This window comes from Gallibacterium genomosp. 3 (assembly GCF_001678475.1).
Lineage (GTDB): Bacteria > Pseudomonadota > Gammaproteobacteria > Enterobacterales > Pasteurellaceae > Gallibacterium > Gallibacterium faecale.
In genome coordinates this window covers 1-115,343 of the sequence record NZ_JTJR01000019.1, presented here as the reverse complement: position 1 = coordinate 115,343, position 115,343 = coordinate 1, and the positions used below count along the sequence as shown (strand labels likewise).

The 115,343-nt window shown below is 37.3% G+C and carries 103 protein-coding genes, 1 pseudogene and 1 other annotated feature (1 of these 105 running past the window's edge); of the genes and pseudogenes, 70 read left to right on the top strand and 34 right to left on the bottom strand.

Going from position 1 to position 115,343, the window contains the following annotated elements; translation table 11 throughout:
• Together edd and QV06_RS05475 are read left to right on the top strand one after the other, a co-directional pair.
• Positions 1 to 698, top strand: the end of a protein-coding gene (gene edd / locus QV06_RS05480) for a phosphogluconate dehydratase (RefSeq protein WP_156541976.1). 1,105 nt of this gene lie to the left of the window's left edge; 698 of the gene's 1,803 nt are visible here — the last part of the coding sequence; its start codon lies off the left edge, out of view; the stop codon is at positions 696 to 698.
• 155 nt (positions 699 to 853) lie between these two features.
• A complete protein-coding gene (locus QV06_RS05475) occupies positions 854 to 1,774 on the top strand; it encodes a LysR family transcriptional regulator (RefSeq protein WP_065237289.1) in 921 nt (306 codons plus the stop codon).
• Here the strand turns inward: QV06_RS05475 and QV06_RS05470 are convergent.
• From QV06_RS05470 to QV06_RS05440, 7 genes are all read right to left on the bottom strand, one after another.
• Positions 1,741 to 3,228, bottom strand: coding sequence for an AbgT family transporter (locus tag QV06_RS05470; protein ID WP_082985046.1), 1,488 nt, complete (start codon positions 3,226 to 3,228; stop codon positions 1,741 to 1,743). The genes QV06_RS05475 and QV06_RS05470 overlap by 34 nt on opposite strands.
• A 3-nt stretch (positions 3,229 to 3,231) precedes the next feature.
• Positions 3,232 to 4,401 carry an amidohydrolase gene (locus tag QV06_RS05465; RefSeq protein ID WP_065237287.1) on the bottom strand — a complete coding sequence of 390 codons (1,170 nt, stop codon included), beginning with the start codon at positions 4,399 to 4,401 and terminating at the stop codon, positions 3,232 to 3,234.
• Between the two features lie 93 nt (positions 4,402 to 4,494).
• On the bottom strand, positions 4,495 to 5,250 hold the full coding sequence (locus QV06_RS05460; RefSeq protein ID WP_209435882.1) for a Nif3-like dinuclear metal center hexameric protein: 756 nt from the start codon (positions 5,248 to 5,250) through the stop codon (positions 4,495 to 4,497).
• A 16-nt stretch (positions 5,251 to 5,266) separates the two neighbouring features.
• Positions 5,267 to 6,454, bottom strand: coding sequence for a multifunctional CCA addition/repair protein (locus QV06_RS05455; RefSeq protein WP_065237285.1), 1,188 nt, complete (start codon positions 6,452 to 6,454; stop codon positions 5,267 to 5,269).
• On the bottom strand, positions 6,454 to 7,059 hold the full coding sequence (locus QV06_RS05450) for a TIGR04211 family SH3 domain-containing protein (protein WP_065237284.1): 606 nt from the start codon (positions 7,057 to 7,059) through the stop codon (positions 6,454 to 6,456). The genes QV06_RS05455 and QV06_RS05450 overlap by 1 nt, the downstream gene beginning before the upstream one ends.
• A 102-nt stretch (positions 7,060 to 7,161) precedes the next feature.
• Positions 7,162 to 8,421: an inorganic phosphate transporter gene (locus tag QV06_RS05445; protein ID WP_065237283.1), complete on the bottom strand. Its 1,260-nt coding sequence runs from the start codon at positions 8,419 to 8,421 to the stop codon at positions 7,162 to 7,164.
• Between the two features lie 27 nt (positions 8,422 to 8,448).
• Positions 8,449 to 9,129, bottom strand: a complete 681-nt coding sequence (locus QV06_RS05440; RefSeq protein ID WP_065233960.1) for a TIGR00153 family protein — start codon at positions 9,127 to 9,129, stop codon at positions 8,449 to 8,451.
• 161 nt (positions 9,130 to 9,290) lie between these two features.
• Here QV06_RS05440 and QV06_RS05435 point away from each other — a divergent pair, with 161 nt between their 5' ends.
• The 22 genes from QV06_RS05435 (at position 9,291) to glnE (ending at position 33,501) form a co-directional block, all read left to right on the top strand.
• Positions 9,291 to 10,343: an inorganic triphosphatase gene (locus QV06_RS05435; RefSeq protein ID WP_065237282.1), complete on the top strand. Its 1,053-nt coding sequence runs from the start codon at positions 9,291 to 9,293 to the stop codon at positions 10,341 to 10,343.
• Positions 10,344 to 10,347: 4 nt separating this feature from the next.
• Positions 10,348 to 11,718, top strand: a complete 1,371-nt coding sequence (gene radA / locus QV06_RS05430) for a DNA repair protein RadA (RefSeq protein ID WP_065237281.1) — start codon at positions 10,348 to 10,350, stop codon at positions 11,716 to 11,718.
• Positions 11,719 to 11,911: 193 nt separating this feature from the next.
• Positions 11,912 to 12,661: a 30S ribosomal protein S2 gene (gene rpsB, locus QV06_RS05425; protein ID WP_065237280.1), complete on the top strand. Its 750-nt coding sequence runs from the start codon at positions 11,912 to 11,914 to the stop codon at positions 12,659 to 12,661.
• A gap of 130 nt (positions 12,662 to 12,791) precedes the next feature.
• Complete coding sequence (gene tsf / locus QV06_RS05420) at positions 12,792 to 13,646, top strand: translation elongation factor Ts (protein WP_065237279.1); 855 nt, start codon at positions 12,792 to 12,794, stop codon at positions 13,644 to 13,646.
• A gap of 133 nt (positions 13,647 to 13,779) precedes the next feature.
• Positions 13,780 to 14,508 carry a UMP kinase gene (pyrH, locus tag QV06_RS05415; protein ID WP_065233955.1) on the top strand — a complete coding sequence of 243 codons (729 nt, stop codon included), beginning with the start codon at positions 13,780 to 13,782 and terminating at the stop codon, positions 14,506 to 14,508.
• A gap of 74 nt (positions 14,509 to 14,582) precedes the next feature.
• On the top strand, positions 14,583 to 15,140 hold the full coding sequence (gene frr, locus QV06_RS05410) for a ribosome recycling factor (RefSeq protein ID WP_065237278.1): 558 nt from the start codon (positions 14,583 to 14,585) through the stop codon (positions 15,138 to 15,140).
• Between the two features lie 76 nt (positions 15,141 to 15,216).
• Entirely contained in the window at positions 15,217 to 16,404 is a 1,188-nt protein-coding gene (ispC, locus tag QV06_RS05405; protein ID WP_065237277.1) for a 1-deoxy-D-xylulose-5-phosphate reductoisomerase, read from the top strand.
• Positions 16,405 to 16,463: 59 nt separating this feature from the next.
• Positions 16,464 to 17,183, top strand: coding sequence for a polyprenyl diphosphate synthase (gene uppS, locus QV06_RS05400; protein WP_065237276.1), 720 nt, complete (start codon positions 16,464 to 16,466; stop codon positions 17,181 to 17,183).
• Between the two features lie 18 nt (positions 17,184 to 17,201).
• Positions 17,202 to 18,068, top strand: a complete 867-nt coding sequence (locus QV06_RS05395; RefSeq protein WP_065237275.1) for a CDP-archaeol synthase — start codon at positions 17,202 to 17,204, stop codon at positions 18,066 to 18,068.
• A gap of 12 nt (positions 18,069 to 18,080) precedes the next feature.
• Positions 18,081 to 19,421, top strand: a complete 1,341-nt coding sequence (gene rseP / locus QV06_RS05390) for a sigma E protease regulator RseP (RefSeq protein WP_065237274.1) — start codon at positions 18,081 to 18,083, stop codon at positions 19,419 to 19,421.
• 55 nt (positions 19,422 to 19,476) lie between these two features.
• Complete coding sequence (bamA, locus tag QV06_RS05385) at positions 19,477 to 21,888, top strand: outer membrane protein assembly factor BamA (protein WP_065237293.1); 2,412 nt, start codon at positions 19,477 to 19,479, stop codon at positions 21,886 to 21,888.
• Positions 21,889 to 21,967: 79 nt separating this feature from the next.
• On the top strand, positions 21,968 to 22,501 hold the full coding sequence (locus QV06_RS05380) for an OmpH family outer membrane protein (RefSeq protein ID WP_065237273.1): 534 nt from the start codon (positions 21,968 to 21,970) through the stop codon (positions 22,499 to 22,501).
• 15 nt (positions 22,502 to 22,516) lie between these two features.
• Positions 22,517 to 23,551, top strand: coding sequence for a UDP-3-O-(3-hydroxymyristoyl)glucosamine N-acyltransferase (lpxD, locus tag QV06_RS05375; protein WP_065237272.1), 1,035 nt, complete (start codon positions 22,517 to 22,519; stop codon positions 23,549 to 23,551).
• A 27-nt stretch (positions 23,552 to 23,578) separates the two neighbouring features.
• Positions 23,579 to 24,034, top strand: a complete 456-nt coding sequence (gene fabZ / locus QV06_RS05370; RefSeq protein WP_065237271.1) for a 3-hydroxyacyl-ACP dehydratase FabZ — start codon at positions 23,579 to 23,581, stop codon at positions 24,032 to 24,034.
• A 1-nt stretch (position 24,035) separates the two neighbouring features.
• Entirely contained in the window at positions 24,036 to 24,824 is a 789-nt protein-coding gene (lpxA, locus tag QV06_RS05365; protein ID WP_065237270.1) for an acyl-ACP--UDP-N-acetylglucosamine O-acyltransferase, read from the top strand.
• An 81-nt stretch (positions 24,825 to 24,905) separates the two neighbouring features.
• Positions 24,906 to 26,096, top strand: coding sequence for a lipid-A-disaccharide synthase (gene lpxB / locus QV06_RS05360; RefSeq protein WP_065237269.1), 1,191 nt, complete (start codon positions 24,906 to 24,908; stop codon positions 26,094 to 26,096).
• A gap of 1 nt (position 26,097) precedes the next feature.
• On the top strand, positions 26,098 to 26,688 hold the full coding sequence (gene rnhB, locus QV06_RS05355) for a ribonuclease HII (RefSeq protein ID WP_065237268.1): 591 nt from the start codon (positions 26,098 to 26,100) through the stop codon (positions 26,686 to 26,688).
• A 3-nt stretch (positions 26,689 to 26,691) separates the two neighbouring features.
• Positions 26,692 to 27,378, top strand: a complete 687-nt coding sequence (gene dsbC / locus QV06_RS05350) for a bifunctional protein-disulfide isomerase/oxidoreductase DsbC (protein WP_065237267.1) — start codon at positions 26,692 to 26,694, stop codon at positions 27,376 to 27,378.
• Positions 27,379 to 27,454: 76 nt separating this feature from the next.
• Complete coding sequence (recJ, locus tag QV06_RS05345; protein WP_065237266.1) at positions 27,455 to 29,173, top strand: single-stranded-DNA-specific exonuclease RecJ; 1,719 nt, start codon at positions 27,455 to 27,457, stop codon at positions 29,171 to 29,173.
• A gap of 3 nt (positions 29,174 to 29,176) precedes the next feature.
• Positions 29,177 to 29,845 (top strand): thiol:disulfide interchange protein, encoded by a 669-nt coding sequence (locus QV06_RS05340; protein WP_065237265.1) that lies wholly within the window; start codon positions 29,177 to 29,179, stop codon positions 29,843 to 29,845.
• Entirely contained in the window at positions 29,842 to 30,537 is a 696-nt protein-coding gene (mtnN, locus tag QV06_RS05335; RefSeq protein WP_065237264.1) for a 5'-methylthioadenosine/S-adenosylhomocysteine nucleosidase, read from the top strand. The genes QV06_RS05340 and mtnN overlap by 4 nt, the downstream gene beginning before the upstream one ends.
• A gap of 57 nt (positions 30,538 to 30,594) precedes the next feature.
• Positions 30,595 to 33,501, top strand: coding sequence for a bifunctional [glutamate--ammonia ligase]-adenylyl-L-tyrosine phosphorylase/[glutamate--ammonia-ligase] adenylyltransferase (gene glnE, locus QV06_RS05330; RefSeq protein ID WP_065237263.1), 2,907 nt, complete (start codon positions 30,595 to 30,597; stop codon positions 33,499 to 33,501).
• Positions 33,502 to 33,503: 2 nt separating this feature from the next.
• Here glnE and folK read toward each other — a convergent pair whose 3' ends face one another.
• From folK to dksA, 3 genes are all read right to left on the bottom strand, one after another.
• Positions 33,504 to 34,004, bottom strand: a complete 501-nt coding sequence (gene folK, locus QV06_RS05325) for a 2-amino-4-hydroxy-6-hydroxymethyldihydropteridine diphosphokinase (RefSeq protein ID WP_065233938.1) — start codon at positions 34,002 to 34,004, stop codon at positions 33,504 to 33,506.
• Positions 34,005 to 34,007: 3 nt separating this feature from the next.
• Positions 34,008 to 35,444, bottom strand: a complete 1,437-nt coding sequence (pcnB, locus tag QV06_RS05320; protein WP_082985045.1) for a polynucleotide adenylyltransferase PcnB — start codon at positions 35,442 to 35,444, stop codon at positions 34,008 to 34,010.
• 175 nt (positions 35,445 to 35,619) lie between these two features.
• Positions 35,620 to 36,069, bottom strand: coding sequence for an RNA polymerase-binding protein DksA (gene dksA, locus QV06_RS05315; RefSeq protein ID WP_065233936.1), 450 nt, complete (start codon positions 36,067 to 36,069; stop codon positions 35,620 to 35,622).
• A 359-nt stretch (positions 36,070 to 36,428) separates the two neighbouring features.
• Between dksA and QV06_RS05310 the strand changes: the two genes are divergently transcribed.
• The 7 genes from QV06_RS05310 (at position 36,429) to pgsA (ending at position 45,059) form a co-directional block, all read left to right on the top strand.
• Complete coding sequence (locus QV06_RS05310; protein WP_065237262.1) at positions 36,429 to 38,855, top strand: DNA internalization-related competence protein ComEC/Rec2; 2,427 nt, start codon at positions 36,429 to 36,431, stop codon at positions 38,853 to 38,855.
• Positions 38,856 to 38,892: 37 nt separating this feature from the next.
• Positions 38,893 to 40,641: a lipid A ABC transporter ATP-binding protein/permease MsbA gene (gene msbA / locus QV06_RS05305; protein WP_065237261.1), complete on the top strand. Its 1,749-nt coding sequence runs from the start codon at positions 38,893 to 38,895 to the stop codon at positions 40,639 to 40,641.
• 11 nt (positions 40,642 to 40,652) lie between these two features.
• Positions 40,653 to 41,627, top strand: coding sequence for a tetraacyldisaccharide 4'-kinase (gene lpxK / locus QV06_RS05300; RefSeq protein ID WP_065237260.1), 975 nt, complete (start codon positions 40,653 to 40,655; stop codon positions 41,625 to 41,627).
• A 2-nt stretch (positions 41,628 to 41,629) separates the two neighbouring features.
• Positions 41,630 to 41,824: a Trm112 family protein gene (locus tag QV06_RS05295; protein ID WP_065233932.1), complete on the top strand. Its 195-nt coding sequence runs from the start codon at positions 41,630 to 41,632 to the stop codon at positions 41,822 to 41,824.
• A gap of 1 nt (position 41,825) precedes the next feature.
• On the top strand, positions 41,826 to 42,602 hold the full coding sequence (gene kdsB / locus QV06_RS05290) for a 3-deoxy-manno-octulosonate cytidylyltransferase (RefSeq protein ID WP_065237259.1): 777 nt from the start codon (positions 41,826 to 41,828) through the stop codon (positions 42,600 to 42,602).
• Positions 42,603 to 42,607: 5 nt separating this feature from the next.
• A complete protein-coding gene (uvrC, locus tag QV06_RS05285) occupies positions 42,608 to 44,431 on the top strand; it encodes an excinuclease ABC subunit UvrC (protein WP_065237258.1) in 1,824 nt (607 codons plus the stop codon).
• Positions 44,432 to 44,504: 73 nt separating this feature from the next.
• Entirely contained in the window at positions 44,505 to 45,059 is a 555-nt protein-coding gene (pgsA, locus tag QV06_RS05280) for a CDP-diacylglycerol--glycerol-3-phosphate 3-phosphatidyltransferase (protein WP_065237257.1), read from the top strand.
• A 64-nt stretch (positions 45,060 to 45,123) separates the two neighbouring features.
• Here the strand turns inward: pgsA and gntR are convergent, their stop codons facing one another.
• Together gntR and typA are read right to left on the bottom strand one after the other, a co-directional pair.
• Positions 45,124 to 46,125, bottom strand: coding sequence for a gluconate operon transcriptional repressor GntR (gntR, locus tag QV06_RS05275; RefSeq protein ID WP_065237256.1), 1,002 nt, complete (start codon positions 46,123 to 46,125; stop codon positions 45,124 to 45,126).
• 68 nt (positions 46,126 to 46,193) lie between these two features.
• Positions 46,194 to 48,047 carry a translational GTPase TypA gene (typA, locus tag QV06_RS05270; RefSeq protein ID WP_065237255.1) on the bottom strand — a complete coding sequence of 618 codons (1,854 nt, stop codon included), beginning with the start codon at positions 48,045 to 48,047 and terminating at the stop codon, positions 46,194 to 46,196.
• Positions 48,048 to 48,363: 316 nt separating this feature from the next.
• Here typA and glnA point away from each other — a divergent pair, with 316 nt between their 5' ends.
• The 3 genes from glnA to hisC all read left to right on the top strand — a co-directional run bounded on the left by glnA (position 48,364) and on the right by hisC (position 51,913).
• Complete coding sequence (gene glnA, locus QV06_RS05265) at positions 48,364 to 49,785, top strand: glutamate--ammonia ligase (protein WP_065237254.1); 1,422 nt, start codon at positions 48,364 to 48,366, stop codon at positions 49,783 to 49,785.
• 148 nt (positions 49,786 to 49,933) lie between these two features.
• Positions 49,934 to 50,581: a glutaredoxin 2 gene (grxB, locus tag QV06_RS05260; RefSeq protein ID WP_065233967.1), complete on the top strand. Its 648-nt coding sequence runs from the start codon at positions 49,934 to 49,936 to the stop codon at positions 50,579 to 50,581.
• 132 nt (positions 50,582 to 50,713) lie between these two features.
• Positions 50,714 to 50,834 (top strand) — a sequence feature (His leader region).
• Positions 50,835 to 50,857: 23 nt separating this feature from the next.
• On the top strand, positions 50,858 to 51,913 hold the full coding sequence (hisC, locus tag QV06_RS05255) for a histidinol-phosphate transaminase (RefSeq protein WP_065237253.1): 1,056 nt from the start codon (positions 50,858 to 50,860) through the stop codon (positions 51,911 to 51,913).
• 27 nt (positions 51,914 to 51,940) lie between these two features.
• On the opposite strand, the gene QV06_RS05250 is transcribed toward hisC, so the two are convergent.
• Positions 51,941 to 52,273: a DMT family transporter gene (locus QV06_RS05250; RefSeq protein WP_065237252.1), complete on the bottom strand. Its 333-nt coding sequence runs from the start codon at positions 52,271 to 52,273 to the stop codon at positions 51,941 to 51,943.
• A gap of 161 nt (positions 52,274 to 52,434) precedes the next feature.
• Between QV06_RS05250 and hisB the strand changes: the two genes are divergently transcribed.
• The 8 genes from hisB (at position 52,435) to hisIE (ending at position 58,299) form a co-directional block, all read left to right on the top strand.
• Positions 52,435 to 53,532, top strand: a complete 1,098-nt coding sequence (gene hisB, locus QV06_RS05245) for a bifunctional histidinol-phosphatase/imidazoleglycerol-phosphate dehydratase HisB (protein WP_065237251.1) — start codon at positions 52,435 to 52,437, stop codon at positions 53,530 to 53,532.
• Positions 53,533 to 53,647: 115 nt separating this feature from the next.
• Positions 53,648 to 54,493: a DUF817 domain-containing protein gene (locus tag QV06_RS05240; RefSeq protein WP_065237250.1), complete on the top strand. Its 846-nt coding sequence runs from the start codon at positions 53,648 to 53,650 to the stop codon at positions 54,491 to 54,493.
• A gap of 63 nt (positions 54,494 to 54,556) precedes the next feature.
• The gene (gene hisH / locus QV06_RS05235; RefSeq protein ID WP_065237249.1) at positions 54,557 to 55,150 is read left to right on the top strand and encodes an imidazole glycerol phosphate synthase subunit HisH; all 594 of its coding nucleotides are present in this window, start codon (positions 54,557 to 54,559) and stop codon (positions 55,148 to 55,150) included.
• A complete protein-coding gene (locus QV06_RS05230) occupies positions 55,150 to 55,644 on the top strand; it encodes a protein disulfide oxidoreductase (protein WP_065237248.1) in 495 nt (164 codons plus the stop codon). Before hisH ends, QV06_RS05230 begins: the two co-directional genes overlap by 1 nt.
• 24 nt (positions 55,645 to 55,668) lie before the next feature.
• Positions 55,669 to 56,418, top strand: coding sequence for a 1-(5-phosphoribosyl)-5-[(5-phosphoribosylamino)methylideneamino]imidazole-4-carboxamide isomerase (gene hisA, locus QV06_RS05225; RefSeq protein ID WP_065237247.1), 750 nt, complete (start codon positions 55,669 to 55,671; stop codon positions 56,416 to 56,418).
• The gene (hisF, locus tag QV06_RS05220) at positions 56,400 to 57,173 is read left to right on the top strand and encodes an imidazole glycerol phosphate synthase subunit HisF (protein WP_065237246.1); all 774 of its coding nucleotides are present in this window, start codon (positions 56,400 to 56,402) and stop codon (positions 57,171 to 57,173) included. The genes hisA and hisF overlap by 19 nt, the downstream gene beginning before the upstream one ends.
• A gap of 36 nt (positions 57,174 to 57,209) precedes the next feature.
• The gene (locus QV06_RS05215) at positions 57,210 to 57,692 is read left to right on the top strand and encodes a hypothetical protein (protein ID WP_065237245.1); all 483 of its coding nucleotides are present in this window, start codon (positions 57,210 to 57,212) and stop codon (positions 57,690 to 57,692) included.
• A 1-nt stretch (position 57,693) separates the two neighbouring features.
• Positions 57,694 to 58,299, top strand: coding sequence for a bifunctional phosphoribosyl-AMP cyclohydrolase/phosphoribosyl-ATP diphosphatase HisIE (gene hisIE, locus QV06_RS05210; RefSeq protein WP_065237292.1), 606 nt, complete (start codon positions 57,694 to 57,696; stop codon positions 58,297 to 58,299).
• A gap of 63 nt (positions 58,300 to 58,362) precedes the next feature.
• Here the strand turns inward: hisIE and bcp are convergent, their stop codons facing one another.
• On the bottom strand, positions 58,363 to 58,833 hold the full coding sequence (gene bcp, locus QV06_RS05205) for a thioredoxin-dependent thiol peroxidase (protein ID WP_065237244.1): 471 nt from the start codon (positions 58,831 to 58,833) through the stop codon (positions 58,363 to 58,365).
• A 161-nt stretch (positions 58,834 to 58,994) separates the two neighbouring features.
• Here bcp and dapA point away from each other — a divergent pair, with 161 nt between their 5' ends.
• The 3 genes and pseudogenes from dapA to QV06_RS05190 all read left to right on the top strand — a co-directional run bounded on the left by dapA (position 58,995) and on the right by QV06_RS05190 (position 61,470).
• Complete coding sequence (dapA, locus tag QV06_RS05200; protein WP_065233919.1) at positions 58,995 to 59,888, top strand: 4-hydroxy-tetrahydrodipicolinate synthase; 894 nt, start codon at positions 58,995 to 58,997, stop codon at positions 59,886 to 59,888.
• 56 nt (positions 59,889 to 59,944) lie between these two features.
• Positions 59,945 to 60,760, top strand: a complete 816-nt coding sequence (locus QV06_RS05195) for a pyridoxal phosphatase (protein WP_065237243.1) — start codon at positions 59,945 to 59,947, stop codon at positions 60,758 to 60,760.
• 17 nt (positions 60,761 to 60,777) lie between these two features.
• A pseudogene (locus tag QV06_RS05190) lies at positions 60,778 to 61,470 on the top strand (aspartate/glutamate racemase family protein).
• A gap of 2 nt (positions 61,471 to 61,472) precedes the next feature.
• Here QV06_RS05190 and fdhD read toward each other — a convergent pair.
• Positions 61,473 to 62,267, bottom strand: coding sequence for a formate dehydrogenase accessory sulfurtransferase FdhD (gene fdhD, locus QV06_RS05185; protein ID WP_065237242.1), 795 nt, complete (start codon positions 62,265 to 62,267; stop codon positions 61,473 to 61,475).
• Positions 62,268 to 62,481: 214 nt separating this feature from the next.
• Here fdhD and fdnG point away from each other — a divergent pair, with 214 nt between their 5' ends.
• From fdnG to QV06_RS05155, 5 genes are all read left to right on the top strand, one after another.
• Entirely contained in the window at positions 62,482 to 65,538 is a 3,057-nt protein-coding gene (fdnG, locus tag QV06_RS05175; RefSeq protein WP_156541973.1) for a formate dehydrogenase-N subunit alpha, read from the top strand.
• The gene (gene fdxH / locus QV06_RS05170; RefSeq protein ID WP_065237240.1) at positions 65,539 to 66,453 is read left to right on the top strand and encodes a formate dehydrogenase subunit beta; all 915 of its coding nucleotides are present in this window, start codon (positions 65,539 to 65,541) and stop codon (positions 66,451 to 66,453) included.
• Between the two features lies 1 nt (position 66,454).
• The gene (locus QV06_RS05165) at positions 66,455 to 67,111 is read left to right on the top strand and encodes a formate dehydrogenase subunit gamma (RefSeq protein WP_082985044.1); all 657 of its coding nucleotides are present in this window, start codon (positions 66,455 to 66,457) and stop codon (positions 67,109 to 67,111) included.
• 3 nt (positions 67,112 to 67,114) lie between these two features.
• Entirely contained in the window at positions 67,115 to 68,038 is a 924-nt protein-coding gene (gene fdhE, locus QV06_RS05160; protein ID WP_065237238.1) for a formate dehydrogenase accessory protein FdhE, read from the top strand.
• 209 nt (positions 68,039 to 68,247) lie between these two features.
• On the top strand, positions 68,248 to 76,368 hold the full coding sequence (locus QV06_RS05155; RefSeq protein ID WP_065237237.1) for a YadA-like family protein: 8,121 nt from the start codon (positions 68,248 to 68,250) through the stop codon (positions 76,366 to 76,368).
• Positions 76,369 to 76,619: 251 nt separating this feature from the next.
• Here the strand turns inward: QV06_RS05155 and QV06_RS05150 are convergent, their stop codons facing one another.
• The 7 genes from QV06_RS05150 to QV06_RS05120 are packed head-to-tail and all read right to left on the bottom strand — an operon-like array spanning position 76,620 to position 81,418.
• Complete coding sequence (locus QV06_RS05150) at positions 76,620 to 76,883, bottom strand: GNAT family N-acetyltransferase (RefSeq protein WP_065237236.1); 264 nt, start codon at positions 76,881 to 76,883, stop codon at positions 76,620 to 76,622.
• Complete coding sequence (gene yacG / locus QV06_RS05145) at positions 76,880 to 77,092, bottom strand: DNA gyrase inhibitor YacG (RefSeq protein ID WP_065234275.1); 213 nt, start codon at positions 77,090 to 77,092, stop codon at positions 76,880 to 76,882. Before yacG ends, QV06_RS05150 begins: the two co-directional genes overlap by 4 nt.
• A gap of 12 nt (positions 77,093 to 77,104) precedes the next feature.
• Positions 77,105 to 77,713, bottom strand: a complete 609-nt coding sequence (coaE, locus tag QV06_RS05140; RefSeq protein WP_065237235.1) for a dephospho-CoA kinase — start codon at positions 77,711 to 77,713, stop codon at positions 77,105 to 77,107.
• A 28-nt stretch (positions 77,714 to 77,741) separates the two neighbouring features.
• A complete protein-coding gene (locus QV06_RS05135) occupies positions 77,742 to 78,362 on the bottom strand; it encodes a prepilin peptidase (RefSeq protein ID WP_065237234.1) in 621 nt (206 codons plus the stop codon).
• Positions 78,359 to 79,561: a type II secretion system F family protein gene (locus QV06_RS05130; RefSeq protein WP_065237233.1), complete on the bottom strand. Its 1,203-nt coding sequence runs from the start codon at positions 79,559 to 79,561 to the stop codon at positions 78,359 to 78,361. Before QV06_RS05130 ends, QV06_RS05135 begins: the two co-directional genes overlap by 4 nt.
• Complete coding sequence (locus tag QV06_RS05125) at positions 79,548 to 80,948, bottom strand: GspE/PulE family protein (RefSeq protein WP_065237232.1); 1,401 nt, start codon at positions 80,946 to 80,948, stop codon at positions 79,548 to 79,550. The genes QV06_RS05130 and QV06_RS05125 overlap by 14 nt, the downstream gene beginning before the upstream one ends.
• A complete protein-coding gene (locus tag QV06_RS05120; RefSeq protein ID WP_065237231.1) occupies positions 80,948 to 81,418 on the bottom strand; it encodes a prepilin-type N-terminal cleavage/methylation domain-containing protein in 471 nt (156 codons plus the stop codon). Before QV06_RS05120 ends, QV06_RS05125 begins: the two co-directional genes overlap by 1 nt.
• 108 nt (positions 81,419 to 81,526) lie before the next feature.
• Between QV06_RS05120 and ampD the strand changes: the two genes are divergently transcribed.
• From ampD to QV06_RS11690, 6 genes are all read left to right on the top strand, one after another.
• The gene (ampD, locus tag QV06_RS05115; RefSeq protein WP_065237230.1) at positions 81,527 to 82,090 is read left to right on the top strand and encodes a 1,6-anhydro-N-acetylmuramyl-L-alanine amidase AmpD; all 564 of its coding nucleotides are present in this window, start codon (positions 81,527 to 81,529) and stop codon (positions 82,088 to 82,090) included.
• A gap of 81 nt (positions 82,091 to 82,171) precedes the next feature.
• Complete coding sequence (locus QV06_RS05110) at positions 82,172 to 82,507, top strand: hypothetical protein (protein ID WP_065237229.1); 336 nt, start codon at positions 82,172 to 82,174, stop codon at positions 82,505 to 82,507.
• 99 nt (positions 82,508 to 82,606) lie between these two features.
• On the top strand, positions 82,607 to 83,998 hold the full coding sequence (locus tag QV06_RS05105) for a chloride channel protein (protein WP_065237228.1): 1,392 nt from the start codon (positions 82,607 to 82,609) through the stop codon (positions 83,996 to 83,998).
• The gene (gene dusA / locus QV06_RS05100) at positions 83,985 to 84,965 is read left to right on the top strand and encodes a tRNA dihydrouridine(20/20a) synthase DusA (RefSeq protein WP_065237227.1); all 981 of its coding nucleotides are present in this window, start codon (positions 83,985 to 83,987) and stop codon (positions 84,963 to 84,965) included. Before QV06_RS05105 ends, dusA begins: the two co-directional genes overlap by 14 nt.
• 112 nt (positions 84,966 to 85,077) lie before the next feature.
• Positions 85,078 to 87,072 carry a transketolase gene (tkt, locus tag QV06_RS05095; protein ID WP_065237226.1) on the top strand — a complete coding sequence of 665 codons (1,995 nt, stop codon included), beginning with the start codon at positions 85,078 to 85,080 and terminating at the stop codon, positions 87,070 to 87,072.
• 334 nt (positions 87,073 to 87,406) lie between these two features.
• Positions 87,407 to 87,583, top strand: coding sequence for a hypothetical protein (locus QV06_RS11690; protein WP_156541970.1), 177 nt, complete (start codon positions 87,407 to 87,409; stop codon positions 87,581 to 87,583).
• A gap of 41 nt (positions 87,584 to 87,624) precedes the next feature.
• On the opposite strand, the gene QV06_RS05090 is transcribed toward QV06_RS11690, so the two are convergent.
• A complete protein-coding gene (locus QV06_RS05090) occupies positions 87,625 to 88,305 on the bottom strand; it encodes a YggS family pyridoxal phosphate-dependent enzyme (protein WP_065237225.1) in 681 nt (226 codons plus the stop codon).
• Positions 88,306 to 88,619: 314 nt separating this feature from the next.
• Between QV06_RS05090 and thrA the strand changes: the two genes are divergently transcribed.
• The 4 genes from thrA to QV06_RS05070 are packed head-to-tail and all read left to right on the top strand — an operon-like array spanning position 88,620 to position 93,752.
• Entirely contained in the window at positions 88,620 to 91,067 is a 2,448-nt protein-coding gene (gene thrA / locus QV06_RS05085; RefSeq protein ID WP_065237224.1) for a bifunctional aspartate kinase/homoserine dehydrogenase I, read from the top strand.
• 15 nt (positions 91,068 to 91,082) lie between these two features.
• Positions 91,083 to 92,027 carry a homoserine kinase gene (thrB, locus tag QV06_RS05080; RefSeq protein WP_065237223.1) on the top strand — a complete coding sequence of 315 codons (945 nt, stop codon included), beginning with the start codon at positions 91,083 to 91,085 and terminating at the stop codon, positions 92,025 to 92,027.
• A gap of 20 nt (positions 92,028 to 92,047) precedes the next feature.
• A complete protein-coding gene (gene thrC, locus QV06_RS05075) occupies positions 92,048 to 93,328 on the top strand; it encodes a threonine synthase (RefSeq protein ID WP_065237222.1) in 1,281 nt (426 codons plus the stop codon).
• Positions 93,329 to 93,347: 19 nt separating this feature from the next.
• Positions 93,348 to 93,752, top strand: coding sequence for a DUF805 domain-containing protein (locus QV06_RS05070; RefSeq protein ID WP_065237221.1), 405 nt, complete (start codon positions 93,348 to 93,350; stop codon positions 93,750 to 93,752).
• A 113-nt stretch (positions 93,753 to 93,865) separates the two neighbouring features.
• Here QV06_RS05070 and QV06_RS05065 read toward each other — a convergent pair whose 3' ends face one another.
• Entirely contained in the window at positions 93,866 to 94,651 is a 786-nt protein-coding gene (locus QV06_RS05065; RefSeq protein ID WP_065237220.1) for a factor H binding protein domain-containing protein, read from the bottom strand.
• 293 nt (positions 94,652 to 94,944) lie between these two features.
• On the opposite strand from QV06_RS05065, the gene acnB reads away from it, so the two are divergent.
• The 5 genes from acnB (at position 94,945) to QV06_RS11680 (ending at position 102,072) form a co-directional block, all read left to right on the top strand.
• Positions 94,945 to 97,551: a bifunctional aconitate hydratase 2/2-methylisocitrate dehydratase gene (acnB, locus tag QV06_RS05060; RefSeq protein WP_065237219.1), complete on the top strand. Its 2,607-nt coding sequence runs from the start codon at positions 94,945 to 94,947 to the stop codon at positions 97,549 to 97,551.
• Between the two features lie 142 nt (positions 97,552 to 97,693).
• On the top strand, positions 97,694 to 98,617 hold the full coding sequence (gene rfaD, locus QV06_RS05055; protein WP_065237218.1) for an ADP-glyceromanno-heptose 6-epimerase: 924 nt from the start codon (positions 97,694 to 97,696) through the stop codon (positions 98,615 to 98,617).
• 11 nt (positions 98,618 to 98,628) lie between these two features.
• On the top strand, positions 98,629 to 99,666 hold the full coding sequence (waaF, locus tag QV06_RS05050; protein WP_065237217.1) for a lipopolysaccharide heptosyltransferase II: 1,038 nt from the start codon (positions 98,629 to 98,631) through the stop codon (positions 99,664 to 99,666).
• Between the two features lie 99 nt (positions 99,667 to 99,765).
• Positions 99,766 to 100,872: a metallophosphoesterase gene (locus QV06_RS11685; protein WP_065237216.1), complete on the top strand. Its 1,107-nt coding sequence runs from the start codon at positions 99,766 to 99,768 to the stop codon at positions 100,870 to 100,872.
• 3 nt (positions 100,873 to 100,875) lie between these two features.
• The gene (locus QV06_RS11680; protein WP_065237215.1) at positions 100,876 to 102,072 is read left to right on the top strand and encodes an NAD(P)/FAD-dependent oxidoreductase; all 1,197 of its coding nucleotides are present in this window, start codon (positions 100,876 to 100,878) and stop codon (positions 102,070 to 102,072) included.
• Here the strand turns inward: QV06_RS11680 and QV06_RS05035 are convergent.
• A complete protein-coding gene (locus tag QV06_RS05035; protein WP_065237214.1) occupies positions 102,059 to 103,840 on the bottom strand; it encodes a DUF3413 domain-containing protein in 1,782 nt (593 codons plus the stop codon). The two genes, QV06_RS11680 and QV06_RS05035, sit on opposite strands and share 14 nt — an antisense overlap.
• Before the next feature lie 13 nt (positions 103,841 to 103,853).
• Complete coding sequence (locus QV06_RS05030) at positions 103,854 to 104,084, bottom strand: DUF1414 domain-containing protein (RefSeq protein ID WP_065237213.1); 231 nt, start codon at positions 104,082 to 104,084, stop codon at positions 103,854 to 103,856.
• Between the two features lie 129 nt (positions 104,085 to 104,213).
• On the opposite strand from QV06_RS05030, the gene yejK reads away from it, so the two are divergent.
• Both yejK and bamE read left to right on the top strand, forming a co-directional pair.
• Positions 104,214 to 105,227 (top strand): nucleoid-associated protein YejK, encoded by a 1,014-nt coding sequence (gene yejK, locus QV06_RS05025; RefSeq protein ID WP_065237212.1) that lies wholly within the window; start codon positions 104,214 to 104,216, stop codon positions 105,225 to 105,227.
• Positions 105,228 to 105,294: 67 nt separating this feature from the next.
• Positions 105,295 to 105,708, top strand: a complete 414-nt coding sequence (gene bamE, locus QV06_RS05020) for an outer membrane protein assembly factor BamE (protein ID WP_065237211.1) — start codon at positions 105,295 to 105,297, stop codon at positions 105,706 to 105,708.
• Positions 105,709 to 105,757: 49 nt separating this feature from the next.
• Here bamE and rpmE read toward each other — a convergent pair whose 3' ends face one another.
• Entirely contained in the window at positions 105,758 to 105,970 is a 213-nt protein-coding gene (gene rpmE / locus QV06_RS05015; protein WP_065235376.1) for a 50S ribosomal protein L31, read from the bottom strand.
• A gap of 234 nt (positions 105,971 to 106,204) precedes the next feature.
• Here rpmE and priA point away from each other — a divergent pair, with 234 nt between their 5' ends.
• Together priA and ftsN are read left to right on the top strand one after the other, a co-directional pair.
• Complete coding sequence (gene priA / locus QV06_RS05010) at positions 106,205 to 108,409, top strand: primosomal protein N' (protein ID WP_065237210.1); 2,205 nt, start codon at positions 106,205 to 106,207, stop codon at positions 108,407 to 108,409.
• 84 nt (positions 108,410 to 108,493) lie between these two features.
• Positions 108,494 to 109,288, top strand: a complete 795-nt coding sequence (ftsN, locus tag QV06_RS05005) for a cell division protein FtsN (protein ID WP_065237209.1) — start codon at positions 108,494 to 108,496, stop codon at positions 109,286 to 109,288.
• A gap of 47 nt (positions 109,289 to 109,335) precedes the next feature.
• On the opposite strand, the gene fabR is transcribed toward ftsN, so the two are convergent.
• The 7 genes from fabR to metN all read right to left on the bottom strand — a co-directional run bounded on the left by fabR (position 109,336) and on the right by metN (position 114,443).
• The gene (gene fabR / locus QV06_RS05000) at positions 109,336 to 109,965 is read right to left on the bottom strand and encodes an HTH-type transcriptional repressor FabR (RefSeq protein WP_065237208.1); all 630 of its coding nucleotides are present in this window, start codon (positions 109,963 to 109,965) and stop codon (positions 109,336 to 109,338) included.
• A gap of 5 nt (positions 109,966 to 109,970) precedes the next feature.
• Positions 109,971 to 110,882 (bottom strand): DNA-binding transcriptional regulator OxyR, encoded by a 912-nt coding sequence (gene oxyR / locus QV06_RS04995; protein WP_065237207.1) that lies wholly within the window; start codon positions 110,880 to 110,882, stop codon positions 109,971 to 109,973.
• A 68-nt stretch (positions 110,883 to 110,950) separates the two neighbouring features.
• On the bottom strand, positions 110,951 to 111,376 hold the full coding sequence (locus QV06_RS04990; RefSeq protein ID WP_065237206.1) for a DUF2251 domain-containing protein: 426 nt from the start codon (positions 111,374 to 111,376) through the stop codon (positions 110,951 to 110,953).
• Between the two features lie 9 nt (positions 111,377 to 111,385).
• Positions 111,386 to 111,862 (bottom strand): GAF domain-containing protein, encoded by a 477-nt coding sequence (locus QV06_RS04985; RefSeq protein ID WP_065237205.1) that lies wholly within the window; start codon positions 111,860 to 111,862, stop codon positions 111,386 to 111,388.
• A gap of 70 nt (positions 111,863 to 111,932) precedes the next feature.
• Positions 111,933 to 112,733, bottom strand: coding sequence for a MetQ/NlpA family lipoprotein (locus tag QV06_RS04980; protein ID WP_065237204.1), 801 nt, complete (start codon positions 112,731 to 112,733; stop codon positions 111,933 to 111,935).
• Positions 112,734 to 112,750: 17 nt separating this feature from the next.
• On the bottom strand, positions 112,751 to 113,416 hold the full coding sequence (locus QV06_RS04975) for a methionine ABC transporter permease (RefSeq protein ID WP_065237203.1): 666 nt from the start codon (positions 113,414 to 113,416) through the stop codon (positions 112,751 to 112,753).
• Entirely contained in the window at positions 113,409 to 114,443 is a 1,035-nt protein-coding gene (gene metN, locus QV06_RS04970; protein WP_065237202.1) for a methionine ABC transporter ATP-binding protein MetN, read from the bottom strand. Before metN ends, QV06_RS04975 begins: the two co-directional genes overlap by 8 nt.
• A gap of 206 nt (positions 114,444 to 114,649) precedes the next feature.
• On the opposite strand from metN, the gene gmhB reads away from it, so the two are divergent.
• Positions 114,650 to 115,219, top strand: a complete 570-nt coding sequence (gene gmhB, locus QV06_RS04965) for a D-glycero-beta-D-manno-heptose 1,7-bisphosphate 7-phosphatase (RefSeq protein WP_065237201.1) — start codon at positions 114,650 to 114,652, stop codon at positions 115,217 to 115,219.
• Positions 115,220 to 115,343: the final 124 nt, after the last annotated feature.

The following is a 115,343-nucleotide window of genomic DNA, read 5'->3' as shown; positions in this document are numbered from 1 at the left end:
AAGCAACGCCAATTTATGGCACGATGCAAGACTATTTCACACAACCAACCTTAGTTGATGGCAAGATTGTTTATCAACAAGTGAACGAAACGGCAGATCCAAATGTTATTGCACCAGCCGGTTGTGAATTTAGTGCACAAGGTGGCTTAAAAGTTGTAGATGGTAATTTAGGACGTGGTGTGATTAAGATTAGTGCGGTTGCACCGGAACACCGTAAAATTACTGCGCCTGCGATTGTGTTTGAAGATCAGGAAGATGTAGTTAAAGCCTATAAACAAGGGCAATTACAACAAAATGCTGTGATCGTGGTACGTAATAGCGGCCCTGCGGCTCGTGGTATGCCAGAGTTACATCAACTGATGCCAATTTTAGGTAACTTAATGGAGCAAGGTTTACAAGTCGCGTTAGTGACTGATGGCAGACTTTCAGGTGCTTCTGGTAAAGTGCCGTCGATTATTCATGTATCACCTGAATCCTATAAAGGTGGCCCATTAGCGTATCTACAATCTGGCGATATGATTGAAATTGATGCAGAAGCAGGTATCTTACGTTGTTTAACTGATTTACAACAGCGTAGTGCAGTTAAAATTGATTTATCAGCAGATTATCAGTTGTCAGGAAGAGAGTTATTTTCTCTGTTTAGGAAAAATGTCTCTTCTGCAGAACAAGGAGCTACGATTCTTTATCAGGAAGATTAAGGGATAAGTAACGAAAAGTTTCCTCACATAGTGGTTTAAGATAAATACCTCACAATGGCGAGGTATTTTTTTATCTTATTAGCTGATAGGGTTATATATTTTAATTAACATTGCTATTATTTTATTTACTACTTATTAGATATAGGAGTAATAAAATGGAAATTAGTTACCGACAATTAAAAGCTTTCACTTTACTGGTGGAAGAAAAAAATATGCAATCGGCAGCAGAAAAATGTTTTATTACTCAATCTGCTTTAAGTCAGTCGATGAAAAGGTTAAGTGATCAATTAGGATGCCCACTTTTTATTCGCCAAGATAATAAATTGGTTCCTACAGAAAAAGGGAAATGTTTTTACCTGGAAGCAAAAGAAATTGTAGGGCGTTTAGAACGTTTTAAATTAGAAATAGATCAGTCAAATTTTACTATTTCCAGTTTATATTCGTTAGCTGCTTCATTCATTCCTATGGCAATTTTTCAAATACAGAAAAAGTATTTGAATACAAATTTTATTCTTTTAGAGACGAAGTATAAACAAATTGAAATGGAAGTACGCTCAGGTATAGCAGATATAGGCGTGACAATTATTGATCCAAATTGGACTGATCTAGAAGGATTACCATTATTTAATGATCACTTATGTTTTATTTGTAATGAAGAACATCCATTAGCAATGAAAAAAGAGGTAAGTTGGGAAGAAGTTTATCCACTAGTAAATATTAGTGTAGCGCCGGAGAATTCGATTAGATATTTGGTGGATGAAGCTTATCAACAATTAAAATTGGATTATTCACCTCAGTTTAATATTAATCGTGCTGAAACGATAATTGGTATGGTACAAAATAATTTAGGCTGTTCAATTCTTTCATCTACATTTGCTTTTTTAAAACAACATGAGAAAGTTAAATTTATTCCATTAAACTCGCCAAAAGTATTAAGAACCATTGGCATAATAAAAAGAAAAGGGCATCATCATCCGATGATAGCCGCTTTTCATGAATCTAGTTTAGCTTTATTGCCAAAATGGGATGCAACAATAAATGATTACATTGGGCCTATTGGTAAACCAAGCGCATAGTAAATTAAAAATAGAGCCATCCAACTAAAGAGCAGTATGATCGCATAAGGAAGCATCATAGCCAAAAATGTACCAAAACGGACTTTATTTGAGTATTGAGCAATAATAGCTAATATCATTGGCATATAAGAGTTAGTTAGCGAGATAACATTAGTCGTTGAATCACCAATACGATAGGCCATCTGAATAGCTTCAGGTTCTATGCCCAGTAAGACAAATACAGGTACAAAGACAGGAGCCATCATTGCCCATTGTGCTGAACCACTAAATACAATGAGATTGATAGCCGCTGCAGAGAGGGTTAATCCTGCAAGCATCACAATAGGTGGAAAATTTAAATGCATAAAGAAGTTCGCCAATGTTATGGCAAGATAAGTAGATAAGTTTGTCCAATTAAACCAAGCAATAAATTGGGCAATAACAAATACTAATACAATATAACTACCGGCACCTCGCAAAGATTTAGCCATAAACTCTGGAATATCTTCAGCACTATTCAATTTTTTCGCAATAAATCCAAATAATAGTGAACAGCTTAAGAAGAAAGTAATTAGTATTGGGATAATTCCATTTAATAGCGGTGAGGGAACTAAACCACCCGATTTATTACGTAATGGAGAACTATCAGGATAAATAAATAGTATAAGTAATAATATAAAAGCTAATGCAAATATTCCGGTTATTTTTAGCGCTTTATATTCTTGTCCCGTCACATCATGAATATCTTGAGTATGTGTTTTTTGAATATCATCAAGTTGATGAGCAAATCTAGGTTCAATAATTTTTTCAGTAATGAATGTACATGTAATGACTAAAAATGGAACAGAAACCAACATAAAATACCAGTTTGCCACTGGTGTAATTTGTTTATCAGAAACAGATTTTATAACTTCATTGGTAATTCCAGATAATAAAACATCGGTGCCTGCAATAAAAATATTTGCTGTAAATCCGGCTGCAACAGCAACAAATCCAGCAGCTACGCCAACAACAGGATTTCTTTTAGTGGCAAGAAAGATAATTCCAGCGAGAGGTGGAACTAAAATAAATGCAGCATCAGAGGCAAGATTTCCAATAATTCCAACTAGAAATATACTGGCAGTCACGAGTTTTTTTGGTGTATTTAATAATAATGCTTTAATAGCAGCACTGGCTAATCCAACTTCTTGCATAAAACCAATCGCTATCATCATACATAACACCAAACCTAAAGGTTTAAATGAAATAAAATTCTGCACAGTAGAATTTAAAATATAAAGTAATCCTTCTGTGCTAATAATATTTTTAACTGCAACAACCTTTTGTGTAGCAGGGTGAATAACACTACTATTGCTTAGAAATAATGAAATTATTGCAATTGCAATACATAAATAAATAAACAGAAAAAATGGATGAGGAATTTTATTTCCTAAATGCTCAATTCTATCGGCAAATGTTTTTGATGTGGTAGCCATAATTTACTCCTTGCGATAAGAGTGAATAACTTCGACGAAATAAGCTGCACCATAAGGAATAATTTCATCATTAAAATCATAGTGTGGATTATGTAATGAAGCGCTGTGTTTACCATTACCTAAGAAACCGTAACAGCCTTTGACAGCCTTCAGAAAGAAGGCAAAATCTTCACTCCCCATTAAAGGGGCAACATCAGTGATAACTTTAGAAGAAACGCGTTTTGCCGCATTAATTGCAATATCAACTTCAGTATTATGGTTTACTGTTGGTGGATGACTAATGGTACCTAGTTTAAACTCTGCTTGCATATCAAATGCTTGGGCAACATTTTTCACAATTCTTTCTAAACCATTGATGACTTGATTACGAATACTATCGCTATGTGTCCTGAATGTACCGACAATATTGGCTTCGTCAGCAATAACATTTGATGCCTCACCGCATTGCATTTGGGTCACAGAAATGACCACAGGTTGTAGAGGATCAAATGATCTTGCAGTAAAACCTTGGATTGCTTGATAAATTGTACTGGCTACCAACATGGGATCTTGGGTTAAATGCGGGATAGCAGCATGTCCACCTTTTCCTTGAATTCGAATATAAAAACGATCGGAACTTGCCATAATACTGCCTGTACGAAAGCCAAATTCACCAACATCTAAATGGGGCATGTTATGTAATGCATAGACAGCTTCTATCGGATAATGTAATAGAACGCCATCAGAGATCATTGTTTGGGCCCCGCCTAATCCTTCTTCAGCAGGTTGAAAAAAGAGAATCGCTTTTCCTGGGAAATTTCTATGCAAACAAAGATATTTTGCTGCCATAAGTAACATAGTGGTATGTCCATCATGCCCACAAGCGTGCATTTTATTGCCGTTGTTAGATTTATGTTCAAAGTGATTTTGTTCAGTGATAGGTAAGGCATCAATATCAGCACGTAAACCAATAGCTGGCCCACTTTGATTACCTTGGATAACGGCGACAACCCCAGTTTTAGCAAATTGAGTATTGATCTCATCAACATCATATGAGGTTAGTTGTTCAATGATTAATTTCTGTGTATTGATTTCATTAAAACCAATTTCTGGAAATTGGTGTAAGCGATGGCGTAACTGTGTTGCTTCAGCTTGCCAAGTTGAGATTTCATCAAAAATTAAAGATTTAGACATATAACCTCCTAATAAGTGATTTATTAGGAGGTTATATTTATGTGAAAAATATGTAAAATTAATTTTATTAATAAGTTAATTAGCTAAGCTTAATTACGCTGGATTATCAATATCTTTAAATTCTACATCTAATGGGTAATTCTCTGCTAACCAAGTAGATAATGCCTTAATGCCATAGCGTTCAGTCGCGTGATGGCCGGCGGCAAAAAATTGAATATTTTGTTCTCGTGCGGAATGTACGGTTTGTTCTGAAATTTCACCAGAAATAAACGCATCACAACCTTTGCTAGCAGCAAGATCAATGTAGCCTTGTCCACCGCCTGTACAAAGGCCAATTTTACGAATTGGTTGGTTAACATCATTCGCACAATGTAAGCAGGTACGATGTAATACTTGATTAATCCGTTGTGCAAATTCAGCCCCTGATATAGCTTGTGGCAGATTTCCCCACATTGGAATGGAATTAGGTGTATCTTCTAAAGGAAAGAGTTCAGTAATCCCTAGTAATTTAGCAAGTTGAGCATTATTACCTAAGGTTGGGTGCATATCTAATGGAAGATGATAGGCGTATAGATTAATCTCATTTTTTAATAATGTTTGAATGCGTTTTCCTTTCATACCACGAATACAAGGATTTTCACTCTTCCAGAAATAACCATGATGCACAATAATCGCATCAGCGTTTACGCTCACTGCATAATCTAGTAATGCTTGAGATGCAGTTACTCCAGTAACAATTTTTTGAATCTGTGGTTTACCTTCAACTTGTAAACCGTTAGGCGCATAATCATTAATTTTGTCGCTATCTAGTAACTGATTAAGCACTTGTTCAAGTTCAAGATGATTGATCATTATATTTTATCCTTTAATTTGCAGTAGAGATTGCTAATACTCGGCGTTGATAAAGTTGTTGTTTAATTTGTTGCTGACGAAAGCCAGCAGCAATAATTTGCTGAACATCAACCGCTTTGGCGTTTTGATACCATTGTTGCCACTGTTGTTGCTGTTCTAAACTAAAATCAGGCAATACCGCACGATAAATCAGACATAAATGCGCTAATCGTTGTGATTTTCTCCAACAATCAAGTTGATCGAATAAGTCGATAATTTGTGCAGCAGAAAGTGTGTAAGTTTGTGCAAACGGCATTACAAATTGTAACGCTAAGACAGCACTTTCTTGGTAGGTTGTGGGTATGCGATAACGCTGACATAATTGTTTAATCTGCTGTTGATATGCAGTAAGGTTTTGTTCAGAAAACGAGTCTGTGATAGGCAACGATAACATTACTGTGAATAAGGCAAAACGTGCGGTAAGTTGTTCTGAAATAGGAATGTCTGCGGAAGCTGTGAGTGTATTTAAACGAGCAAGTGCTTGTTCTAGTGGCAGATTTTGAACTTGAAAAAGAGGTTGTAACTCGGCAAATAAAAGCCTCAGTGCCCCGATCTGTTGTAAAACATAGAAATAGATTTCTGGATGTACACAATTCAGGGCTTTTTCTGTTTCTAGCCAAACTCGTTCAGGCGTTAAGGTCTGTAATTCACCACTAGCCACCATAGTTTTCATTAAAGCTAAGGTTTCTGCTGCAATCGTAAAACCTAAATCATAAAAACGTGCAGCAAAGCGTGCTACACGTAAAACTCTTAATGGATCTTCACTAAAGGCTGGGGAAATATGACGTAATTTTTTTTGGTGTAAATCCTGAATACCGTGATAAGGGTCATACAGATTACCTTGTAGATCTTCAGCTATTGCGTTGATAGTGAGATCACGTCGAATCAGATCTTGTTCCAGTGTAATTTCTGGGGAGAAATCACAATAGAAGCCAGTATAACCTTTACCTGTTTTTCGTTCTGTACGTGCAAGTGCGTATTCCTCTTTGCTATGAGGGTGCAAAAAAACAGGAAAATCTTTACCGACTTGTAAAAAACCTTGTGTTTGTAATAAGTCAGGTGTTGCGTGGACAATCAACCAATCTTTATCTTTCACTGGTAAACCAAGTAAACGGTCGCGAACCGCACCACCGACTAAATAGATTTCTGGTTGTTGTACCATTACCAACGATCTCTACGGCGTCTAGGAATTAAGACCGGAATAATTAAACCAAGAATTAATCCTGCTGCTAACACTGAACCGCCATAAATAAACCAACGAATAATAATGCCGCGCTTTTCTGAGTCAAGCATCGCTTCTAGGTCTTTATTTTTATTTTTCAGAATATCAAGCTGGCGATTGAGTTGTGAATTTTGTTCAAGCAGTTCACTACTTTGCTTTTCTGCTTGTTGCGTACGGCGTTGCATTTCGTTAGTACGTTGCTGCCAGTCGTTATTGATTTGATTAAGTTTTAAAGTCAATTCATCAATTTTTTTCTGTAATGTTGGAACTTGTTCTTTGCTGCTTGGTGTATTGCTTAATTCACTGGTTAATAGCCAACCTTCACGATTACGGCTATCTCGAATTTGAGTGTATTTATCTTTTTGTTCTAACACAGTAACGGCTTCACCTGATTTAATGGTGCCAACAATTTTGAATTGATCTCCAGCACCTTTTCTTAAATAGGTACTTAAATTTTCTGAAACATACTGAGTTTGTGCAAAGGCACATTGGCTAACAATGACAAGGGTAGAGAAAATCCCTAAAAGGCGAGAAAATTTTTTCATAACTTTGTACTTTAATTATTTGATGATTACTGTTTTTAAACAAGATAGGAAGATTTATCACTAGATGTGGAGGTTCCACACCTAGTGAATTGGATATGTATTTTACAATAACACAGCTTTAAGGGTATAGAAAATAATAATTGAGAATACCGCACCCGCAGGTAACGTAATAACCCAAGAAGAGATAATATTACGAATAACTGTTAGATTCAGTGCAGCAATACCACGCGCAAAACCAACTCCTAATACAGCACCTACCAATGTTTGTGTAGTGGAAATTGGTAAACCTGTACCAGAAGCGAGAATTACGGTAGTCGCAGTAGCAAACTGAGCTGCGAAGCCACGGCTTGGTGTTAAGTCTGTAATCCCTGTTCCAATAGTTTCCATAACTTTTTGTCCCATAACAGCAAGACCAGCGATAATTCCTAATGCACCTAATGGTAATACCCACCAAGCCATTGTGGTTTTCCCAGCGATTACACCGCCATGTTCAATAATAGAAACGACTGCTGATAATGGGCCAATTGCATTTGCAACATCATTTGAACCATGTGCGAATGCCATTGAGCAAGCGGTGAGTAGCATTAACATACGAAAAACTTTTTCTACGGCACCAAATCCTGCAGTGGCTTTTTTCTCAAAAGATTGACTGCGTAAATAAATAAAGCAACCGATAATTGCAATAACGCTTAAGGTAAGAGAAATTATAAATGTTTCTCCATTAGTGAGATGTAAGCCGATATGTTTAAGTCCTTTTTTTATGGTAACTAAAGAAATAATAAAAATAGTTAGTCCCATGTAAAAAGGAGCAAAACGTTTTGCATTATTTAGAGGTGTATCAGTGTCAAAAATTAATTTTTGTGTACTGCTAAAGATTAGGTAGGCAATGATACCTGCAATAAAAGGCGTGATAATCCAGCTACCAAAAATACCAGATAAGCTACTCCATTCAACTGCGTCACTTCCTACAGTAACACAAGCAAAACCGACAATAGCACCGATAATAGTATGTGTCGTAGAAACAGGCCAGCCCACACGAGAAGCAAAAACTAGCCAAAAACCAGCAGAAAGTAAGGATCCCATCATTCCTAATACTAAAACTTCAGGTTGATGAATAAATAAAGTTGGATCAATAATTCCACCTTTAATTGTTTCAGCAACTTCTCCACCAGCAAGATAAGCACCTGCCCCTTCAAAAATAATTGCAATGATAATAGCTTGGCGAGGTGTAATAGCTTTTGAACCAACTGAAGTTCCCATCGCATTTGAAACGTCATTTGCGCCAATTCCAAATGCCATTAAAAAACCAAAGATTGCAGTTAGAATCACCAGCAGAGTGCTATAATGAGATAAGGTTTCCATAAATAATCCTCATATTGAAAATGGTCATTAAGAACGAGCTAGCATTAATTCAATACGTGAGCCTACACGTTGTGCTTGATCGGCTAATACGCCTACCCATTCAATAATTTTATATAAGAAAACCATATCAATTGGATTGTAAGAATCTTCTAATTCTAATAGCTTACGACGTAATAAGATCTGCATATGATCAGTATCATCTTCGATTTTATCGAGTTCATTGATCATATCGTTAACAAAATTTACTTCACGTCCTCTAAATCCAGTTTCAAGTAATTGATCCATTTCATCAATGACACGGCGAGCTTGGTCACTAGAATCTAAGCTACGGCGTACATAAGCTAAGAATTCAGTTTGAATTTGTTCTGGTACTTTTAATTGGCGACCAATGACACGACCTGAAATATCTTTCGCATAATTAGCAAGTTTGTCTAATTGTGTCACTAATTCTAATAAATCGGTACGTTCTACTGGCATAAATAAGCCACGAGGAAGTTTTAAACGAATTTCACGTTTTAATGAATCTGCTTGTTTTTCTAATTCAGAAATTTTATTGCGTAATTGTTGTGCAGTTTCCCAATCATCTGCATAGCAAGCTTCAAAAAATGGGATTAACATTGCACAAGCTTCATTAACTTTTGTTGAGTGCTTTTGTAGAGGTTTAAGAGGGGATTGGGCAAATAGACCAAGAATGTTATTTATTGCCATAAACATCTCCTTAATTGTGAGTTTGTAAGCAAATTTTCAAATATAAAGCTGGCGCGAATTTTACAATAGACCTTTTTGCAGTTACAAGATTTAATTTTAGGCAGTTACCAAAAAATTTGCTAAAGTAACTTTCTTTGAGAGTTAGCGATGAGAAAACAAAAATGTCACCAGAAATAGAACTAAAATTATCAGTAAATCAAGATGTTATTAATAGCATAAAGCAAGAACTCAGCCATTTTAAATTAATTAAGCAGCAACAAGTTTTTAGTCAAAATAGCTATTTTGATACGCAGGATTATTTTTTCTCAACTCGAAAGATGGGGTTACGAGTAAGAATGGAGAATGATACCTATACGATGACCTTAAAAACTGCAGGAAAGGAGCAAGGTGGCTTACATATTCGACCAGAATATAATGTGACATTAACCAAACCTACGCCTAATCTAACGCTATTTTCACAATATCCTGAATTACAACTTGCGCAAGATTATCAAACCTTACAAGCAACTTTACAGCCAATTTTTAGTACCAATTTTCAGCGTGAATACTATGTATTAGAAACTGGAAAAGGCGCGCAATTAGAAATTGCGATTGATCAAGGCAAAATTGAAGCCAATCAGCAACAAGCGCCCATTAGTGAAATTGAGATTGAACTGAAATCAGGTGAGATCACAGATGTATTAAATTTTGTGCAGAATTTGTTATTTTTAGATGGTATGCGGATTGGGCAAGAGAGCAAAGCGGAACGAGGCTACCAACTTGCTGGATTGGGTAAAACATATCAATCAGTATCTATTGATGATTGGCGTCATCTTTTAGAAACTAAATTTTCATCAGCAGCAGAGCAGTTAGAAGCTTTATTACAATTTGAGTTACGTTTGTTAAAACGGTTAGATAAATCACTTTCAGGTGAATTAGCACAAGAGGCTTTTGCTGTAATAGAATTAATTGGCTTGTTCTTTAATCTTTACCAATGCTATTGCAATGAAACTGCGTTGTTTAATCAATTAGGTGAACAGTCAAGTGAACGAGCGGAATTAGTCAGCGAATTACAAGAGGTAAATCAACTGTTTTATCAACAACTTCGCCAAATTATTGCTCGTCATGTGGAGCAACAAGATCACCACAAAGCAATAGATCAACTCTTTGAATTAACTTCTCGTGGCAAATATCTACAAATAATAATGAATTTATTAAAACTTACCTTGAAATAAGATTATGGCAAAAGTAAAAACAGCATATGTATGTAATGATTGTGGAGCGGAATATGCGCGTTGGCAAGGGCAGTGTAGTGCTTGTCAGGCATGGAATACCATTACAGAAGTTAGACTAGCAACAACACCGACCAAAAATGATCGCTTTAGTGGTTATGCGGGAGCGAGTGGGAGTAAGGTTCAAAAATTATCGGAAATTAGCTTGTCAGAATTACCTTGTTTTGGCAGCGGGTTTAATGAATTAGATCGTGTATTAGGCGGTGGGATTGTGCCGGGGAGTGCGATTCTGATTGGTGGGCATCCAGGTGCAGGGAAAAGTACCTTATTGCTGCAAGTGATGTGTGGTTTAGCACAACAAATGCCAACGTTATATGTAACAGGTGAAGAATCATTACAACAGGTGGCGATGCGAGCTAAACGCTTAAATCTGCCGACAGAGAATTTACAGGTTTTATCGGAAACGTCAGTAGAACAAATTTGTCTGCACGCAGATCAATTACAGCCAAAAATTATGGTAATTGACTCAATTCAAGTCATGCATTTAGCCGATATTCAATCCTCACCAGGGAGTGTAGCTCAGGTACGTGAATGTGCCTCTTTTCTCACACGTTATGCGAAGACTAAACAAGTGGCGATTATTATGGTGGGGCATGTAACGAAAGATGGAACTTTAGCTGGACCGAAAGTATTAGAACACTGTATTGACTGTTCTATTTTATTAGAGGGGGAAGCGGATTCCCGTTTTCGTACATTGCGCAGTCAGAAAAATCGTTTTGGTGCGGTAAATGAGTTAGGGGTGTTTGGTATGACTGAGCAAGGATTAAAAGAGGTGAAAAATCCTTCTGCAATCTTTTTAAGTCGAGGTGAAGAACAAACGCCGGGTAGCTCAGTAGTTGTATTATGGGAAGGAACAAGACCGCTGTTAGTTGAGATTCAGGCATTAGTGGATCATTCTATGTTAGCTAATCCAAGACGGGTTGCTGTGGGGTTAGATCATAACCGAGTAGCGCTGTTATTGGCAGTTTTACATCGTCATGGTGGCTTACAAATGGCGGATCAAGATATTTTCGTGAATGTGGTTGGTGGGGTAAAAGTCAGTGAAACCAGTGCGGACTTAGCTTTATTGCTTGCATTAATTTCTAGTTTTCGTAATCGTGCGCTACCACGAGATTTGGTGGTGTTTGGTGAAGTTGGCTTGGCAGGTGAAATTCGTCCAGTGCCAAGTGGTCAAGAACGAATTAGTGAGGCGGCAAAGCATGGCTTTCGTCGTGCGATAGTGCCTTATGCGAATCGACCAAAAAATCCTATCGATAATATGCAAGTTTTTGTAGTGAAGAAATTGAGTGATGCCCTGCAAGTATTAGATGGCTTTTAAAGAAAATATTTCTCGATAAGCATTGGTTTTTAGTACGTTTTATGGTATAAAACGCACCGCCTTTTTGTCGTAAAATTTTTGAAAGGCAAATTTATTATTTCACACACATATCTATACTAACAATCGGGGTGCCAAACGGTCGATTGTCTAGGGGTATGTGGAGGCTAAACCCCAATTAAATAAGGAAAAAATTATGGCACAAGTTACAATGCGTGAAATGCTACAAGCTGGCGTTCATTTCGGTCACCAAACTCGTTACTGGAACCCAAAAATGAAACCATTCATTTTCGGACCACGTAATGGCGTTCATATCATCAACTTAGAAAAAACTTTACCTATGTTTAATGCAGCGTTAGAAGAATTAAAACGTATTGCAACAAATAACGGTAAAATTCTTTTCGTTGGTACAAAACGTGCCGCAACTGATCCAGTACAAGCAGCAGCATTAGATTGCCAACAATACTATGTTAACCACCGTTGGTTAGGTGGTATGTTGACTAACTGGAAAACAGTTCGTCAATCAATCAAACGCTTAAAAGATTTAGAAACTCAATCTCAAGACGGTACTTTTGATAAATTAACCAAAAAAGAAGCGTTAATGCGTACTCGTGAGATGGAAAAATTAGAGTTAAGTCTTGGCGGTATCAAAGATATGGGCGGTTTACCAGATGCATTATTTGTTATTGCAGCTGATCACGAACATATCGCAATCAAAGAAGCAAATAATCTTGGTATTCCTGTGTTTGCAATTGTTGATACTAACTCTGATCCAGATGGCGTTGATTATGTGATTCCTGGTAACGATGACGCAGTAAGAGCAATCCAACTTTACTTAACTGCAGCAGCAGACGCTGTTAAAGAAGGTAAAGCACAAGCTCAAGGTGCAGTTGCAGAAGAAGCTTTTGAACAATTAGCAGCAGAAGCGGAAGCTAAAGCAGAATAATCTTATTGGGATCTAATAAGGTTAAATCCCTTATTAACCACAGTAAACTCATTGGTTAGCAGGGGACTCATTAGGGTTCCCTGTTTTATATAAAATGTGGTCTTATTTGACACAGAAAGAGGATTTAAAAATGGCTGAAATTACAGCATCATTAGTAAAAGAACTTCGTGAACGTACTGGCGCAGGTATGATGGAGTGCAAGAAAGCACTTGTTGAAGCTAATGGCGACATCGAATTAGCAATTGACAATATGCGTAAATCAGGTCAAGCGAAAGCAGCTAAAAAAGCAGGTCGTGTAGCAGCAGAAGGTGTTATCATCGTACGTATTCAAGACGGTTACGGTGTTGCTGTTGAAATGAACTGTGAAACTGACTTCGTTGCAAAAGATGCAGGTTTCTTAGGATTAGCAAACAAAGTTGCTGATTATGCATTAGAAAATAAAGTCACTGATATCGAAGTATTAAAAGCTCACTTTGAAGATGAACGTGCAGCATTAGTTGCAAAAATCGGTGAAAATATGAATATCCGCCGTGTTGCAGCAATCAATGGTGCAGCAGTAGGTTCATACTTACACGGAGCGAAAATTGGTGTATTAGTTGCAGCAGAAAATGCTGATGAAGAATTAATGAAACACGTTGCAATGCACATTGCAGCAAGCCGCCCAGAATATGTAAATCCATCTGATGTTCCAGCAGAAGTTGTTGCTCACGAACGTCAAATCCAAGTGGATATTGCAATGCAATCTGGTAAACCACGTGAAATTGCAGAAAAAATGGTTGAAGGCCGTATGAAGAAATTCACTGGTGAAGTTTCTTTAACTGGTCAACCGTTTGTAATGGATCCATCAAAAACTGTTGGTGATTTATTAAAAGAAAAAGGTGCAACAGTTGTTAACTTCATCCGTTTAGAAGTTGGTGAAGGTATCGAGAAAGTTGAAGCAGACTTTGCAGCTGAAGTTGCAGCAATGTCAAAAACTTCTGCTTAATAGCTAAGTGAAAAAAAGCGAGGAAACTCGCTTTTTTTATAAGCTGAAAATATAACCAAGTATTTCACCAGGTGAAGGAAGCTAGGTAAATTATTTGCTTATATTTTCACAACAACAAAAGAAGGAAAATCAGATGAGTCAATTAAAACCAGTATATAACCGTATTTTACTTAAACTAAGTGGTGAAGCATTACAAGGTGAAGAAGGCTTTGGGATCGATCCTTCTATTTTGGATCGTATGGCAGCAGAGATTAAAGATTTATTAGAACTAGGTGTTCAAGTTGCTGTTGTATTAGGTGGTGGAAATCTATTCCGTGGCGCTAAATTGGCGAAAGCTGGGATGAATCGTGTTGTTGGTGACCATATGGGAATGTTGGCAACTGTGATGAATGGCTTAGCAATGCGTGATTCATTACATCGTGCGGATGTCAATGCAAAATTAATGTCAGCATTTCCGCTTAATGGTGTTTGTGATAGTTATAGCTGGGCACAAGCGATTCGTTTGTTAAGACAAGGTCAAGTTGTGATTTTTTCTGCAGGTACAGGTAACCCATTCTTCACCACAGATTCTGCTGCTTGTTTACGTGGTATCGAAATCGAGGCGGATGTTGTCTTAAAAGCGACTAAAGTAGATGGGGTTTATGACTGCGATCCAGCGACTAATCCTAATGCAAAATTATATTCACAATTAACTTATCAAGAAGTATTAGAAAAAGAGTTAAAAGTGATGGATTTAGCTGCGTTTACGCTTGCGCGTGACCATGGTATGCCAATTCGTGTGTTTAATATGAATAAACCAGGTGCTTTACGTCGCGTCGTGTTAGGTGAGAAAGAAGGCACTTTAATTACAGATAAAAAATAGATTTAAAAAAAGTGTTACATTAGTTAAAATTCGGCGGCAGTTGTTATTCGAGTTAAATTAAAAAGGAATATAGTGTGATTAAAACAATTAAAGATGAAGCGCAACAACGTATGGAAAAAAGCGTAGAAGCGTTAAAAAGTCAAATTTCTAAGATTCGTACTGGGCGTGCGCATCCAAGCCTATTAGATGGTATCCATGTCGAGTATTATGGTGCAGCAACACCATTACGCCAAGTGGCAAATGTGGTTGCTGAAGATGCTCGTACATTAGCAGTCACTGTATTTGATCGTAGCTTAATCTCAGCAGTAGAAAAAGCAATTATGGCTTCTGATCTTGGGTTAAACCCGGCGTCTGCGGGAACAACTATTCGTGTTCCATTACCACCATTAACCGAAGAACGTCGTCGCGATTTAACTAAAGTTGTGCGTGGTGAAGCAGAGCAAGGTCGTGTTGCGGTACGTAATATCCGTCGTGATGCGAATGATAAGATTAAAGCGCTATTAAAAGATAAAGAAATTAGTGAAAACGAAGAACGTAAAGCGCAAGAAGAGATCCAAAAATTAACTGATCTTTATGTGAAAAAAGTTGATGAAGCATTAGCTGAAAAAGAAAAAGAGCTAATGGATTTCTAATTTTTTCTTTTGGTAACTGGCGATCCTGTTCGCCAGTTATTTTTTTGTTCCCTCAATATAAGCCGCACATACTATTATGAAAAATATCATTATCTTAGGTTCTACTGGTTCTATTGGACAAAATACACTTTCTGTAATTAAACAAAACAAGCAATATCAAGTTTTTGCTTTAGTTGCGAATAGCAATGTAGAGTTAGTGACGAAACAGTGTTTAGAATTTGAACCCGTATTTGTGGCGATGGCTAATCACGATGCAGCGAAACAAGTTGCAAAGAAATTGAAGCATCAAGGTTGTGCAACAGAGGTGGTCGCTGGTGAACAAGCGATTTGTGAATTAGCAGCCCATGAAAAAGTAGATATGGTAATGGCAGCCATTGTTGGTGCAGCTGGATTGTTACCAACATTATCTGCAATTAAAGCAGGTAAACGTATTTTATTAGCAAATAAAGAATCTTTGGTAACTTGTGGCCAAGTGTTTTTAGATGCAGTGAAAAAATATGGTGCGACTTTATTACCTGTGGATAGTGAACATAATGCGATTTTTCAATCATTACCAGTAGAAGCACAACAAAATATTGGTTTTTGTGATTTGGCTGGACTAGGTATAAGTAAAATTGTTCTAACTGGCTCAGGTGGCCCATTTAGAACAAAACCTTTAGATGAGTTTGAGAGTATTACGCCAGTTCAGGCAATAGCTCACCCTAACTGGTCAATGGGAGCAAAAATTTCTGTTGATTCAGCTACGATGATGAATAAAGGATTGGAATATATTGAGGCACGTTGGTTATTTAATGCAAGTGCGGAACAGATGGAAATTATTATTCATCCACAATCAATTATTCACTCTATGGTGCGTTTTATTGATGGAAGCGTGATTGCACAAATGGGTAATCCTGATATGCGTACCCCGATTGCAGAAACAATGTCTTATCCACAGCGGATTATGTCTGGTGTTGCACCATTAGATTTCACTAAAATCACTGAATTAACGTTTATGGCGCCAGATTTTCAACGTTATCCTAATCTTAAATTGGCTATTGAAGCGTTTGAAGCAGGGCAATATGCGACAACGGCAATGAATGCTGCAAATGAAGTGGCTGTAGATGCTTTTTTACATGACAGAATTAGCTTTACCCAAATTGCACAATTAAATCGCTTTGTAGTAGAAAAAATTCCAAGCCAAGCTATTACGGCGGTAGAAGATGTGTTAGCCGTTGATAAAATCGCCAGAGAAATAGCGAATGATCGGATTTTAAGTTTTTAATTGGTGGCTTGCGTGGTATATTGTCGCTCGGCGTGAGCAACATTATTTTAAATTATTATATGGCGTTAGATCCTGAAAATATCCCACAACACGTTGCTATCATTATGGATGGTAATGGTCGTTGGGCAAAACAAAAAGGCAAGTTAAGAGTGTTTGGACACCGTAATGGCGCACAAGCGGTAAGACGTGCGGTCTATTATGCTGCTCAAACAGGAATTAAATATTTAACTCTGTATGCCTTTAGTAGTGAAAATTGGCAAAGACCTGAGTCAGAGGTTAATGCTTTAATGGATCTCTTTATGAGAATGTTAGATCTTGAGGTGAGTAAATTACATAAAAATAATATTCGCTTGAAGATTTTAGGGGATACTTCTCGCTTTAGTGAAAGCTTACAGAAACGTATCCATTATGCGGAAGAACTTACTCAACATAATACCCAATTAACTTTGAACATTGCTGCCAATTACGGTGGATGTTGGGATATTTTACAAGCGACTAAACGTATTTGTAATGATGTACAAGCTGGTCATTTAGCTTTACAGCAATTAGATGAAAATAAGTTTGCAGAGTATCTGACAACTGTGGATCAACCGATGGTTGATTTATTGATCCGTACCAGTGGTGAACAGAGAATTAGTAATTTTTTATTGTGGCAAGTAGCCTATGCAGAAATCTATTTTACTGAAGTATTATGGCCTGATTTTTCAGAAAAAGAGTTTGAAGACGCATTAGATTTTTATCAACAACGAGAGCGCCGTTTTGGCTCACTTTCTAAATAATCATAATAGGAGTTTATTTTGTTACAAGCTCGAATCTTATCAGCACTGGTATTAGTTAGCCTAGTATTTATTGTGTTGTTTGTATTTCCACCCCTATTATTTGCTTGTACCTGTGCATTATTAATTGTGCTAGCCGTTTGGGAATGGACACAATTTGCCAACATTAAACAACCTATTTTACGTTGGATTATTACAAGTATTGCCGCTGCATTTTTATATCTATTTATTTATGCCAATAGTGATTTTATCGCTAGTGGTAAGATTTTAAATAATGTGTCTGAATTATTAATTGTGTCATCCTTAATTTGGTGGATTGTAGCCTTTATTTTGGTAATGACTTATCCGAAAAGTACGGCTTTTTGGGGAAATTCGACTATTGCTCAAATCTTATTTGCTTTCTTCACATTAGTTCCTTTCTTTTTAAGTTTACTTGCGCTCCGTTTTTATCATTACAATAGTAGTCCTTATCAAGGTATTACTTTATTACTGTATGTATTTTTATTGGTATGGACAGCAGATACTGGAGCTTATTTTGCAGGAAGAAAGTTTGGTAAGCATAAACTTGCGGAAACAGTTTCACCAAAGAAAACATGGGAAGGAGTTATTGGTGGAATTGTTCTCACCGTGATTGTGGCTGCAATTTTCTTAACGATTACTCCATTATATGAAGCAACTCGCTTATCTTTTGCAGAGTTAGTCGCTGTTTCCGTATTAACTGTTGTTGTTTCTATTTTAGGTGATTTAACCGAGAGTATGTTGAAACGTCACTGCGGTATCAAAGATAGTAGCCAACTGATTCCAGGACATGGTGGCATTTTAGATCGTGTTGATAGTTTAACAGCTGCGTTACCGGTGTTCAGTGCATTTTTTTTTATTTTAACTTGATCGGAATTGAGTATGTTTTCGTTTTTATGGACTGTTGCTTCATTTATTATTGTTATCGCTGTCTTAGTTTTTGTGCATGAACTAGGACATTTTTGGGTAGCAAGGCGATGTGGGGTAGCGGTACAACGATTCTCTATTGGTTTCGGTAAAGTGTTATGGCGAAAGGTTGATAAACAAGGGACAGAGTTTGTGGTCTCGATGCTCCCACTTGGTGGCTACGTTAGAATGTTAGATGAGCGTAATGAAGACGTGTCACCTGAATTATTGGCTAAAGCATTTAATCGCCAGCCAGTCCGTTCTAGAATTATGATTTATGCTGCTGGACCTTTAGCTAATTTTATTTTCGCTTTACTTGCATTTTGGGTTGTTTATTTACTCGGCATTCCCACCTTAAAACCAATCATTGCTGATTTGCGTCAGAACTCTCTTGCAGCGCAAGCTGCATTACCAACTAACTATCAAATTACAGCGATTGATAATGAACCTATCCACAACTGGGAAGATGTCAATTTGGTGTTGGCAGCGAAAATGGGAGAGGGGGAAGTCGCATTCCGTTTGCAAGATACAGATTCAGATAAAACCATTCAGCGTACTATTGACTTATCGGATTGGAAGTTTGATCCAAGTAATGAAACTGCTTTTACCTCGTTAGGCATTGAGCCAAAAAGAGCTAAAGTTGACAATACAATCGCCAAAGTATCAGAAAATTCACCTGCTGAAAGAAGTGGTTTAATGGTTGGCGATAAAATTGTTGCCGTGGATGGTCAGAAAGTGGATTGGCAACAATTTGTTACTCAAATTCAGCAACATCCAAAACAAGCTATGGTGATTACAGTTGAACGCAATGGTGAGCAGCAAATAATTTCATTAACACCAGCATTAAACGATAAAGGGAAGCCGTATGTGGGGTTAGTGCCTGTGGTACATTCTCTTAATCTACAAGATATTGAAATGCAACGCTACGATCTATTGTCGGCGTTTTCTCATTCATGGCAAATGGTCGGACAACTTTCTTGGGCAACAATTAAGATTATTGGTAAACTTTTTACAGGAGAAGTGAGTCTAAATAGCCTGGGTGGTCCAATTTCTATTGCACAAGGTGCAGGGATATCATCAGAGAATGGCCTTACCTATTTTTTACGCTTTATGGCATTAATTAGTGTGAATTTAGGTATTATGAATCTTTTCCCGTTGCCAGTATTAGATGGCGGACAACTTGTGTTCTTATTTATTGAAGGTTTGACTAAGAAACCAGTGCCGGAAAAAATACAGAATATGGCATATCGACTTGGTGTGGTGTTATTGCTATGGCTTACGGTTTTTGTGTTATTTAATGATATAATGCGTTTATAATATGGCAGTAAATTTCACTTTTACTGTTATTGAAAAAACAACAGGATTGAACAATATGAAGAAACTTTTATTAACTAGTTTATTATTTAGCAGTACCGCAACGTTTGCTGCACCATTTGTCGTGAAAGATATTCGCTTAGATGGTGTTTCAGAAGAGAATAGAAGTGCAATTATGGCACGTTTACCGGTCAAAGTTGGGCAAACTATTACCGATCAAGATATCTCTAATCTTGTTCGAGCATTATATCTGAATGGTTCCTTTTCTAATGTTCAAGCTTCTCGAGAAGGAAATACTTTAGTTCTTTATATTGCTGAAAGAGCGGTGATTAATAGCTTAGAGTTTTCTGGAAATGATTCGATTCCAAAAGATGCCTTGCAAGATAACCTCAATGCGAATGATATCAAAGCTGGCAGCTTACTTAATCGTGAAAAGTTAGATGCATTTAAAACTGAATTAGAAAATTATTATCACTCTATTGGTTTTTATAATGCCAAAGTTAATTTCGATATTGATCAAGTTGCAAGCAATCAAGCTAATGTGAAATTAAATATCACTGAAGGTGATCGCGCATTAGTGAAAGAGATTAATTTTTCAGGCAATAAAGCATTCGATAAAGATACATTATTAGATCAAATGGAAGTTCAACCGGATGTTTCTTGGTGGAATTTCTTTGCAAGTAGTAAATTAGATCAACAAAAATTCCAAAATGATCTACAAGCGATTAAGACTTTTTATCTAAATAAAGGTTATCCAAAATTTAATATTACTGATGTAAAAACGAAGGTCAGTGATGATAAAAAAGATATTGCAATTACCATTGATGTTTCTGAAGGTGAACAATACACCGTAAGTGGCGTTCGTATTGTAGGGGATACTGCGGGATTAATGCCACAAATGGAACCATTATTGAAGAAAATTTATGTAGGTGAATTGTTTAATGGTGATAATGCGAAAGATGTTGAAGATGGGATTAAAGCTATCTTAGGTGACAATAGTTATGCTGCACCACAAGTGAATTTAGTGCCTGAATTTAATGAAGAAAAACATGAAGTGAATTTAACTTATGTGGTGGATGCAGGACGCCGTTATTACGTACGTAACATCTTATTCAAAGGTAATGATGCGAGTGCAGATAAAACATTACGTCAAGAAATGCGTCAACAAGAAGGTGCATTGTATTCTTTATCTGCTATTCAACAAGGTAAATTACGCCTAGAACGTACAGGTTTCTTTGAAACTGTGGATAGTTCTACGGAAATGGTGAAAGGCACTAATGACCAAATGGATGTTATCTATAAAGTAAAAGAGCGTAATACAGGAAGTATTAACTTCGGTATTGGTTACGGTACAGAAAGTGGTTTGAGTTATAACGCAAGTGTAAAACAAGATAACTTCTTAGGGACTGGGGCGTCAGCAAGTTTATCTGGGACACGTAATGACTATGGAATGAGTATTGCATTAGGCTATAACGAGCCATACTTTACTAAAGATGGAGTAAGCCTTGGTGGTAATATTTATTATGAAAAATATGATAACTCAAAAAATAATAGTCAAGCCTCTTACTCCAAAACTTCTTATGGGCTTGATACAACTTTAGGATTCCCAGTAGATGAAAATAACTCTTACTACTTGGGATTAGGTTATGCGCATAATAAATTGAAAGATATTCAACCAGAATATAGTAGAGCGCTTTATCTAAAATCAATTGGATCAGATAGTTGGAGTTTCTCTAATCATGATTTTGATTTTAGTTTAGGTTGGGGATATAACAGCTTAAATCGTGGTTTCTTTCCAACTCAAGGGATTAAAGCCAATATTGGCGGACGTATTAGTATTCCAGGTTCAGATAATAAATATTACAAACTAAATGCGAATATTGTAGGCTATTATCCGTTAAATCGTGCTGAAACTTGGGTATTATCAGGTAAAGCAAGTTTAAATTATGCGAATGGATTTGGTGGTAAAAAATTACCATTCTATCAATACTATACTGCTGGTGGGATTGGTTCATTGCGTGGGTTTTCTTATGGATCAATTGGACCAAATGCTTTTTATCTGACAAAAGATGCACCGAATAATTGTTTAGATGGTTCTATTCATAGTGAATTTCAGTGCTATGTAGAAGGTGATAGTAAAGATATTATTGGTGGTAATGCAATGGCAACTACTAGTGTTGAACTGATTGTACCGACCCCATTTGTTAGTGACAAAAATCAAACAACCGTAAGAACATCATTCTTTGTTGATGCTGCTAGCGTTTGGAATACTCAATGGAATAAATCATTTTCTACAAAATATGATTTACCTGATTATAGCAATCCAAGTCGGATCAGAGCTTCAGCGGGAATTGCATTTCAATGGCAATCTCCAATTGGACCATTGGTATTCTCTTATGCGAAACCAATTAAAAAATATGAAGGTGATGATGTAGAGCAGTTCCAATTTAGTATTGGTGGTACATTCTAAAAAATTTATGAGAACTTATTTGTAAATAAGTTCTCTAATACAACCCAATTTAATTAATAAATATACTCTAGGAGTTTTTATGAAAAAATCTTTAAAAGTTGCAGGATTAACTTTAGCGTTAGCAAGCAGTGCATTATTTGCTTCGGTTGCAAATGCAGAAGAAAATATTGCTATTATTAATTCTCAATATGTTTTTAAAAATGCACCAGAATACCAAGAGGCATTAAAGAAATTAGATGAAGAATTTAAAGCACCTGTTGAACAATTACGTGCAAAAGAGAAAGTAATTGTAGATAAAATCCAAAAATTACAAAAAGATGGTAAAAACCTACGTCAAGCAGACATCAAAAAACGTGAAGATGAAATTAATAAATTACGTGCTGACTATGATAAAGAAGCCAATGAATTACAACAAAAAATTAACCAACGCCGAGTAGAAGAAGAAAATAAAGTTGTAGAATCTATTCAGAAAGTGATTAATGATATTGCAAAAGAGAGAAAATATTCTCTTGTTCTTGATACTTCAACAGTTGTATTTGAAGCTGATGGTAAAAACATCACTAAAGATGTGATGGATAAACTTGTTCCAGCAGCACAACCAGCGAAAAAATAAGGAATAGCTGGAATTATGCAACAATACCGTCTAAGCGAGTTGACGGAAAAAGTCGGCGGTACTCTAAAGGGTAACGCCGATATTTTCGTAGAAAGTATTGCACCTCTAGAGCGAGCAACCTCACAACATTTAACATTTATTTCAAATCCTAAATTCCGCCCACTATTGGCTGAAAGTCAGGCGGGTGCATTATTAGTAAGCGAAGCAGATCTTCCACATTGTTCAGATAAACAAAATCTGATCGTGGTGAAAGATCCTTATGTTGCTTATGCGATTTTGGCACAATATATGGATAAGACACCGAAACCAGCAACAGATATTGCTGAAAGCGCAGTCATTTCAGCAACCGCACTGTTAGGTAAGAATGTGAGTATTGGTGCTAATTCAGTCATCGAAGATGGAGTCGTTTTAGGTGATGATGTTTGTATTGGGGCTGGTTGTTTTATTGGTAAAAATGCCAAAATTGGTGCTAGAACAAAATTGTGGGCTAATGTTTCGGTTTACCATGAAGTAGAAATTGGTACAGATTGTTTAATTCAATCTTCTGCTGTGATTGGTAGTGATGGCTTTGGCTATGCAAATGAGCGTGGAAAATGGATTAAAATTCCACAAACAGGAACAGTGATTATTGGTAATCATGTCGAAATTGGTGCTTGCACTTGTATCGATCGTGGCGCATTAGATGCGACAGTAATTGAAGATAATGTGATTATTGATAATCTTTGTCAGATCGCACATAACGTACATATCGGTACAGGAACTGCGGTGGCTGGGGGTGTGATTATGGCGGGTAGTTTACATGTGGGACGTTATTGCTTAATTGGTGGCGCAAGTGTCATTAATGGACATATGGAAATTTGCGATGGTGTAACTATTACTGGAATGGGAATGGTTATGCGCCCAATTACTACGCCAGGTGTGTATTCTTCTGGTATTCCATTACAACCTAATAAAGAGTGGCGTAAAACAGCGGCGCTTACATTAGGGATTAATGATATGAATAAGCGAGTAAAAGAATTAGAAAAACAAATTAAAAATATTAGCAAATGATATAAATATTATTAAGGGGCAACCAAAGTGACAATTGAACGAGAACCAAGGATAGTTGATATTAACGAAATTATGCAGCTTTTGCCACACCGTTACCCATTTTTATTGGTTGATCGTGTGTTAGATTTTGAAGAAGGTAAATGGATCAAAGCAGTAAAAAATGTAAGTGTGAATGAACCTTGTTTTACAGGACATTTTCCTCAAAAACCGATTTTTCCAGGCGTATTAATTTTAGAAGCATTAGCACAAGCAGCCGGCGTTTTAGCATTTAAAACAACACAACTTTCACCAAATGAGTTGTACTATTTTGCTGCAATTGATAATGCACGCTTTAAGAAACCTGTGTTACCAGGCGATCAATTAATATTGCAAATTGAATTTGAACGTGAAAGACGTGGTGTGATGCGTTTTAAAGGAATTGCGACCGTTGATGGGCAATTAGTTTGTGAAGCCGATTTAATGTGTGCTAGACGAGGAGTTTAAGATGATCCATCCAAGTGCGAAAATCCATCCAACATCGATTGTTGAAGAAGGGGCAACTATTGGTGCCAATGTCGTTATTGGACCATTTTGTATCATTGAAAAAGATGTAGAAATTGGTGCGAATACTGTATTGAATTCACATATCGTGATTAAAGGTAAAACCAAAATTGGTGAAAATAACCAAATTTATCAATTTGCGACAATTGGTGAAGTTAACCAAGATCTTAAATATAAAGGTGAACCAACATTAACCGTTATAGGTAATAACAATCGTATCCGTGAACACGTGACTATCCATCGTGGTACGGTACAGGGTGGTGGCACAACGAAGGTTGGTGACAATAATCTCTTTATGGTGAATGCACATATTGCACATGACTGTCAGATCAAAAATAACTGTATCCTAGCAAATAATGCGACATTAGCGGGACACGTTGAATTAGATGATTTTGTGATTGTTGGTGGAATGTCAGCTATTCATCAATTTGTAATTGTTGGAGCTCACGTTATGTTAGGTGGTGGTTCAATGGTAAGCCAAGATGTACCGCCTTATGTTATGGCTCAAGGTAACCATGCGCGCCCATTTGGGATCAATATTGAAGGTTTAAAACGTCGTGGTTTTGATAAACCAACATTACACGTTATTCGTAGCGTCTATAAATTGATCTATCGTAGTGAGAAAACGTTGGAACAAGTGATGCCTGAAATCGAACAAATCGCAGAAACTGAATCATCAATTAGTTTTTTCTTAGATTTCTTTAAACGTTCAACACGTGGTATTATCCGCTAATCATTTGCTATTGAAACCGCACTCATTATCTGTTGTTTGAGATAGAGTGCGGTTTATTTTATATCTATTGAGGAAAAAATTATGCAACAAGCTGTTTCTGAGAATACTTATGCACCGACAATTGCGATTGTGGCTGGAGAAGTATCAGGTGATATTTTAGGTGCAGGGTTAATTAATGCATTGAAAATCCGTTACCCTCAAGCAAAATTTATCGGTATTGCGGGGGTGAAAATGTTGCAAGCTGGATGTGAAACCTTAGTGGATATAGAAGAGCTTAGCGTAATGGGGTTAGCTGAAGTAATTAAACATCTTCCTCGCCTACTTAAAATTCGCCAATCGCTAATTAAGAGTTTAATCAATATTAAGCCAGATATTTTTATTGGTATTGATGCACCAGATTTTAATATTGGCGTTGAGCTGAAATTGAAACAGCATGGGATTAAAACACTGCATTATGTTAGCCCGTCAGTATGGGCTTGGCGTCAAAATCGTATTCACAAAATTGCTCAAGCAGTGAATATGATGTTGGTGTTTATGCCGTTTGAAAAAACTTTTTATGATCAACACCAAGTTCCTTGTCGTTTTATTGGACATACCTTAGCGGATGCGTTGCCATTGAAACCCGATCGTTTGGAAGCTTGTGAGTTTTTACAGATTGATCCAACACAACGTTATTTAGCGATTTTAGTGGGAAGTCGTCATAATGAAGTAGCATTCTTAGCAGAAACGTTTATCAAAACAGCTATTTTGTTACAGCAACAGTATCCTGATATAAAATTATTGGTGCCACTAGCAAATCAGAAACGTCGTCAGCAATTTGAACAGATTTTGCAACAAGTAGCGCCAAATTTAGAGGTCATTTTGATTGATGGTCATGCGAAACAGGCAATGATTGCGGCGGAGGCAACATTACTTGCATCTGGAACAGCTGCATTAGAGGCAATGTTGTGTAAATCACCTATGGTTGTTGGTTATAAAATGAAAGCAAGTACATATTGGCTGGCGAAACGTTTAGTGAAAACAAATTATATTTCACTACCGAATATTTTAGCGAATGATCTGCTTGTGCCAGAAGTGATCCAAGAACAGTGTGAGCCAGAGTTATTGGCAGCAAAATTAGCGATTTATTTTTCCAAAGAGGAACAAGATCTGCGACATAAAGCTCAATTACGACAAATTTTTACGGATTTACATCGTTCAATTCAACAAGATGCAGATAAATTAGCTGCTGAAGCAGTGGTTACTTTATTAGAAAGTGAAGCGAGGATTTAAGATGGAATTTATTTATCCTCTTGCTAATCTGATTGCTGGGGTGGATGAAGTGGGACGAGGTCCACTGATTGGAGCGGTAGTTACGGCGGCAGTGATTCTTGATCCAAATAAACCGATTCAAGGTTTAGCTGATTCAAAAAAATTATCAGAAAAGAAACGTTTAATATTAGCGGAAGAGATTAAAGAAAAGGCTTTAGCTTGGAGCTTAGGTAGGGCTGAAGCTAATGAAATTGATCAAATTAATATTTTGCAAGCAACAATGTTAGCGATGTGTCGTGCAGTACAAGGATTACATATTCAGCCAGATTTTGTCTTAATTGATGGTAATCGTATTCCAAAAGATTTGGGGATTGCTGCACAGGCTGTAGTTAAAGGTGATAGCTTAGTTGCTGAGATTAGTGCAGCCTCGATTTTGGCGAAAGTTGCCCGAGATCAAGAGATGATCGAGTTACATCAAAGATACCCAGAATATGGTTTTGATCAACATAAAGGCTATCCGACAGCCTTGCACCTAGAGAATTTGGCAAAATATGGTATTTTGCCAGAACACCGCAAAAGTTTTGCGCCTGTAAAACAATATATAAAAGGATAAATTATGAAGAAAAGTGCTCTAGCTCTATTACTTGCAATGACAACCACCGCTGCATTAGCCGATGATGCACAAATTACCTCAGAATTAAAAAAATTAGGGGTAAATGAGATTCAAATTACGTCTTCACCACTAGCTGGGATCAAAACAGCAGTGACTGATAAAGGAATTGTTTATGTATCAGAAGATGGTAAGTATGTGTTATATGGTAATCTTTATCAAATTACGGATAAAGGCGCTGTGAATATGTCAAATAAATTACTGTTTGAGCAAGTTGAAAAACTTTCTAATCAGATGATTGTGTATCCTGCAAAAAATGAGAAATATGTTGTTACTGTGTTTATGGATATCACATGTCACTACTGCCATTTATTGCATGAGCAAATGAAAGATTATAACGATCTTGGTATTACTGTACGTTATTTAGCCTTTCCACGAGAAGGGTTAGGTGGGCAAGTTGCTCAACAGATGGAAAGTATTTGGGTAGCAAAAGATCCTGTATTTGCATTAAATGAAGCTGAAAAAGGCAATTTACCGAAAGAATTACATGCACCACAAATGGTAACTAAACATTATCAATTAGGTTTGCAATACGGGGTAAACGGAACACCGAGTATTATTTTACCAAATGGTGAATTATTAGGCGGATATGTGCCACCAAAAGAATTATTGAAGGTATTACAAAGTTTGTAAGCTATTTCGTATTATAAAAGGTGATGTTGGTATAAAAATATTGTTGTTGAAGTTGTAATAGAAAAAGGCTGTTGTTGTGATCAAAAAAATTGAAAGGAGAGCATTATCTGATGGAATTGCGGTAAGTCATGATCCTTTATTGGATCGTATTTACCGAAGCAGAGGGATCACAACAGACCAACATCTGAACTATGCTTTAAAATTTATGTTACCCCCTACGTTGCTTACTGATTTAGAGCAGGCAACTACCTTACTAATTCAAGCCTATCAACAGCAGCAAAAAATTGTTATTGTCGGAGATTTTGATGCAGATGGCGCTACAAGTATTGCGTTAACTGTGTTTGCATTGCGTCAATTAGGGTTTCAATTTGTTGATTATTTAGTACCGGATCGTTTTGAACAAGGATACGGTTTAAGCGTTTTGGTTGCTGAACAGGTACTGGCAAAACAAGCTGATTTGGTGATTACTGTGGATAATGGTATTTCTTCATTTGAGGGGATTGCTTATTTAAAGCTACATCAAATTAAAGTGATTGTGACAGATCATCACTTACCAGGTGAACAATTACCTGAGGCTGATGTGATTGTGAATCCAAATTTGCGTGATTGTAGTTTTCCATCTAAATATCTGGCTGGTGTTGGTGTTGCATTTTATCTAATGGTAGCGTTGCGTGCTGCATTTCGTGATCAAGGACTTTTTGCTGATAAACAAGAACCAAATTTTGCCGAGTTATTGGATTTAGTCGCATTAGGCACCATCGCTGATGTCGTACCATTAGATTACAATAATCGTATTTTGGTTTCACAAGGCCTAGCGAGAATTCGTGCTGAACGTTGTCATTGTGGAATCAGAGCATTAATTGAAGTTGCTAATTTAGAGATTTCTCAAGTTGTAGCGAGTAATTTAGGATTCTCAGTTGCACCACGTTTGAACGCTGCTGGGCGTATTGATAATATGTCGATTGGGGTCGAGCTGTTGTTGGCAGAAAGTATGGAGCAAGCACGTGCGTTGGCCCTGGAGCTGGATAGTTTGAATCAAACGCGTAAAGAAATTGAAACAGGAATGAAGCAGGAGGCTTTGCATTTCTTACGCGAATTAAAACACGTCTATCAACAAGATACATTTGCGATAGCGTTATATCAACCTGATTGGCATCAAGGGGTATTGGGAATTTTAGCAGCAAGAATGAAAGATCAATTTCATCGGCCAACAGCAGTATTTTCCCAGGAAGAGGAAGGGATTTTACGTGGATCAGCCCGTTCTATTGAAGGGTTACATATTCGAGATTTATTAGAGTATATTCATAGCCAGCACCCTGAAATCATTATTAAATTTGGTGGCCACGCGATGGCGGCTGGTTTGAGTATTCATGAACAGTATTTCACTAAGTTTCAACAGTTATTTAATCAATATGCAAAAGCATGGTTAGATGAAAAATCATTACAAGGTGTGATTTATACAGATGGTGAGTTAGAGTCACAACAGATGAATGTTGAAACAGCAGAGAAATTACAATTTGCCGGCCCTTGGGGACAACATTTTCCTGAGCCGCAATTTGATGGAGAGTTTCGTATCTTACAGCAACGTATTGTAGGAGAAAAACATTTAAAAATGTTGGTAGAGCCTATTACCGGCGGTAATATGTTTGATGCCATTCAATTTAATGTTGATACTCGCTTATATCCAGATTTATCAATTAAATCAGCTAGAATGGTTTACCATCTAGCGGTCAATGAATATCGAGGAAATAGACAAGTACAATTATTAGTTAATTATATAGAAGCGTTAGGATAAGCAATGAATCGGATAAGATTTGTGATACGTTTGTGGGCTTTAACTTGGTTAAGTATCGTATTATCAACCAGTTACGCTGAACAATTACCTATTTTTAAAGATGGTAAGGACTATTTTTCCTATAAAAAACCATTACAGGAAGCGCCTTTACCAGAGAAAAAGGTCAAAATTAAATTTTTCTTTGCCTATGAATGTCGTATTTGTTTAATGGCAGCGGATAATTTAAGTTTATACAAACGTATGAATCCGAATGATGTTGATATTGAATGGATTCCTGCGGCAACGGATACAGGACACTATTCTGCTTCTGTGTATTATGCGTTAGAAAACATAGGTCGTCCGGATCTTGCTGATCTATTTATTTTTGATACAGCAGAATTGAAATTTGATCAAAATCGTAAAGGACGTGGCGAATTTCTACAACAGTGGTTAGAGCACAAGAAAGTCAATATCAATGCCTTTTCAGAGTTATTAAATTCACCTGTGATAGAAAGTAAAGTACAGAAAGCGATTGCTGACACTAAAAAATATGGGGTCTTTACCTTGCCTTTTGTTGCAGTTGGTGGGCGTTATGTTTTAACAGAAAGTACGCTCTATAATGATGATTACACTATGGCCGTTTTAGATTCTCTCACAGATAAACTTTTACAAGAACAACGAGGACATAAATGAAAATCGGAATTGTTGGTGCAATGGCACAAGAAGTTGAAATTTTACAAGGTTTAATGCAAGACAAACAAGAAAAGCAGTTAGCAACTTGTACGATTTATGAAGGAAAAATTGGTCAACATGATGTGGCATTATTGAAATCTGGGATTGGTAAAAGTGCTGCAGCGATGGGAACAACAGCATTAATTTTAACTTGTCAGCCAGATTGTATTATCAATACTGGATCTGCAGGTGGTTTAGATCCAGAACTCAATATTGGCGATATTATCATTTCAGATCTGGTTTGTTACCATGATGCAGATGTGACCGCATTTGGTTATGCCAAAGGGCAGCTACCAGCTTGTCCAGAGAAATTTGTTGCCGATCAGAAGTTAATTGATGTGGTAGCAACAGTTGTGGAAGAGCAGGGGCAACACGCAGTGACTGGCTTGATTTGTTCAGGTGATCAATTTATCAATGGTATTGAGGCAATAGCACGTATTCGTCAAGATTTTCCAACTGTTGCCGCAGTAGAAATGGAAGCCGCAGCCATTGCACATATTTGTTATGCTTTTAAAGTGCCATTTGTGGTGATTCGTGCAATTTCTGATGTGGCAGATAAAGAATCTCATATCTCTTTTGATGAATTTTTACCGACAGCCGTCAAACATTCTTCACAAATTGTTTTAGCGACCTTAGAAAAATTGGTAAATTAATAGCCATGATTTCTCTCTCGGTAGTGGAGCACTGCCGAGCAAAATAAGGATTCGCTTATGCAACTTTCGCCAACACAACAACAACGTTTATTCGATCTATTACAAACAGCCCATCTTGATCAACAATATTCACTTCCGCTTGAAATTAATGCTTTACCAACGGGATTAAAACAGATAGCAATAGCAATCTATTTCTCTGATTTTGTTGCGGACACACTGCATAAATATCCAAATCTATTTCAGCAATGGCTTGCTTTACCACCACAATTTTCCGATTGTGATAATTATCAACAACGCTTACGAGAAAAATTGGCAGAGATCACAGATGAAACTCAGCTTTATCAAATATTGCGTCATTTTCGTCATCATGAGATGGCAAAATTAAGTTTTTGTCAGAGCCTAAATTTAGCCAGTGTTGAACAAATTTTCCATCAACTTTCTGCTTTAGCTGAAGCGATTATTGTTGTGACCAAAGATTGGTTATATGAAAAGTTATGTGCCGAATTAGGAACACCAATGAATTCGGAAGGCGAAGCACAAAAATTAATTATCTTAGGAATGGGAAAATTAGGTGGTAGAGAGCTGAATTTTTCATCAGATATTGATCTCATTTTTACTTATCCAGATCATGGTGAAACCGTAGGCGCAAGACGAAGTATTGATAATGGACAATTCTTTGTACGTTTAGGGCAACGTTTTATTAAAGCATTAGAACAACAAACGATTGATGGCTTTGTGTATCGGGTTGATATGCGTTTACGCCCGTTTGGGGATGCGGGGGCATTAGCACTCAGTTTTGCTTCAATGGAAGATTATTACCAAGAACAAGGGCGAGATTGGGAACGTTATGCCATGATTAAAGCACGGATTATGGGGGAAGATAGCAACGATATTAATCATCGCTATTTGAATCAGCTGTTACGTCCATTTGTTTATCGTCGTTATATTGATTTTAGTGCGATCCAGTCTTTGCGTGATATGAAGCAAAAGATTAATGCGGAAGTCCGGCGGCGTGGTTTAGTTGATAATATTAAATTAGGCGCAGGTGGAATCCGAGAAATTGAATTTATTGTGCAAGTTTTTCAACTTATTCGTGGTGGACGTGAAAAGAGCTTACAACAACGAGAGTTATTAGCCATCTTACCGAAATTAGTCGAGTTAGACTTGTTAAAACAGTTGGAAGCGAACCATTTATCACAAGCGTACCTATTTTTAAGACGAGTGGAGAATGTGTTACAAGCGATTAATGATCAGCAAACTCAACTGTTGCCAACCAATGAACAGGATAAACAACGCTTAGTTGAAGCTTGCCGTGCATTTACTTATTTTAATCAACAAGGGCAGGTGGTGACGCTAGAGTATCCAATTTATGATTGGCAAAGTTTTTATCAAATTTTGACTCAACACCAACAAAATGTGCGAGAAGTGTTCCACCATTTGATTGGCAGTGAAGATGAAAAAGATGAAGCGACCGAAAGTGAATGGCAGGACTTTCTTGGTATCAGTTTTAATTTGCAAGATGTGACCACGTTATTAGCTTCATTGGCAATTGATAATCAGGAAAAAATTGCTGAAGATCTTTGGCAGTTTAAACAAGATATCTTACGCAAATCTATTGGTGTTCGAGGACGGGATGTATTAGAGCAGTTGTTACCTGTATTAATTGATGAAATGCTAGCAATGGAACAAGCGGCAGTATTAGTTCCTCGGATTTTAGAAATTATTGGCCGAATCGCAACACGTACTACCTATTTGGAATTGCTACGTGAAAATCCAAATTCACGTACATTATTAATGAAATTGTGTAGTGTTTCGCCTTTTGTGGCAAGACAGATTGCCGATTATCCACTGTTGCTAGATGAGTTATTAAATCCTAATATCTTATTATCACCGCCGCCATTTACACAGTATCAAGCAGAATTAGAACATTATTTGTTACGTGTACCACAAGAAGATGAAGAACAGATGATTGATGTGCTGCGCCAATTTAAGTTAGCAACGCAATTACGTGTTGCTGCTGCTGATATTTTAGGTGCATTGCCTGTCATGAAGGTGAGTGATCATTTAACTTATTTAGCGGAAGCGATTATTGCGAGTGTCGTTAATTTGGCATGGCGACAAGTCACACAGCGTTTTGGTACGCCGGATCATTTACAAGGTGATGAGAAATCGTTCTTAGTGGTTGGTTATGGAAAACTTGGAGGCATTGAATTAGGGTATAAATCAGATTTAGATTTAGTATTTTTATATGATGCACCGGCGAATGGTCAAACTATTGGGGGTAAACGCAGTATTGATAGTGGGCAGTTTTATTTACGCTTGGCACAAAAGATTAATAGTATCTTTAATATTAATACAAATTCTGGGATTTTATATGAAGTCGATATGCGATTGCGCCCTTCAGGCAGTGCAGGGTTATTAGTCAGCTCAATTCATGCGTTTCATGATTACCAACAAAATGAAGCTTGGACTTGGGAGAAACAAGCCTTAGTCAGAGCAAGGGCGGTATATGGAGAAACAGTGATGCGTCAGCAGTTTGATTCAATTCGTCGTGCCGTGTTATCGACAGCTCAAGATCAACAACGTTTAAAAAACGATGTGCGAGAAATGCGAGAAAAGATGTATGAACATTTATCGCATACTCCAGCAGGTTACTTTGATATTAAGAAAGATCGTGGCGGGATTACCGATATTGAATTTATTGCACAATATTTGATGTTAGCAAATGCACCAACAACTCCAGAATTGACAACTTGGTCTGATAATGTACGTATTTTTGAGGATATGGTGAAATACCAAGTGATTTCAGCCGAAATTGGACAACGCTTAACAGAAATTTATGTTGAACTACGCAACCACATTCACCACTTAAATTTAGCTGGCAAAAATTCAGTGGTGGAAGAAATGCCTTTTGCTGAAATGCGTACTTTTATTGGTGAAGTGTGGCAACAGTTATTTGATTAATGTTATTTAGGGGAGAGTGGATATTGTGCCACTCTCTGCATCGTATGCTGACGAAAAGGCATTACTGCGGTGGCAAGTGATTCACCATCAGGCAGTATCAGTTGTGGTGCAATATCAAATAACGGGATTAGGACGAATTCCCGATTTTTCATCTCTTTATGCGGTACAGTTAAACGTTCCGTATCAATAATTTCCTGGTTAAATAACAAAATATCAAGATCAAGTGTGCGTTCACCCCAACGGCGTAAACGTACTCGCCCTTGTTGTTGTTCAACTGCTTGTAATAGGTCAAGCAGCGCAAGCGGCTCAAGAGAAGTCTGTATTTGCGCAACCGCATTTACATAATCAGGCTGATCTTGTGGGCCAAGCGGTTTACTAGAATAGAGCGGGCTGACCGCAATAAGTTGAATAGCGGGCTGCTGTTGTAAGTAATCTAAGGCAGTAGTCAGTTGTAAAATAGGTTGATTGAGATTACTGCCTAAAGCAATGTAAACATTATTCATCAGTTATTGTTTATTTTCACTAAAGCGTCTTTTCTTGCGATTGTTACGGTAACGACGACGTGGTTTGTGTTTATTTGGCACACCATGTTCAGCTTGTCGTTTTTGTTGAATTTGGATTAATTCATTACGTTGTGAAGTATTACTTTGTTGATATTCGTACCACCATGTTGCTAACTCGATTGTTTCACCATGCTCAATTTCAGCACGTAAAGCAAGTAAGTCATAAGCAGCCCGGAATTTTTGGTGTTCCAAGGTTAATTGTGGACGTTTACCGGTGCGTTTAGTAAATAACAGTTGTAATGACCAAATATCGCGAATAGTTGCGGTATGACGACGTAAAATAGCAACGCGTTGGCAGACGAGATGGAGTAAATCATTACTTGCCAAAGAATAAGCATCAAAATTATTCAAACCACCTTCATTTTTTAAGATTTCAATTCGTTCACGTAACGGATACCAAAAGAATGCTGCAAATAAAAAGGCAGGATTAATTCTTAAATGGTCTGCAATACGTTCATCCGTTGAGCGTAATGCTTTGATTAACATCTTTTCAGTAAATGAATCGCCGTTTTCAGTGAAAAATGGCGTTAATACAGGGAAAAGTTGTTGGAATAATTGATATTTATAAAGGAGATGATAGGTTTTTTCACCTTGCCCAGTTTGTAGTAATTTTAATGATTTATCGAATAAACGTGCTGCTGGGATATTTTGTAGTAATGGTGCAAGTTCATAGATTGGTTGTTCACAACGTTTATCTAAAAACATTTCTAATTTTGCCATAAAGCGAATTGCACGTAGCATTCGCACAGGATCTTCTTGATAACGTTGAACAGGATCACCAATTAAAACTAAACGGCCTGCACGTAAATCTTTAATGCCATTAAAGAAATCATATAACTGATCTTTGTTTGGATTGTAATAAAAAGCGTTCACTGTGAAATCACGGCGTGCAGCATCATCTTCTAAATTACCATATACGTTATCACGCAATAACATACCTTCCGCACTTTGTTTAGCAAATTGATCATTATTCACGGTATCGTGTGCTGCACGGAAAGTTGCTACTTCAATGATTTCTTTACCAAACAGAATATGCGCTAAGCGGAAACGACGCCCAACTAACCGGCATTGACGCTGAAAGATCTTCTGAATTTGTTCAGGACGTGCATTGGTCGCAATATCAAAATCTTTAGGGGTTTTCTCTAATAAAATATCACGTAAACAGCCACCAACAACGTAGGCTTCAAAACCATTATTTTGTAATTTTTCAATAACTTGAAGAGCTTGACGGCTGATAAGATGAGGATAAATACCGTAATCTGAAGCTTTTAGGATATGTGAACGATGCACAGCAGAAGATGCTTTGCGTTGTGATGTTTTCTTTCTTTCTGTTTGTTTTTTCTTGCTAGCTTCGATTGTGGGTTGACTAGCAGGCTGGATAGTTTCCTCTTTCGTATTACTTTTATGAAAGAGTTTACGAATATAATTAAAAATAGTTCACCTCAGTTATGACTTATCTGTTTCTTATTAAAAATAAGAACCTCTCCCTAATTAAATTAGGGAGAGGAAAGCGAATTTTTCGTTACAATACATTGAGTTAAACGATGGTAAAAAATTAACCACCGATCTGTTTTTCACGAATTTCTGCAAGTGTTTTACAATCAATGCAGAGATCTGCTGTTGGTCTTGCTTCTAAACGTCTGATCCCGATTTCTACACCACAAGATTCGCAATAACCAAAATCTTCTGATTCAATCTTTTTAATGGTACGTTCAATTTTTTTCAATAACTTACGCTCGCGATCACGGTTACGTAATTCTAAACTAAATTCTTCTTCTTGGGTTGCACGATCAGATGGATCTGGGAAATTTGATGCTTCATCACGCATATGCGCAACGGTACGATCTGCTTCACCAACAATTTGAGCATGCCATGCAGTTAAAATCTTTTTAAAATGAAGCAGTTGAGCTTCATTCATATATTCTTCACCAACTTTCTCTTGATAAGGTTCTACACCGGCAAGAGCTAAAATACTTAGTGATGATTTTGGCGTGTTTGCTGTCATGTTTAATCTCTCCTAGACACCAAAATTGATAATACAAGCAACTGTCGGAACTCCATTATGAGCGAGTAATGCATCAATATTTAGGAGGTTGTGAAATACAAATTTCCGCCAATTTTTATACTACTTGGAGGGGTCTTCCAAAAAGCCGCATATAAATAGCAGAACTTCTCATTTTTAGCAAACGAAATTTGCGAGATCGCTGTTTATTTATACAGAAATTAAAGTGAAAAAAGGTTTTTTTGTAAATTTTCGAGAGAGTTCACATTTTTGCTGTTTGGTTTTTGTTCAATAAGGTAAAGGAAGATTAAAGTATCTGGCTTGAAGATATATGAATTTATAAAAAAATTTATTGTAAAAATATGGAGCGGATTTGTTTAGTTTTGATTGTCATTTGCCTATCAATTATGTATCTCCCCTTAACTTGGTTACAAGCTTCTGATTGGCAGTTAGGATTAATAATAGTGCTGTCTGTTTGTACCCTTGTATGTTGGTGGAAAAAGAAAAAACAATTGGCATTAATAGGCGTAGCGATAGTGATTTCAGGCGTATGGAGTGTTATCAATATAAAAGGACTAGTGATACAAACTCAGCAAGTACCAGTTTATTTTGCGAATACAAAACCAGTTATCATCAAAATTGAAAAAGTACTTCATCAAGGCGATTACCAAACTGCAATCGCACTATTACAAACGACAGAAGCTGCGGAGCAGTACCGTTTTTATCTTACTTGGCTACCAAAACAACCGTTACAATCAGGGCAAATTTGGCGAGGAGAAATTAAGTTAAAACCTTTTACTTCAAGATTAAATCAAGGTGGATTCCAACGGCAAAAATGGTTTTATGCCAACCGAATTGTGGGAACGGCTAATGTTAAGCAAGCAAGATTATTGTCCGATCAGCCTAATTTACGCCAACATTTACTGCGTTTTGCACAACGGCAATTAAAGGATCACCCTAGTACAGGATTATTATTGGCATTAGGTTTTGCTGAAAAATACCATTTAACACAAGAACAATTAAAACTTTTTCAACAAACCGGAACTGCGCATTTAATTGCTATTTCAGGGTTACATATTGGTCTAGTATTTTTCTTTGGGTTGCTAGTGGGGCGAGGGATTCAATATCTTTTGCCTACTCGTAAGATTACCCCAATCTTACCACTATTATGCGGAGGTGCGCTGACGATCTTTTATAGCTATTTAGCTGATTTCTCTATTCCAACAACTCGAGCTGCTATTGGATTAATTTTATTATTGTTATTACGTTTTCGGCGATGTCATCTTACTTGGTGGCAACTCTATCTTCGTTGCCTTGCCCTTTTTATTATGTTTGATCCTATTATTTTATTAAGTGATAGCTTTTGGTTATCGGCATCAGCCGTTTTCTGTTTGTTAGTATGGAATGAATTACTGCCTTTATCCGTATGGCAGTGGCGAGGAAAACCATTATCACAATTAGGAAAGGTACCTTATTATCTGTTGGGTTTGTTGCATATCCAAATTGGCTTAAGCTTACTATTTACGCCAATTACCTTATTATTTTTTCATGGTATCAATCTACAAAATGTATTAATTAACTTATGGATTGTACCGCTATTTAGTTTATTACTGATCCCTTGTATTTTGTTGTCAATTATAACCTTCAATGGCTTAGGAAGTTGGCAATGGTGTGTAACAATCGCAACAAAAAGTTTAGAGTGGTTAATGCCATGGCAAACAACATGGCGTGAATTTTCTTTATTAGAATCATTATGGATGAGATTAATTTGTCTGTGTATGGTGCTGATTATAGGGTGGTATGTTTACTATCAGAAGCAGCACTTAAACAAAAATAGCACCTTATTAGCTCAATTACAGCCTCAAATAATCAGTTTTAATCGAGAACAGCTACCAGATATAAAACGGTTACATTATATGATTATAAGCGTGATAGTGGGTTTAATTTGGCAGTTGATGTTGTTAGGACACCACTATTATCAGCATTGGCAAACAAGATGGTCGCTAGAAATGTTAGATGTTGGGCAAGGGCTAGCCGTGTTGATTCGCCAAGGTGATAAAGGTGTTCTCTATGATACTGGAGTAAGTTGGCAAGGTGGAAGTATGGCGGAGTTAGAGATTTTGCCTTATTTACAACGTCAAGGGATTAAACTAGAGAAAATTATATTGAGCCATGATGATAATGATCATAGTGGCGGAGCGACTAAATTATTAATGCACTACCCCAAAGCAGAGTTCTATACTCCTTCCCAAGTAACTTATGCCAATCGTTCACCGTTACCTTGTATGCGTGGTAAAGAGATGCAATGGCGTACTTTGCGTATTTCGATGCTAGCACCAGAACAGATTGTCGCTCAAGCCCGTAATCAGCATACTTGTGTATTGTTGATAGAGGATGGACAGTATCAAGTATTGCTAACAGGGGATTTGGATAGAAAGAGCGAATTGCGTTATTTATCTCTTTTGCCGAAGGTCGATATCGTACAAATTGCCCATCATGGCAGTAAAACCTCGACGAGTCAGCCTTTTTTACAGCAAATTGATGCAAAAATTGCATTGATTTCGTCTGGTTTGGGAAATCGTTGGCATTTCCCACATTTAGAGGTGTTAGAACGTTTAGCGATGCAGAAAATGCAAATTTTGAATACGGGATGGGATGGACAAATTAGATTACGCTTTATGCGAAATAATGAATTAATCATTACAACTGAGCGTCATCAAAGGACGGCGTGGTTTAACCAGCTGGATGAGGTGGGCGGTTGGAGAAATAGCAGATTAAAGGTAGAATAGCGCTTTAATTTTATTTTTACATCATAAAATTCTTTGTATGAATGATAAAGACTACTCTACGAAAGAGACCTTTAAACGCCTATGGCCAATGATTTGGCAATATAAATTAGGGATTTTAGTTGCAATTATTGCGTTAGTATTTAATGCCTTAACTGAAGCTGGATTAATTTATTTATTAAAACCATTATTAGATGAAGGCTTTGGCAAGGCAGATCTGACTTTTCTCAAATGGCTACCTATTATTGTCATCCTATTAATCATATTGCGTGGATGTACCAGTTTCGTCTCAGATTATAGTTTGTCATGGGTATCAGGTAATGTAGTGATGGTGATGCGGCGAATGCTATTTAAGCATTTAATGTATATGCCGGTGAGTTTCTTCGATCACCAAGCAGCGGGAAAACTGCTTTCTCGAATTACTTATGATTCAGAACAAGTTGCGAACTCTTCGTCTAATGCCTTAATTACTATTGTCAAAGAAAGTGCCACTGTTATTTCTTTATTAGCGTTAATGTTATATACCAGTTGGCAGTTATCTTTAGTGTTATTTGTCGTTGGGCCGATTATTGCAGTTTTGATCCGTATTGTTTCTAAACATTTCCGCCGTTTAAGTAAAAATATGCAAAACTCAATGGGGGAATTAACTGCCAGTGCAGAACAAATGTTGAAAGGGCATCGTGTAGTGCTTTCCTTTGGCGGTCAAAAAGTAGAAGAAGAACGCTTTAATCTAGTTAGTGATGATATGCGTAGAAAAAGCCTTAAAATGATGGCAATGAGTGCAATTTCTGATCCGATCGTACAAATTATTGCGTCTTTTGCTTTAGCTGTTGTGCTTTATCTCGCTACTGTGCCAACGATGATGGGAGGACAACTCACTGCTGGCGATTTTACTTTAGTTTTCTCCTCTATGTTTGCTTTATTGCGTCCGTTAAAATCATTAACGAATGTTAATGCACAGTTTCAGCGTGGTATGGCGGCGTGCCAAACCTTATTTGCTATTCTTGATTTAAAGAAAGAAGAAGATCATGGACAGTACATTACTGAACAAGTAAAAGGGGATGTTAGGTTTGATGATGTAAGCTTCTATTATGAAGGGAAAGATGAACCTGCACTATCACATATCTCTTTTTCAATTCTAGCAGGTAAAACCGTTGCATTAGTCGGACGTTCTGGATCAGGAAAATCAACAATTGCCAATTTAATTACGCGTTTTTATGACATTCAACAAGGCGCGATTTATTTAGATGAACATAATATTAAGGATTATACCTTAGCCAATTTACGTCAGCATTGTGCTGTGGTTTCGCAACAAGTTCATTTATTCAATGATACGGTGGCGAATAATATTGCGTATGCAGCTACTGAAAAATATAGCCGTGAGCAGATTATTGCTGCGGCAAAAGCGGCGCATGCAATGGAATTTATTGAAAAAATGGAACATGGGTTAGATACCATGATAGGTGAGAATGGAGTTTCTTTATCTGGTGGGCAACGTCAACGTTTAGCTATTGCACGTGCATTATTACGTAATGCGTCCGTGTTGATTTTAGATGAAGCGACATCTGCATTAGATACAGAATCAGAGCGTGCCATTCAGCGAGCATTAGAAGAGTTGCAGCAACATAAAACATTGCTTGTTATTGCACACCGTCTATCTACCATTGAAAGAGCTGATGAAATTATTGTTATCGATCAAGGACAAATTGTAGAGCGAGGCACACATCAACAGCTATTACAACAAGGGCAAGTTTATGCACAGCTGCATAAAATGCAATTTGATGGGTAATCAGAGGTAATATGAAATTTTGGTATCAACAGTCGTGGTTACAATGGTTACTATTACCATTCGCTTGGTTATTTCAATTAATCACCTATCTACGGAGAAAGGCTTATCAAACGGGGATTTTTGCTAGTTGGAAAGCACCTTGTCCAGTGGTTGTAGTAGGCAACCTTTCTGTTGGTGGTAATGGCAAAACGCCATTAGTTGTCTGTTTAGTAGAACAATTACAAGCAAAAGGTATTCGTGTCGGTGTTATTTCACGTGGTTATGGTGGATCAAGTACAGAATATCCTTTTTTAGTTTGCGCTAATTCAGATCCACAAAAGAGGGGTGATGAACCCGTTTTAATTGCAAAGCGTACCTCAGCACCAGTTGCAATTTCCCCTAATCGCCGTGAAAGTATAGAGTTGTTATATAAAGCTTACCATCCACAAGTGATTATCAGTGATGATGGTTTGCAGCATTATAAGTTACAACGAGATGTGGAATTGGTTGTTGTCGATGGAGAACGCCGTTTTGGTAATGGACATCTATTGCCTGCTGGCCCGTTACGTGAGTTACCACAACAACGTTTAGCCGAAGTTGATGCGGTTATCTGTAATGGCGGAAACGCACAAGATGGCGAAATTGCAATGCAATTAGCGACCGAAGTCGCCATAAATTTAGTCACAGGTGAACAGCGCTTATTGACAACTTTTTCACAAGTCAATGCAGTAGCAGGAATTGGACATCCTCCACGCTTTTTTGCCACCTTGCAGCAACAGGGATTAACATTGTTAAAACAGTATGCGTTTGCTGATCATTATGCTTTTCAAGCAACAGATTTTCAGCCTATTGATAATGCAGAGATCCCTTTATTGATGACAGAAAAAGATGCCGTGAAATGTACCGCTTTTGCACAGGAGAATTGGTGGTACGTTCCTGTTTCTGCACAGATTGAAACAACGCAGTTAAATCATTTAATTGAAAAAATTATGTCTAAGGTCATCTAAGAATGAAACAAAAAGTTATTTCAATGTTAGCTTGTCCGCATTGTCATCAACCATTAAGTTTTGATGCGGAACAACAACGTTTTATTTGTCAAAATGAACAGCTAGCTTATCCAGTGATTAATGGAATACCCGCTTTATTACCTGAAAATGCGGTACCTCTCACATCACCTTCTACATCAGAAGCACAAGGAGCCTAAAATGAGTTTTAGTGTGATTATTCCTGCCCGTTATGCCTCTAGTCGTTTACCAGGAAAACCGTTAGCAGATATTGCAGGTAAACCGATGATTCAACATGTATGGGAAAAAGCACAATTATCTGGCGCTAAACGTGTGATTGTAGCAACGGATCATCCACAAATTGTAGAAGTGGTTAATGCTTTTGGTGGAGAAGTATGTTTGACTTCAGAACACCACTCTTCAGGTACTGAGCGTTTGGCTGAAGTGGTAAGTCAATTAGCGTTGGCAGATGATGAAATCATTGTGAATATTCAAGGAGATGAACCTTTAATCCCACCTGTGATTGTGAAACAGGTTGCGGAAAATTTACAAAAATATCAAGTGAATATGGCAACTTTATCAGTTGAAATTGATGATTCAACAGAGTTATTCAATCCGAATGTAGTGAAGGTATTAACGGATAAAAATGGTTATGTACTCTATTTTTCGCGTGCTGTGATTCCTTGGCATCGTGATCAATTTACTACGGTGTATCAACAGCCAGAACAGATTCCTAATTTAGCGATCGAGCAGCAACATTATCAACGTCATATCGGAATTTATGCTTATAAAGCAGGCTTTATTCGTCAATATGTTACTTGGCAGCCAACAAGCTTAGAAAAATGTGAATCACTAGAACAGTTGCGGGTATTGTGGAATGGTGAACGTATTCATTGTGAGCCAGCGCTAGAAGTTCCCGCTGTTGGCGTGGATACAATGGAAGATCTGGTTAAAGTACGAGAATTATTATCACGTTAAAGCCAATGTTTGATGCAAAAGTTTTTCTACGCGATGCGCCAGAGCAACCTGGTGTATATCGGATGTATGATCGTAATGACACGGTTATTTATGTTGGTAAGGCAAAAAATTTAAAAAAACGCCTTTCAAGCTATTTCAGAAAGCAAGTTAGTAGTAAAAAAACAGAAGCCTTAGTTGCAGCGATTGATCACATTGACACCACAATCACACATTCAGAAACTGAGGCTTTACTGCTAGAGCATAATTTTATCAAGCAGTATCAGCCACGTTATAACGTGTTATTGCGAGATGATAAGTCTTATCCTTTTATTTTATTAACGAATGAACGACATCCTCGTATTACCTCTTATCGTGGGGCGAAAAAAATAGTAGGAGAGTATTTTGGCCCTTATCCACACTCATCAGCAGTGCGTGAAACCTTATCGTTAATGCAAAAGCTATTTCCAATACGTCAATGTGAAAATAGTGTCTATAACAACCGTTCGCGACCTTGTTTACAGTATCAGATTAAACGCTGTTTAGCGCCTTGTGTTGCAGGTTATGTGAGTGATGAAGAGTATCAACAACAGGTTGAGTTAGCACGATTATTTTTACAAGGTAAAGATCAACAAGTTGTCACTCATTTGATCCAGAAAATGGAGCAGGCTAGTCAAGAATTGGATTTTGAGAATGCAGCCCGCTTTCGTGATCAGATTCAAGCGGTTCGTTCAGTGATGGAAAAACAATTTGTGAGTAATGATCGCCTTGATGATATTGATATTATTGCGATTGCGTATAAATCGGGCTTGGCTTGTGTACAAGTATTATTTATTCGTCATGGTAAAATTTTGGGTAATCGTAGTTATTTCCCTAAAATTCCAGCAGATACGACTTTATCAGAAGTTATTGAAACCTTTTTAGGGCAATTTTATTTACAAGCTCATCAAGGACGTAGTATTCCAGATAGTATTGTATTGGATCATACCTTAGCTGATAAAAGTATGTTGGAGACTTTACTTAGTGAACAGGCTGGGCGACAAATTCAGATTCAAGATAAAGTGAAAGGGGATAAGAATCGCTATTTGCAGTTGGCACAAACTAATGCCAAAGTGGCACTGACAACGCAATTACAACAACAAGGACGAATTGAGGAACGTTATCAAACGCTACAAACCTTATTAGGTATCACAAAAATTCAACGTATGGAGTGTTTTGATATTAGTCATACTATGGGAGAAAATACCGTAGCTTCTTGTGTGGTATTTGGCGCAGAAGGGCCATTAAAAGCGGAATATCGCCGTTTTAATATTGAAGGGACTCATGGTGATGATTATGCAGCGATGGAGCAAGCATTACATAAGCGTTATGACAAAGATCTGAGTGCCGATAAAATTCCTGACATCATTTTTATTGATGGTGGAAAAGGACAATTAAATCGAGCCTTGTCGGTATTTGAACAATTAAAGGTAAATTGGAATAAAGATAAACCGCTTCTGATTGGTGTAGCAAAAGGGGTTGATCGTAAAGCTGGTTTAGAAACTCTATTAATCGGTAGTTCAGAGCGCGAGATTCATCTCGAACCTGATAATTTAGCCTTACACCTGATTCAGCATATTCGTGATGAATCACATAATCATGCAATTTCAGGACATCGTAAGAAACGACAAAAAGCCTTTATGCAGAGTGGTTTGGAGAGTATCGAAGGTGTTGGGGCAAAACGCCGTCAGGCATTATTAAAATATCTTGGTGGTTTGCAAGGTGTCAAAGCGGCTACTGTGGAAGAAATCGCTTCAGTTCCAGGGATTTCTCGGGCATTAGCCGAAAAAATTTTTGAAATTTTAAAACATTGATTTTGCTTATAGGCAAAGCCAGTGAATATGTTTACAATAGTGATGCGTAGTGTTAAGTGATCTGGTGATCAAGATGAAATTAAATATTCCAAACTTTTTAACCTTTTTTCGAGTTGTACTGATTCCATTCTTTATTATTTTATTTTATTTACCTTTTAGCTGGGCACCATTATGGACTGCAATTATTTTTACCGTAGCGGCAGTAACTGACTGGCTAGATGGTTTTTTAGCGAGAAGATGGAAACAAACAACACGTTTTGGTGCTTTTCTTGATCCTGTTGCTGATAAAGTGATGGTGGCAGCGGCATTAGTGTTAGTAGTACAACACTACCATGTATTTTGGATTACCATTCCAGCTATCATCATGATTTCTCGAGAAATTATTATTTCTGCATTACGTGAATGGATGGCAGAATTAGGTGATCGTAATAAAGTTGCGGTGTCTTGGTTAGGTAAAGTAAAAACAACCTCACAAATGATAGCGTTAATCGGTTTATTATGGCGTTATAACCCAACCATGGAGATTATTGCTATCATTGCCTTATATGTGGCGGTGATTTTAACCGTATGGTCAATGTGGCAATATTTATCTTTAGCCAAAGAAAGTTTGCTGAAAGAAGATGAGTAAACAATCAATTAAAAAATTGCCTTAGTTAGTTGCTAAGGCAATTTTGTATCTGGTGTTTGTAAAATCAAATGCTTTCACCAATATGAATATGATAGCCGAGATCAATAATGCTACTTTGCTGTTGGATACCATTAATGCGATTTAACAACTCTTCTGCTGCACGTTGGCCAATAGTAAGACGTGGGGTAATTACACTGGCGAGTTGAGGATTCATAGCCTGTCCAACATCATGACCATGGAAACCAGCAATACCAATCTGCTGAGGCACATTAATTCCTAAACGTTGGCATTCAAATAATGCACCAACCGCTAAGTCATCATTGGTACACATAATCCCATCCATATCAGGATATTTAGCCAACGCTTTATGTAATAATTCTGCCCCTAGTGAAAATGAAGAAGGCAATTCAGTGATCATACTATGTGGCGTTAATCCATGCTTTTTCATTGCCAGTTCATAGCCTTGCATTTTAAGTTTTGTCCGTTTATCCATACGGGCAGTAAAATAAATAATATGCTGATGACCACGTTGGATCATTGTTTCCACCATCGCTTGGGCAGCGACAGTATTATCGAAACCGATGACTTGCTGAATGCCTAATTGGTTACTATCCATAATTTCAATCACTGGTATATTAGCGATTTCAATCATTTTTAAGGTTCTGTCAGAGTGTTGATTTTCAGACAAAATTAAACCATCTACATTGTAAGAAAGTAGTGATTCAACACGTTGTTCTTCTATCTCTAAACTATAACCATAGTGAGCCAGCATGGTTTGATAACCTGCTTTATCTGTGATTTTTTCGATCCCTTTAATCACATCAGCAAAAACTTGGTTCGTTAATGATGGTACTAATACACCAATAGCTCGACTTTTGGCATTGGATAACATACTTGGTGCACGATTAGGAATATAACCAAATTGTTCAATTGCTTTAGCGATTCTTTCTCGAGTATCAGGTGCAACAGAATCAGGATTACGTAAATAACGGCTAATCGTCATTTTGGTGACACCGAGATGATCGGCAATAGTTTGTAAAGTTGGACGTTTATGTGGTGTGTTCATGATGACAACAAAACAATAAAAAAACTCCCTCTATTCTAGGCGAAATAGAGGGAGGAGAAAATCAGAATTTAACGTGTACTGGTACTAGTCGTTGTACGATTAGCACGTTTACGCTCAACTTCTGTTAAGTATTTCTTACGAATACGGATTGAAGCTGGTGTCACTTCGACTAATTCATCATCATCAATAAATTCTAATGCTTGTTCTAGTGTGAAACGTACTGGTGGAACTAATACGACAGCTTCGTCTTTTCCAGCTGCACGCATATTGGTTAATTTCTTACCTTGTAAACAGTTTACAGTTAAGTCATTAGAACGGCTATGAATACCAATAACTTGCCCTTCATAAACTTCAGCACCATGGTCAATCATTAATTTACCACGATCTTGTAAACCGAATAGTGCATAAGCGAGTGCTTTACCAGTTGCGTTTGAGATTAATACCCCGTTTGGACGTTGGCCAATTTCGCCTGGTCTAACATCGTCATAATGGCTGAAACTTGAGTAGAGTAAGCCAGTACCAGAGGTCATTGTCATAAATTCGTTACGGAAACCAATTAGACCACGGCTTGGAATAATGTATTCTAGGCGAGTACGACCTTTACCATCTGGCACCATATCGCGTACTTCACCTTTACGAATACCTAATGCTTCCATTACCGCACCTTGATGTTGTTCTTCAATATCAATGGTAACTTGTTCAAATGGTTCTTGTTTACGACCATCAATTTGGCGGAAAATAACTTTCGGGCGAGAAACCGCTAATTCATATCCCTCACGACGCATATTTTCAATTAACACAGAAAGATGCAATTCACCACGACCAGAAACACGGAAAGCATCTGGGTCTTCGGTTTCTTCAACACGTAATGCAACGTTATGAACTAATTCTTTATTTAAACGTTCAAGAATTTGGCGAGAGGTGACATATTTACCTTCACGGCCACAGAATGGTGAAGTATTAACGCAGAAGAACATGGTTACAGTTGGCTCATCAACTGTTAATGCTGGTAAGGCTTCAACGTTATTTACATCACAAATAGTATCGGAAATATTTAATTCGCCTAAACCAGTTAATGCAATAATGTCACCTGCATTCGCGATATCTTCTTCATAACGTTGTAAACCAAGGTGACCTAATACTTGACCAATACGTGCATTGCGGGTCTTACCTTCACTGTCAATAATAACAACGGCTTGATTTGGTTTTACTGAACCACGTTTAATTCGACCAATACCAATGACACCAACATAGCTGTTGTAATCTAATTGAGAAATTTGCATTTGGAATGGTTTATCTAATTCTACTTTTGGTGGTTCAACATATTTCACGATAGCTTCAAATAATGGGGTCATATCGTCAGCTAACTCTTCATGTTCTAAACCAGCAACACCATTTAATGCTGAAGCATAAATAATCGGGAAGTCGAGTTGTTCATCGGTTGCACCAAGATTAACAAAAAGATCAAATACTTGATCAACAACCCAATCTGGTCTTGCGCCTGGGCGATCGACTTTATTGATAACAACAATTGGTTTTAAACCGTGAGCAAACGCTTTTTGGGTAACGAAACGAGTTTGTGGCATTGGGCCATCAAACGCATCAACTAATAGAAGAACGCTATCTACCATTGATAATACACGTTCTACTTCACCACCAAAATCGGCGTGTCCAGGTGTATCAACAATATTAATCCGATAATCATTCCAGTTAATCGCGGTATTTTTTGCCAAAATGGTGATGCCACGTTCTTTTTCTAAAGCATTAGAGTCCATTACACGTTCATCTGTATCACCAGTGCGTGAGGCTTCTAATGTACCTGATTGTTGGAGTAGTTTATCAACAAGCGTAGTTTTACCGTGGTCAACGTGCGCAATGATCGCAATATTACGCAACTTACTAATATCTAAATCGTTTTTCATGTGAAAATTATCTTCGTTTATTCGGGTTGTAGTATTTTGAAATAGTTTGGCTTTCGTTATACTGAATACTGCTTGTTGCCTTATAGAAAGCTCAACGTTAACAGCATAACGGGTGAAAAGGTGGGAAATTATACTGCGTTTTAATACAGACGGCTATTAAATAATATAGGTACCTATTTTTTGTTTTTAGATATTTTTTTAAAAAAAACAAAAAAATCTATTTTATTTTTAATAAAAATAGGATATTGTTTATCTGAATTCAAAAAAACAACATTATCTTTATAAATTAACCACTCCAAAATTAAGAGGATTGATTATGGCAAACACACAAGCAATTGATAAAGTTTTCGAACTTATTGAAGAACACGGTATCCGTTTTGTTGATCTTCGTTTTACTGATATTAGAGGTAAAGAACAACACGTTTCTGTACCAGTAAGCGCAGTAGATGAAGATTTCTTTGAAGACGGTAAAATGTTTGATGGTTCTTCTATCGCAGGTTGGAAAACAATTAATAAATCAGACATGGTTTTAATGCCAATCCCTGAAAGTGCATTGGTCGATCCATTCTTCAGCGTACCAACATTGTCAATTCGTTGTAATGTTTATGAACCAACTACTATGCAAGGTTATGATCGTGACCCACGTTCAATTGCAATCCGTGCAGAAGAATATCTAAAAGCATCTGGTATTGCTGACAGTGTATTAGTTGGTCCTGAACCAGAATTCTTCTTGTTTGATGATGTACGTTTCAAAACTGGTATGTCTGGTTCTTTCTATCAAATTGATGATATTGAAGCGAGCTGGAATACAGATAAAGAATATGAAGGTGGTAACAAAGGACACCGCCCTGCAACCAAAGGCGGTTATTTCCCAGTTCCTCCAGTCGATTCATCACAAGATTTACGTTCTGAAATGTGTTTAGTCATGGAAGATATGGGCCTTGTGATTGAAGCGCACCACCATGAAGTGGCAACTGCTGGTCAAAACGAAATTGCTTGCCGTTTTAACACATTAACTTTAAAAGCTGACGAAACTCAAATTTATAAATATGTAGTACATAGCGTTGCGTTTGAACATGGTAAAACAGCGTGCTTTATGCCAAAACCATTATTCGGTGATAACGGTTCAGGTATGCACTGCCACATTTCTTTAGGTAAAGATGGTGTGAACTTATTCGCAGGTGATAAATATGCTGGATTATCTGAATTATCACTTTACTTCATTGGTGGGGTAATTAAACACGCTAAAGCGTTAAATGCGTTTACTAACCCAACAACTAACTCTTATAAACGTTTAGTACCAGGATATGAAGCACCAGTATTATTAGCTTACTCAGCAAGTAACCGTTCTGCATCAATTCGTATCCCAACTGTATCTAGCCCGAAAGCACGTCGTATTGAAGTGCGTTTCCCAGATCCGGGTGCGAACCCATACTTAGCATTCTCTGCACTTCTCATGGCAGGTTTAGACGGTATTATCAATAAGATTCACCCGGGTGATGCAATGGATAAAAACCTCTATGACTTACCGCCTGAAGAGTTAAAAGAGATCCCAACAGTAGCAGGTTCATTAGATGAAGCACTTGCAGCATTAGCTGCAGATCACGAATTCTTAACTCGTGGTGGTGTATTCAGCAATGATTTCATTGAAGCATACATTGAATTGAAAAACAAAGAAGTTGATCGTGTACGCTTATTACCACACCCAGCAGAGTTTGAATTATATTACTCACTCTAATAGGTTGGTTTAACAAATAAATTGAAAAGACCTCATAGGGTAAAACTTATGGGGTTTTTTATTTGTGATAATGGCAAGTATGAAACTTGATCAAATGAGGATTTTATTGAAGAATAGTGATGGATTTAACTCAAATGGGGAGCAAATGATGAGACTTTATACTTATGAACATTGTCCATATTGTGTGCGGGCAAGAATGATTTTTGGACTCAAAAATATTCCAGTTGATGTGATTGTATTAGCCAATCATCACGATGAAACACCAATGAAATTAGTAGGTAAAAAAGTCGTTCCCATCTTAGCAGATAGTGAAGGTATGGTAATGCCAGAAAGCCTGGATATTGTACGTTATGTGGATAAAAAGTTTGGTGAACCTTGCTTAAAAGAGTTAGTGCGTGAAGAAGTTGATCAATGGCTGAAGAAGGTTTCAAGTTACCATAATCATTTGGTTTTACCACGTTTTACGCAAATTGGTTTAAAAGAGTTTGAAATGCCTGAGTCAGTAGAGTATTTCACGATGAAAAAAAGTAAGGTAATTGGTAGTTTTGCTGAAAACCTTGCACAAACACCAGAGTATCTCGCTAGAATTAATCAAGATCTTTTAGAGTTAAATGATCTGATTGTGAGTCCAAAAGCGAGTTCGGGTGAATTAGCTATTGAAGATATTGTGTTATTCCCAATTTTACGTAATTTAACGATTGTTAAAGGAATTGAATTTCCAAATAAAGTTGCAGCTTATGTACAAAAAATGTCGTTAATGACTGGAGTTGAGCTTTATACAGATCGGGCGGTGTAATAGAAAAATTTGCTTTTTATTGTAATTAAAAAATTTCCCGAGAAAAGCTATTGCATTTTTTTGTGTAATCCAGTAGTGTAACTAGCGGTTTTTAATTAAGGATAAACAAATGAATTTTACTCGAATTGCTCATCATCACCATCATCAACCTGATTAATCTTTCAGGCGATGTTGCGTGGAAGATTAACTGATCTTCCGAGCATTCGACAACAATCACAATCCTCTCGGAAGACAATTTCGAGAGGATTTTTTATTATTACAGATAGGAAAAATAGTATGAGCATAACACAACTTTTACGTAAAAATATTCAAGCATTGACTCCTTATCAATCTGCACGCCGTTTAGGTGGAAAAGGCGATGTTTGGTTAAATGCTAATGAATATCCTGTTTCTCCTGATTTCTCTTTAATTAGTAAAAATTTTAATCGTTATCCAGAAGCACAACCACAAGCAGTCATTCAAGGTTATGCCAATTATGCAGGGGTATTGCCAGAGAATGTATTAGTGAGTCGTGGTGGAGATGAAAGTATTGAATTGATTATTCGAGCTTTTTGTGAACCAGAACAAGATGCAATTTTATATTGCCCGCCAACTTATGGTATGTATTCAGTCAGTGCGGAAACCTGCGGAATTAAGTGTAAAAAAGTACCACTAACAGACGATTTTCAATTAAATCTAGTGGAAATTGAACGCCAATTAGACGGCGTAAAAGTGGTGTTTGTTTGTAGCCCAAATAACCCAACAGGAAATCTAGTGAATCGTCAAGATTTAATCGCATTATTAGAGATGACCAAAGAACGAGCAATCGTTGTTGTTGATGAAGCTTATATTGAGTTTTGTCCAAGTGCAACGATGGTGACAGAATTAAAAAATTACCCTCATTTAGCGATTATCCGTACTTTATCTAAAGCCTTTGCTTTAGCGGGATTACGTTGCGGTTTTACGCTTGCCAATGCAGAGCTTATTAGTGTATTGCAAAAAGTGATTGCACCTTATCCGGTTCCTGTACCTGTTTCAGATATTGCTGTTCAGTCCTTAAGCAAAGAAGGGTTATTGCAAATGCGAAATAATGTAAAAATGGTGATTAAACAGCGTCAATGGTTAATTAAAGAGCTAAAAAACTTAACGCAGGTAGAACAAATTTTTGATAGCGAGGCAAATTATCTTTTAGTGAAATTTAATGATGGTCAAAAGGTTTTCCAACAGTTATGGGAACAAGGCATAATATTACGCAATCAACACACAGCCTTAGGTTTACAGAATTGCATACGGATAACCATTGGAAATACTTCGGAAAATCAGCAAGTTATAAACACATTAAAAGTTATTTAGATATTGAATAAATAGCTAAGAGAAAAATTAATGCCCTGAGGTTGAGGAAAAAAGATTGATTACAAGTACGCCCCCGATAATCATTGCCATACCGATGAAACCAGCAAAATCAGGTTTCTGACCAAAAATGAGAAATGCGATAAGGGCAGTAAGAACAATTCCAACTCCTGACCAAACAGCATAAGTAATACCAACAGGGAGAGTTTTAAATACGATAGAGACTAAATAGAGTGCGACTCCAAAACTAATAATCCCAACGAATGTAGAGGGTAGTTTGGTAAAGCCATCGCTCTGTTTTAACATTGTAGTACCGAGTACCTCAGCAGAAATAGCTAAAAGTAACAAAATCCAAGCGTTCATTTTATTTCCTTGATAGGTTAATAATTGATAGCGCTATATTTTATACTAAATAACAAATTTAAATCACGCTTAAAATTTGCATTTTAAGTAAATATAAAACTTGCAAAAAACATTATTTTTTGAGCAATTAGTACAGAAAATTATTTATAAGGAAAAATAAAATGACACAACAATCCATTCTTTTTATCGACCGTGATGGCACATTAATTGACGAACCAAAAACAGATTTTCAAATTGATAGTCTAGAAAAATTAAAACTTGAAGCTAAGGTGATCCCAGCACTATTAAAACTACAACAAGCGGGCTATCGTTTGGTGATGGTGAGTAACCAAGATGGTTTGGGTACGGCATCTTTTCCGCAAGAAAGTTTTGATAAACCACACAATGCAATGATGCAGATTTTTAACTCACAAGGCATTCAATTTGATGATGTTTTAATTTGTCCACATAAACCAGAAGATGGCTGTGAGTGCCGCAAGCCGAAAGTGAAATTATTAGAAAAATATATCAGCCGACAGCTGTTTGATCCTGCAACAAGTTTTGTGATTGGCGACCGTGCAACTGATGTTGAACTTGCCCAAAATTTAGGTATTCAAGCTTTGCAATATCACCCAGAAAAATTAAATTGGGAGCTGATCACCGAAAAATTATTAGGGCAAGCAGTCACCAACATTGGCGACCGCACACCACGCTATGCTGAAGTAGAGCGCAAAACCAAAGAAACTGACATTAAAGTTCAAGTGTGGCTTGATGAAACGGGCGTAAATCAAATTAATACTGGCGTGGGCTTTTTCGATCATATGCTCGACCAAATTGCCACACACGGTGGTTTCCGTATGAATATCCACTGTAAAGGTGATCTCTGGATTGACGAACACCACACTGTAGAAGACACCGCACTGGCACTCGGCACGGCATTAAAACAGGCAATTGGTGATAAACGAGGTATCGCTCGTTTTGGTTTTGTCTTGCCAATGGACGAATGCAAAGCAGAATGTGCAATGGATCTTTCTGGGCGACCGTTTATCAAATTTAAAGCCGATTTCAAACGAGATAAAATCGGTGATTTCAGCACAGAACTGACCGAGCATTTTTTCCAATCTATCGCTTTTACTATGTTAGCAACCTTACACCTTGCGACACAAGGCAACAACGATCACCACAAAATCGAAAGCCTATTTAAAGTATTTGGACGCACACTAAGACAAGCGATTCGTATTGAAGGAAATGAGCTGCCAAGTAGTAAGGGGGTGTTGTAGTCTTACAAAACAAAAGTACGGTTGTTTTTTGCAAATTTTTTTGGAAAGGTAACCTCTTGTTATATAAATATGTTTGAAGATAAGTATTATCGCAATAAGATGGTTAAAAATAAAAATGTTAAATAAATTAGATAATTGGCTTATTTACCATAAGCCAAACACTCAACTTAATAGCATAAAACGTTTTACCAGAGAATTTTTATTTTTTGGTTTAAAGGAAGCAAGATCTTGCCTGTTTGCTGGATTATTTTTTATTACCATTTTTATTGTTCCTAAATCAGGGATATGGGGCATTCCACGTTATGATGTTTTATTTATTTTAGCTTTGATTCTACAAGGCATTATGTTTTGGGCAAAATTAGAAACCCTAGATGAAATAAAATCCATTACCTTATTTCATTTTGTTGGTTTTATTTTGGAATATTTTAAAACATCAAGTAGCATTCAATCGTGGGCTTATCCTGATTTTGCGTATACTAAAATAGCAGGCGTGCCATTATTTGCAGGATTTATGTATGCTGCTGTCGGTAGTTATATTATTCAAGCGTGGCGGTTATTTGATTTAAAAATTAAAAGGCATCCACCATATTGGCTTTCTACTTCAGTGGCAATACTAATTTATTTAAACTTTTTCACTCATCATTATATTGATGATTATCGTTGGTATTTAGCCGCCTTTGCAATGGGGCTTTACGCACGTACTTACGTTTATTTTACACCTTATGATCGTAAACGAAAAATGCCCTTGTTATTGGCATTTGCATTAATCGGCTTTTTTATTTGGTTAGCAGAAAATATTGGTACTTTTATTGGTATTTGGCAGTATCCTCATCAAATTTCTGCTTGGACAACCGTTTATTTAGGGAAGTGGGGAGCGTGGTCGCTGTTAATTGTGATGACATTTACCATTGTGGCAAATTTAAAACATATAAAACATACAATTCATGTTTCAAGGGATTGATTTGGAAAAATTTTATGACAGTCGAATTACTTGTAACAAAAAATAAAGGAAATAGTGAATAAAATGACAAATATTATCATCATCGACACAGGTTGTGCCAATCTATCCTCTGTAAAATTTGCATTTGAACGCCTAGGATATAAAGCAGAGATTAGCCAAGATCTTAATCAAATTAAGCAAGCGGATAAATTATTGCTACCAGGAGTAGGAACCGCTAAGGCTGCGATGCTCAACTTAGACAATCGAAATTTAATTGACACAATTAAACAGCTTACACAGCCAGTCCTCGGCATCTGTTTAGGAATGCAACTATTGGCTCAATTTTCTCAAGAGGGCGATGTAGCAACATTAGGCGTTATGTCGGGAAAAACAGAGAAACTGCCTGATAAAGGATTACCCTTGCCACATATGGGTTGGAACCAAGTAAAATTTGCTGAAAATGAACCGCTCTTTTCGGATATTCCAGTCAATAGCTACTTCTATTTTGTGCATAGCTTTGCAGTGCTACCAAATGAGCATACCATTGCTACCTGCGATTATTCTGTACCATTTTCTGCGGCATTGCGTAAAGAAAATTTTTATGGTGTACAATTTCATCCCGAACGCTCTGGCAAGGTAGGCTCGCAGTTATTGCGAAATTTTGTGGAAAATCTGTAATGAAAAAAATCAAAAGTGCAATAAAAAATCTATTCATTTTCGCCTTGTTATTTGGTGTTATATCTTTTGCTATTGATTATTGGCGGAGACCTAACGCTCCTGAAAATGCCTTACACCAGATGTTGGTTGCACTAAATGGTGAAAAATTTCAGCTAGCAGAATTAAGTCATGAAAAACCAATACTACTCTATTTTTGGGGGAGTTGGTGTCATATTTGTCAATTTACTTCACCAAGTATTGCAAGCCTTGCTAATGATGGCGTACAAGTCATTAGTGTGGCATTAAAATCTGGGGATAATCAGGTGGTACAAGACTATTTACGGCAGCATAAATATGATTTTTTAACGGTAAATGATCCACAAGGTGAGCTTTCCGCACAATGGCAAATTCAGGTTACTCCAAGCATTATCATTATTAAAAATGGCAAAATTGTTCATACTACGACAGGGCTGAGTAGCCCATGGGGCCTGAAATTACGCTTATGGCTTAGTTAATCAAAATATAAAGAGAACACAACAATGAAAAAAACATCACAAATTATTCCTGCACTTGATCTGATTGATGGCAAGGTTGTACGTTTACATCAAGGGGATTATGCAAAACAAACAACTTATAGTGATAATCCTATTGAGCAGTTTGCTGATTATGTGGCACAAGGCGCAGAACAGTTACATTTGGTCGATTTAACAGGAGCAAAAGATCCGAATGCTCGCCAAACAGAGTTAATTGGTAAAATTATTGCTGCAATAGATTGTCCAGTACAGGTTGGTGGTGGTATTCGTAGTGAACAAGATGTTGCTGATTTACTGAATATTGGTGCAAGTCGAGTTGTCATTGGTTCGACTGCAATTAAACAACCAGAAATGGTAAAAGCCTGGTTTAAGCAGTATGGTGCCGAAAAATTTGTGTTGGCATTAGATATTAATATTGTTGATGGTAAAAAACTGATTGCAATTCATGGTTGGCAAGAAACCAGCAGCTTGACATTAGAACAAGTGATTGACGATTTTGCACAAGTAGGCTTACAACACGTTTTATGCACGGATATTTCAAAAGATGGTACGTTAGCTGGTTCTAATGTTGCCCTTTATCGTGAAATTTGTCAGAAATATCCAACTATTCAATTCCAATCTTCTGGTGGTATTGGATCATTAGCTGATATTGAAGTGCTCAAAGGTTCGGGTGTGGCAGGTGTGATTGTTGGTCGTGCTTTATTAGAAGGAAAATTTACAGTAGCGGAGGCAATCGAATGTTGGCAAAACGGATAATTCCTTGTTTAGATGTACGTGATGGACAAGTTGTGAAAGGGGTACAATTCCGTAATCATGAAATTATTGGTGATATTGTGCCACTTGCAAAACGTTATGCAGAAGAGGGGGCTGATGAACTGGTATTTTATGATATTACCGCATCTTCTGATGGACGTACGGTGGATAAAAGCTGGGTAGAACGTGTTGCACAAGTAATTGATATTCCTTTTTGTGTAGCAGGAGGGATTAAAACAATCGAAGATGCAGAACAAATTTTTGCGTTTGGGGCGGATAAAATTTCAATCAATTCCCCTGCCTTAGCTAATCCTGCTCTGATCAATCAATTAGCAGATCGCTTTGGTGTACAGGCGATTGTAGTGGGGATTGATAGCTGGTTTGAACAGGAAACAGGAAAATATTGGGTAAATCAATATACCGGTGATGAGAAGCGTACTCGCCAAACGAATTGGCAAACAGTAGATTGGGTACAAGAAGTACAAAAACGTGGTGCAGGTGAAATTGTACTTAATATGATGAACCAAGATGGTGTGCGTAATGGCTACGACTTAGTGCAACTGAAAAAAGTACGTGCTGTATGTCAAGTGCCACTAATTGCTTCAGGTGGTGCAGGGGAGATGGTGCATTTCCGTGATGCCTTTATTGAAGCAAATGTAGATGGGGCTTTAGCCGCGAGTGTGTTTCATAAGCGGATTATTGATATTGGAGTTCTCAAAAGTTACCTTGAAAAAAATAATATAATGGTGAGAAAATAGCCCTTAATTTATTATGAAAAAATAGGAAAAAACAATATGGATACTAAAAAAACTAACTCATTAAAAGATAAACTAGGAATTAATGACCTAGAACTTATTACAAATGAGCAATTTGATCAAATTCAGAAAATGATAAGTGAAAAAAAACTTACTCAAGAAGAAATAATACTCCTTATTCAATTAGCACCAAATATAGTGGAACTACAAAAAGAATTTATTAATGGAGTAAAACACATAGCAGAACGAGCCAATAACAGCCAAACTTCAGCTTTTAATATCATAGATCGCCAGATGCAAACATTCGAAATTTTGGCTAAATCAGCAGAGAGTGACGAAACAAGAATAAAGCTAGCAGAACTTTTAATAAAAATGTCGGAACAAGTTAATAAAGTTCTTGAAAATATGAATTCTGATAATAATAACTTTTGGCGCAAACTTGCTCAAGGAACGGCTTTTACTGTTGTCGCTATAGTTACTGGCATTACAGGTTTTATATATGTTAAAAAAAAGAATGACTAGTATGCAAATAGAAAAAATCAACTGGCAAAAAATAGATAATCTGCTACCTGTTATTGTGCAAAATGCAGATACTTGTGAAGTATTGATGTTGGGTTATATGAACCAAGAGGCGTTAGCAAAAACATTGACAGAGAAGAAAGTGACTTTCTTTTCGCGGACTAAGCAACGTTTATGGACAAAAGGTGAAACCTCAGGAAATTTCTTGAATGTAGTAGATTACACATTAGATTGTGATAAAGATACTTTGCTAATTTTAGCTAATCCTGTTGGTGTAACTTGTCATGAAGGAACAGATAGCTGTTTTTCTGCAGTTTCGGAAACACCAAATTGGATCTTTTTCAGTAAATTAGAAAAATTATTAAATGAGCGGAAAAATGCAGATCCAGCAAGTTCTTATACAGCTTCTTTGTATGCAAGAGGAACAAAACGCATTGCACAAAAAGTGGGTGAAGAAGGTGTAGAAACAGCGTTAGCGGCTACGGTAAAAGATCGTGAAGAAACTATCTGTGAAGCAGCAGATTTAGCCTACCATTTAACAGTATTACTACAAGATGCGAATTTAACGTGGGCGGATGTGATCGCTAAATTAAAAGAACGTCATCAGTAACGTCATTAGCAATAAAAAATGGCTTAAATCGTGGTATTTAAGCCATTTTTCAATCTGAGGAATCTAATTAGTATTTTTTAAATAATCTAAAACCACTTGATGATGTTCACCTGCTTTAAACTTATCAAAGACTTTTTCGATAATTCCCTGTTCATTGATAAGGAAACTAATGCGATGAATCCCATCAAAAGTTCTACCCATAAATTTTTTCTCGCCCCAAACACCAAAAGCTTCTGCAACCTGGTGATCAGGATCAGAAAGTAAAGTGAAATTAAGTTCTTTTTTTTGTTCAAATTGGGCAAGTTTATTTGGCTGATCAGGACTAATCCCTAATACTTTTACGTTTAATGCTTGCCATTGATCGTGGGTATCACGAATACCACAAGCTTGGGTAGTACATCCTGGAGTTAATGCTTTTGGATAAAAATAGACTAATACTTTTTGTCCGCTAAAATCGGTTAAAGAAACGGTTTGGTTGTGTTGATCTAATAGACAAAATTTGGGGGCTTTTTCACCGGCAGTTAATGTTTTCATGATTTCTCCTTTCTTAATGGTTACTTTTCCAAAGAATTATAACGAAAAATAAAAAAATTGCTTGCAATGTAAGGTATTTTTGGCAAGCTAGAAAACATCGTTTTTATTTACTGTATCAGCAACATTGCAAAGTACAACAACAAAAAATCTCAGGAGTAATTATGTCATCACAACCTTTATTTTCAGGCAGTATTGTTGCCTTAGTCACCCCAATGGATAGCGCTGGCGAAGTCAATTATGGGCAATTAAAAAAATTAGTAAATTATCATGTTGAAGCGGGTACAACTGCGATTGTTTCAGTGGGAACGAGTGGCGAAGCAGCAACATTAAGTATTGAAGAAAATATTAAAACGATTTTAAAAACAGTTGAGTTTGCCGATGGTCGTATTCCAGTTATTGCTGGTGCAGGTGCGAATGCAACTAGCGAAGCGGTAACTATGACAAAACTGTTAAATGGTAGTGGTATTGCAGGTTGTTTAACGGTTGTCCCTTATTACAACAAACCAACTCAACAAGGTATGTATCTCCACTTTAAAACCATTGCAGAATGTACTGATTTACCACAAATTCTTTATAACGTGCCAGGACGTACTGGTAGCGATTTATTACCAGAAACAGTGGGGCGTTTAGCTGAAATCCCAAATATTGTAGGGATTAAAGAAGCAACAGGTGATGTCAGCCGTGTGCAAAAAATTAAAAAATTAGCTGGGGAAGATTTCATTGTATTAAGTGGTGATGATGCGACTTTCTTAGATTCAATGAAAGCAGGCGGTGAAGGCGTAATTTCTGTAACTAATAACGTAGCGGCTGCTGATATGGCTAAAATTTGCCAATTAGCACTTGCAGGTAACTTTGAAGAAGCAGAAAAAATTAATCAACGTTTAATGGCGTTACATCATGATTTATTTGTAGAATCTAATCCAATTCCAGTGAAATGGGCTTGCTATAAATTAGGTTTAATTGATGAGCCAACCTTACGCTTACCATTAACGACTCTGAGTGAAGAGGCTCAGCCAAAAGTGATTAAAGCATTACAAATTGCGGGATTACTATAAATTGTATTATGAGATAAAACAGGCGATTCTGCCTGTTTTTTGTTTTAGGGGAAAAGATGGATTATCAAGTTATTGCATTCGATTTAGATGGTACCTTGCTGAATAGTGAAGGAAAAATTTTACCAAGTAGTCTTGTGGCAATTCAGCGTGCTAAAGTACAAGGTAAGAAAGTGGTGCTTGTTACAGGCAGACATCATACTGCAGTGAAGCCTTATTACTACGAATTAGGTTTAGATACGCCAGTAGTTTGCTGTAATGGAACTTACCTTTACCAAATGGAAACTGATACGGTATTAGCGGCAAATCCACTTACCGCAGAAAAAGCACAAAAAATTTTAGATCTAGCTTATCAATATGGATCACACGTCTTACTCTATTCTCGTGATGCGATGAATTTCCAAACATTTAATCCGCATATGGAAAAATTTAAAGCCTGGTCAGAGAGTTGTGCATTAGCGGTAAGACCGAATGTGCAGCAAGTGCCAGATCTTTATCATTTTATTACAAGTGGTGATATTATTTGGAAATGCGTGATTAGTGCGCCAAGTCGTGAAGTTATGTTAAAAGTCGTCAACGAATTACCTGAAGATCAATTTAGTTGTGAATGGTCATGGATTGATCGTGTTGATATTGCTAATGTGGGTAATAGTAAAGGCGGACGTTTATTGGAATTACTGGCAACTTGGGGTGTTCAGCCTGAACAGGTGATTGCGTTTGGGGATAATCATAATGATACCAGTATGTTAACCACTGTGGGGCTAGGTGTTGCGATGGGTAATGCGGAAGAAGAAGTAAAACAACAGGCAAAACTGGTTACTAAAAGTAATGATGATGACGGAATTGCCCAAGTATTAGCAGAATATCTAGACTAAATTAGAATGGTATTGATATGAAAGTGATTGGATTATTAGGTGGAATGAGTTGGGAAAGTACAGTTTCCTACTATCAAATTATTAATCAGCAGATTAAACAGCAATTAGGTGGTCTACATTCTGCCAAAATAATCCTATATAGCGTTGATTTTGATGAAATTGAGCGTTGTCAGATCACGGGAAATTGGGAAAAAAGTACAGAAATACTTGGTAATGCTGCTTATCAATTAGAACAAGCAGGTGCAGACTTTATTCTTATTTGCACAAATACGATGCATAAAGTTGCACCCCAAATTTCAAATCGCCTTACCGTTCCGCTGATTCATATTGCTGATGCAACGACAACAGCCTTAAAACAGCAGTAAATACAACGAGTTGCTTTATTAGGCACAAAATATACGATGTTAGAAGATTTCTATAAGCAGAGAATTATTGAACAGGGGATTGATGTAATAATCCCAACGAAAACTGATATTGAAGACATTAATCAGATTATTTTTACCGAACTTTGTTTAGGAAAAATTGAAGTATCATCTCGTCGTATTTTCCAGCGTATTATTGCGGATCTTCAACAGCAAGGTGCTGAAGGTGTTATTTTGGGGTGTACAGAAATTGGTTTACTGATCCAGCAGCAAGATTCTGTATTACCTATTTTTGATACCACTGAGCTTCATGCAAAGCGAGCAGTTGAACTCGCTTTACAAGAATAAGATTAAAGATTGGTATATTGGGTAACACGACCTTTGCGTGCAAAACCTAATAACGTAAAGTCGTGTTGTTCTGCCATTTCAACGGCTAAAGCAGTTGGTGCAGAAATAGCAGCCAACATTTCAATCCCACAGGCTAAACATTTTTGTACCATTTCATAACTAGCCCGACTGCTTACAAAGACAAATCCTTGTGGACGCTGATGTGTTGCATACCAACCTAATAATTTATCTAAGGCAACATGACGACCAACATCCTCGCGTAATGCTAGTAACTTTCCTTGTGGTGAGAAAAAGGCAGCAGCGTGTGTTGCGCCAGTTTCTTTAGAGAGTAATTGTTGTTGTTCTAATTGTACTAAACAGTGATCGAGCAAAGTGAAATCCAAAGTGAATGTACGCTCTACTTTGGCATATTGGCGTTGAATTTGCTGTAATTGTTCAACTCCACAAATACCACAACCTGTTCGTCCAACTAAATTACGGCGATGTTCTTTTAAGGCAACAAATTGGCGAGTAGATAATTCAATTTGCACTTCAATCCCATTACAGCTAGGTTCAATGTCAATACCATAGATTTGTTTAGGATCGTGAATAATTCCCTCAGTTAAAGAAAAACCAATCGCAAATTCTTCTAAATCTTGTGGTGTACACATCATGACACTATGAGAAATACCGTTATACACTAAGGCGACGGGAGTTTCGACGGCTAAACTGTCTAGTTTTTCTTTGGCGGTAAGTTCAGATGAAAAATAATTGTTACTTTTTTGATATAAAACACATTTCTTTTTTATGAGCTGCATCAAATTTTCCTCAAAATACCTATAATAAGTAGGTGTTTATTTTGACTAGCAGGAATATGCTTGCGACGGTAATCCTGAGTGATCAATCGAAGTGGAGATTGATTATAGTATAAATAAGGAGTAACCTACACACCGAAAATGTAAGGATTACATTTCAGTTACAAAATAACGCAAATTTATTAACTTCCTACTTACTATCCAATAAGAGGTATCTATGCAGGTCACAAGAAGAAAATTCTTTAAGATCTGTGCAGGTGGAATGGCAGGGACTTCTGCTGCCATGCTCGGATTTGCGCCAGAAGTGGCGTTAGCAGCTCCTCGTGAGTATAAATTACTTCACACGACTGAAACGAGAAATACCTGTACTTACTGTGCTGTTGGCTGTGGAATGTTGTTATATTCCATTGGCGATAAAGCCAAAAATGCTAAAGGTAAATTATTCCATATTGAGGGTGACCCAGATCATCCAGTAAGCCGTGGTGCACTTTGCCCTAAAGGTGCAGGTGCATTAGATTATGTGAATAGTCCAAACCGCTTACAATATCCAGAATATCGTGCGCCAGGTTCAAAAGAATGGAAACGAATTTCTTGGCATGAAGCAATTACTCGAATTGCTCGTTTAATGAAAGATGACCGTGATGCTAACTTTATTGAAACCAATGCTGAAGGTACACCAGTAAACCGTTGGTTAACCACAGGTATGTTAGCGGCATCTGCTGCAAGTAATGAAACCGGTATTTTGACTCAAAAATGGGTAAGAATGCTAGGTATCCTTTCTGTAGACAACCAAGCGAGTATCTGACACGGACCAACGGTAGCAAGTCTTGCTCCATCATTTGGTCGCGGTGCGATGACCAATCACTGGGTTGATATTAAAAATTCTGATCTCGTTATCGTTATGGGCGGTAATGCCGCTGAGGCACACCCTGTCGGTTTCCGTTGGGCGATTGAAGCGAAGAAAAATAATGGTGCGAAAATTATGGTGGTTGATCCACGTTTCCATCGTACCGCAGCTGTTGCTGATATTTATATGCCACTTCGTTCAGGTACTGATATTGCCTTCCTTTCAGGGGTAATTAACTACCTATTAACTAACGATAAGATCCAACATGAATATGTAAAATATTACACAAATGCAAGTTTCTTAGTAAATGAAGGCTTCAATTTTGAAGATGGGTTATTTACAGGATACGATCCAGAAAAACGTCAATATGATAAATCAACTTGGTCTTATCAATTAGACGAAGAGGGTTTTGCGAAACGTGATTTAACTATGCAAGATCCACGTTGTGTAATTAACTTATTGAAAAAACATGTTTCACGTTACACACCAGAAATGGTTGAACGTATTTGTGGAACAAAACAAAAAGATTTCTTAACTTTCTGTGAAGAAATTGCTAAAACCGCTGATCCAGCGAAAGCAGCAACATTCTTATATGCTTTAGGTTGGACACAACATACAGTGGGTTCACAAAATATTCGTACAATGGCGATGATCCAATTACTTCTTGGTAATATTGGTGTTGCCGGTGGTGGTGTTAACGCATTACGTGGCCACTCAAATGTACAAGGTATTACCGATTTAGGTTTATTCCCACATATGTTGCCTGGTTATATGGGATTACCAACCGATAAAGATGTTTCATTAGAAACTTATCTCAATCGAATTACACCAAAATTAGCGCAAAAAGGGCAAGTAAACTATTGGGGTAATACACCAAAATTCTTTATCAGTATGTTAAAGACTTTCTTTGGTGATAATGCAACAGCGGAAAATCAATTTGGTTACCATTTCTTACCGAAGATGGATCAAAAATACGATCATTTCCGTTTTATCGATATGATGTATGCCGGTAAAGTAAATGGTTATCTCTGCCAAGGATTTAACCCAATTGCCTCTTATCCAGATAAAAATAAAGTTATCAGTGCGTTAAGTAAATTGAAGTTCCTTGTCGTTATGGATCCATTAGCAACTGATACTTCTAACTTCTGGCAAAATTATGGTGAATACAATGATGTGAAAACTGAAGATATTCAAACAGAAGTCTTCCGTTTACCAACAACGTGTTTCGCAGAAGAAGATGGCTCAATTGCTAACTCTGGTCGTTGGTTACAATGGCACTGGAAAGGCGCTGATGCACCTGCAGAAGCAAAACCAGATATAGCGATTCTTTCTGAAATTCGTGAAGAGTTAATTTCACTTTATGAAAAAGAAGGTGGACGTGGTGTTGAACAACTTAAAGCAATGAGTTGGAACTATCTCAACCCAGCAGAACCAACAGCAGAAGAATTAGCGAAAGAAAATAATGGTTATGCACTCGAAGATCTCAAAGATCCAAATGGTGTGGTATTAGTGAAAAAAGGTGAATTATTACCAAGTTTTGCGTTCTTACGTGATGATGGTACTACCTCATCAGGTAACTGGATTTATACCGGACAATGGACAGAAAAAGGTAATATGATGGCTCGCCGTGATAGCTCAGATCCATCAGGATTAGGTAACACTCTAAATTGGGCATTCGCATGGCCATTGAACCGTCGTATCATTTACAACCGTGCGTCAGCAGATTTACAAGGTAAACCTTGGAATGCAAAACGCCAATTAGTGAAATGGAATGGTAAAAACTGGAACTATGTTGATGTTGCTGACTTCGGTACAGCGCCTCCAGGAAGTGATGTGACACCATTTATCATGCAACCAGAAGGGGTATCTCGTCTCTTTGCAATTGATAAGATGGCAGAAGGTCCATTCCCAGAACACTATGAACCGATTGAAACACCAATTGGCACAAATCCATTACATCCGAATGTTGTTTCTAACCCTGTGGCACGTATCTTGCCAGCAGATAAAGAATCATTTGGATCATTGGAAAAATTCCCATACGTGGGTACAACTTATCGTTTAACAGAACATTTCCACTTCTGGACAAAACACTCATTATTGAATGTGATTGCTCAACCAGAACAATTTGTGGAAATTAGCGAACAACTTGCTAAAGAAAAAGGCATCAACCATGGTGACAAAGTGAAAGTAAGTTCAATTCGTGGTTATGTGAAAGCGGTTGCGGTTGTGACTAAACGTATTCGTCCGTTAGAAGTGGATGGTAAAGTCGTCCATACAATCGGTATTCCAATCCATTGGGGCTTTGCAGGCGTTGGTAAGAAAGGCTTCTTTGCTAATAACTTAACGCCTCGTGTTGGTGATGCAAATACACAAACACCAGAATTCAAAGCATTCCTTGTGAATATTGAGAAAGTTGCGGAGGCGTAAATGGCAGTTCAAACTCAAGATATTATCAGAGCCTCAGCAACATCGGGGCTTACACCACCGCCACAAGTACGTGATCACAAAGTCGAAGTGGCGAAATTGATTGATGTAACTACCTGTATTGGCTGTAAAGCATGTCAAGTCGCTTGTTCTGAATGGAATGATTTACGTGCGGAGCCAGGTGATTGTGTTGGTGTTTATGACAACCCAGTTGATCTTGAACCAAAAGCATGGACAGTGATGAAATTCAACGAAGTTGAAGAAAATGATCGTCTTGAATGGTTAATTCGTAAAGATGGTTGTATGCACTGTGCAGATCCAGGTTGTTTAAAGGCTTGCCCATCACCAGGTGCGATTATCCAATACGCAAATGGTATTGTTGATTATCAATCTGATAAGTGTATTGGTTGTGGTTACTGTATTGCAGGTTGTCCGTTTAATGTTCCACGCATTAATCCAGAAGATAACCGAGCTTACAAATGTACCCTTTGTTCTGATCGTGTGAATGTGGGACAAGAACCAGCATGTGCGAAAACTTGTCCAACAGGTGCAATTCACTTCGGTAGTAAAGAAGAGATGTTACACTATGCTGAAAAACGTGTGGCAGATCTGAAGAGCCGTGGTTATGAAAATGCAGGTATTTACGATCCACAAGGTGTAGGTGGTACTCACGTAATGTATGTATTACATCACGCAGATCGTCCAGAGCTTTATTCTGGGTTACCAAAAGATCCATATATCAGTGAAGTTGTTTCACTCTGGAAGGGAATTCTCAAACCACTTGCTGGTGTAGCAATGGGCGCATTAGCAGTAGGTGCAGCAGCACACTATATTGCAATGGGACCAAACACTGAGGATCTTGAGGAAGAAGAGATCATTGATCTACATGCTCATGATGATGAAAAAGGAGGAAAATAATATGGTCGATTTAAACAAAAAAGTATTGCGCCATAGCGTAAAAGAACGTTTAAGTCACTGGCTTGTTGTTTTCTGTTTTTTCACAACAGGGCTATCTGGGCTTTCATTCTTTTTCCAAGATTTTGCGTGGATTGCTGAAATCTTAGGTACGCCACAATTAGCACGTGTTGTGCATCCATTCACTGGTTTGATTATGATTGTCGCCTTTATGGTATTGTTTAAAACTTATTGGCGTGACAATCTTATCGAAAAAGGGGATTGGCGTTGGTTACTGAATGTAGTAGAAGTCCTAAAAGGTAATGAACATCATGTCGCAGATGTAGGTCACTACAATATGGGACAAAAATTATTGTTCTGGACCTTGATTGGTGCTTTGTTACTGCTTTTAGGAACTGGTGTCATTATGTGGCGTCCTTATTTTGCACCATCATTCTCTATTCCTGTGATCCGTGTTGCAATCTTATTGCACGCTTGCAGTGCGATTGCATTAATTCTCGGTATTATGGTGCATATCTATATGGCAATTTGGGTGAGGGGCTCAATTACAGGGATGTTAAATGGTAAAGTAACCGCTCGTTGGGCGAAGAAACACCATCCACGTTGGTATCGTGAAGAAATCGAACCGATTTTAAAACGAGAAGAACAACAGGGAAAATAATTAATGAGTATTCGTATCTTACCAGAGAGCGAAATTCAACAAGCAGCGGAGGGGCTAACTAGCCCCCCGTTACTTTTCGCAAATCCAAAAAATTTATATCAACGTCGTGCTAAACGTTTACGTCAATTAGCCGAAAATAGTCCATTCAAAGACTATCTTGAATTCACGGCAAAATTGGTAGATGTACAATTACGTTTATTGCAAGAGCAACCTATTGAACGTGATCCTCGTTTAGCTAAAGAAGTATTAACAGCAGAAGTTTTAGCGGGGCAACCACTACATTATAAAAATTGGCAACGTTCGCCAATTTGGCAAACTTTACTAACTAATTTACTTGAAGAGTGTAAGAGTTTTGCCGGAGGCGTGATTGCAGATACGATTGAAACGCTAGAGAAAACCTCAACTCAAGAACGTGAAGATTTAGCAGATCGTTTATTAAACAGTGAGTTTGAAGCTGTACCAAGTAACCAAGCGATATTCATTTGGGCTGCTTTAAATCTCTATTGGATTCAATTGGTACAACAAATTCCACACCATGCAAATGCAGAATTGGGTGAACATCGTCATTTCTGTCCAGTCTGTGGTTCAGCGCCAATCACTAGTGTTGTCCACTTTGGCAGTACCCAGGGGTTACGCTATGTCCATTGTGCATTATGTGAAAGTGAGTGGAATATTGTGCGTAGTAAATGCACTAATTGTGAAGAAACCGCTCATATTGGCTATTGGTCATTAGATAGTGAACATGCACCGGTCAAAGCAGAATGTTGTGATGACTGTGGCAGTTATTTAAAAGTTTTATATCAAGAGAAAGATCCTGATGTAGAACCAGCTGCTGATGATTTAGCAACGTTGATGTTAGATAATGAAATGGAAGAAAAGGGGTATTCTCGTAGTGGAATAAATCCTTTGTTATTTCCAGAAGGATAATAAAAATAATAGTTAGCAGGCTTGGGTAACCAAGCCTTGATATTAATTACTCAACTTATTTTTAACTTATTAACATAATAGGTAGAAACTTAAGAAAGTTTGCTGTAATATGCCGAACTTTTATTTGTATTGATAATGTAAATAGATATTATATTTTGAATATTTAGTAGTAGATATACTTTTTGAGCAGATTGAATGGAAAATGAGTGATGAATAAGATTTATAAAGTAAAATATAGCCACATAGCAAATAATTATATTGTAGTATCTGAATTAGCTAAGGGGGGGGGTAAAAAGTCAATAATTAGTCGCCAATCAACAGCTAAATCATCTACACTGTTTGCTTTCAGAAAATGGGCTGTCAAAACTCTTCCATTTATTATATCACTCATATTATCTGCCCCAACTTTTGCGGTGAACTTTATTAATGTGACCGATGGTACCACAGGAAATAGCGTAGCAACCAAACCAGCCGGGAAAATCCTGCTTGAAACGAATGGTGGAGCTGATTCTTCTTGGATGAGCTTAGGTGTGAATACCACTAGAAGTGGAAGTCCACGCGATGGTATTCAAATTGGTAATCGCTCGCATATAGCTTCTTGGGAAAATATTGCTTTAGGGACTTATGCTCGAGCAGAAGGTTCAGGGGCAATTGCGATTGGTTCTGCAGTGACAGGTGCTCAAGCAACTAAAGCAGGGCGTGACAGTATTGCTTTAGGTTTGTTTGCTGATGCATCAGAGAGCTGGAAAAGTGTAGTTATCGGTAATGCGGTAAAAGTCAAAGGAGAACGTAATATTGTATTAGGTTCTGGTCCCGACTGGAATAAACAGATGAATGTTGTGGGAAGTGATAATATTGCGATTGGTGCGCGTAATAATATACAAAGTGGTGGGGTGACACTAAGAGGAACTCACGCAGCAGGAAGTGCTACATATAGGCTTACTCGTGGTTCTACAGGTAACTTAATGCTTGGGGCAGGAAATACAATTAAAGCAAACTCGACAGATAACGTTATCTTAGGAAGTAATAATACACTTTCTGCTGATTCTCAGAATATTATTCTTTTAGGAAGTAATATCCCTGAAGCCAGTGCCAATAACTCAATTTATATAGGTAGTTTTTCTACGGCAAATCTTAATGCCAGTACCAATAATGCAACTATTAATCGTAAAACAATTACAACTAAAACAGCAGGAGAAAGCGCTTATCACGGTACAGTTATTGATGGAATCTGGGTGGAGTATGCGGGACCGGGTATAGCAGGTAATGGAGTTGTTTCGGTTGGTACAGTGGGGAAAGAACGTCGTATTCAAAATGTGGCGGCTGGTTTAGTTGATCCACTTTCTACTGATGCCGTGAATGGTTCTCAACTTTATACGGTGACCAGAGCAAGTAGCCTATGGGTTTATACAGATAGTTTAGGAAAGGAAGTATTTCAAGCGAAAGATAACAATTGGTATTATCGTTATAAAGCAGATGGAACACCAGTTACTTTTGATACAAACGGTAATCCAGTTGGGGCGACACAGCTTGCAGCTGGTGAGGAAATTGTAGCCAGCATTAAAAATAGCAATGGTTCAGGAAACGGGAGAACCCAATCACCATTTAAACTGAATAATATTAAAAGCAGTGTGGTTAAGGCTGATGGCACTGTACCAACCATTGGGAATGGGCTGGCTGAAGGTTCAGGAACCAATGAATTTATTAAAACATTACGAGATATTGCTACAAATGTAGAAGATAATGCCGCAACAGTAGGTGATTTAAAAAATATTGCCAATTCGCCAATCGCTTTTAAAGGCAATGATAATGGCAACAAAATTAAGAAAAAATTGGGTGATACTTTGCTCTTTACCTCTAATAACGAAACGATAGGAGGACAGTCTTACTCTGGCGATAATCTTGTTGTAACTTCATTAACGGGTACAGATGGTAATAGTAGTATCAATATTGCATTAAAAGAAGTTAATTCAAGCACTGATTTAGCAGATACTACTAAAGATGGTTTAGTCACTGCAGCGGCAGTGAGAAATTATGTTGCTGCCAATAGTGCTTCTGTTAATTGGTTTAATGTGAATGCTACAAAACCAGATGAAGCAAACCTAGTTGATTCTAACTATGATAAAGAGCATACAGGAGCAAAAGGTGCTGATAGCGTTGCCATAGGTAATCAAGCCCTTTCAAAGGGAACAGATGGCATTGCTATTGGCCATGCTACTAAGGCATTTGGCGATGGCACAATTGCTATTGGAAGTAATATTAAATCAGATAGCGCTAATGTTGCACCAGAATCTAAAGCAGGTGTTAATGCTATTGTAATTGGTAGTGGTGCAGGCTCGGAAGCAGGAGCAGATGGAGCAGCTGCAACAGTTCAACCATTAGGTGCATCTTCAGTAGCAATAGGACAAAATGCTTATGCAACACAGTTAGGATCAACAGCTTTAGGATTGCAAGCATCAGCAACGGCTAATGCAGCTCAAGCATTTGGTGTAAGAGCTCAAGCTACAGCAAATAGTTCAATCGCAATTGGAGTAGGTGCAACAGCATCTGGAGAACAATCAATAGCATTAGGTAGAGGAGCAAATGCTTCAGTAGATAAATCAGTGGCATTAGGAAGCAGTTCTAAGACAACTGCTGCTGTTGCCGTGCCTTCTGCTGAAATTGAAGGATTAACCTTTAAAAACTTTGCAGGAACAAGTCCAAGTGCTGTGGTAAGCGTTGGGGCGAGTGGTAGTGAACGTCAAATTCAAAATGTAGCGGCAGGTCAAATTACAGAAACATCTACCGATGCCATCAATGGCTCTCAACTTTATGACACCAATAAGAAATTGGGTAAATTAGCTACATCAGTGAAAGACAACTTTGGTGGCGATGCTAAATTAGATGCAGATACTGGTGAAATTACCTTTACAAATATTGGTGGCACAGGCAAAGATACGATTCACGAGGCGATTGCGGCTTCTCGTGAAGTGGTAGAAGCAGGTGCTGGCTTAGAGGTGACTTCATCTGATGAAACAAGTGGTTCGAAGAAATACACTGTTAAGATTGAGGATAGTTTAAAAGCTAAGATCGATAACTTGCCTAATAACACTCAGGAAGAGTTGAATAAGAAGGCTGCTAAAGATCTAAGTAACTTAGATAGTGATGGTAAAAACGTCATTACTGGTTTAGTTAGCGGCTCTGCTAAGACTGGTGATCTAGGTAAGTACGTGTCTGTAGACAATGTTGGAGGTACCAATGGCACCGCTAAGGATATTCAGATTGGCTTAAGTCAAGAAGCGGTTGATAAGTTAGATGCGATTGATGTTGAGGCTGGTGTTGCGAAAGCAAATCAGACCTTGGTATTGGGTGGTAATGATTCTACAAGTACAGCCACACAAGCGTTTAATAAAGAGGGTGGTTTGAAGTTTAATATCGTTGGTGCTGATAGCGGTGCAGATATTAAGGCAGCAGCTGTTGGTGATACCGTAACCTTGAGTTTACAGAAAGCAGATACAGTAACTGCAAATGATACGAAAGCGGTCACTTCTGGGGCGGTACATACGGCGATTGAAGCCGCTAAAACAGCTTTGACAGACAAAGGTCTTTCATTTAGTGCGGACTCTGGTAGCCCTGTGAAGAAATCTTTGGGTGATACCTTAGCAATTAATGGTGATACAGGGTTCTTAGGTACAGCGATTGCTGATGGCGGAATTAAGATTAGCTTAGATCAGTCCGTTAAGGATAAGTTGGCGAAGCTAAATAATATTGATACAGTAGCAAAAGGTAGCCAAATTGTTAAGTTGACGGCTGAAGATAATAAGGAAACGACAGGACAAACCTTAGATCAGGCTAATCCTATCAACTTTAAAGTGGTTGGTGATACTTCAATTGATACCACTGCGAGTAATGACACCATTACCGTGAAAGTGGCTCAAGGTGGTATTACTTCGGACCATATCAAAGACGGTACAATTCAAACAGGGGATTTGAAAGACGGTGCGGTTACGGATGCAAAGTTAGCGAATGGTGCAGTAACTACCGATAAAATTACAAATGGTAGCGTTACCACAGACAAGCTAGACAAAACGGTTCAAGATAGTATAAATAATGCGAATAGTGCCTTGCAATCTCTAGTTGTCGGAGTTGATGCAAATGGTGCAGATACGGATAGCAAGATAGACTTATCAAAAACAAATCAGAGATTTGATATCGTTGGTCAAAATGGTATTAAAACGGCTGTTGATGGTAGAAAAGTAACCGTAACAATTGATACGGCTGAAATTAGTAGTGATGCAACTACTGGAGCGGCGAGTGTTACAGATGATAATAAGGGTAATAAATTTGCCACAGCGGAAAATGTAGCTAAGGCGATTAATAAAGCCGTTGCGCAAGCTTCAGGTGCAAGTGAATTACACTATAAAGCTAATAATACAGGTGATAACAAAGTATTGTTAAGCACAGGATTAGATTTTACTAATGGTACCAACACTACTGCGGAAGTAGCAGCCGATGGTGTGGTGAAATTCAATGTTAAGCCAGCGCTAACAGGGATTACCTCGATTTCTTCAGGAGCGGGTGATAATGAAACAGCTGCAACCATTACCTTAACTAAAGGTAATGGTACAAATGCGCCACAAGTGAATGTGAATAATGCACAAATTGCAAATGTGAAGAGTGCATTAGCAGATACAGATACGACCTTGCCTGATGGTAAGGACAATTACGCAGCAACGTTGGGCGATGTTTCTAAGCTAGTGGGCAATAGTCAATATCAATACCAAGGTGATAATAATACGGGGGAATCTGCCGTAACCATTAAGCGTAAGCCTAAGCAAATATTAGGCATCAAAGGTGGCGCAACTGGAACATTATCGGACAACAATATTGGTACAGTAGCAGATAAAGATACTGGTGATATTACGATTAAATTAGCCAAAGTCTTAAGTGGTTTAACTAGTGCTACATTCAAAGATGATAGTGGCAATACGACTACGATTGGCGGTAATGGTATCACCATTAGCCCAAGTGCTACACAACCTAATCCAGCAACTGATCCTGCTCAAACCGTTAGCCTTACCAAAGATGGTTTGAATAACGGTGGTAATCGCATTACCAATGTTGCTGCGCCAATAGATGATACCGATGCTGCAAACAAAAAATATGTTAATGATACGGTAGAAGCAGCGGCAAATAAAGCAAGAACTAAGGTAACAGGCAGCGGTGCAGCGATTGTAACCAAATCCAGCACTGATCCCGATACCTACAATGTTCACGTGGATCAGACGACAACCTTTACCGATGCAGAGGGTAATGAATTGGTGAAAGGTCCTGATGGTCATTATTACAAGGCAGCCGATCTTGCCGATAAAACGTGGGTGAAAAATGATGATGGTACTTATTCAGTGTATAACACCTCTGATATCAACCCAGATACAGGCAAACCAAATGAGGATACTACAGCCCAAGCAACACCCACAGCTCAAACCGTTGCAGGTACGAAGCTGATTGATCCAAATGCGAGTGATACGACTCCTGCAAAACCACAGTCGCTCTCTAACGTAGCGAGTGGATTAGGCTTGGACGGCACAGCAGGTAATGATGGTACTGGTGAAGGTAGTACCGCTGATCCTAAAGCCATTAGCCCAGAAGCGGCTAAGAAAGCGATTGCTGGAGATAATGGCAACGGTGGTTTATTAACCAAATCAGGCAAAGATTTAAACAAAGCCACGACTTTAGGCGATTTGCAAGCACTGGCGCAAGCAGGTTTAGACTTTACGGGCAACAACAGTGATACCACTGTTCACCGTCCATTGGGTACGAAGTTAAGTATCGTGGGAGAGGGCGTTGATAAAAATGCTTCAGGTAGCTTTGCAAGTGCTGCGGGTAACATTAATGTAAAAGCAGATAAAGATACTAACGAATTAGTGATTCAATTGGCAAAACGATTGAAAAACTTGGAAGATGCGACCTTTACTAAGCAAGATGCAAATGGTAAAGATGTAGCTGGTGCGCCAACGACTGTGGTAAGCAACAATGGTATTACTATTAGTCCAAGTGCTACACAACCTAACCCAGCAACCGATCCTGCTCAAACCGTTAGCCTTACCAAAGATGGCTTGAATAATGGCGGTAATCGCATTACCAATGTTGCTGCACCAATAGATGATACCGATGCTGCAAACAAAAAATATGTTAATGATACGGTAGAAGCAGCAGCAAACAAAGCAAGAACTAAGGTAACAGGCAGCGGTGCGGCGGTTGTGACTAAATCAAGTAGCGATCCTGATGTCTATAACGTACACGTTGATGAAACCAGTGCGTTTGTTGATGATGAAGGTAACAAGCTAGTGAAAGGGGAAGATGGTCAGTATTATCAACCAACTGATTTAGCGGGTAAAACTTATGTGCCAGCGGCAAATGGTGAACCTGCTAAATGGGTGGATAGTACAGGTGCTGATACAACAGCACCAACACCAAAAACTATTGCTGGTACTCAATTGGTGAACCCAACTCCAGCTGATGGTAAAGATGGCACAAGTAGCCCAGTGAAACTGGGTAATGTGGCTGGTGTATTTGACAATAATAGCGTACCGCAGAAAGCTGGTTCACCAGCTGATAGCACAGTAGCGAAAGATACAGATGTTAGCAAGGTTAATAAAGCGATTGATGACGCATACAAAGCCAATCCAACTAATGCTGTGAATGTGGCGGACTTAAAAGCGGTGAAAGATGTCGCTAATCACGGCTTTACCATTAAAACAGCCGCAAATGGTGGCACAGTTGATAATAATAATTTTGCGCAAGGTGAAAACATCAACCCAGAAAATGACACCATTACCTTTGTGGCAGGGGCGAACGTACATCTAAAACAAGAAGCAGGCAAAATTACGATTGCAACGAATGATCAAGCGATTGTTAATAATGCACAGCTACCTGTAGCTTACACCAAAGCTGATGGCACAAAAGTGTATAAAGTGGGTGATAACTTCTATACCAATCCAGAGGGGACGGGCGATGTTGTCCCAAATAATAAGGTCATCACTGCATTGCGAGGTGCGGATGGCTCATCTGCAACACCTCTGGCGAATGTTGGTAGTGGTATTGGTGGCAAGACCGATGATGATGGTAACAACACCTTCTTAACCAACTTGAATAAGGTGGGTGCTGATGGTGATGATGCGGTTAATCCTAATATGGCGGTAACAACGCAAGATCTGAAAAATTTAGCGGATACAGGTCATAAGATTCAGACGAATGACGGCACAGCTGTAACAGTAAAAGCTGGTGAGACTGTGCAAGTGGTGGATGGTATTAATACACAGGTTTCATCGGTGAGTACAACAAAGACTGATGCTGGTGTACAGCATAGCTATCATATCAATGTTACTTTACCCATTGCTTATAAAGATAAAGAGGGCAATCCTTTAGTTAAAGTGGGTAATCGCTTTTATAAAGCATCTGATATAGATGAGAATACTGACCAACCTAAACAAGGTGCGAAAGAAGCTACTCCTGCTGGAGTGACTTTAGTGGGGAATATGAACGATATCTCTAATCAGTTATTATCAGGGCTAGCGTCTGCTATTGATACTGCTAACGTAGTTGATAGTCAAGGTAAAACTAAGACTAACCCAAGTTTCACCGAGAAACTGGAAGTGGCTGCTAAAGATGATAAATTGAAGACCAGTGCCGTTACTGTTGAAGATTTAGGTCAGTTAGCAAAATCAGGCTTGAAGTTCTCAGGTAATAATTCAGAGGTTGAAATAAAGCAAGAGTTAGGCGGTAAGTTGAATATTGTTGGGGATGGTAAGAATATCTCAGTGTCTGGAGATAGTAAAAATAACACTTTAAGTATTAAGCTATCTAAAAATTTAACTGGGTTGGAAAGTATGTCATTTACAGCAGATAATGGTACAACCTCAACTGTTAACGGATCAGGTATTAAGATTACGCCTAAAAATGGTAATCCAGTCAGTTTGACTGAACAAGGTTTGGATAACGGCGGTAACCGTATTCAGAATGTTGCTCCCGGTATTCGTGATACAGATGCAGTGAATGTAGGGCAATTTAGGCATAGTGTTGAGCAAATTAGTAAGCATATTACTGGGCTTTCTGATGAAATAGATAGCGTAGCGGCAACCTCTGCGGCAATGTCAAGTATTCCACAGGCTTATTTACCTGGTAAAAGTATGGTAGCAATTGGTGTAGGTTCACATAAATCACAAAGAGCAATTGCGATTGGTGTGTCGCGTATTTCAGATAATGGTAGAGTTATTTTGAAATTGAATGCAAGCCATAACACAATGGGGAATACAACAGTTGGCGTTGGCGCAGGTTATCAATGGTAATCAGATGACGATCAAAATGGCTATAACTAGAGTAATGATTCTAGTTGTACCTTATAAGAGTGTGCTTGAGTACAGTATTCCACTTATCAAAAATTATGTCATCTATTCATAATTTGTTGTATTGATAGGGTCAAATTGATATTTGATTAGAGGTTCAAATCAAAAGGTCAATAGGCCCTATTAAATTTAGAATTCTAAGTTAATATTGTAGGTTAAATATTCAGGTGCTGATAAAAACAGATATTTTCTTATTACTTGCGTAGTTTTGCTGAAACATAACTACAACTTGCGGTAATGTTTAACTGTTTTTGTTCAGTAAATTGAAGTAAGGCATTCAATAATTTTTCTGCAATACCTTGATTACGCAGACTGGGATCGACAAAAGTATGATTAGCATCTATCGTTTGTGGATGTGTATATTCATAAGTTAATTCCGCTAAACGTTTTCCTTGTTCAGCAATGAAAAAAGCACCATACTGACCATTATCAGTATGCTCAATAGTAAATTCACTCATTGTAATTTCTCCATAACTTCGTCAAGTTCAGTACTAAAAGGACTTTCTTCGGTTGGAATTTTCTTTTCTTCTGCTGCCCACTCACCTAAATCAATTAATTGACAGCGTTTGCTACAAAATGGGCGATATGGACTTTGTTCTGACCATACCACATTTTTTTTACAAATGGGACAAGGTACCGAGATAATTTCATTATCTGTATTTGACATATTATGTTCCTATTATTGGCTTAACGACAAATAGTGTTGGTGTAGTTTCTGTACTTCTGCTTTTAAATAAGCAAGATTTTTTTCAAGCGGTAATTCATTAGAGATAACATCATCAGCTTTTGCTAAACGTTGTTGTCGAGAAACTTGAGATTGCATAATTTTACGAATCAAAGCAGCAGAATTCTGATCACGTTGCATTGCCCGCTGAATTTGAGTTTCTTCACTAACATCGATAACTAAAATACGATCACAATAGGTTTCAAGGTGATTTTCTAATAGTAATGGTACTACCCACAATACATAAGGTGCGGTTGTTTGCTTTAGTTGGCGTAACATTTCTTCGCGAATTGCAGGATGTAATAATTGGTTTAACCATGCCTTTTCTTGAGGATCGGCAAAGACACGCTGGCGTAAAGCAGCACGATCTAATTCTCCAGTGGCTAATAAAATTTCTTGACCAAAATGTTGAGCAATTTTTGCTAATAAAGGTGATCCTTTTTCAACGACTTGACGTGCAACAATATCAGCATCCACAATAGGGACACCCAAATCAGCAAATAGAGAAGCAATCGTGCTTTTCCCGCAACCAATGCCACCGGTTAATCCTACAATGTAAGCCATATCGTTATCTATGATGAAGAGTGTATCGTTATCTGTTATAGATAAATAAAATTAATGCAGAAAAAATTAAACTTGGTGCAAAAGGTAAGGTTTTAGCTTGCCTTTTAAAGACCATGACAAAGAGTAGCGCTATTATACAAGAAATTAGGAGAAAATAGGATAAAAATGCGGGAGAAAGTAGCAAGGATAATGCAGAGAATAACAGTACATCGCCTAAACCTAATTTGTCTTTTCCTAATAGTAAGTAACAGCCAAAATAAACACTGATGCTGGCTAAAAAAGCAATTGTAAAACTCACTATCGCTTGTTCAAGAGAAAGCGGGTTAAGCCCTAATTTTGTAAACAGCAGTGCTAATAAGATTATCGTATAACAATGTAAAACCGAGATCAGACGATAGCGATAATCAATATAAGCAATCAAATAACAGAAACTAAACAAACAATAATGTAAAAGAATATGCCACCACAATGTATATTGAAGATAACAGATAATGCTTAATCCGAGATAAAAAATACTATGCAACCACCAATCTCGTTGAGGAGGGAAAGTTGTAATGGGAAAAGTGGTGATAGAGGGTAACCAGCTAGGCAATATATAGAGATAACTAAGAAATAGAAAACTCATCAGTAATAAGAGAATTAACATCATAAAATTACATTTCCTAAATTAAAAATAGGGAGATACATTCCTAGAATAATCACGCCAATAATCGCACCAATTACTAGCATTAAAATTGGTTCGAGTAATTTGGCAAATAAATCAATTTGATTAGAGAGTTGTTGCTGTAAATGATTAGCTACATAGTGCAGCATTGTATCGAGCTGTCCACTTTGTTCACCAATAGCAATCATCTGTCTTGTTTGTTGGGAAAGAAAACCATAACTTAATCCGTCTGAAAAACGGAATCCTTGTTGTAATGCGGATAAACATTGATATGCCTCTTTTTCTAATAATAATTTTGGTGATTGTGCAAAGGTGGTGGTTGAAGGTAAGAAAGTTTGCAAGCTTTGCTGTAAGGTAATACCTGCTTGGAGCATGGTTGCAAGGATAGAACAAAAATGAATCGCTTGGGTTTGTAGATAGATTTTTTCAATGGTAGGAATTAAACAAATAAGTTTGAGTAATCCTATTTTTAGCTGAGGGAGTTTGTTATAACTCCAATAGATCACAGTACACAATAATATGATTGCAATCAGTAAAAAGATAAAATCATTTTTTATAAATTGTGATAGGGTGAGGAGTAATTGTGTTAGATAAGGTAGCTGTTGTTGCTGTTGCTGATAAAGATCGGCAAAAGTAGGGACGATAAAGAGTAACAGAAATAAGGTCAGTAATAGCGAAATCGTGAGCATCATAATAGGGTAAAAAAGGATTTTATTGATTTGTTGGCGTAGCTTAACTTGTTTTTGTTTGTTATCTGCGAGTTGTTGCATCACTTGAGCTAATTGCCCACTCTGTTCCCCACTATATAATAATTGCCATTCAGAATGGTATAAGAGATTTTTTTCTGCTTGCAGAGTATGTGATAAAGGCAAGCCACGATGTAAGTTCTGCAAGCAGCGAGTAATTAATTGATACAGTGCTTGGTGATGACAATTTTCCTGAAGGAGTTGTAATGACTGTTTGAGTGGAATACCAGAATGTAGCAGTAGGGAAAATTGCAATAAGAATTCTGCTTGCAGTGTTGGGGTTAAGCGGGAAAAGAGTTGCCAATTTCGACTAAAAGAATGAACAACAATACCTTGTTGATATAAACGCTGTCTGGCTTGCTGTGGATTATCTGCAATGATCACGCCTTTAATTTTATTTTGAAAGCGATCTTTACCTCGCCATTTATAAATCGCCATTAGTATGTTCCTCTTTACCTAAAACGCGTTCAATTTCAGTGAGTGTGGTAATTTTTTGTTGTAATTTCTGTTTTGCTGCATCAAATAACGATGGATAATCAGTAACAAATTGATTTTGTTGATAATGTAATAATTGAAAAATACCGATACGCCCACGATAACGAGGAGAAGAATCTGATTGAGTAGCAGGTACACATTTACGTACTAAACGCTGCGCAATCACTAATAACAAGCTATTTTCTAGTTCGTGTTGGCTAATACCTAATTGTTGTAGACGAGAAACCGCACCAATCGCAGTATTAGTATGTAAAGTAGATAATACTAAATGTCCTGTTTGTGCAGCACGTAATGCTATTTCCGCTGTTTCTTGATCTCGAATTTCACCCACCATAATTACATCAGGATCTTGGCGTAAGAAACTACGTAATAATGTTGCAAAAGTGAGTCCAATGACGGGATTAATTTGGGTTTGAATTATTCCATCTAACTGTAATTCAATTGGATCTTCAGCGGTGAGAATATGACGGGTTTCTTGATTGAGAAAATGTAAACCACTGTATAAAGTTAAACTTTTCCCACTACCAGTTGGACCCGTTACTAAAATTAATCCTTGGGGCTGCAATAAGGCTTGGGTAAAAGATTTTGCTTGTTGTTCGGTCATTCCTAGCGTTGAGAAATCGGTGAATACAGGGGTATTGTGCTGTAAACGTAAGACAATTTTCTCCCCATATTGTGTAGGTAAGGACGATAAACGAATATCTAATGTTTCTCCGAATGTCGTTTGAAAACGGAAGCGACCATCTTGTGGTAAGCGTAATTCGTTAATATCTAAACGAGCGAGTAATTTTAAGCGGGTATTTAAGCGTTGCCCAATTGATAATGGTAAGGTTTGTTGTTTTTGTAATACGCCATCAATCCGAAAACGGATTTGTAAGTGCTGCGCTAACGGTTCAAGATGAATATCCGAAGCGGTAAGCTGTAATCCTTGCTCAAGTAATTGATTAAATAACTGAATTAACGGTTCATTATGATCAATTGCTGCATGATCTTCTGTGAGTTGAATTGAAGCTGCATAATCTGTTACTAATGTATTTTCATGTAATGTCAGAGGTTGTGGCGTGCCTTGTAAGTTTTGTAGCAACTGTTTTAGTGCATATTGTCCAATTACAACAGGCTCTACTAATTTACCGTTGAGGAATGCAAATGCTTCACAAGCTGCCAAATTATTTAACGATTCAACGGCTAACCATAATTGTTGTTCATCTTCTTGTAGGGGCACGGCTAAATAACGTAACAATAACTGAATTTGTTGCTGATTTTTTTGCCATTGCTGTTCAGAAATCTCAATGATTGTTTGATGATCTAAAGAGGTTACTTGATATATCATTATGGCGTTCCTGCATTAGATTGACAAAAACCAGCAGGGAAAATACCGAGATCGCCAGTACATTGTACAGTCCAATCAATTAACTCACCTTGTTTACTTTCACTTGGTATCATTTTGTAAGAGATATCTTGTAAGGAGCCTTTACCTGAAACAGTAATTACACCTGCAGTAACAGAAATATCATTGAGATATTTAAATTTATTCATATCACTTGGCTTATTTTGAATACCATGTTGTCCTGCTGAGCATTGATTTTTATTACTGGCGTTATATAAACATAATTCGACTTCAGCTTTGTAAGGCGCGGAAGCTTGAATTAATTCAGAGATTGCAGCTTTTTTGGTATAGCCTTGATAAGAGGGAATAGCAATAGTTGCGAGTACGGCAATAATGGCAATAACAATCATTAATTCGACTAGGGTAAAGCCGGCATAAAAAGCGTGTGTTTGTGTGGTAGTACGTAACTGCATAATTAAATCCTCAGAAAAAAAAGAGTGGTATAGAAGATGACAAAAACGTGGGTAATGTACGAGAGAGTTGTTAAACTATTGCGATTTAGATCGTAAAAAGAGAATTTTATGTACCAAATTATTGAAGGCGTTTTATCGCCAGCAACACAAATTCCATCTCCTCATTTTGATCAACGTCCTGATCCAGAGGATATTTCATTATTAGTGATTCACTATATTAGTCTGCCACCAGAACAATTTGGCGGAAGTTATATTGATGATTTCTTTCAAGGTAAGTTGGATCCAACGAAACATCTGTATTTTGCGGAAATTTATCAACAGCGTGTATCAGCACACTGTTTAATTTGTCGTACTGGCGAGATTAAACAATATGTGAATTTTCAGCAGCGAGCCTGGCATGCAGGGCTTTCCCAGTTTCAAGGGCGAGAGAAATGTAATGATTTCGCAATCGGAATCGAATTGGAAGGAAGTAATCAGCAGCCTTTTACCGCGGAGCAATATGCAACATTAATTACAGTAACCAAAGTGATTATGCAAAACTATCCAAAAATTACACAAGATCGGATTGTTGGGCATTGTGATATCTCGCCAGGACGCAAGATCGATCCGGGTCAATATTTTAATTGGCAATATTATCGCGAGAGTTTAGGGCATTTGCCTAAATCGTTCTAATTTAACTAATTTCAGGCATTAAAGTAGTAGTAACACAGATCTATACTATAAAAGAACACGGAGTCATTTAGAGGAAAAAATATGGAGAATCCATTTACTGCTACTTGGTCATCAAAGGGGAATACACTTTGTTTAGGACATTGGGAAATTAGTTATCAAGGGCAAGCTCTACAACTGCCGGAAGAACGCCGGGAACATGATATGGGAACAAGGGGAATTTATAATTTTATTGATCCTGAAGATGAACTTTATCTAGAAGGGTTAGATGAAAATGATTGGATTCTCGAAAATATTGGCTGGCTAACAGATGTATTTATTGCCGCAGATATTCCGATTGAGGAACAATATTTCCGTTTCTTTTATCAAGCTGTCAATAAAGATGATTGGCGTTGTGGCAGCTGCGGTGGTTGTATGTAATATCATCAATCTTCGAGAGGGAAAATCTGAAAAAGGTTTTCGATTCTCGAAGGTTCTTGTTTATAATTACCTCCATTGTGGTAGCTATCTTTTCAATTTATGTTTTTTAATCTTAAAGCCAAACTTCATCAGTTAAATCATTATCTTAAACATAAGGGACATCAAACTTCTCGCCTTTCACGTAAAAGTATTGAATTTATCTGTTTACTTTGTGGTGCCTTATTAGTGGCGCTTGTGTCTTGGGGTTTTGCTACTTTAGTAGAACTTGGGTTAGAAATTAATACGTACTTAGTCAATTTACATCCTTGGGTAGCATGGGTGTTATTACCTTTTGGTATGGCGATTTTAGCCTGGTTTACCCAACGTTTTACACCTTATGTTGCTGGTAGCGGTATTCCGCAAGTGATTGCTTCGATTGGATTGCCACATGGTAAACCTAAGGAAGCTTTAGTTCGTTTAGCACAAACTATCTGGAAAATTCCACTAACATTTTTAGCAATGTGTTGCGGGGCTTCAGTTGGACGCGAAGGACCTTCGGTACAAGTTGGTGCTGCGGTAATGCTCTCTTGGGGCAAATTTTGTCGTAAATATAATCTTGCTTTTAAAGGGTTAAGCTATAACGAGTTAATTGCAACTGGGGCGGCTGGTGGGTTAGCAGCTGCATTTAATGCACCCCTTGCAGGTGTTATTTTTGCCATTGAGGAAATCGGGCGTGGTGCACCGTTACGTTGGGAACGACGTGTATTATTAGGTGTATTAGCAGCTGGGTTTATGCTAGTTCTGATTCAAGGGAACAACCCCTATTTCCCTCAATATGCAGGTGCAGATACGGTTGAAAACGTCGTGTTATGGTTAGTGGTTTGTGCGGTGGTCTGTGGCTTGTTTGGTGGCGCCTTTGCACGTCTTTTAGCGAAAGGATTAGCCGCTTATTTACCAGCATTTATGCGTGGTTTTGTCAGACGGCATCCAATTATTATTGCTTTTATCTTAGGGATTCTACTCGCTGGATTAGGCATATTTAGTAACCATCAAACTTATGGCACAGGTTATGCGGTAGTCACACAGGCACTGAATGATCAAGCGTTAGATACATCATTAGGGATTAGCAAATTATTGGCAACGGTATTTACTTATTGGACTGGTATTGCTGGTGGGATCTTTACACCAGCATTAACCACAGGTGCTGCGATTGGTAGTAATATTTGGCAACTCACTGGAGGTATCGTTGATCAACGTTTTCTTGTGTTATTATCTATGGCTGCTTTTTTATCAGGAGCAACACAATCGCCAGTAACATCGAGTGTTGTTGTTATGGAAATGACAGGAAGTCAGCCTGAGTTAGTGTGGTTATTAGCGACTAGCATTATGGCATCAATTATTTCACGCCAAATTTGTCCAAAACCATTTTATCATTTTGCGGCAGGGCGTTTCCGCCAGAGAATTCAAGAACAAATTAATCAAGAACAACAAAAACTGCATGACAATCAATAAACAATTTTATCGAGGACGTTTTTCAGTCGCACCAATGTTAGATTGGACGACAAGACATTGCCGTTATTTTCATCGTCAATTTAGCCGATACACATTACTTTATACAGAGATGGTGACAGCACCAGCAATTATTTATGCGAAGTATGATCATTTAATTTTTGATCAGGCAGAATTACCTGTTGCTCTACAATTAGGGGGGAGTGACCCTCAACAGCTCGCTCATTGTGCTAAGTTAGCGGAGCAGCGTGGTTATAGCGAAATTAATCTTAATGTAGGTTGTCCATCAGATCGGGTGCAAAATGGCTTTTTTGGAGCCTGTTTAATGGCAAAAGCGGATTTGGTGGCTGAATGTGTTGCAGCAATGCAAGATGTGGTAAAGATTCCAGTTACGGTTAAAACACGGATTGGAATTGATGATTTAGATAGCTATGAATTTTTATGTGAATTTGTGGATAAAGTTGCTGCAACAGGTTGTCAGGATCTGATTGTTCATGCACGTAAAGCGTGGTTATCTGGTTTAAGTCCAAAGGAAAATCGAGAAATTCCGCCTTTAGATTATCCGCGAGTTTATCAGTTAAAACGTGATTTTCCACAATTAAAGATTAGTATTAATGGTGGAATTAAGACAATTGATGAGATTAAGCATCATCTACAATTTGTAGATGGGGTAATGGTAGGGCGTGAAGCTTACCAAAACCCATCATTATTAGGACAAATTGATCAAGCCTTATTTGATTCTGATGCACCTATTGTTAGCCCAATTGAAGCAGTAGAGAAAATGTTTCCTTATGTTGAGCAAGAATTAACACAAGAGACGCCATTAGGGCAAATTACTCGCCATATGTTGGGAGCATTTCAAAATGTAAGAGGAGCAAGACAATGGCGGCGCTATCTTAGTGAAAATGCGCATAAATCAGGAGCTGGAATTGAGGTGTTACAGCGGGCATTAGATTTTGTACGTGAGTAAGAGAATCAGAAAATTCAATTAGATTAATCAATATTTTTGCTCTCGAAATAGAGTAGAATAACGCAGGTTTAAATAACACGATTTTGATGACAAATAAAATAAGGAGAAAACTATGGCAAATCGCCGTGAATTAGCGAATGCAATCCGCTTTTTAAGTATGGATGCAGTACAAAAAGCAAAATCAGGACATCCAGGAGCGCCTATGGGTATGGCGGATATTGCAGAAGTGCTTTGGCGTGATTTTTTATCACATAATCCGGGGAATCCACAATGGGCTAACCGTGACCGTTTTATCTTATCAAATGGCCATGGTTCAATGTTAATTTATAGTCTTTTACATTTAACAGGCTATGACCTTTCAATTGAAGATTTAAAACAATTCCGTCAACTACATTCTAAAACACCAGGACACCCTGAATATGGTTATGCACCAGGTGTGGAAACAACGACAGGTCCATTAGGTCAAGGGATTACCAATGCAGTAGGGATGGCGATTGCAGAAAAAACCTTAGCAGGGCAATTTAATCGTCCAGGTCATGACATTATCGATCACCATACCTATGTTTTCCTTGGTGATGGCTGTTTAATGGAAGGGGTTTCCCATGAAGCGTGCTCATTAGCAGGAACATTAGGATTAGGTAAATTAATTGCTTTCTATGATGACAATAATATTTCGATTGATGGTCACGTAGATGGTTGGTTTACGGATGATACACAAAAACGTTTTGAGGCGTATGGCTGGCATGTGATTCCTGCGGTGGACGGACATAATTCAGCAGAAATTAAAGCTGCGATTGAAGCAGCGAAAGCAGAAACGAGCAAGCCAAGTTTAATTATTTGTAAGACCATTATTGGTTATGGTTCACCAAATAAATCAAATTCACATGATTGCCACGGTGCGCCATTGGGAGATGAAGAAATTGCAGCAACCCGTAAACATCTGGGTTGGAACTATGCTCCATTTGAAATCCCAGCAGAGATTTATGCAGAATGGGATGCAAAACAACAAGGTGCAGCTAAAGAGGCAGAATGGAATAAACGTTTTGCAGCATATCAAGCGGCGTATCCTGAATTAGCGGCTGAGTTATTACGTCGTTTAGCCGGCGAATTACCTGCGAATTGGGCGGCGGAATCAAAGGCATTTATCGAAAAATTACAAGCTAATCCAGCAAGTATTGCCAGCCGTAAAGCATCACAAAATGCGATTGAAGCGTATGCACATATCTTACCTGAATTTTTAGGTGGTTCAGCAGACTTAGCGGGTTCAAACTTAACCTTATGGTCAGGTTCAAAACCATTACGTGCAAATGTGGTGGATGGTAACTATATCAACTATGGGGTACGTGAATTTGGGATGTCTGCGATTATGAATGGGATTGCTTTACATGGTGGCTTCATTCCTTATGGTGCGACTTTCTTAATGTTTATGGAATATGCCCACAATGCAGTACGTATGGCGTCATTAATGAAACAACGTATCTTGTTTGTTTACACCCATGACTCTATCGGTTTAGGGGAAGATGGTCCAACTCACCAACCAGTAGAACAAACAGCAGCCTTACGTTTAATTCCAAATTTAGAAACCTGGCGTCCATGTGACCAAGTGGAATCAGCGATTGCATGGCAAGCGGCGGTAGAACGTAAAGAAGGTCCAAGTGCATTAATCTTTACCCGTCAAAACTTAGCACAAATGGACAGAAATGCAGAACAACTTGCTAATGTAAGATGTGGTGCTTATGTATTGAAAGATTGTGAGGGTACCCCAGAATTGATTCTGATTGCGACTGGTTCAGAAGTGGAATTAGCAGTAAAAGCGGCAGAGCAATTAACAGCGGAAGGTCATAAAGTTCGCGTGGTGTCTATGCCAAGTACCAATGTCTTTGATAAACAAGATGCGGCCTACCAAGAAAGCGTATTACCAAGCAATGTGACTAAACGTGTTGCGATTGAAGCAGGGATTAGTGATTTCTGGTATAAATACGTTGGTTTAGCCGGTCGCGTAGTGGGAATGAATCGCTTTGGTGAATCTGCACCAGCAGGCGAGTTATTCAAATTATTTGGCTTTACTGTAGATAACGTCGTCGCAAAAGCGAAAGAAATTCTCTAATTGTATTGTCATTTGTATAAAGTAGTTATTGATTGGAAAACTCTCTCTATCTTTGGTAGAGAGAGTTTTTTTATTATTAAAATAGATTGAAATATAGCTCTATAAGTAAAAACTTAAATAAAAAATAACGGTTAGTTATATTATTTGCTTGGCAGATAAATGATGATTTGTTATTATGTATATAAATGTAAGTTAATTAATTTTTATCTTTATTATGTACTTAATAAGGGTAATTTTTTTATTAATTTCTTATTTTTTTATTATTAAAAAAGGTTAAACACGTAGTTTGAATAGCCTAATTGTTTGATGACAGCCAATAGTTTATTGGGAGACAATGATGGGAATAAAAGCGATGAATACTAACCTAGAAAAAATGGATCATATTCACCGAGTTCAAAGACGAAATTTGAAAAAAAGAATTGAGATGATAGAAAAAGGTGGGCTAGTAGAAGAAATTCAGAAAGATTATCTGCGTACTAGAGTCCAAGAGTTATCTCAAGCTGTTAAATAAGAAAAAGTACGAACAATAGTGATTGTTCGTACTTTTTTATATTAATTACGCTTACCAAAAATTGCCGTACCAATTCTGACCATTGTTGAGCCACAGATAATGGCATTTTGCATATCATCAGTCATTCCCATCGATAAAGTATCAATAGGTAATGTTGGGTAACGTTGTTGTAATTGTTGAAATAGTTCGGCCATTTGGCTAAATGCCTTTTGTTGCTGTTGTGAATCTTCAGTTGGTGCAGGAATTGTCATTAAGCCACGTAGTTGTAGGCGCGGTAATTGAACGATCTGATCTGCTAACGCCATAAGTTGTTGCGGATGAATACCTGATTTGGAACTTTCATCACTAATATTAATTTGAATTAATACTTGCAATGGTGGAAGATGAGCAGGACGTTGCTGATTTAAACGTTCTGCGATTTTATAACGATCAATGGTTTGTACCCAATCGAAATGTTCAGCAACAATGCGAGTCTTATTAGATTGTAGAGGGCCAATGAGATGCCAAGTAATATCTGTTAGATTTTGTTGTTGTGCTTGCTGAATTTTATCCACCCCTTCCTGAACATAGTTTTCACCAAATTGACGTTGACCTACTTGATAAGCTTCTAAAATATCGCTAAATGGTTTTGTTTTGCTTACTGCTAATAGGGAAACAGTTTTGTCAGTTTGATATTGTTGAATTTGTTTTACTATTTTGTCTAAGTTTTGTGCAATACTCATCTTATTATTCTCTATAAAAAGCAAAAATCGCCTTATTATAGAAAAAATTAACTAATAGTAATAAATTTATTTGACAAGCTGTGTGAATTTAGGTACTTATTAGAGCCATCGAGTATTAACAAATTCCCTTTCTGTGTAGTAAATCATGACAACAATGAACATTACGATGACCCGCATTATGATGACCATTATTATTAGTGGGGCGGGTTAGCACACAGAAAATAGTGTTTAAGAAACCCGCACCCTACAAAGTGCGGGTTTTTTTATGATTAGGTTTCAAGTTTTTAAAATACAACAATATAGAGGACAACATCATGCGCGTATTAAAATTTGGCGGTACTTCACTAGCAAACCCACAACGATTTTCCCAAGCTGGTGAGTTAATTTTACAAGCTCATCAAAAGGATCAAGCAGCAGGGGTTTTATCTGCGCCAGCAAAAATTACTAATTATTTAGTTGCTTTAGTAGATAAGACAAATAAAGGTGAAGATAAGCAGAAAGATTTCCAAGAAGCGAAACAAATATTTGAAACTATCTTAGTTGGACTAAAGCAGCAAAATGCAAAATTTGATGATGAAAAATTAAGAAATGTCGTTCAACAAGAATTCTCTCAAATCGAACATACCTTATCCCTCTTCTCTCCACAAACGCCTTGCCCAGACAATATTAATGCTTCAATTATCTCACGTGGTGAAAAACTCTCTATCGCGATTATGGCTGGATGGTTTGAAGCACAAGGCTATCAGGTTCATGTGATTGATCCAGTTAAACAGTTATTAGCACAAGGTGAATATTTGGAATCTTCGGTAGATATTGAGGAATCTACCAAACGTATTAATGCGCCAGCAATTCCAAAACAGAGTGTTGTATTAATGGCTGGTTTTACCGCAGGGAATGACAAAGGCGAGTTGATGGTATTAGGACGTAATGGTTCTGATTATTCAGCGGCAGTTTTAGCAGCTTGTTTACGTGCTGATTGTTGTGAAATTTGGACTGACGTTGATGGTGTTTATACTTGTGATCCACGTTTAGTACCAGATGCGCGTTTATTAGAAACTATGTCTTATCAAGAGGCGATGGAGCTTTCTTATTTTGGGGCAAAAGTAATTCACCCTCGTACCATTGCACCAATTGCACAATTTAATATTCCTTGCTTAATTAAAAATACAGGTAATCCATCTGCACCAGGTACATTAATTGATGGCAATGTACGTTCTGAAACGCTACAAGTAAAAGGAATTACTAATTTAAATGATGTTGCGATGTTCAATGTATCTGGTCCTGGTATGCAAGGGATGGTTGGCATGGCTGCACGCGTATTTGATACTATGTCAAAAGCGGGTATTTCTGTGATTTTAATTACTCAAGCCTCTTCAGAATATAGTATTAGTTTCTGTGTACCACAAAAATCAGTAAATAAAGCAAAAAGTGCATTAAAACGTGCGTTTGCTACTGAGTTAGCGTCAGGCGCATTAGATGAAATCGAGATTTTAGATAATCTAGCGATCATCTCTGTAGTTGGTGATGGTATGCGTAAGAGCCGTGGAATTGCAGCGAAATTCTTTACTGCATTAGCACAAGCGAATGTTAATATTGTGGCGATTGCACAAGGTTCTTCGGAACGTTCTATTTCTACCGTAGTGCCATTAAATAAAGCAATTGAAGGGGTTAAAGCAACACATCGCGCATTATTTAATAGTCAACAATCATTACGTGTATTTTTGATCGGTGCTGGTGGTGTTGGTGGTGAATTACTCGATCAAATTGCACACCAACAACAATTTCTAGCAGAGAAAAATATTGCCATTCGTGTTTGTGGTATAGCGAACTCAAAAAAAGTATTGCTTAATGTTGATGGATTAGATTTAAGTAATTGGCGTGAAGATTTAGCTAATGCGACAGAAAGCTTTTCTATTCGCCGTGTGATTGATGCGGTACAAGATCAGCACGTATTAAATCCAATTTTAGTGGATTGTACATCTAATCAAGATATTGCCGATAGTTACTTACATTTCTTAAATGCAGGTTTCCATGTAGTTACTCCGAATAAAAAAGCAAATACTTCAAGCTTGGAATACTATCATCAATTACGTGCTGCGGCGTTAGTGAATCAACGTTTATTCCTTTACGATACTAATGTAGGTGCGGGATTACCTGTTATTGAAAACTTACAAAATTTGTTAGCAGCCGGTGATGAAGTAGAAGTATTCGATGGTATTTTATCTGGTTCATTGTCATTTATTTTTGGGGAGTTAGAACAAGGTAAGCCTCTATCTGAAGTGACTCGCTTGGCAAAAGAGAAAGGATTTACAGAACCAGATCCACGTGATGATTTATCAGGACAAGATGTTGCGCGTAAATTGTTAATTTTGGCACGTGAAGCAGGTTTAGAGCTTGAGTTAAGCGATATTGAAGTGGAAGGCGTGTTACCAAAAGATTTTGCTAAAGGAAAATCAACTGCAGAATTTATGGCGATGTTACCAGAGTTGGATGCTGAATTTGATAAACGCGTAAAAGCAGCACAAGCAGAGGGTAAAGTTTTACGTTATGTTGGTGAAATTAAACACGGTAAATGCAGAGTAGCAATTAAAGCGGTAGATGCAGAGGATCCACTTTATAAAGTGAAAAATGGTGAAAATGCCCTTGCATTTTATACTCGTTATTATTCGCCAATTCCATTATTATTACGTGGTTATGGTGCAGGAAACGATGTGACTGCAGCAGGAATTTTTGCGGATATTTTGCGAACATTACGTCGCTAATTAAAGGGGTAAACTATGTTACGAATTTATGCACCTGCTTCTAGTGCGAATATTAGTGTAGGTTTTGATACACTAGGTGCGGCAATTTCACCAATTGATGGTTCATTATTAGGTGATGTGATTCAAATTGAAGATTGTGCAACACAATTTGAATTTGAAAGTGTTGGCTATTTTGTCCGTAAATTACCTAAAGAGCCACAAAAGAATATTGTTTATCAAGCATATGTATTGTTTAGTGAACGTTTAAAATTGCGCAGTCAACAAGTAAAACCATTACGGTTAACATTAGAAAAAAATATGCCAATCGGTTCTGGTTTAGGTTCAAGTGCTTGTTCGATTGTAGCGACGTTAGTGGCGTTGAATCAGTTCCATCAAGATCCTTTTTCTGATATGGAATTGTTAGAAATGATGGGAGAGTTAGAGGGGCGTATTTCTGGTTCAATCCATTACGATAATGTTGCGCCTTGTTATATGGGCGGGGTGCAATTTATGGTGCAATCGCTTGGTTCGATCTGTCAACGTTTGCCATTCTTTGATAATTGGTATTGGGTATTGGCATACCCAGGAATTGAGGTTTCAACAGCAGAAGCACGAGCAATTTTACCTAAAAGCTACACACGTCAAGATGTGATCTCACATGGGCGTTATTTAGGTAGTTTTGTGCATGCTTGTCATACTCATCAAGAAAATCTGGCTGCGGTTATGATGAAAGATGTGATTGCAGAACCGTATCGTCAGCAACTTTTACCAAATTTTGCTGAAGTTAAACAAGCAGCTCAAGATCTTGGTGCGTTAGCAACAGGAATTTCAGGATCTGGACCAACAATGTTCTCAATTGCTCCTGATCTTACTATTGCGACTAAAGTTGCAGACTATTTAGAAAAACATTATTTACAAAATAACGAAGGCTTTGTGCATATCTGTAAAGTGGATAACCAAGGCGCAAGACAACTCGGTTAATTGAGTAGAAAGGTAATACAATGAATTTATACAACATTAAACATCCTGAAGAGCAAGTCAATTTTGCTCAAGCTGTTCGTCAAGGTTTAGGCAAAGATCAAGGTTTATTCTTTCCAGAAAAATTGCCTTATTTTGAAAATGTCGATGAATTACTCGCGCTACCTTTAGTTGAACGTAGCCAACGCATTTTATCAGCGATTATTGGTGATGAAATTCCTGCTGAGCAGTTAGCAAAATTGGTTGAAAATGCGTTTACCTTTCCAGCGCCAATTACGAAAGTAGAAGAGAATGTTTATGCATTAGAGCTTTTTCACGGTCCAACGCTCGCTTTTAAAGACTTTGGTGGGCGTTTTATGGCACAAGCGTTAGCGGCTGTGCGTAAAGATGGCAAAATTACCATTTTAACGGCAACGTCAGGTGATACTGGAGCAGCCGTAGCTCATGCTTTTTATGGCTTAGAAAATATTGACGTTGTGATTCTTTATCCAAAAGGTAAGATTAGTGTATTGCAAGAAAAACTCTTTTGCACATTAGGGGGCAATATTCGTACCATTGCTATTGAAGGGGATTTCGATGCGTGCCAAGCTTTGGTAAAACAAGCTTTTGATGATCAAGAATTGCGAGAAGCTATTGGTTTAAATTCTGCAAATTCTATTAATATCAGCCGTTTATTAGCGCAAATTTGTTATTATTTTGAAGCGGCAGCACAGCTTCCAGTTGAGAAAAGAAACAATTTGGTTGTATCGGTACCAAGTGGTAATTTTGGAAATCTAACGGCAGGATTAATTGCGAAAGCGATTGGTTTACCAATTAAACGTTTTATTGCTTCAACCAATGCAAATGATACAGTGCCTCGTTATTTACGTTCTCATCAATGGGATCCTCATGCAACCGTTGCAACATTATCAAATGCAATGGATGTGAGCCGTCCAAATAACTGGCCTCGTGTTGAGGAATTATTCCGTCGTCAAGAATGGTCTTTAGCAGAGTTACATTCTGATAGTGTGACTGATGCAGAAACAGAAGAAACCTTAAAAGCGATGAATGCTAAAGGTTATGTTTGTGAACCACATGGTGCGGTTGCTTATCGTGTACTGAAAAATGATTTGGTTGAGGGTGAAACAGGTTTATTCCTTTGCACTGCACATCCAGCCAAATTTAAAGAGAGTGTAGAACGTATTTTAGGTATTGAAGTGCCATTACCAGAAGCGTTAGCTAAACATAATGCCTTACCATTATTATCAATTACAATGCCAGCTGATTTTGCTGAATTAAGAAAATTCTTATTGGCAGTAAAATAATCATAATAGAGGATTAAGTATGAATTGGTATCTTTTGACAATTAAAAAATATGCCGTATTTCAAGGACGTGCTAGGCGAAAAGAATTTTGGATGTTTGTTCTATTTAATATTCTATTCTCATTTATCCTGGGAGTTGTTGATGCTTTAATCGGCACTTATAATTGGCAAAGTGATACCGGCTTATTAAGCAGTATTTATAGTTTATTTGTTATATTGCCCAATTTAGCAGTAACGACACGTCGCTTACATGATATAAATCGTTCTGGTTGGTGGCAGTTATTATATTTGATCCCAATTATTGGTTGGCTGGTGTTATTATACTTCTTTGTATCTAAAGGAAATATAGGCGCGAATCGTTTTGGTGAAGATCCAAAACAAAATAATCTAAATACACCCGATCAAACAACAAAGTTAGTGGTATAACTCAGTTTAGTGGTAACTAATTAATTGATAAATTATTTCCCTTTTTACCCAATCAATTTTGAGTAAAAAGGGTTAATTTTTATAGCAATAGGCAGTTATTTATAAGTGATAGATTATTGTTTTGTTCCTCCAAAAGCGACACCTAATTTTTCATCTCCTTTTTCTAGAGTTGCAATACCCACGACTTCATTAGCATTTTTACCTGCAAATGATCCTGTATAATCTCCAACAAAACCGGTATTTGTTGTGGCATTACCACTAAAAGAAATGAAAGTATCAGATGAATCTTCAACTTGGGTTGCAGTTGCTATTTCTGTATTATTCAACATAATATTCTGAGTATTACTATGGATTTCACCACTAATATTTTTATTTGTGAAATCAGCTTCTAATTTCACAGTACCATTAGTAGTAATATCGTGATTTTGATCTACTAAAAGGGCGGTACCTGTATAAGTAGCTTTACCTGATAGTGTATTTAAAACCTCTCCTTTGGTTGAGTTGACAGCAGTATCTAAACGAGCAAAATCTTTTTCTCTATTATTACTAACCATTACACTATAAGCAGAATCATTTAAATTTACTGCATAAACGTTATAGCTGGCTTCATTTGTTGTAAAATTGGATTGTTTATAGCCTGAACCATTAAGCACTAAAATTTTATCAAGTTCATCATCTATTTTGTCTATTTCAGTATCATTGGTAGGGGAAACTTGTTCTCTGTTTTCTAAATATTGTTCATCGAAATGTGTAGCTAGAGATAAAGTGCTAGGATGTTGTTGCACTTGTGAGTTAGTTGTATTTGATGTGTTATTATTTTCTGAGCTTCCAGAAGAACTACATGCAGTTAAACCAACAGAGGCCAATAAGAGGGTTAATAATGATAACTTATTAATCATTTTTATTTTCCTTATAAAGTTGTTGATAAATAATGGTTATTATTATCTAAGATAATTTATTTAGGGGGGGGGGAGCAAGTCTTATTTTTAGTGAAAGATAATAAATAAGGAATACAGAATAAAGAGAAAAGTAAAATTTTAGAAGTAGATCAAATATCCAACAATCTCTATTTGCCTCCCTTTGACATTCCCAGCCCATAGATCTATATTAACAAATGGTTAACATTAAGCATTATTACTGATGCAAATTGACTTCATACTCTAGCTACATACTAATAATTTAAGGATTTAATATGGCTAATTTCTTAGGTGATTATCAAAAACACGTTGAACAAAGACAAGCAGAAGGCGTATTCCCACTACCACTTGATGCAGAACAAACTGCACAACTCATTGAACTCCTCAAAGCTCCAGCACAAGAAGATCCAAAATACCTCTTAACCTTGTTTGAAACTCGTATTCCAGCAGGGGTGGATGAAGCAGCTTACGTTAAGGCTTCGTTCTTATCTGCTTTAGTGGCAGGTGATGTAAGTTCACCATTAATTAGTCAAGAACGTGCAGTTGAATTATTAGGAACAATGCAAGGTGGTTATAATATTGAACCATTAGTGAAAGCACTTGATAATGAAAAACTTGCACCTTTAGCAGTTAAAGCGTTATCTCATACATTATTAATGTTTGATAGCTTCCATGATGTAGCGGAAAGAGCAAATGCAGGCAATCAATTTGCTAAACAAGTCCTACAATCTTGGGCAGAAGCTGAATGGTTTTTATCTCGTCCAAAATTAGCAGATAAAATTACTGTCACCGTATTTAAAGTGACAGGCGAAACAAATACAGATGATCTTTCTCCAGCACAAGATGCTTGGTCACGTCCAGATATTCCTTTACATGCAAAAGCAATGCTAAAAAATAGTCGTGATGGTATTACACCAGACAAAGAAGGGGAAGTTGGGCCAATTAGTCAAATTAATCAACTTAAAGAAAAGGGTTTCCCTCTTGCTTATGTTGGGGATGTGGTAGGAACAGGTTCATCACGTAAATCAGCCACAAACTCCGTGTTATGGCATATGGGAGATGATATTCCATTTATTCCAAATAAACGTGCTGGTGGCGTGGTATTAGGTGGCAAAATTGCTCCAATTTTCTTTAACACATTAGAAGATGCTGGTGCATTACCAATTGAGGTTGATGTAACAGCATTAAATATGGGTGATGTAATTGATATTTATCCATATGAAGGAAAAATTTGTCGTCATGATAGTGATGAAGTGTTAGCAACCTTTAGCTTAAAAACTAAAGTATTATTGGATGAAGTGCGTGCAGGTGGTCGTATTCCATTAATTATCGGTCGTGGCTTAACTCATAAAGCAAGACAAGCATTGGGCTTAGGTGAAAGTGATGTATTTGTGAAACCACAAGCTGTCGCAGCAAGTAATAAAGGCTTTACTTTAGCACAAAAACTTGTCGGTCGCGCTTGTGGTGTTGAGGGTATTCGTCCAGGACAATATTGCGAACCGCGTATGACATCAGTTGGTTCACAAGATACTACTGGCCCAATGACACGTGATGAATTAAAAGATTTGGCTTGTTTAGGTTTCTCTGCCGATTTAGTGATGCAATCTTTCTGTCATACAGCCGCATATCCAAAACCAGTTGATGTGACTACACACCATACGTTGCCTGACTTTATTATGAATCGTGGTGGGGTTTCATTACGTCCAGGTGATGGTATTATCCATTCTTGGTTAAACCGTATGTTATTACCAGATACTGTTGGAACTGGTGGTGACTCACATACTCGTTTCCCAATTGGTATCTCTTTCCCAGCAGGGTCTGGCTTAGTTGCGTTTGCTGCTGCGACTGGTGTAATGCCATTAGATATGCCTGAATCTGTATTGGTACGTTTTACTGGAACAATGCAGCCAGGTATTACGTTACGTGATTTAGTGCACGCTATTCCTTATTATGCGATTCAACAAGGCTTATTAACTGTTGAGAAGAAAGGTAAGAAAAATATCTTCTCAGGTCGTATCCTTGAAATTGAAGGGCTAGAAAATCTGAAAATTGAACAAGCATTTGAATTATCTGATGCATCAGCAGAGCGTTCAGCAGCAGCTTGTACAATTAAATTGAATAAAGAACCAATTATTGAATACCTCAATTCAAATATCACACTATTAAAATGGATGATTGCAGAGGGATATGGCGATGCTCGTACGTTAGAACGCCGTATTAAAAATATGGAAGCTTGGTTAGCAGATCCACAATTATTAGAAGCTGATCCAGATGCTGAATATGCAGCAGTGATTGAAATTAATATGGATGAAATTAAAGAGCCAATTCTTTGTGCGCCGAATGATCCTGATGATGCTCGTAAATTATCAGAAGTACAAGGTGATAAGATTGATGAAGTGTTTATCGGTTCATGTATGACAAATATTGGTCATTTCCGTGCTGCAGGTAAATTACTCAGTAAATTTGCAGACGTTATTCCAACCCGGTTATGGATCGCACCACCAACTAAGATGGATGCAGCGTTATTAACTGAAGAAGGTTATTACAGTATCTTCGGTAAGAGTGGTGCAAGAACAGAAATGCCAGGATGTTCTCTCTGTATGGGTAACCAAGCACGCGTGGCGCCTAAATCAACCGTTGTTTCGACTTCTACACGTAACTTCCCTAACCGTTTAGGTCAAGGCGCGAATGTGTACTTAGCTTCTGCTGAATTAGCGGCTGTTGCAGCATTATTAGGTAAGTTACCAACACCAGAAGAATATTTAAGTTATGCTGCTGATTTACAAAAGGATAAAGATGATACTTATCGTTATATGAATTTTGATCAAATCAATAGCTATGTGAAAAAAGCAGGAGAAGTCATTTTCCAAACCCAAGTTTAGTTTAGATTTTTTGTTGTACTTTTCTTGTTTATCTCAATAAAAGTTATCCCATCACTTAGCGTGGTGGGATTTTTTTGTTTTTCCAACAGGATAAATCTATTAAAATAACCAGTGATATGATTTAGATAATTAAGGAAGAAAAATGATTATTGTAACGGGTGGTGCAGGTTTTATCGGTAGTAATATTGTTAAAGCACTCAATGATTTAGGTCGAAAAGATATTTTAGTTGTAGATAACTTAACCGATGGTACTAAGTTTGCCAATTTAGCTGATTTAGATATTGCAGATTATTGTGATAAAGAAGATTTTATCGCATCTATTATTGCTGGTGATGATCTTGGGGATATTGAAGTCGTATTCCATGAAGGTGCTTGTTCAGCAACAACAGAATGGAATGGTAAATATATGATGCAAAACAACTATGAATATTCTAAAGAGTTATTGCATTACTGCTTAGATCGTCAAATTCCTTTCTTATATGCCTCTTCTGCGGCGACATATGGTGATCGTTTAGAATTTGTTGAAGAACGTCAATTTGAGCATCCATTAAATGTTTATGGCTATTCAAAATTCTTATTTGATCAATATGTACGTCAAATTTTACCTGAAGCAGAATCACCTGTGTGTGGCTTCCGCTATTTTAATGTTTATGGACCACGTGAAAACCACAAAGGAAGTATGGCGAGTGTTGCTTTTCATTTAAATAATCAAATTTTAAAAGGTGAAAATCCAAAATTGTTTGAAGGCAGCGAACATTTCCGCCGTGATTTTGTGTATGTAGGTGATGTGGCAGCAGTAAATATTTGGTGCTGGCAACATGGTGTTTCAGGAATTTTTAATTGCGGCACAGGCAATGCAGAAAGCTTCGCTGAGGTTGCTAAAGCAGTAGTGAAATATCATGGCAAAGGTGAAGTAGAGACAATTCCATTCCCAGAACATCTAAAGAGTCGTTATCAAGAATATACACAAGCAGATTTAACTAAATTACGTGCCACTGGTTACGATAAACCGTTTAAGAAAGTTGCGGAAGGTGTGGCTGAATATATGACATGGTTAAATAAATAATTGATATTAGGATGAAAATTTTAGTAATTGGCCCTTCTTGGGTGGGTGATATGATGATGTCGCATAGCTTATACCAAATGTTGAAGCAGCGATATCCAACATGTGAAATTGATGTTTTGGCACCAAACTGGTGCCGAGCATTGTTATCAAGAATGCCCGAAGTGAATCAAGCATTAGCGATGCCGATTGGACATGGTGAATTTAATCTTTCACAACGCTATCAGATTGGAAAATCCTTACGAGGCCAATATGATTTAGCGATTGTATTACCAAATTCATTAAAATCAGCTTTGATCCCGCTCTTTGCAAAAATTCCATTACGTCGAGGATGGAAAGGAGAAAGCCGTTATCTGTTGTTAAATGATCTCCGTAGTAATAAGCGTGATTACCCATTAATGGTGCAGCGATATATTGCATTAGCTTTTGAAAAAGGTGAGGTGCCAGTGGCTAAAGATTTGCCATTACCTTATCCTTATTTACAGACTGAACCAGCACAAGTTACGGTAACATTACAGCAATTTTCACAACGTTTTTCATTTGATCCACAACGAACAATAATTGGATTTTGTCCTGGAGCAGAATTTGGACCTGCAAAAAGGTGGCCGCATTATCATTATGCAAATTTAGCGAAATTGTTAATTCAGCGAGGACATCAAATTTGTTTATTTGGTTCTGCAAAAGATCATGCAGTTGGTGAGGAAATTCGGGCAAGTTTATCTGAGGCTGAACAGCCTTACTGTATTAATCTGGCTGGAGAAACTTCCTTACCGGAAGCTATCAATCTTATCTCTAGTTGTACAGCAGTGGTCAGTAACGATTCTGGATTAATGCATATTGCCGCCGCTTTACAGCGTCCATTAGTTGCTGTTTATGGTCCCACCAGCCCAGAATATACGCCGCCATTAGCGGAGAAAGTAAAAATTATTCGTTTAATCCGCGGTGGTTTAATTAAAGTGCGTAAAAGTAAGGATAGCCAAGAAGGTTATCATCAATCTTTAATTGATATTCAGCCTGAAATAGTACTGAATGCTTTAGACGAGCTACTTTAATTAGCTTTTATATAGATAATGGATCAAGATTGTGAAAAGCGATCTTATCCATTATTTTTTAGCCTAAAAAAGAGCAGAATTACAAGGAAATCAGGAAATATGGTATTTCGTTATATTATTTTTGTGTTTTTGCAAATATTGATCTTGATTGGAATCAAAGCGATTGATTGGTTCTTATTAAAGAAAATAACAAAGCCACAATATAAGCGCCCATTTGTATGGTTAAGTTATCTCGTGGTGAATGTATTTGTTCTATTATCTGTCTTTCATATTATTCCAAATGGATTTCGTTATTCTGCATTGTTATTAATTGGATTATGGTATATCACATTAGTCGCCATAGTTATGTTAGTGATTAACAAATTATGTCATTGGCGAGGAAAATCTTTACATACTTATCCAATTATTAGTCGAAGTGTGGCTATTATCTTACTGACAGGGTTAGTTGGATACAGTATGTATCAAGCATATGTCCCGCAAGTAGTCCATTACTCAGTAAAAATAGATAAACAGATGGCGCCGTTACGAATTGGTGTGGCGAGTGATCTTCATTTAGGTAGCTTATTTGGCGCAAAACAATTAGTAAAATTACAACAAATTTTTACTGATGAAAAAGTCGATATTGTGTTATTACCGGGCGATATTATGGATGATAACTTGGAGGCTTATTTTGCAGAGAAGATGCAACCTTATTTCGCTAAATTAAGTGCGCCATTAGGGGTATATGCAACATTAGGCAATCATGATTTTTTTCAACAACCGAATCAAATTGCTAATGAAATTAGACGTGAAGGTGTTTATTTATTAACAGATCAAGTCATTGTGGTGGCAGATAAACTGATTATTGCAGGTCGCAATGACGAATTAGATCACCATCGTCAGCCAACAGAGAAAATTTTAGCTGTACTTTCTCCAGAAATGAGGGAAAAGTTACCGATACTATTAATGGATCATCGTCCATTTTCGATTACAGAAAATAGTCAAGCTGGTGTAGATATTCAAGTTTCTGGCCATACGCATAACGGGCAGATCTTTCCAATTAACTTAATCTTAAAAGGGGTCTATCAGTTAAGTTATGGGTATCAACAATTTGCACAAATGCATACATTTGTCACGTCAGGATATGGTTTTTGGGGCGTTCCATTCCGTTTGGGGCCGCAATCTGAAGTGATGATTATTGATGTGTCATCATCTAAAGGGAAATAATCCATGCAACGTTATGATGTCGTGATTATTGGTGCCGGTGCAGCAGGATTATTTTGTGCTGCACAAATTGGTAAAAGTGGCAAATCAGTGATTGTGCTAGATAATGGGAAAAAAGCGGGACGTAAAATTTTAATGTCTGGTGGTGGTTACTGTAACTTTACTAATTTAGATGTCAGTGCAGCAAATTACCTCTCGCAAAACCCTCATTTTGTGAAATCTGCCTTAGCCCGTTATACCCAATGGGATTTTATTGGGTTAGTTGCTCAATATGGAATTGCTTATTATGAAAAAGAGTCTGGGCAATTATTTACAGATGAAGGAGCGGAGGAGATCGTCAATCTGTTATTACAAGAGTGTCGAGATGCACAGGTAACGATTCAATTATCAGTACACATTAATCGAGTGGACTCTTTAGCGTCTGGTTTTGTAGTTCAAGCTGAAAATGGGAAATGTTGGCAGGGTGAGCAACTGGTGATTGCTACTGGAGGATTATCTATGCCTAAATTAGGCGCAACGCCATTTGGTTATCAAATTGCCGAACAATGCGGGTTAAATATCATTCCGCCAAGAGCATCTTTAGTGCCTTTTACCTATTTAGAACAGGATAAGGTCTTTGCAGAGCTGGCTGGTGTTTCCTTACCAGTGACAGCAAAATCTAAGAATGGTAAGAGTTTTAGTAATGCATTGCTATTTACCCATCGAGGGATTTCGGGGCCAGCTATTTTACAAATTTCTAATTATTGGCAACCAAATGAAAGCATTGAAATTGATTTGCTGCCACAACTAAATATTTCAGAATATTTACTCGAATTACGCCATACATCGCCGAAAATACAGTTACGAACAGCATTACAACGGTTATTACCGAATAAGTTAGTGGAAATTCTCTGGCAACGTTTGGCTTTGAAAGAAGTAGTATTAGCGGATCTGAGTAAAACAACACTCATTGTCTTGGAACAAGGGTTACATCACTGGCAATTTATGCCGAATGGAACGGAAGGTTATCGTACGGCTGAAGTGACGCTAGGTGGTGTAGATACACAACATATTTCATCAAAAACTATGGAAGTGCAGGATATTAAAGGGTTGTATTTTATTGGTGAAGTATTAGATGTGACCGGATGGCTTGGTGGTTACAATTTTCAATGGGCTTGGAGCTCAGCCTATGCTTGTGCCACAGCTATAATTAATGCTCAATAAATGCGCGTATCTCGCTAAATCCAGCTAAGAATAATCCTAGTGGTGGGCGGGTAGAGTTTTGTTGTTGGTATTCTGCATTAAATTTTTTGTAGTTACCGTGCTTATCAATTTGGTACTGTACGCCATCTTTGTCAATAATGACTATCCAACGAGAATTAGCACTTAATGTCCATTTGTCTTGGTAAGATTCGTCAGAAAAGAGATTATTACCAAGCGCAAAATCGTTAATTGGGTTTTCTGCTTTAAATAGCTGTTTTAGCAAAGTTGGCGCAATATCTAAATTACTAGTTAGATGTGAAGATTGTTGTATTTGTTGTTCCTGCCAGTGCACAAGTAATGGCACATGAATTTTATCAGGAGAAAAATCAGCATCATCACCATCTTCACTAAAACCATTATCCGCAGTGACAATAATAATGGTATTTTCATACTGTTGATGTTGTTTTAGAGTATCTAGTAACTGTGCGAATGCTTGATCCACTTGTAAGAGGTTTTGTGAATATTGATAGATAGAAATAGCGGAATCACTCTGTTTTTGCTTGTTTGTTGCTGGGGTAAGTTGCGTAAGTGAAACATCAATAAAACTAAACCAAGGTTGAGCTAATGAGGAATCTTGCTTTGCATACCAGTCTTGCCATTGTTTAAATGTCGTAACATTATTTGGGTTATATTGTCTTTCTTTTTTCTCAAATAAAATAGAAAAGAGCGGTTGGGCTTCTTTTTGTGTTAGTTGGGCTTGTACTTGATAATCTAACTGCCGTAAATGTTGTAATAAAACAGGTTGCGTTTTACTAAAGAGAATACTATCAAGATAGTTACCTGGTAAGCCATAAAATAACCCAACTAACCCTTCTTGCGATTGATTGCTGCTACTGTAATTTTGTTGAAAATTTAGGGATTGCTGTGCGAATTGAGATAACGCAGGTGTTGTTGTTTCTGAAATCGCATTAGTACGTAAGCCAGAAATATTAATCAACAGAATATTAGGTTTATTTTCAATTTGAGCATAAGTCATTGCTCGTTTTGGATAATCTAAATAACGTGCATCGGCACGCCCCGTAGTCGTTAAGGTTTGTTGATAACTTTCCGCATCAAGTAGACCATTTTTTTCTAAGAATTTTCTTGCAGTCATTGGGTATGAAAGTGGGAGATTAGAACGTTGTGCGGTAATTGGACGATAAAACGTTGCATCTGCCCAAGCATAAATTAAATGCATGGCAATAAATGCTAACAGGAAACTATAAGAAACAGGGCGAATCCATTTTTGACGGGCTAGACTACGAAATTTTTGCCATGACCAGCGGGAAAATAACATCTGTAATAATAAGATAATTGGCATAGGCGCAAAGAATAATTGCCAATCTCGCGCAAGCTCACCATTTTCCGGATTAATTACTAAATCCCAGACCATTGAAGTGAGATGAATATAAAACCGTTTATAAATTTCACTGTCCACTAATAAAATAGTGGTGCACAGCGTCGCGATAATCACAGTTATACCGCGAAATGTTCGATGGTTTTTAATTAAGAAACTTAAAGGAAAAATAATTAGCAGATAAATAGCAAAGACAATAAAACTAAAATGACCAATGATGCTAATAAAAAAGTAGATTTTACCTAATAAGGTATCCGGCCAATCAGATAAAAAGGCATAACGAGAGCCAATAATAAATGAAATAATAATGTTAAAAAAAGCAAACCAATGCCCCCACGAAATTTTACGTGAGAGTTCTTCTCGATCTTGTTGGGTGTAATGCAGTTTTAACATTATTGAATGCCAATTAATGTTTTTTATGGGCTATTTCTAATGAATTTAATAAAGCTTGAGAAAATGCTTTAGCTAAAGGTAAACGTTGAGATTCTTTCACACTACTGAGTAATAAATTACTTACCATATCACCTAAAACAATTAGCGATAAATCAATGGGTGCTTGATGTTTTTCTAAGGTACTAATCATTTCATTCATTAAAGCTTCAATTTCTTTATTGGAATATTTAGAATGTGCCGCCATACAAAAATTTTTTATCAAACAAACGTGGCGGTTATCATAACAGATTTTTTGGCAAAATCGGCTAAAAATAATTGGGAAAATCTCCTATAATGGCGAATATTTTAGCAAAGGCAGTATATAGATATTATTATGAGTATAAACGTTGAACAGATCATTCTGCATCAGTTACAAAGAAAATTAACACAAGATGCAGAAACAATGGAACTCGAAACCAAGTTACGTGGTCAAACCCTCCCAGCAAATGAATTAGTACAACAACTGATGTTGGAATTACATCAGCATTATCAAGGTAAGAATAAAACATATGCTGTGTTTAATGCTGATTCCAAATTTGCACAAATGCTGAATCGATACTTAGAAAAAGAGTGGGATTTTCTTACCTTTAGTCAGCAAGCAACCCAGCTTCTTGCACAAGAGATTAGCAAATATAGTTTTGCAACAGGCGGAACATTCATTGTCAGTCAATATAATTTTTTAGCGACAGATTATCTGTTGTTAGGGTTAATTGATAGCCGTACTAGCTTGTTGGTTGACGAACAATTAGATGTTCATGGTACTCAATATTTGGATTTAAGTAAGTGCGATATTATTGCTCGCATTAATTTAACTGAGTTAAATGTTGATGCACAATCTAACCGCTACCTTACCTTTCTAAAAGGGCGTATTGGACGCAAGGTGGGCGATTTCTTTATGGATTTTTTAGGTGCAGAAGAAGGGTTAAATCCAAAAGTCCAAAATCAGATTTTGGTTCAAGCGGTACAAGATTATTGCCATCAAACAGAAGTTGAGCCAGAAAAGGCAAAAGAAGTTAAACAGCAAGCGTTAGCTTATTGTAAGGCGAGAGCTGATGAAGGTGAGGAAATTGATGTTGTTGCTTTATCAGCAGAAATGGCGCCACTCAATGGACGTTCATTTGTAGAGTTTGCCCAAGCAGAAGCATATGAACTCGAAGAGAATATTCCTCCATTGCCAGCAACGTTGAAAAAGTTGGAGAAATTTGCAGGTTCAGGACGTGGAGTAACGCTAACTTTTGATGCTGCTTTATTAGGCGAACGGATTGTATGGGATGAGGCACAGGATACCCTATTAATAAAAGGATTACCTGCAAACTTACGTGATCAATTACAGCGGAATAAATATTAAATTGGCATTTCACCTAAGTTTAGGTATTATCATTTTGAGTTAACAATTATTAAGAAGGCTAACTATTATGAAATTAAGAATTGTTTTGTTGTCATCGCTTTTTGCATTCGGTATTTCTGCGTGTTCTACGCCAGTAGGTAAGTTGGTTTACCGTATTGATGTACCACAAGGAAATTATCTTGATGCGACAACAGTAGAAAAATTACAAAAAGGAATGACACAAGAACAAGTGCAGTATTTGCTTGGTACGCCATTATTAGTTGATCCATTTAATCAATCAAATTGGGTCTATGTACAAAGAATCCAAAAAGGACATGAAGATCCAGTAGAGAAAAAATTAGTAGTACATTTTAATCAACAAAAAACAGTAGAAAGTTTCGACTATTCGCCGGAGTTGGCACAAGCTGAAGTGCAAAAAGTTGAACAACCAAAATCAGAAACAACAGAAGAAAGTAAATCTTGGTGGCAATTCTGGAAATAAATTGGAGATAACAAAAAACCTACCAGATTCGGTAGGTTTTTTCTTGTTCTTATTTTGAACTTGGAATGCTGAAACGTTTGTTGAAGCGTTCAACACGACCACCAGTATCAACAACACGTTGTTTACCAGTATAGAATGGGTGGCATTTTGCACATACGTCTAAGCTGATATCGTGACCTACAGTAGAACGAGTTTTGATCACATTACCGCAAGAACAAGTTGCTGTAATTTCTTTATATTCTGGATGAATACCTTGTTTCATAATAACCTCAAATTTTCATGTGCCGCTATTGATCTCCTTTGAACCAACACCGCACATATTTTTACAAAAAAATATCGCCAAGAGGCGACAGTAAAAAGGAGACTGAATGATATAGGAGTTGCTTAAAAATTTCAATATAAAAAGCAGGAGTATTGATAAAAATTGCTTGGTGGTTAGAGGAAAAACAGAAAATTCTCTATAATAAATCGGATGTGTGTAGATGTAAGGTCAATAATGAAGATAGTTCGAGTTGCGTTAGATATTTCGTTGAGAAATCAATTTGATTACTTATTGCCAGAGGGGGTAGAAGTATCTATTGGAGCAAGGGTATTAGTCCCTTTTGGTACGCAAAAACGTATTGCTATAGTGACAGAGTTCCCAACAAATAGTGATGTAGAACAGTTAAAGGAAATTTTAAAGGTATTAGATAAAGATCCGATTTTTGATCATAAAATCTGGCAGTTATTACTATGGGCAAGAGATTATTATCATCATCCGATTGGGGAAGTTCTTTTTTCAGCGCTCCTAGTTAAATTGCGGAAGGGAGAGACCTTAACTACAAAACGTTCTGCTTTTTATCAATTAACCTCTTTAGGGCAACAAGCTGTTACTACTGGGGAATTAACGAGAAAACCACGTCAAGCTGAGATGTTACAGTTTTTGCAACAGCAGCAATATTTAGAAAAACAAAGTGATATTTTTTCTCATGGAGTGAAAAAAAGTTTATTAGAAAGCGGTTATATTGAAGTAGTTGAAGTTGAGGAGAACACACCAGAATGGTGTGAGATACTTCAGCCTGAACAATTAGTCCAGACAAAAAATAAACTAACCTTAAATAAAGAACAAGCATTAGCTGTTAGTCAAATCAGCCTATGTGAAGGGTTTCATGTTTGGTTATTACAAGGTGTAACCGGATCAGGTAAAACGGAAGTTTATCTGCAAGTAATGGAAGAGATCCTGAAAAAAGGACAGCAAATATTAGTTTTAGTTCCAGAAATTGGTTTAACACCACAAACGATTCGACGTTTTAATTTACGTTTTAATGTACCCATAGCTGTGATGCATTCAAATATGAATGATACGGAAAGGTTGCAAGCTTGGCAGGCAGCAAAACAAAATAAAGTGGCGATTGTGATTGGTACTCGTTCTGCCATTTTTACCCAGTTTTATAATTTAGGCTTAATTGTATTAGATGAAGAGCATGATCAATCTTTTAAACAGCAAGAGGGTTGGCGTTATCATGCTCGTGATCTGGCGGTATATCGAGCAAATCAGCATCAGATCCCGATTATTTTAGGTAGTGCGACACCAAGTTTAGAAAGCCTGAATAATGTAGCTAGGAAAAAGTATCATCTAATTTTATTACGATATCGAGCGAATAATCAGATTGCAAACAATCAGATGGTAGTGGATTTAAAAACACAACCTTTAGAGAATGGTCTTTCCATCACGCTATTACGGCAAATGAAAAGAGTATTAGAGCAGGGTGAACAGGTATTACTGTTTCTTAATCGGCGCGGTTTTGCACCAGTTTATTTGTGCCATGATTGTGGGACGGTAGAGTTATGCAGTCATTGTGATAAACCTTATACTTATCATCAATTCCGTCATATTTTGCAGTGCCATCATTGTGGTGCTCAGAAGCCAATTCCGTTTCAGTGTTCTCATTGTGGTTCAACAAATTTATTAACAACAGGTATAGGGACGGAACAATTAGAAACCATCTTGCAACAAAAATTTCCAGATTATCAAGTGGTTCGCCTAGATCGTGATAGCACAGCAAGAAAAGGGGTGTTAGAACACTATTTACAAGAAATTTCGCAAGGAAAACGACAAATCTTGATTGGTACTCAAATGTTAGCAAAAGGGCATCATTTCCCAAATGTTGGATTGGTCGGGTTAATCAATATTGATAGTGCGTTATTTTCTGCGGACTTTCGTGCAGAAGAGCGTTTAGCGCAATTATATGTACAAGTGGCTGGTAGAACAGGGCGCGGTGAAAAAGCCGGGCTGGTATTGCTACAAACGCATTATCCTGATCATCCATTATTTAAAACTTTAATTTCTGAAGGTTATCCAGAATTTAGCCGACAAGCTTTACAACAACGTTATCAATTTCAATTACCGCCCTATCATTATCAAGCAATTGTAAAAGCAACTGGTAGAGATGAGGAAAAAGTTAAACAGGCATTACAACAATTAGTGGATCAAGTTTATAGAATAATGCAAGAACAGCAATTACCTTGCCAGCTTATTGGGCCATTGCCAGCATTAGTAGAGAAAAAAGCGGGACGTTATCGTTGGTATCTTTTATTACAACATCAGCAACGAAGTGTTTTACATCAGTTGTTATTTGTAGTAGAAAACTTATTATCAAGTATTAAATTCCCTACTAATATTAGGTTATCCTTAGATATTGATCCTTATGATTTCGGTTAATAGTGGTGGTTAATGGGTTAAAATTTCAGTAAAATTAGCGCCCGTTTTATTGTTTTATCAATTAAAGATAGTTAGGAAAAAGTTGTGGTTCAACGTGATTATGTTTCAAGAGGCGCACCCTCTAGAAGAAGACAACAAAAAAGCAATGGTAGAAAAAAAATATTATTAGCCTTAATTTTAGCGATTATTGCAGCGTTTGTAATTGGCTTGTTCTTTTTAAAAGAAAACTCTCCAGTAAATAAAGAGATTACAGCAACAACAGATACTTTACCGACCACGAAGAAGAGTACATTACCAAGTCGTCCTGAAGAAGTATGGAGTTATATCAAACAGTTAGAAACAAGAGAAGTTCCAGTTGATGATAATGTGTCTTCAGTAGCAAAAAATGTACAATTGACGGAAGAACAGAAAAAGATTTTATTACAGCTAGAACAAGATAAATTAGCAGAACAAGCGAAACAAAAAGCAGAGGAACAAGCTCGAATTAAAGCAGAAGAACAAGAAAAATTGGCTCAAGCAAAAGCTGCTCAAACTCAAGCAACAACGACAAAAAATAGCCCTGAGAAGGTAACTAAACCAACAACAGCAATAACAACGAATAAGACAATCGTTACTGAAGCAAAATCGGATAGCGAAAGTAAAAAGAGTAGTGATAAAGGTGGACGTAAGTATGGTTTACAATGTGGTGCATTTAAAAATAAAACACAGGCAGAAACCTTACAAGGTCGCTTAGTGATCAGTGGTTTTAACGCATTTACTAAGAGTTCATCAGATTGGACTCGAGTATTTATTGGACCTCTAGAAAGTTATAACGCAGCATCAAGTGCAAAATCAACGCTAAGTTCAAAAGGTGTTGATTGTGTAGTGGTCGGGATGTAAAAGATAAAAAGTGAATAAGTGCATGATGTATAAATCATGCACTTATTTTATGTTTGAGGATTTGTAGAAGAGTGATCTACTAATAAATAAGCACCCTTAGCGATCATACGTAATTGTAAAATCACGCGATGTTTCAGCGCTTCGCGTTCTTGATTGTTCATATCTAACGCATGCGAGCCAGCAGTAAAAACAAGTGTCACCATTCCCTCTGCTTGAGCTTTAGCAACATAATCGGGGATGCCTTTGTCTTTATTCATAATGTATTCCGCTAATTCGGCAACAAAGTGGTTAATTTCACGAGAAGCCGCAGTACGAAACTCTTGTGAAGTCCCAGAGCTTTCTCGGAGTAATAGACGAAAAACATTTGGACGATTAGCAATAAACTCAAAGAATGTTTCTACTGAAATAACAATAACACTTCCACCATCAGCAATACGCTTACGAGCTTGTCGCATTAATTGACGCAGTATTAATCCAGCTTCATCGACCATACTTAACCCAAGTTCATCCATATCGCGAAAATGACGATAAAATGAAGTGGGCGCAATACCCGCTTCTCGACTCACTTCACGTAAACTTAAATTAGAAAAACTTTTTTCGGCACTAAGCTGTTCAAAAGCGGCATCAATTAATGCTCGTCGTGTTTTTTCTTTTTGCTTCGCTCGGATTCCACTCATGATGATTAATCTTTAGTTGGGGTAACAAGTAATGGTTTAATATTTTTTTCCACTAGTTGAGCGACTCGTTGATAACGAGCGCGTAGTGGTGAACCTGGACGATAAATTAATCCAATAGAGCGGTATGGGCGAGGGTCGACACAAGGAATGTATTTTACCCCTTGTCGAGAACGTTCATTTAATACGGCTAATTCAGGAATAAAGGTAATTCCTGCATTTGCAGCAACCATATTACGTAGCGTTTCTAAACTCGTTGCCTGATAATGGGTATTCTCTTTTGCACCAGCCACAAAACAATAGCCTAAGGCTTGATCACGGAAACAATGGCCATCATCAAGCATTAATAGTTCATAATTTTTTAAACGCTCAAGCGGAATTTCTTTTTCTTTTGCAAGCGGATGTTTATCCGATACAGCAATTAACATAGCTTCATCATAAATTGGAATTTCCATAAATGCTGAAGTTTCTTTAACTAATGCAACGATAGCACAATCTAGTTGCCCTTTTTCTAATTGTTCTAATAGTTGATGAGTTTGCGCTTCGTAGAGATAAACTTCTAACTCAGGAAAAGCTTCGCGTAACATAGGAATCATATAAGGTAAGAGATATGGGCCAATGGTAGGAATCATACCGATATGTAATGGTCCAGTCATATCTTTACCTTGATTACTTGCCATTTCACGGAGTAATTGAACTTCACGTAGTACATTTCGGGCTTGATCTACTAATAGTAAACCTGATTGAGTAAATAAGACTTTACGACTGGTTCGCTCTAATAAAATAATCCCTAATTCATCTTCTAATTTACGGATTTGTCCGCTTAATGTTGGTTGACTAACATGGCAAGCATCTGCGGCTTTACGGAAATGTTTATGGTCAGAAAGTGCAACTAAATACTCAAGATCCCGAAGATTCATAACGCTTCTCCTTTATAGGTTATGACGATTGAAAATGATATTTTTAATTGAGAGAAACTATATCATATTTATTGTTTAGTACAATTATTTTCTGTAGGTAACCACTGTTTTATAAGTTCATCAGTAATCAGTTTATGTGACCATAAACTGGTGATTGCTGGTTGTGGAAATTGATTGTGGTTATAAGCAATCAGTTTTCTAAAATCAAAAGCAGCATGTGGGTAATTATTAATTAATAATAAGGCGAAATAACCATCTTCAGACCAACAAATTTGTAATTTTCTGGCGGTGTCTTTTTGATCAACGGAAGTGACATTATAAATATGTAAGCTGTCAACAATTGCTTCATTTTGTTGGGTATCAATGGCATAAAAATAACCTGTATCACCATCATCTTCGAATACAACTGCAAGGTGATCGTGTTGATTAGAATGCGTACCGACTTGTTTTGGTTGACTAATAAAAAGCTGATCTTCAAGTGTTAAATGCAACATAACTATTCCTTATAAGAAGGTTGATAAGTGATGATTAAGATGCTGAATACAATGTTCTAGAATTTGTTGTTCCTGTTCAGTAAAGCGCGCAAATTTTGGACTATCAATATCTAATACACCGATAATTTTGTCATTTTGATAAAGTGGTAACACGATTTCAGAATTACTTGCACTATCGCAAGCAATATGCCCATCAAATTGATGAACATTATCAACACGTAATACTTTATTTTGAGCCACAGCTTGACCACAAACGCCTTTACCAACAGGAATACGAGTGCAGGCAATTTTACCTTGGAATGGTCCTAAAGTAAGTACGTTTTCTGAATTTAGTAGATAAAATCCAACCCAATTAATATCCGTCAAATATTGATTTAACAATGCAGAAGTGTTGGCTAATACACTAATTAGATTATTATCTCCTTCGATTAAGGCTTGCAGAATTTGAGGTAAGGTATTGATATCATGATCAGTGTAAGAAAACATAGTCTCTCCTAAGCAAATAAAAGCCGAAAGGAAATCCTTTCGGCCCAGAATAAAATGAAAAATTAAAAAATTACCAGCCTTTCACGACAGAATCTTTAAATTCTTCCATTGCTTTTTTATACACTTCTTCTGTGTTATATGCTTTTACAAAATTTTGTACATCTGGATCAGCTTTATTGTCTTCACGAGCAACAATGATATTTACATATGGAGAATCTTTATCTTCTACAAAAACAGCATCTTTGCTTGGATATAAACCAGCTTGACCAGCAAATGTATTGTTGATGATAGCGAGATCTACTTGACCTAAAGTACGTGGAATTAAGTTAGCATCAAGAGTTTTGATATTCAGATTTTTTGGATTTTCAACAATATCTAATGTAGTTGGTGTTAAACCTGTACCTGCTTTTAATTTGATTAAACCTTGAGCTTGTAATAAAAGTAATGCACGACCACCGTTAGTTGGATCGTTTGGAATAGCCACAGTAGCGCCATCTTTTAATTCGCTGGCTTTTTTGATGGTTTTAGAATAAGCCGCAATTGGGTAAACAAAAGTATTACCAACGATAACTAAGTCAGTCCAACCACGATCTTTCATCTGAGAATCTAAATAAGGTTTATGTTGGAAAGCATTTGCATCAATAAGTTTGTTTTCTAATGCTGCATTTGGCGTTACATAGTCAGTAAATGGAACTAACTCAACTTCTAGATCATATTTATCTTTTGCAATTTTTTTTGCTGTTTCAGCAACAGTCATTTCAGGACCAGTTTGGATACCTACTTTAATTTTGCCATCTTTAGCGAATGCTGATGATGAAAATGCAATTGCAGCAGATAATGCACTAATTGTTAAGATGTTTTTGATTTGCATATAAGAATCTCCTTGGATTATTTATGATTAAAATGACGGACAAGCTGATCACCAATAGTTTGAATCACTTGTACCATAATAACGAGGATAACAATGGTTGCGATTAAGATTTCAGGCACATAAGTTTGATAACCATACTGAATACCAACATAGCCTAAACCGCCGCCACCAACAGTACCAGCCATTGCAGAGTAGTTAACTAATGCGACTAAAGTAATTGTGATTGCATTAATAATACTTGGTAATGCTTCTGGTAATAAAAATTTAGTAATAATTTGGAAGTTACTTGCTCCCATAGCACGAGCCGCTTCGGTTAATCCAGATGGAATTTCCATTAATGCCCCTTCAACTAAACGAGCAACAAAAGGAATAGCTGAAATAGTTAAAGGAACAATTGCTGCGGTTGTACCGATAAAAGTACCTAAAATCAGCATAGTAAATGGGATAATTGCCACCAGTAGAATAACGAATGGTACTGAACGTCCTACATTCACGATAGCACTAAGAATTGTATTAAGACTTTTATTCTCTTTAATTTGTCCTTTTTTTGTAATAAATAGAACAACACCAAGTGGAATACCAAATAAAGCTGCAAAGAGACCAGATGCAAACACCATATATAATGTTTCTAATGTTGCATTGCCAATTAAAGTCCAAACTTGAGGAGTTAACACATCAAACATAACCTAATACCTCAACACGCACATTGTGTTCCATTAAATAAATTTTCGCTTGTGTAATAGCATCTTCATCACCTTCTATTTCTGCAATCACAAAGCCAAATTTAACGCCACCGGCATAATCAATTTGTGAAGTCAAGATACTTAAATCAATACCAAATTTCTTCGATGCAAGAGAGAGAAGCGGCGCATCTACAGAACGACCAGTAAATTCAAATTTTATTAGTGGATAAGATTCAGCATTGCGAGGTGAATCACTAAGTTGTGCTAAATATTCATCAGGTAAATTGATATGGAATGTTGAACGAATAAAATCTTGGGCTAATTGTGTTTTTGGATTTGAGAAAATTTCACTGACAGAACCTTGTTCAACTAAACAACCTTTATCAATAATAGCAACTTGATCGCAGATCTGTTTCACAACATCCATTTCATGAGTAATTAAAAGAATGGTAATTCCTAAATTACGATTAATTTCTTTTAATAGACGTAAAATTGATTGTGTTGTTGCAGGATCTAGAGCACTAGTAGCTTCATCACACAATAATACTTTTGGATCACTTGCTAAGGCACGAGCAATCGCAACACGTTGCTTTTGTCCTCCGGATAAATTACTTGGATAAGCATCTTTCTTATCCGCTAAACAAATCATATTTAAAAGTGAATTGACTTTTTCGGTAATTTTCTCTTTTGGAGTACCATTTAATTCTAGTGGCAAAGCTATATTACCGAATACTGTTCTACAACTTAGCAAATTGAAATGTTGGAAAATCATGCCAATTTGACGACGAGCTTGCACAAGTTCAGATTGCGATAATTGCATTAAATTTTTGTCATCAACAATAACATTACCGCTAGTTGGGCGCTCCAAAAGGTTGACACAACGAATTAGAGTGCTTTTACCAGCACCTGATGCACCAATTACCCCAACAATTTTTCCTTGTGGAATATGTAAAGAAACATTGTCCAAAGCCGTAAGCTGTCGACCATTGACTTGGAAAGTTTTATAGATATTTTCTAATTTGATCATTTTTTACTTAATTAAGTGGATAACAGAAAATTATCGAGTATTTTAGACGTCTAGATAGCTATGTCAATAAGTTTTTATAAACTTTAGTTATTAATGATTAAATCTTATTTCTTTATTATGATCTGAAAAGATGAATTAACATTGAAACAATAAGTTTTGTTATAGTAAGTTGGCTATTAAATAGAAGACATAATAAAGAGGAATAAATGAAGAAAGCGATTTTTTTAGATCGGGATGGCACATTAAATATTGATCATGGCTATGTTCATACGATTGATCAGTTTCAGTTTATTGAAGGAAGTATTGAAGCTTTAAAAGTATTACAAGATATGGGATATGCTTTAGTGTTAGTGACCAATCAATCTGGTATTGCTAGAGGGTATTATACGGAAGAAGAGTTCAATCAATTAACAGAATGGATGGACTGGTCTTTAGAAGATAGAGGAGTACATCTGGATGGAATTTATTATTGTCCACACCACCCAGAAGGAATTGGCGAATATCGTCAGGAATGTGACTGTCGTAAGCCAAAAGCTGGAATGTTGCTAGAGGCAATTAGAGATCTTCATCTTGATCCTAATCAGTCAATAATGGTTGGTGATAAATTAGATGATGTATTGGCAGGGCAAGCGGCAAATATAAAGCATACAGTTTTAGTAAAAACAGGGAAGGATATTTCTACTGAAATTGCAGCTAAGGCAGATTATGTTATTGATTCTATTGCAGAACTTCCAGAGTTGCTTAAAGAGATAAATTTTAAGAAGTTTAAAAAGTAGGCGATCGATCTTTTTTTGAAAAAAAAGACTTGCACAGAAATTTGGAATCACTATAATGCACCTCCGCAACGACGCTGAAGTGTGAAGTGAAAAAGAAAGCGTCGTTTTTTTGTTCTTTAACAAC

Bases quoted from the DNA above. Each gene is read 5' to 3' on its own strand.
- QV06_RS05475 (WP_065237289.1), top strand. From the start codon at position 854: ATGGAAATTAGTTACCGACAATTAAAAGCTTTCACTTTACTGGTGGAA.
- QV06_RS05470 (WP_082985046.1), bottom strand. From the start codon at position 3,228: ATGGCTACCACATCAAAAACATTTGCCGATAGAATTGAGCATTTAGGA.
- QV06_RS05465 (WP_065237287.1), bottom strand. From the start codon at position 4,401: ATGTCTAAATCTTTAATTTTTGATGAAATCTCAACTTGGCAAGCTGAA.
- QV06_RS05455 (WP_065237285.1), bottom strand. From the start codon at position 6,454: ATGGTACAACAACCAGAAATCTATTTAGTCGGTGGTGCGGTTCGCGAC.
- QV06_RS05450 (WP_065237284.1), bottom strand. From the start codon at position 7,059: ATGAAAAAATTTTCTCGCCTTTTAGGGATTTTCTCTACCCTTGTCATT.
- QV06_RS05445 (WP_065237283.1), bottom strand. From the start codon at position 8,421: ATGGAAACCTTATCTCATTATAGCACTCTGCTGGTGATTCTAACTGCA.
- QV06_RS05440 (WP_065233960.1), bottom strand. From the start codon at position 9,129: ATGGCAATAAATAACATTCTTGGTCTATTTGCCCAATCCCCTCTTAAA.
- QV06_RS05435 (WP_065237282.1), top strand. From the start codon at position 9,291: ATGTCACCAGAAATAGAACTAAAATTATCAGTAAATCAAGATGTTATT.
- radA (WP_065237281.1), top strand. From the start codon at position 10,348: ATGGCAAAAGTAAAAACAGCATATGTATGTAATGATTGTGGAGCGGAA.
- rpsB (WP_065237280.1), top strand. From the start codon at position 11,912: ATGGCACAAGTTACAATGCGTGAAATGCTACAAGCTGGCGTTCATTTC.
- tsf (WP_065237279.1), top strand. From the start codon at position 12,792: ATGGCTGAAATTACAGCATCATTAGTAAAAGAACTTCGTGAACGTACT.
- pyrH (WP_065233955.1), top strand. From the start codon at position 13,780: ATGAGTCAATTAAAACCAGTATATAACCGTATTTTACTTAAACTAAGT.
- ispC (WP_065237277.1), top strand. From the start codon at position 15,217: ATGAAAAATATCATTATCTTAGGTTCTACTGGTTCTATTGGACAAAAT.
- uppS (WP_065237276.1), top strand. From the start codon at position 16,464: ATGGCGTTAGATCCTGAAAATATCCCACAACACGTTGCTATCATTATG.
- rseP (WP_065237274.1), top strand. From the start codon at position 18,081: ATGTTTTCGTTTTTATGGACTGTTGCTTCATTTATTATTGTTATCGCT.
- bamA (WP_065237293.1), top strand. From the start codon at position 19,477: ATGAAGAAACTTTTATTAACTAGTTTATTATTTAGCAGTACCGCAACG.
- QV06_RS05380 (WP_065237273.1), top strand. From the start codon at position 21,968: ATGAAAAAATCTTTAAAAGTTGCAGGATTAACTTTAGCGTTAGCAAGC.
- lpxD (WP_065237272.1), top strand. From the start codon at position 22,517: ATGCAACAATACCGTCTAAGCGAGTTGACGGAAAAAGTCGGCGGTACT.
- lpxA (WP_065237270.1), top strand. From the start codon at position 24,036: ATGATCCATCCAAGTGCGAAAATCCATCCAACATCGATTGTTGAAGAA.
- lpxB (WP_065237269.1), top strand. From the start codon at position 24,906: ATGCAACAAGCTGTTTCTGAGAATACTTATGCACCGACAATTGCGATT.
- rnhB (WP_065237268.1), top strand. From the start codon at position 26,098: ATGGAATTTATTTATCCTCTTGCTAATCTGATTGCTGGGGTGGATGAA.
- dsbC (WP_065237267.1), top strand. From the start codon at position 26,692: ATGAAGAAAAGTGCTCTAGCTCTATTACTTGCAATGACAACCACCGCT.
- QV06_RS05340 (WP_065237265.1), top strand. From the start codon at position 29,177: ATGAATCGGATAAGATTTGTGATACGTTTGTGGGCTTTAACTTGGTTA.
- mtnN (WP_065237264.1), top strand. From the start codon at position 29,842: ATGAAAATCGGAATTGTTGGTGCAATGGCACAAGAAGTTGAAATTTTA.
- glnE (WP_065237263.1), top strand. From the start codon at position 30,595: ATGCAACTTTCGCCAACACAACAACAACGTTTATTCGATCTATTACAA.
- folK (WP_065233938.1), bottom strand. From the start codon at position 34,004: ATGAATAATGTTTACATTGCTTTAGGCAGTAATCTCAATCAACCTATT.
- dksA (WP_065233936.1), bottom strand. From the start codon at position 36,069: ATGACAGCAAACACGCCAAAATCATCACTAAGTATTTTAGCTCTTGCC.
- QV06_RS05310 (WP_065237262.1), top strand. From the start codon at position 36,429: ATGGAGCGGATTTGTTTAGTTTTGATTGTCATTTGCCTATCAATTATG.
- msbA (WP_065237261.1), top strand. From the start codon at position 38,893: ATGAATGATAAAGACTACTCTACGAAAGAGACCTTTAAACGCCTATGG.
- lpxK (WP_065237260.1), top strand. From the start codon at position 40,653: ATGAAATTTTGGTATCAACAGTCGTGGTTACAATGGTTACTATTACCA.
- QV06_RS05295 (WP_065233932.1), top strand. From the start codon at position 41,630: ATGAAACAAAAAGTTATTTCAATGTTAGCTTGTCCGCATTGTCATCAA.
- kdsB (WP_065237259.1), top strand. From the start codon at position 41,826: ATGAGTTTTAGTGTGATTATTCCTGCCCGTTATGCCTCTAGTCGTTTA.
- uvrC (WP_065237258.1), top strand. From the start codon at position 42,608: ATGTTTGATGCAAAAGTTTTTCTACGCGATGCGCCAGAGCAACCTGGT.
- pgsA (WP_065237257.1), top strand. From the start codon at position 44,505: ATGAAATTAAATATTCCAAACTTTTTAACCTTTTTTCGAGTTGTACTG.
- gntR (WP_065237256.1), bottom strand. From the start codon at position 46,125: ATGAACACACCACATAAACGTCCAACTTTACAAACTATTGCCGATCAT.
- typA (WP_065237255.1), bottom strand. From the start codon at position 48,047: ATGAAAAACGATTTAGATATTAGTAAGTTGCGTAATATTGCGATCATT.
- glnA (WP_065237254.1), top strand. From the start codon at position 48,364: ATGGCAAACACACAAGCAATTGATAAAGTTTTCGAACTTATTGAAGAA.
- grxB (WP_065233967.1), top strand. From the start codon at position 49,934: ATGAGACTTTATACTTATGAACATTGTCCATATTGTGTGCGGGCAAGA.
- hisC (WP_065237253.1), top strand. From the start codon at position 50,858: ATGAGCATAACACAACTTTTACGTAAAAATATTCAAGCATTGACTCCT.
- QV06_RS05250 (WP_065237252.1), bottom strand. From the start codon at position 52,273: ATGAACGCTTGGATTTTGTTACTTTTAGCTATTTCTGCTGAGGTACTC.
- hisB (WP_065237251.1), top strand. From the start codon at position 52,435: ATGACACAACAATCCATTCTTTTTATCGACCGTGATGGCACATTAATT.
- QV06_RS05240 (WP_065237250.1), top strand. From the start codon at position 53,648: ATGTTAAATAAATTAGATAATTGGCTTATTTACCATAAGCCAAACACT.
- hisH (WP_065237249.1), top strand. From the start codon at position 54,557: ATGACAAATATTATCATCATCGACACAGGTTGTGCCAATCTATCCTCT.
- QV06_RS05230 (WP_065237248.1), top strand. From the start codon at position 55,150: ATGAAAAAAATCAAAAGTGCAATAAAAAATCTATTCATTTTCGCCTTG.
- hisA (WP_065237247.1), top strand. From the start codon at position 55,669: ATGAAAAAAACATCACAAATTATTCCTGCACTTGATCTGATTGATGGC.
- hisF (WP_065237246.1), top strand. From the start codon at position 56,400: ATGTTGGCAAAACGGATAATTCCTTGTTTAGATGTACGTGATGGACAA.
- QV06_RS05215 (WP_065237245.1), top strand. From the start codon at position 57,210: ATGGATACTAAAAAAACTAACTCATTAAAAGATAAACTAGGAATTAAT.
- hisIE (WP_065237292.1), top strand. From the start codon at position 57,694: ATGCAAATAGAAAAAATCAACTGGCAAAAAATAGATAATCTGCTACCT.
- bcp (WP_065237244.1), bottom strand. From the start codon at position 58,833: ATGAAAACATTAACTGCCGGTGAAAAAGCCCCCAAATTTTGTCTATTA.
- dapA (WP_065233919.1), top strand. From the start codon at position 58,995: ATGTCATCACAACCTTTATTTTCAGGCAGTATTGTTGCCTTAGTCACC.
- QV06_RS05195 (WP_065237243.1), top strand. From the start codon at position 59,945: ATGGATTATCAAGTTATTGCATTCGATTTAGATGGTACCTTGCTGAAT.
- fdhD (WP_065237242.1), bottom strand. From the start codon at position 62,267: ATGCAGCTCATAAAAAAGAAATGTGTTTTATATCAAAAAAGTAACAAT.
- fdxH (WP_065237240.1), top strand. From the start codon at position 65,539: ATGGCAGTTCAAACTCAAGATATTATCAGAGCCTCAGCAACATCGGGG.
- QV06_RS05165 (WP_082985044.1), top strand. From the start codon at position 66,455: ATGGTCGATTTAAACAAAAAAGTATTGCGCCATAGCGTAAAAGAACGT.
- fdhE (WP_065237238.1), top strand. From the start codon at position 67,115: ATGAGTATTCGTATCTTACCAGAGAGCGAAATTCAACAAGCAGCGGAG.
- QV06_RS05155 (WP_065237237.1), top strand. From the start codon at position 68,248: ATGAATAAGATTTATAAAGTAAAATATAGCCACATAGCAAATAATTAT.
- QV06_RS05150 (WP_065237236.1), bottom strand. From the start codon at position 76,883: ATGAGTGAATTTACTATTGAGCATACTGATAATGGTCAGTATGGTGCT.
- yacG (WP_065234275.1), bottom strand. From the start codon at position 77,092: ATGTCAAATACAGATAATGAAATTATCTCGGTACCTTGTCCCATTTGT.
- coaE (WP_065237235.1), bottom strand. From the start codon at position 77,713: ATGGCTTACATTGTAGGATTAACCGGTGGCATTGGTTGCGGGAAAAGC.
- QV06_RS05135 (WP_065237234.1), bottom strand. From the start codon at position 78,362: ATGATGTTAATTCTCTTATTACTGATGAGTTTTCTATTTCTTAGTTAT.
- QV06_RS05130 (WP_065237233.1), bottom strand. From the start codon at position 79,561: ATGGCGATTTATAAATGGCGAGGTAAAGATCGCTTTCAAAATAAAATT.
- QV06_RS05125 (WP_065237232.1), bottom strand. From the start codon at position 80,948: ATGATATATCAAGTAACCTCTTTAGATCATCAAACAATCATTGAGATT.
- QV06_RS05120 (WP_065237231.1), bottom strand. From the start codon at position 81,418: ATGCAGTTACGTACTACCACACAAACACACGCTTTTTATGCCGGCTTT.
- ampD (WP_065237230.1), top strand. From the start codon at position 81,527: ATGTACCAAATTATTGAAGGCGTTTTATCGCCAGCAACACAAATTCCA.
- QV06_RS05110 (WP_065237229.1), top strand. From the start codon at position 82,172: ATGGAGAATCCATTTACTGCTACTTGGTCATCAAAGGGGAATACACTT.
- QV06_RS05105 (WP_065237228.1), top strand. From the start codon at position 82,607: ATGTTTTTTAATCTTAAAGCCAAACTTCATCAGTTAAATCATTATCTT.
- dusA (WP_065237227.1), top strand. From the start codon at position 83,985: ATGACAATCAATAAACAATTTTATCGAGGACGTTTTTCAGTCGCACCA.
- tkt (WP_065237226.1), top strand. From the start codon at position 85,078: ATGGCAAATCGCCGTGAATTAGCGAATGCAATCCGCTTTTTAAGTATG.
- QV06_RS11690 (WP_156541970.1), top strand. From the start codon at position 87,407: ATGATGGGAATAAAAGCGATGAATACTAACCTAGAAAAAATGGATCAT.
- QV06_RS05090 (WP_065237225.1), bottom strand. From the start codon at position 88,305: ATGAGTATTGCACAAAACTTAGACAAAATAGTAAAACAAATTCAACAA.
- thrA (WP_065237224.1), top strand. From the start codon at position 88,620: ATGCGCGTATTAAAATTTGGCGGTACTTCACTAGCAAACCCACAACGA.
- thrB (WP_065237223.1), top strand. From the start codon at position 91,083: ATGTTACGAATTTATGCACCTGCTTCTAGTGCGAATATTAGTGTAGGT.
- thrC (WP_065237222.1), top strand. From the start codon at position 92,048: ATGAATTTATACAACATTAAACATCCTGAAGAGCAAGTCAATTTTGCT.
- QV06_RS05070 (WP_065237221.1), top strand. From the start codon at position 93,348: ATGAATTGGTATCTTTTGACAATTAAAAAATATGCCGTATTTCAAGGA.
- QV06_RS05065 (WP_065237220.1), bottom strand. From the start codon at position 94,651: ATGATTAATAAGTTATCATTATTAACCCTCTTATTGGCCTCTGTTGGT.
- acnB (WP_065237219.1), top strand. From the start codon at position 94,945: ATGGCTAATTTCTTAGGTGATTATCAAAAACACGTTGAACAAAGACAA.
- rfaD (WP_065237218.1), top strand. From the start codon at position 97,694: ATGATTATTGTAACGGGTGGTGCAGGTTTTATCGGTAGTAATATTGTT.
- waaF (WP_065237217.1), top strand. From the start codon at position 98,629: ATGAAAATTTTAGTAATTGGCCCTTCTTGGGTGGGTGATATGATGATG.
- QV06_RS11685 (WP_065237216.1), top strand. From the start codon at position 99,766: ATGGTATTTCGTTATATTATTTTTGTGTTTTTGCAAATATTGATCTTG.
- QV06_RS11680 (WP_065237215.1), top strand. From the start codon at position 100,876: ATGCAACGTTATGATGTCGTGATTATTGGTGCCGGTGCAGCAGGATTA.
- QV06_RS05035 (WP_065237214.1), bottom strand. From the start codon at position 103,840: ATGTTAAAACTGCATTACACCCAACAAGATCGAGAAGAACTCTCACGT.
- QV06_RS05030 (WP_065237213.1), bottom strand. From the start codon at position 104,084: ATGGCGGCACATTCTAAATATTCCAATAAAGAAATTGAAGCTTTAATG.
- yejK (WP_065237212.1), top strand. From the start codon at position 104,214: ATGAGTATAAACGTTGAACAGATCATTCTGCATCAGTTACAAAGAAAA.
- bamE (WP_065237211.1), top strand. From the start codon at position 105,295: ATGAAATTAAGAATTGTTTTGTTGTCATCGCTTTTTGCATTCGGTATT.
- rpmE (WP_065235376.1), bottom strand. From the start codon at position 105,970: ATGAAACAAGGTATTCATCCAGAATATAAAGAAATTACAGCAACTTGT.
- priA (WP_065237210.1), top strand. From the start codon at position 106,205: ATGAAGATAGTTCGAGTTGCGTTAGATATTTCGTTGAGAAATCAATTT.
- fabR (WP_065237208.1), bottom strand. From the start codon at position 109,965: ATGAGTGGAATCCGAGCGAAGCAAAAAGAAAAAACACGACGAGCATTA.
- oxyR (WP_065237207.1), bottom strand. From the start codon at position 110,882: ATGAATCTTCGGGATCTTGAGTATTTAGTTGCACTTTCTGACCATAAA.
- QV06_RS04990 (WP_065237206.1), bottom strand. From the start codon at position 111,376: ATGTTGCATTTAACACTTGAAGATCAGCTTTTTATTAGTCAACCAAAA.
- QV06_RS04985 (WP_065237205.1), bottom strand. From the start codon at position 111,862: ATGTTTTCTTACACTGATCATGATATCAATACCTTACCTCAAATTCTG.
- QV06_RS04980 (WP_065237204.1), bottom strand. From the start codon at position 112,733: ATGCAAATCAAAAACATCTTAACAATTAGTGCATTATCTGCTGCAATT.
- QV06_RS04975 (WP_065237203.1), bottom strand. From the start codon at position 113,416: ATGTTTGATGTGTTAACTCCTCAAGTTTGGACTTTAATTGGCAATGCA.
- metN (WP_065237202.1), bottom strand. From the start codon at position 114,443: ATGATCAAATTAGAAAATATCTATAAAACTTTCCAAGTCAATGGTCGA.
- gmhB (WP_065237201.1), top strand. From the start codon at position 114,650: ATGAAGAAAGCGATTTTTTTAGATCGGGATGGCACATTAAATATTGAT.